We start from the raw sequence: 114,073 nt of genomic DNA on the forward strand, positions 1-114,073 counted from the left end.
GCCGCTCCGGGACGGGCCCAACGGCGAGGGTCAGGCGGCTTCGTCGGCCTCGAAGACGTCGTAGGCGTCGAACTCGTCGCTGTCCCACGGTGGTGCCCACCGCCGCGCCGCCAAGAGCCGCGCGCGCCCGGGTGGCCCGGGGGCGGAGTCGGGGGCGGCCGGGTCCGGGGCGGTCACCGGTCGTCCACCGGAAGGGGGCGGTCGCTCACCCAATCGGTCCGGATCAGGGCGAACACGTCGAGATCGTCGTCGTCTTCGGCGAAGATCTCGTAAGGGTCAAGGCGTTCGGTCATCAGGCACCTCAGAGTCGAAATCGGAGGTCGAGGCGTGCGGAACTCACGTCCGTCCAGCACACCGCGTCCCGCTCCCGGCGGGCATCTCGTGGGCTGCGCACCGGGAGGTCTCGATCGGCCGGTCAGCGGCGTACGAGGGGTTCTCGACGCCGATGCCGCACCATGGAAGGTCACCAGGAGCGAAACGGAGGTACCGCGATGACCGCGTCCCAGACCCGGATCGACCGTGCACTGCCGGTGGCGGGGCTCGTCCCCGGGCCCCGCACCGCGCCCGAAGAGGCCGGCGAGCTGCTCGTCGCCGAGGCGCTGGGGGAGATCCCGGCGCCGGCCCAGCGGGAGTACGTCCGTGACACGATCGTGCTGGGCTACAACTGATTCTCCCGCAGGCGCCGCAAGATCCGAGATGCCGGGACGGCCCGGGCACCGCCACACTGGAAGCTGTTTCGCACCGGGAGTCCCCGGCGCCGTCGGGACCCCTGGCCGGGTCCCGCGAGCGTCCGGGTCCGGCCCCGGTCCGTCGGCGCGCGCTCGGTAGGGAGGCCAGCGGATGGCTATGCGCCTCCAGCTCGTTGCGGGTCTCGAGGTGCTCGAGGAATGGGCGGACTCGGCGACCCAGGCCGAGCGGAACGTCCTTTACGAGGCATTGTTCGCGATCGGCGACGGCTCGGTTTTTCTCATTTACGACGTATTCGGTGACCCGGACGACATTTTCAATTTCATCGTCATGGTGAAAGCCGATCTGATGGTGAAGATCTCCGTCCAGCGGGCCGAGTCCGCGTTCGAGATCCTCTACGTCGGCAGCCTGGACGACGACGCGTCGGCGGTGGTCACCGAGATCGCGGCCGAGGTCGAGGTCGAGGTGGACGTCGACGACGGCTGACTCGGCCGCGGCGGGCAGCGCCCGTTGCGCCGAACGGCGCAATTGCCCTCGTGTCAGAAGGCCCACCCGGGTAAGCGGGATGGCCCCGGCAAACGTGCATTCGTCACCTTGACATCGTCTCCGGCCCTGTGGAATTCTCGGCTTGGTCGCAGTTCAATGGGGGCTTTGAGGGGCAAATCAAGGAGGCTGCGTTATGTCGTCACCGGAATTCTCGGGACTGGACGTGTCGGGCCGGGTACGTGCGCGTGACATCCAGATGGCCGGGGTCGCCGACGTCCGCCGCCGGGTGCTGATGATCTCGGGCGCCATCGACACGACCGACCACGACGTCTCGGTCAGCGTCAACCTGCCGGAGCCGGGCCGCTGGCAGATCATCAAGTCCGAGACCAACCTGACCGACCAGACGTGGGTCGCGATGCAGGTCGTGATGGACGAGAACTCGACGTTCGTCAACGACCCCGAGTCGCTCGTGATGTCGCGGCAGTTCTCCAAGTCGTTCATGACGCCCGACCAGCGCCGGCTGACCTTCTACGGCGGCGAGGTGCGGCCCGGCGAGGCCGTGCTGAAGGTCTACGAGATGGAGACCAGCGCCCGCAAGCCCGCCTACTCCTACTCGCGCTACAGCCCGATCGCGACCGACAGCCTGGAGCAGTCGGAGCAGACGCTCGAGGAGCTCGTCACCAACGGGATGGCGCGGCGGCCGATGGTCGAGCTGATCGTCCCGGTCACCGTGATCGGCTGAGCCGATGACCAGCTTCATCCCCGGGCCGCACCTGCTCGACTCGCCCCGGGGCCGGGACTGGCCGCGGCTGCCGGCGGCGCCCGCGCCCGGTCGCGAGCCGGTGCCGCCGCGGCGGGCCGACGTCGTGATCGTGGGGGCGGGCCCGGCCGGGCTGGCCGTGGCCTCGGCGTTGTGGCACCACGGGGTGCGTGACATCGTCGTGTTCGACCGCGGCGGGAAGCCGTGCGGCCGGTTCTTCGACCGCGTCGACCTGCTCGGGCAGCGTGTGCTGCGCTCGCCCTACGAGCACCACCCCGGGGTCGAGGGGTACCGCGACTGCGAGCTGCTGGACTTCGCCCGGCTGCACTGGGGCCGGCTGACGCCGATCGAGCGCCGCGAGGTCCGGATGTCGCAGGCCGGGCACCGCTCGGTCGTGCCGCTCGACGTCTTCGAGGCCTACTGCGACCACCTGGTCGACACCCACCGGATCGCGGAGAAGACCTGGCGGGACACCGTCCGGGACGTCCTCCCGGCGGCCACCGACGTCACCGTGCGCGCGGACCGGGCCACGGTCACCGCGCGCCACGTCGTGCTCTGTCCCGGCGAGGAGCGGCGCGAGGCGCCCGTGGAGTGGTGGGGTGGCGGCGCCGCCCCACCGGGGGTCACCTACTGGGACGAACGGGTGCCGCCGCTCGGCGGGCGCCAGGTCGTCGTCGGCGCCGGGCTGACCTCGGCGCACCTGATCACGAACGCCCTCGCGGCCGGTCGCGAGGTGCACTGGGTGGTCCGCGAGCCCGGCGAGCGCTACCAGTGCGCCGACGTCAACTCCAAGTTCTTCCGGCCCGAGGGCCGGGCCCGGATCGGCAGCGTCGGCTGGTCCGACCGGCTGGGGCTGATGGCCGAGTTCCGGCGCGCGTCGATCATGTTCGAGTTCCGTCCGCAGCTGGAGCGGGCCGAGGCCGAGGGACGCCTGGTCGTGCACCGCGGCGACGCGATCACCTCGGTGGCGGCCGGGGCCGGCGGCACGGCGGTGCTGCGGCTGGCCGGCGGACGGCGGGTGAGCGGCGACAGCGCGGTGCTGGCGCTGGGCACGACGCCGGAAACCGGGCGCGGGCTGCTGCCCGAGGAGGTCGTCGGCGAGCGGGACGGCTGGCCGGAACTCGACGAACGCACCCTGACCTACGCGTACGCGCCGCTGGTGTCCGTGGTCGGCGCGGCCGCGGGCATGGTGCTCGGGCCGGCCGCCCGCAACATCGACGGCCACCGCGTCGCCACCGCCCGCGTCGCCGGCGCGATCGCCCGCAGCCTGCGCGGGGACGCCCCGGCCGCGACCCCGGCCCGCGCCAAGGTGGGCGCCGGTGTCTGACGAGGAGCCCTACGACTCGCGCTTCACCCTGCCCGAGATCGACGCCCCGCCGGGGACCGAGGTCGGCGTCATCCTGCTGGGCCTGGAGCCGGACCGGCTGGTCGCCGGGCTGGGCTTCGCCCGGCTGGCCGACGACCCGGCGCTGGTCACCCAGGCGGTCGACCGCGCACGCCACGGCGTGTTCACCGCCGACCTGGCCGGGCTCGCCGCGGCCGGGCTGGCGCAGTGGCGGACGCTGCGGCCCCTGGTGGATGCCGTCCCGGGACGCCCGGAGGCGGGGGCGCTGCGCCAGGAGTGGACGAACTCGGCCGCCCGGGTGGCGAACGCCGTGCCGGACATCGGTCCGGCGGCGCGGGCGTACCTGACGGCCTGCTGGATCCGCCGGGACGAGATCGACCGGCTCGCCGACCGAAAGGAAGCTCCCGATGTCCTACCTGAAGTCGCTGCCGGCTGAAACGACGCTGCTCCAGGTTTTCCGGTCCTACCCGGATCCGGCGCGCCACCTGCTGGCGTTCCACGAAACGCTGCTGCGTGGAGATTCACCGTTCTCGCCGGGGGAGCGGGAAATGATCGCGGCCTACGTTTCGGGCCTCAACGCCTGCGACTACTGCCACGGCATCCACACCGTGACGGCGGAGGCGTTCGGGATCCCGGAAGGCGTCCTGACGGCCGCGGTGGCGGACCTGGCGTCGTCCCCGGTCGACGACAAGCTGAAGCCGGTGCTGGCCTACGTGGGCAAGCTGACGCGGACGCCGTCCCGGATGACCGACGCCGACGCCGAGGCGGTGTTCGCCGCGGGCTGGGACGAACAGGCCCTGCACGACGCCGTGCTCGTCTGCGCGTTGTTCAACTTCATGAACCGGATGGTCGAGGGCCTGGGCATCAAGGCCGACGCGGCGTACGCGACGGAGTCGGGCGAACGGCTGGCCGAGGGCGGGTACGCCGGCCTGGCCGGAATGCTCTGAGACAACGGCAAAGGGGGCCTTCCCGCGGGAAGGCCCCCTTTGCTTTGTCCTTTATGGACGCTCAGGCGGCGTCGCGCCGCAGGGTTTCCGGCGCGGCCCGCAGCGGCTCCGGAGTGGACAGTGAGTGCCCCAGCCACGCCTCGTGGTCCAGCATCCGCAGGTGCTCGTCCTCGGTGCGGGCCACCCGGCGCATCGACACCCGCAGCAGCGGCGGGGCCATCACCGACGTCACGATCGCGACCAGCACCACCATCGTGTAGGTGGCGGTGTTGAGCACGCCGAGCCGCAGGCCGGTCAGCGCCACGATCACCTCGATGACACCGCGGGAGTTCATCCCCGCGCCGAGCGCGAGGCCCTCCCACTTGGACAGGCCGCTCATCCGCGCGCCGCCGTAGGCGCCGGCGAACTTGCCGACGATCGCCAGCGCCAGCAGAGCCGCCGCGGCCAGGGCCGTGGTCGGGTGCGCCAGCGCGGTCAGGTCCATCCGCAACCCGGCCGTGGCCAGGAACAGCGGCGCCAGCACGGAAAGCACCACCGTGCGCAGCGGCGCGAGCTTCGCCTGCGACGCCCGCGACTGCGCGATCAGGATGCCGCCGACGAACGCGCCGAACACCGGCTCCATGCCGAGGCTCTGCGTGGTGGCGCCGAAGGCCAGCAGGATGATCACCGCCATGGCGACGACCGGGCCCGACTCCTCACGCTTGGCGGCCAGGTCCATCAGCTTGCGCACGAGCACGCGGCCGATCGTCCCGGCGAGCGCGATGAACCCGAGCAGGTAACCGATCGACAGCGAGACGACGCCGGCGCTGACGCCGACCGTCGCGGCCGCGGAGACGACCGACAGCAGCAGCCAGCCGACGGCGTCGTCGACCATGCCGGCCGCGAGCGTCAGCTGCCCGATGTTGCGGTGCAACAGCTTCATGTCGGTGAGCGTCTTGGCGATCACCGGGATCGCGGTGACGCACATCGCGACGCCGATGAACAGGGCGAAGACCCAGCGGCTGGAGCCGGAGCTGCCGAGCAGGGAACCGGGCAGGACGAACCCGAGCCCGATGCCCAGCGCCAGCGGCACGAGCAGCCCGACCAGGCTGACGGTGGCCGCGGTCCTGCCCTGGCGGCGCAGGATGCGCGTGTCCAGGTGGGTGCCGGTGATCCCGACCAGCAGCAGCACGGCGAACTGCCCGACGCCGTCGAGCAGGTGGATCTGCTCGGGCGGCTGCGTGGGCATCAGCCAGTTCATGAAGCCGGGCGCGAGGTGGCCCAGCAGCGACGGGCCGAGCAGCATGCCGGTGACGAGCTCACCGACCACCGACGGCAGCCCGAAGCGCTCGGCGAGCCGGCCGAGCAGCTTGGCCAGGGTCAGCAGGACCAGGAGGCCGAGCAAGAACAACAACAACGGATGGGGCGCGATCGGCGCCACCGGGGCGGCAAGATGCATGGTCGACCTCCACGGGAGTGCTTATGCGCCGAATTGTTCCGGGTAATGGATCATGCGCGCGTCTCTGGTCATGCGATATCCACGACCTCCCGCTGAGCTTTTCCGGGCCCCCGGATCACCTGTGTGTTTCCCGTACGATACGGGCAGGGTCCGGTTTCCGATTTTTCCGAATTGCACAGAATGGCAGGAGTTTTCCATGCGCACGAGAACCCGAAGAATCGCCACCGTCGCCGCGGTGGTGGCCGGGCTGACGGCCGTGGCCGCGCCCGCCGCCTCGGCCGCGTCGCCGGTGCACCTGATCGCCGCGCCGACGTTCGCGTTGTCCGCCAACGCGACCGTCGCCGCGGTGGTCGTCGGGATGCCGCCGAACGGCACGTTCTGGGTCGGCGAATGCGGCTGGGTGCCGACCGGCTGCGCCGGCAACCCGGCGACGGTGGTCGAAGTCCACAGTGACGCCCACGGTATCGCGGTCACGACGATCGTGGCCCAGAAGAAGTACGTCGGCAACATCGGTGACGGTGTCGACGTGACGGTGGACTGCGCGACGGTGCGATGCACGCTGGGCGCGTACGACGTTTCCGTCACGGCGCTCGACCGCGTCGACATCCACTTCCGCTGAGACCTGCGGAAAAGGCCGGCACCGGAATTCCGGTGCCGGCCTTTCCGGGTCCGTTCAGGCGGCCAGGATCTGCGTGGTCCGTTTCGCGTCGCCGGTGTCGTGGGCGGCGAGGAGCTCGGCGAACTCCTCGGCGGGCAGGATCCGGACGCCGAGTTCCCGCGCCTTGTCCGCTTTGCTGCCGGAACCTTCGCCGACGACCACGAGGTCCGTCTTGGCCGACACCGAGCCGGCCGCGGTGCCGCCCAGCCGCTCGACGGCCAGGTTGCCTTCGTCGCGGTTCTTCAGTCCCGGCACCGCGCCGGTCACCACGACCCGCATCGGCGAGCCGTCGGCCTTGCGCAGCGGGAGATCGGCGGGCGCTGCGGCCGGAGCCGCGAAGTCCGGCTCGGTCATGGTCAGGCCGCGGTCCACCAGCTTCGCGATGACCGGCGCGAGCTCGGCCAGCTCGCCGGCGATGGTCACCGCGCGTTCCAGGCCGACGCCGTCGACCTCCTGCAGCTGGTCGGGCGTGGCTTCGAGAAGTGCGTCCATGGAACCGAAGTGGCGGGCCAGCCGCCGGGAGACCGCGCGCCCGGCCATCCGGATGCCGAGCCCGGTCAGCAGGCTCGACAGCGGCCGCTTCCGGGTGAGCTCGATCGCCGCGACCAGCTTGCCGCCGGAGATCTCGCCGAGGCCCTCGAGTGCGGCCAGCTTCGGTACGTCGAGGTCGTACAGATCGGCCGGGTCGGCGACCAGGCCCTCGGCCACCAGCTGGTCGAGGATCTTGCCGCCCATGCCCTCGATGTCCATCGCCTCGCGGGTGGCGTAGTGCGCGAGGATCTTGCGCGCGCCGCAGACACGGCCGCCGGTGCAGCGCCAGCGCGTCTGCGAGCGGTCGATGTCCGACCCGCAGTCGGGGCAGACCTCGGGCGGGGTGAACGGCTTGGCGCCCTTCGGCCGCTCGTCGAGCTTGGCGCCGGTGATCTCGGGGATCACGTCGCCGGCGCGGCGGACGAACACGGTGTCGCCGACGCGGACGTTGCGGCGCTCGAGGTCGTCGAAGTTGTGCAGCGTCGCCGAGACGACCTTGACGCCGTCGATGAACACCGGCTCCAGCGTCGCGACCGGGGTGATCACGCCGGTGCGGCCGACCTGGACGTCGATGGCGAGCAGCTTGGTGCTGCGGGTGTCGGCGGGGAACTTCACGGCGACGCCCCAGCGCGGCGCCTTGGTCGACGCTCCGGCGGCCGCGCGGTCCTCGGGCCGGTCGGCTTTGATCACGACGCCGTCGACGCCGTAACCGAGCGAACCGCGCAGGTCCCGGATCTCGGCGACGGCCGCCTCGATCTCGTCGGCGTCGTGGCAGACCTTCAGCGCGGGCTTGCCCCCGGCCGTCGTCGCGACCCCGAGCTTTTCCAGCTGGGCCATGGCTTCCGAGTGCGTGCCGTCGTCCTGCACCCCCTGCACGGAGTAGGCGACGAACGACAGCGGCGCCGCGTAGGCGCGGTCGATCGCCCGCAGCGTCCCGGCGGCGGCGCCACGCGGGTGGGCGAACGCGGGCTCGCCGTGACCGGTGCGCAGTTCGTTGGCCGTCGCGAAGTCCTCGTCGGTCATGAAGATCTCGCCGCGGACTTCGATCGTCCGGGGCGAGGAGAGCTTCTTGGGCAGGCCCTTGGCCCGGAGCGCGCGTGTGGTGACGTCTTCGCCCATCGTGCCGGTGCCGCGGGTGAGGACCAGCGTCAGCCGGCCGCGCGAATAGCGGGCGGCGACGGCGAGGCCGTCCAGCTTCGGTTCGACCGAGAAGGCCGGGGCCGGGTGGCCGAGGACACGTTCGAGGCGGCCCAGCCACTTCTGCAGCGACTCGGTGTCGAAGACGTTGTCCAGCCCCAGCATCGGCGTGCTGTGCGGGATCTCGGTCCCGGGCGCGACCCCCGCGCCGACGGCCTCGGTCGGTGTGTCGGGGGCCTTCCACGCCGGGTGCGCGGTTTCGGTCGCGATCGCGCGGGCCAGCAGGGCGTCGTAGGCGTCGTCGTCCATGAGGACGTCTTTGCCGGCGTAGTAGGCGGCCGCGGCGGCCCGGATCCCGTCGAGGGCTTTTTCGTACTGCGCGGCGGAGGAGAACGCCTTGGCCTTCGCCGGATCGGCGGGGCCGACGGGTGCCGGGGTCATCGGGATCCTCCACTCGTCGACGGACGGGCCGGGCGGGCACAGGGGCGCCCGCTGGGGACGCTAGTCCCGCCGGCCGCGCGGCCCATCTCCCAAAATGCCGTGAAGGCCACCTTCAGGGACTCCATGTCCCTCAAGGTGGCCTTCACGGACCTGGAACGCGCTCAGCCCTTGACGGGGCTGCTCTGGTGCGAGAACAGGTTCAGCTCGCCCTCGGCGTTGCGGACGACCACCCAGACCGCGCGGATCTGGTTCTCCGGCGCGATCTCCGACTCGCCGGCGCGGATGATCCCGCCCTCGGTGATCGCGATCGCGACGTTCTCGTCGAGGAACTTGACCTCGAGCGGCCAGCCGTAGACGTGCGCGCCCTTGAGGGGACCCGCGAACCCGGCGCGCATGTACGCGCGGATCTCGTCCTGGCTGGTGAGCTGGTTGTCCTGCAGCAGCAAGCTGCCGTTGGCGGTGAAGACGTCGGCGAAGACGTCCGGGTCGTTCTTCAGCCACGCGTCCTGGATGCGCTGCGGCACGGTGAGGACGGCCTTTTCGTCCGCGCTGGTGAACTCGCGGTAGAAAGAGGTGTCCTCCTCGACGCCGAGCGCGGTGAGGATCTCGGTGGCGTCGCCCCACGGAGTGGTCGGCACAATGAACTCCTGGTCTGTTTCGGTTACCAGCGGAGGGTGGCGCCGGAGCCGCGCGGGCTGTTCTGGTAGACGGCCAGCTGCCATTCGTTGTCGCGCTTCACGACGACCCACGTGGAGCGGACGGCGAGCTCCTCGTCGATTTCGGTCTCACCCGGGGCGAGGATGCCGCCGTGGGTGCGGATCAGCGCGACGGTGTCGGAGACGAACCGGAGGTCGACCGGCTTGCCCGTGACGCCCGTGCCCTTGAACGGCCCGGCGTAGGCGGCGGCCATGAACGAACCGATCTCGTCGCGGCCCTTCTTCAGGACGTCACCGGGGAGGATGAGGACGCCGTCCTCGGTGAAGGCCTTGGCGACGCCGTAACCGTCGTTCTTCGTCCAAGCGGCGATCAGGCGCAGCGGGACGTCGAGGGCTTCCTTTTCCTTCTCCGCGGTGAAGGGCCCGTAATAGTCGTCCAGCCTGGCCTGGTCGTCAGAAGTGGGTGCGGACACTGTTGCTTCTCCTTCGATCGGTCGGCCAACCAACGGCAGGGATACGATCGGCCCCATACGAGGTAAATGGTCACACGCGGCCCGCATCGGAAACCTCTCCTGCGTTGCCGCGGTTCGCGGTCCTTTTCCCGCAGGAGAGGAGATGCCCGGCACCGGCGTCGGCGGGAATCCTGGTCACGGAGATTCGAGCCAATTGACCAGCCAAGGAGAGCCGGATGTCCGAGAAGGCATCGTCCCTCGTCGCAGGGGCCAAGCAGTGGGCCACCTACTACGGCAAGTTCACCCAGGGCGAGGAGAGCGCCGCGCTGACCGCCCAGCTGCGCGCGCGGGCCGCCTGGGACGCGAACGACGCCGACGCGTTCGCCGCGTCGTTCGCCGAGAACGGCAGCATCCTCGTCGACGACCAGCAGGTCAACGGCCAGGACGCGATCAAGACGTTCTTCACCGACGCCTTCGGCGGCCAGCTGGCCGGCACGAAGCTGCTCACCGAGCCGATCGAGATCAAGGTCCTCGAGCCCGGTGTGGCCGTGGTGATCACCGACGGCGGCGTCCTCTACGACGGCGAGACCACCGTGCCGGCCGAGCGCGTCGTCCGCGGCACCTGGGTCGCCGCGCAGGTCGACGGCGAGTGGCGCGTGGTGTCGCAGCAGACCAGCCCGGTCAAGGGCTGAGGGGGCGGGCATGACGAGCACCGAACGCACGGGCGTCGTCACCTTCCGGGGCAACCCGGTGACGCTGCTCGGCCCGGAGGTCGCCGTCGGCGACCAGGCGCCGGACTTCACCGTGCTGGGCAACGACCTGGCGCCGGTCCGGTTCTCCTCGCTGAGCGGCACACGGGTGATCTCGGTCGTCCCGTCGCTGGAGACGCCGGTCTGCGACCTGCAGACGCGCCGGTTCAACGAAGCCGTCACCGACCTCGGCGAGGCGTCGGTGCTGACGGTGTCGGTGGACCTCCCGTTCGCCCAGGCCCGCTGGTGCGGCGCGGCGGGCGTCGAGGGCGTGCGAACCCTGTCCGACCACCGCGACGTCGCGTTCGGTCTCGCGTACGGCGTGCTGATCAAGGAGTTCCGCCTTCTGTCCCGCGCGGTGTTCGTGGTGGACGCCGCGAACACGGTCGTCCACGCCGAGTACGTCCCCGAAGTCGGCCAGCCGCCGAACTTCGACGCCGCGGTGATCGCGGCCCAAGGAGCCGAAAGCGCGCGCCGGTCCGCCGGCCGCGCCGCCTGACCGTCCGAAAAGGACGGTCCATTCGCGAAGGCCGTCGCCCGGGTCCCCCTGCACCCGGGCGGCGGCCTTCGCTTTGCCGTGTCGACCCCCCAATCACGCGAGTTGACCCGCTAATCACGCGAGTCGACCCGCCAATCACGCGAGTCGACCCCCCAATCACGCGAGACCGGAGTTCGGGAACCGACGTGATGCCCGGCGGATCACGTGAGATGCCTTCTTGAGCACGACGTCGCCTGCCGGAAGGCGGAAATCGGGTGCTCGCCGGGGCAAGTCATGCGCTTGGGCGGGCACACTCGCGATCAGTGGGCATCACGTGTGATTGAAGGGACATCACGCGTGATTGAAGGGTCGGCACGCGTGATCGGGGGGTCGACACGGCAACAGGCCCCGCGACGTGGAGGTCGCGGGGCCCGGGCGAAGAGATCTACGCGGCGCGGGGGAGGGTGTCCAGGTCCGCCAGCAGGACTTTCAGGGCCTTTTTGTCGGCTTTCCCCACTGCGGTGTGCGGGAAGGCGTCCAGGACTTCCAGGCGCTCCGGGATCTTGAACGCCGCCAGGCCGCGCTCCGTCAGGAGACGGGTGATTTCGGCCAGGGACAACGAGCAGCCGCCGTGGAAGCGGACGAACGCGCAGACGCGCTCGCCGTACACCGGGTCCGGGGACGGGACCGCCGCCACCTCCGCGACCTCCGGCAGTTCCTGGATCAGCGTCTCGACCTCGCCGGCCGAGATCTTCTCGCCGCCGCGGTTGATCAGGTCCTTCACCCGGCCGCAGACGACCGCGTGGCCGTCGGTCGTGATGCGGACCAGGTCGCCCGTGCGGAACCAGCCGTCCTCGGTGAACGACAGGCGGTTCTGGTCCGGGACGCCGTAGTAGCCGCGCGGGGTGCCCGGGCCGCGCGTCAGCAGCTCGCCGATCTCCCCGGGGGACACGGGTGAGCCGTCCTCGTCGACGACCAGCAGCTCGTCGAACGCGCTGACCGGCGGCCCCTGCGTGCCGAACGCCACCTCGTCGGACGCGTCCGGCGGGGTGTAGCAGACCAGGCCCTCGGCCATCCCGTACACCTGCTGCAGCCGGCAGTCGAGCGTCCGCGCCATCCGCTCCGCGATGTCCGGCGCCAGCATCGAGCCGCCGACGTGCAGGTACCGCAGGCTGGACAGGTCCGGCTTCAGCGTGGCCGCCGCGTCCATCCACTTCAGCACGACGGCCGGCACCGCCGACGTCGCCGTGACGCGCTCGGCCTCGATCGCCGCGAACACCGGTTCCGCCCGGGGGGACGCCGAGAACACGACGCGCCCACCCGCGTGCAGCGCGCCGAGCAGGCCCGGGCTGGCGAGCGGGAAGTTGTGCCCGGCCGGCAGCACCGCGAGGTACACGGTGTCCTCGCCGAACGCGCACGCCCGCGCGGTGTGGACGATATTGAACAGGTAGTCGTCGTGCGTCCGGCTGATCACCTTCGGCACGCCCGTGGTGCCGCCCGACAGCAGGAACACGGCGATGTCCGACGGCGACGGCCCGTGCTCGTCCAGCCACCGCCGCCGCGCCTCGACGTCGCCGTCGGGCGACAGCAGCGACCGGACGTCGATCGCGCCCTCGGCGACGTCGTCGCCGACCACCAGCACCTCCGCCGGCCCGGGCAAGGCCGCGGCCACCCGGAACGCCAGCTGCTGGTGGTCGTACCCGCGCCAGGTGCCGGGCACGACCAGGGCGCGCGCCCCGACGTGCGCGCCGATGGCCGTCAGCTCGTGGTCGCGGTGCGGCGGCAGCATCATCGTCGGGACGACGCCGAGGCGCAGCAGGGCCGCCGTCACGACCGCGAACTCCCACGTGTTCGGCAGCTGCACCAAGACCGTGTCCCCGCGCCCCAGCCCGCGCTCGCCCAGCCGCACGGCCAGCGCGTCCGCGCGCACCGCGAGGTCGCGGTAGGTCAGCCGGGTCGCCCCGTCGACGACGGCGACCCGGTCACCCCGGTCCCCGGCCCACTCCCACAGGTACGACCCCATCGTGCGTCCGGGCCAGACCCCGGCCGCGCGGTACGCGTGCGCCAGATCCTGCGGCCAGGGCACAAAACCGTCGAAACTCATGCCGTCCCCTCGGTGTCCTGAGACATCTCCTGAGACATCTCTGGGGCCATCTCTTGGGCCATCCGCTCGGTCAGCAGCGAAGCGACCGCGTCGATGGTCGGGCGGTCCCAGAACAACGTCGCGGGCAGCGGGAACCGGAAGCGCCGCTCCAGCCCGCGCCGGATCCGCACGGTCATCACCGAGTCGAGACCCATCTCGATCAGCGGCCGCCGGATGTCCACTTCGGACGGTGCGAGGCCGGTCTCGGTCGCGACCTGCTTGCGGATCTCCTCGGTGACGGCGGCCGTCAGCTCGGCGCCGGTGAGCCCGGCCCACGGGACGTCGACCAGGTCGGCGGCCGTGGCGCCGGCCGCGGCCTCCTCCGGTAGCTCCGACAGCAGCGCCAGCTTCCGCACCCCCGGCTCGGCCGGCAGCGTCCGCAGCATCACGGCGTACCCGAGGTCGTGGCGGGTGGCCAGGTCCCAGGCGCCGAACGCCTCGGTGGCGCTGATGTCGGCCGTGCCGCGGGCGGCGAGCTCGGCGTCGATCACCGCGGTGGAGGTCGACATGCCCAGCCCGCGCCACGACGTCCACGCGTAGCTGGCCGCCCCGGTGTCCCCGGCGGCACGCCGGTGCGCGGCGAGCCCGTCGAGGAACGCGTTGCCCGCGGCGTAACTGGCCTGCCCGGGCAGCCCGAGCAGCTGGCCGCACGAGGAGAACAGCACGAAGAAGTCCAGCGACCCCGGCGGGAACAGCGCGTGCAGGTTCAGCGCGCCTTCGACCTTCGGCCGCATGACGTGGCGCAGCGACGCCTCGTCGAGCCGGCCGAGCGTGCGGTCGTCGAGCACGCCGGCGGCGTGCACCACGCCGCGGAACGGCGGCAGCCCCAGCGCGTCCGGCGAGAGCTTCGCGGCGACGTCGTCGGCGTCGGAGACGTCCACGGCGACCGGGAACACGGTGACACCCAGGCGTTCCAGCGCGACCACCGAGTCGACCGCGGCGATCTCGGCCTCGTCGGTCAGCTCGGCCCAGCGGGCGCGCGGCGGGAGCCCGCGCCGGCCGGCGAGCACGATCCGCCGGGCGCCGCGGTCGGCCAGCCAGTGCGCGACCTCCAGGCCCAGCGTGCCGAGGCCGCCGGTGACCAGGTACGTCGCGTGCGGCCGGCCTTCGAGCCGCTGCTTGACCGGCTCGCCCTCGATCCGTTGCAGGCGCCCGACTTCGGCCGCCCCGTCGCGGACGACGACGACGTCCTCGCCGCGGATCGTGCGCAGCACGTCGACCAGGCCCCGGATGTCCTCTTCGGACTGTCCGATGTCGACGACGCCACCCCAGAGGTCCGGGTACTCGCCGCCGACGACCCGGCCGACACCCCAGACGGAGCTGTGGCCGAGCGAACCGGCGTCGGCGCTCTCGCGGACGCCTTCGGTGAGGCACCAGACGCGCGCGGCTTTCGTCTCGCCGGTCGCGGCGACGCGCTGGGCCGTGCGGGCGAGCAGCCAGGCCCCGTCGGCGGCGGCGTCCCCGGACGCGCCGGCGGCGGGGACCACGAGCAGCGTGTGCTCGCGGCTCAGCAAGCCCTCGGGCAGCGCCTCGGGCGTGGCCGTGACCAGGTGCGCGACGCCGAGCGCGTCGAGCCCGGTGGTGACCCGCCGCAGCACCGGCGAGTCCGGCCCGACCAGCACGAGGTTCAGCGCCGCGCCCGAAGCGGTGCCCTCGGCCGGGCGCCAGCCCAGCCGGTGCACGACCTGGCGCGGGCTCGTCACGGCGCCGGCTTCGCTGTCCAGCACGCCGTAGCGCAGCCGGGCCAGCCGGCCGACGACGGTCCCGTCGAGGTCGGCGATCTCGACGTCCACGGTGTCGTCGGCGACCACGCGCACGGTCACCCGCGCCCGGGACGGCGACTGCGCGGCGAGCGTGACGCGGTGGATGTGGGCGGGCATCCGCAGGATCGGCGGCCCGCCGAAGGCGACCGAAGCCGCCGACAGTGCGCCGTCGAGCAGCGGCGCCCAGGTCTCGGGCAGCTCGTCCGAGCCGGGGTCGGTGTTGACGGTGACCACGAGGGTGCCGTCCCCGCGCCGGATTTCCTCGACGACCCACGGGAAGCCCATCGCCGCGACGCCGAGCGTGGCGAGCCGGTCGATGACGTACCCGGTCGGCAGGTCCTCGGTGGTCTGCGCATCCGAGCGCTGGCCGCGGATCTTGCCGGTGAACGGCGAGACGGACGCGGTCGTGTGGGTGACCCAGCCCTTGTCGTCGCCGTCGTCGCTCTGACCGTCCTCGATGATCCGCGACGACAGCCGGAACGCGCCGTCCTGCAGCACGATCTGCAGGTGCCGGGGCCGGGTGACGCTCACCGGCACGCGCAGCGCGACGTCGGAGATCTCGTGCCAGGTGCCCTTCGCGGTCGCCGCGGCGGTGAGGAAGCTGTTGAGCAGCACCGCGGCCGGGATGATCTCGACCTTGCGCACCGGGTGGTCGCCCGGGTACGGCCGCGAGTCGCGGTCCAGGTAGGTCAGCCAGGCCTGCGCCGGGTTCGCGCCGTGCACGTTGATCCGGCCGCCGAGCAGCGTGTGGCTCTCGAGGTCGTGCTGCTCGGTGAGGAACGACCGGCCGACCGAGTCGTCGACCCAGTGCTCCTTGCGCTGCCACGCCGTGGTCGGCACGTCCACCAGCGAGCCGGCCGGCCAGTGCGCGGCCCAGTCGACGTCGACGCCGGCGCAGTACAGCGCGCCGAGGTTGCCCAGCAGGGTTTCGCGCTCGGGCCGGTTGCGGCGCAGGGAGTGCGTGACGACGGCGTCGGTGATGCCCAGCTCGTCGAGGGTCTCGTTGATCGAGTGCTCGACCACCGGGTGCGGCGAGACCTCGACGAAGAGCCGGTAGCCGTCGGCCGCCGCGGCCGCGACGGCCTCGGCGAACCGGACCGTGCCGCGCAGGTTCGTCGCCCAGTACGCGCCATCGCGCGGGGCTTCCGAACGCGGGTCGGCCAACGCCGTGCTGTACACCGGGATCCCGGCCGGCGTCGGGGGCAGGTCGGCGGCGGCTGCGGCGAGCGACTCCAGCAGCGGGTCCATGTGCGGGCTGTGGAACGCGACGTCGGAGTCGACGCGGCGCACGACGAGTCCCTCGGCGCCGAACGACTCGCTGATCTCCTGGACGGCGTCGATGTCGCCGGAGAACACGGTCGAACCGGTGGCGGCCGCGACCGCGACGGCGACGTCGGTGCGGCCGGCGAGACGGCGGCGGGCCTCTTCCGGCGGCAGGTTCACCATGGCCATCGCGCCGTTCCCGGCGACCTGGCGCAGCAGCAGGGACCGCCGGCAGACCAGCCGGGCGCCGCGTTCTAGGGTGAGCATCCCGGACGTGACGGCCGCGGCGATCTCGCCCACGGAGTGCCCGATCACGGCGTCGGGGTGGACCCCGCGGTCGCGCCACAGCGCGGCCAGTGCGACCTGGACGGCGAAGATCATCGGCTGGACGACGTCGACCGGCTGCTCGTCGTCCGAGCCGATGGTCGCGCGCGGCGAGACGCCCATCTCCGCCTGGAAGATCGGCTCGATCGTGTCGATCACGGCGGCAAACGCCGGTTCGGTCGCGAGCAGCTCGCGGGCCATGCCGATCCACTGCGAGCCGTGCCCGGAGAAGACCCAGACCAGGTCCTGGCGTGACGTCTCGGGCAGCGCGCGCCCGGACGTCCCGCCGGTGCCCGCCGCGAAGTTGGCCAGCTTCGCGCGCAGCGTGAAGGTGTTGTCGGCGACGACGGTCGCGCGGTGCGGCAGGTGCTGGCGCCGCTGCGAAAGCGTGTGGCCGACGTCGGCCAGTGTGGTGTCGGGGTTGCGGGCCAGCCAGTTCGCCAGCCGGCCGGCGTACTTCGCGACGGCGGTCTCGGTCGCCCCGGACAGCGGGAGCACCCGCGGCGTCCCGGTCGCCGCGGCCGGGCCGGCCTCGGCGTCGGCCTCGTCGGCCGCCTCCAGGATCACGTGCGCGATGGTGCCGCCGTAGCCGTACCCGGAGACCCCCGCGCGCCGCGGCGCGACGCTCTGCGGCCACGGCGTGTTCTCGGTGACCACGCGCAGACCCGAAGTGGCCCAAGGGATCTTCGGGTTCGGCGTGGTGAAGTTCAGGCTGGCCGGGATCTCGCCGTGCTGCAGGGCCAGCACGGTCTTGATCACCCCGGCGACGCCGGCGCCGGCTTCGAGGTGGCCGACGTTCGGCTTGACCGAGCCGATCAGGCAGGGCGTGTCGGGCGTGCGGCCGGCGCCGAACACCGCGGTCATCGCGCCCGCTTCGAGCGGGTCGCCGACGTTGGTGCCGGTGCCGTGCGCCTCGACGTAACCGACCGTCGCCGGGTCGATCCCCGCGGCGGTGTAGGCCTTGCGCATCAGGTTGGCCTGCGCCTCGCCGTTGGGCGCCATGATCCCGTTGGTCTTGCCGTCCTGCTGCACCGCGCTGCCGCGGACGACCGCGAGCACCCGGTCGCCGTCGCGGCGGGCGTCTTTGAGCAGCTTGAGCACGACGACGCCGCCGCCCTCGCCGCGGCCGTAACCGTCGGCGGAGGCGTCGAACGACTTGCTGCGCCCGTCGCGCGAGGTGGCGCCGGCCGCGTCGAGCACGACCGAAAGCCCCGGGCCGGCCATCACCAGGATGCCGCCGGCCAGGGCGACCGGGCACTCGCCGGAACGCAGCGCCTGGGCGGCCAGGTGGATCGAGACCAGCGAGGACGAACAGGCCGTGTCCACGACCATGCTGGGCCCGTGCAGGTCGAGCACGTAGGAGACGCGGTTGGCGACCGCGCAGAACGAGCTGCCGATCCCGGTCCAGGCCTCGATCCGCGGCAGGTCCTCCAGCAGGCGGCGGCCGTAGTCGTCGGCGCCGACCCCCATGAACACCCCGGCGTCCGTGCCGCCCAGCGAGCGCGGCGGGATCCCCGCGTGCTCCAGCGCCTCCCACGCCAGCTCCAGCGTGATCCGCTGCTGCGGGTCCATCAGCGCGGCCTCGCGGGGCGTGACGTCGAAGAAGTCGGCGTCGAACTCCTTGACGTTGTCCAGGAACGCGCCGCGCTTGGTCACGTCCCGGACCACCGCGGCGTGCTCCCGGCTCTGGCCGGCGTGCCACTCCCAGCGGTCCGCGGGCAGCTCGCCGACGGTGTCGCCACCGTCGCGCAGGAGGGCCCAGAACGACTCTGGTGACTCGATTCCCGCGGCGAAACGGCAAGCCATCCCGATGATGGCGACGGGTTCGGGGAAGTTCATCGGCCTTCTTTCGTTCGTCCCGCGAGCGGCGGGCGCCGGGCTAGGACACCGAAGATCCGGGCGAGCCGGTTCCGGCCCGCCCGGATCGGGCGCCGGGCTACTTGTGGCCCACCACCAGGGCGTGGCTGAAGCCGAGGTCGGCGAACCGCTCGACCCGCGAGAAACCGGCGTCGCGCACGGACTTCTCCATGTCCGCGGCCGACCAGGTCATGCCCTCGCCCGAGGCCAGCGCCAGGAAGTACGGCGAGACGAGCCCGCCCGAGAGCGAGCCGGTGCCCTCGTCGTTGGAGACGAAGTTGTAGACCAGCACCGTGCCGCCCTCGGGAAGCGCGTCGTAGCACTTGCGCAGCAGCTCGGTGTTCCGCTCGAGCGACCAGATCTCGTAGATGTGGAAGAACAGGATCGCGTCGGCGCCCTCGGGCAGCCGGTCGGTCAGCATGTCGCCCGGGTGGAAGTGGACGCGCTTGCGGACCGACGGGTCCTCGATCTTGTCCGCGGCGAGCCGGGTGACGCTCTCCTGGTCGAACACCGTGACCTCGAGCTCGGGGTAGCGCTCGGCCAGCTTGACCGAGTTGGTGCCGTCACCGCCGCCGATGTCGATCGCGTGCTTGACGTGGCTGAAGTCGTAGTGCTCCAGGAACTGCTCGAACGCGCGGTTCGAGGCGTCGCCCATGTTGTCGTAGAAGACCTTCTGCAGGTCCGGCGTCGCGGTGAGCTTCGAGTAGAGCGTGTCGCCGGGGCCCTCGAGGTGGCGCAGGCCGACGTTGGTGCTCTGCCGCATCGACTCGGCGAAGTCCACCAGGGTCTTGTTGATGATCTTGTCCTGGATGTCGATCAGCGGGCCGAGGAACCGCTCGCCGCTCTTGAGCAGCTTGCGGCGGACGAGTTCGGTGTTGACGAACTTGCCGTCCTCCTTCTCGATCAGCAGCAGCGACGCCAGGCCGAGCAGCAGGACGCGCGCCGGGTACTCCTCGACGCCCAGCGCCTCCGCGGTCTCGGTGACGTCCAAGCCGCCGCTGTCCTCGAGCTTCTGGAACAGGTCGAACTCGAGACCCGTGCGCAGCAGTTCGAACGCGGTGTGGCCGTGGATGAGGATCCGGAGGTAATCCGCACCCGAGATCGGGACGCTCGTCGCCATGGCTTGTTCTCCTTCGCAGGGGATGGGTCGGCCTGGCCCGGCTCGCCCGCATACGAGGATGATCGGGGCGAAAACCCGGGGGCGCCTCCATTTCTGCGGTGCGGGCGGCCCGCCACCCGCACGGGTGCGACGAGGGCACGACGGGAGAGCCGGGTGCGGTGGCGAGCGCGAAGGCGCCTGCGTAGATTCGACGCCGTGACCGATGGCCGGTGCCCCAGCTGTGGCAACCCCCTGCCCGGGCGCGCGAGCGGGCGCGGCCGGACGTCGAAGTACTGCTCGCCCGCCTGCCGGCAGAAGGCCTACCGCGAGCGGCAGCAGCCGAACGGCGGCGCCGCCGTGCCGGACCTGATCGCGGACATCGAGCTCCGGGTGCGCCGGCTGGCCCCGCAGCTGCCCGAGGACTTCTACACCGACGTCACCGACCTCGCCTCGACGGTCGGCAAGCTCCGCCGGATCGCCCAGCTGGCCCGGGACGCCGCCGCCGGCGAAAACGTCACGGCCGCGGTCGTGACGGAAAACCGGCCGGCCGGTGCCGCCCAAAGCGTCACGGCGGCCCCCGTGACGGAAGAAGAAAGCGTCACGGACGAGGGCGTTACGGAAGGCGCGGGCGAGGACGAGCTGGTCACCGCCGCCGTCCGGGCCGGGGACGAATGGGACTTCGCGGGCCTGGTCGAGCCGTTCCGGCACGAGCTGCAGGTGCACTGCTACCGGATGGTCGGCTCGTACGACGACGCCGAGGACATGGTGCAGGAGACCTTCCTGCGGGCCTGGAACCGGAAGGACGTCTTCGAGGGCCGCTCGACCTTCCGGGCCTGGCTCTACCGCATCGCGACCAACGCCTGCCTCGACTTCCTGCGCCGCAACGAGCGCCGTCCGCAGCGGTACGAGCCGGTGCCGGGGATGGACAACGGGGCCGCCGAGGCCCCCGCCCGGGTGACCTGGCTGCAGCCCTACCCGGACGCGCTGCTGGAGGACGTCGCCTCCACCGAGCTGCAGCCCGAGGGCGCCGCGGTGTCCCGGGAGACGATGGAGCTGGTCTTCCTGGCCGCCATCCAGCACCTCCCGCCCCGGCAGCGGGCCGTGCTGATCCTGCGTGACGTCCTGGGCTGGCCGGCCGCCGACACCGCCGAGCAGCTGGACATGAGCGTCGCCTCGGTCAACAGCGCCCTGCAGCGGGCCCGGCCCGCCCTGCGCCGGCACCTGCCCGAGCGGCGCAGCGAGTGGACCGCGACGGCCCGCCCGACCAGCGAAGAGCGCGAGATCCTGCAGCGTTACATGGACGCGGCAGACCAGGCCGACGCCGCCGTGGTCGCCGAGCTGCTCAGCCAGGACGTCGTGCTGACCATGCCGCCGAACCCGTTCTGGTTCGTCGGCCGCGACGCGATGATGGCGTTCATCAAGCCCTCGATCGACCCGGGGTCGCCGCACTTCCAGGGCACGTGGAAGCACCTGCCGACCTTCGCGAACCGGATGCCCGCGGCGGCCGGGTACCTGCGCCGTCCGGGCACCACCGTCTACCGGGCGCAGGTCCTGGACGTGCTGCGCATCGAAGGCGGCCGGATCGTCGAGATCACCTCCTTCGAACCGCACCTCTTCCCGGCCTTCGGGCTCCCGCTGACCCTCTGATCGAAATCCCCTCCGGTCGCACCGATGAGTTTTCGCGCGGGCGTGCGTCTCAATGTCCGACAACGCGGGCAACACAGCACGCGAGAAGACGCGGAGGAGACACGAAGATGTCGCTCGAGAAGAAGAACGCGATCGTCTACGGCGCCGGCGGCTCGATCGGCGCGGCGGTGGCCAAGGCGTTCGCCGCCGACGGCGCGCACGTCTTCCTGGTCGGCCGGACCCTGGAGTCCCTGCAGGCCGTGGCCGACGAGATCGAGGCGGCCGGCGGCTCGGCCTCGGTGGACGTGCTCGACGCGCTCGACGAGTCGGCCGTCGAGGAGCACGCCAAGACGGTGGTCGTCGAGGGTGGCAGCCTGGACGTCTCGATCAACCTGATCACCCGCGGCGACGTCCAGGGCATCCCGCTGATCGACATGAAGGTCGCGGACTTCACCAGCCCGGTCGTCACCGGCATCACCACCAACTTCATCACCATGCGCGCGGCGGCCCGGCACATGGTCGCGCAGGGCTCCGGCGTGATCCTCGCGCTGGACAGCGGATCCGCGCACGGCAGCCCGATGATGGGCGGGACCGGTTCCGCCGACGGCGCGATCGACACCCTCGTGCGCAACCTGGCCGCCGAAATCGGCCCGAGCGGCGTGCGCGTCGCCGGGATCTGGACGGCCGGTTTGCCCGAAACGCTGTCCCCGGAGAAGCTCGCGGCGTTCAGCGGCGCGCCGCAAATGGACGACGCCGCGTTCCAGGGTCTGCTGCAGCACCTCGACGGCATGCGGATGACCAAGAAGTCGCCCACGCTCGCCCAGGTCGCCGCGACCGCGACGTTCCTCGCCGCGCCGGAGGCCGGTGCCATCACGGGCACCTTCCTGAACGTCACGAGCGGCATCTTCCCGAGCTGATCCGGCTGCGGCGAACCAGCCGTCCGGAGCAGCGGATTACCTCTTTCGCCTGAACTCCGTGCGGCCGGGTGCATGCGGTGAGCGCAATCCGGAAGATGCGGCCCGCCTCGCGATGGCACAACGATGTGCTCGGATAGTCGACCCGTTCCGCCGTTCGGCTGCGGGTCGCTGCGATGGCTGGGGGCCAGGCCTTCCGTGTGCACCGGGCACACGTCGAACAGGAAAGGAAACCAGATGTCCCTGGAGAACAAGAACGCCATCGTCTACGGAGCCGGTGGATCGATCGGCCGTGAAGTGGCGAAGGCGTTCGCCAAGGCAGGTGCCCGCGTCTACTGCGCCGGGCGCACCCGCAAGAACCTCACCCCGGTGGTCAAGGAGATCACCAACGCCGGCGGCTGGGCGAAGGCCAACGTGGTCAACGCCCTGAACGAAGCCGCAGTGGAACGGCACGCGAAGACGGTGGTGGCCGAAAGCGGCAGCCTGGACATCTCGATCAACCTGATCAGCCGCGGCGACGTGCAGGGCACGCCACTGCTCGACATGATCGCCGACGACGTGACCGGGCCGGTCCTGACCGGGCTCACCACGAACTACCTCACCGCCCGGGCGGCCGCCCGGCACATGACCGAGCAGGGCTCCGGAGTGATCCTGGGCCTGAACAGCGGTTCGGCCAACGGCAGCCCGATGATGGGCGCCACCGGCCCGGCCGACGCGGCGATGGACACGCTGTTCCGCAACCTCGCGGCGGAGCTCGGCCCGGCCGGCGTCCGCGTGCTGGGCATCTGGACGGCGGGCCTGCCGGAGACCCTGTCCCGGGAGAAGCTCGCGGCCCACAGCGGCGGCCAGGAGATGGACGAGGAGGCCTTCCAGGGGGTGCTGGAGCACCTCGACGGCATGCGGATGACGAAGAAGTCACCCACGCTGGCCGAGGTTGCGGCCACGGCGACGTTCCTCGCATCCGAGCGAGCGGGCGCGATCACGGGCACGTTCGTGAACGTCACGAGCGGCACCTTCCCGAGCTGAGAAGAGGCCAAGGCGCCGAAGGGGATCCTCACCACCGGTGGGGATCCCCTTCGGCGTTTCCGCGTGCGGGTCAGACGTCGGACCAGGAGACGTTGTCGGGCCGCGCGCCCCCGGACGAGACGAACCGGCGGACGGCTTCCCGTACCTGGCCGACCGGGATCTCGGCGTGCGCTGGGACTTCCCGGACATGAGCCTGCTCGTCGTATTCGATCACCTCGCGTGAGGTCGATCCGTTCGTGCTGAGGGCGCTGCGTCCGGTCTGGCTGATGTGGGTGACGAAGCCGCGCTCGCCATTGATCCCCGCTTCGAGGACTGCACCCGATTCTTCGTGCTCGAGGGCCGCCATACGCGGCAATTCACCCGGCTTCCGGTCTTCGGCCATGCGGGTGAGCAGCTCGTCGGCCTCGGCCGGGCCGGTCAGGCTCGCACCTTCGCGTGTGTAGTACGCCGTCACCGCCATCGCGGCACACCCCCTCCGGTGTAGGTCTTCACGTAACCGTCCGTCCCGTGCACGGTGATCGTGTAGCCATCGGGCAGCACGACCGGAAGCAGCCTGTCACAGCTGTACGGGCCTCGGCACGGCACGTTGTTGATCACGAGGGTGACATGCCGCATGCCCGGGTCTGATTCGCCCTTCTCGCGCATCATCGCGGCCAACCTCAGCTCGACATCCGATGCTCTCGCGATGGGCACCCGGGGACACCCTTCGCCGGTCAGCACGGCGTTGACCTTCTCCTTCCACTCGTCGGACTCGCTGACCATGGCGTGGACCCGGCCCCGGGTGTCGACCCACCGGCCGTGTGTCTTCTGCCCGCGCCCTTGTTCGACCGGAGGTGGCAGCTCGGCGCGAAGTTCGTCGAGCCGCTCTTTCGGTACCCGAACGGGAGGACTCGCATAGCTCGCCGGGTCGGCCGGCGGTTGTGCTGTCGGCGGGGTGCGCTGCGGAGCCGGCTGCGCGGTAGAGCTTCCCAAGCCTGCTGAATAGGCCCGGAGCCGCTCCGATGCCCGGCTCAACCGGCGGATGGTCGCGTCGACCTCGTCGCGGGCCCGCTGGGTGACACCGGGCAGGTCGGCGATCGCGGACCCGGCGGTGGCCTCGGTCAGTGCGGCGGTTGCCTCGGTCAGGGCACCGGACGACTGTCGTGCGGCTTCTTGGGCCTGTCCGATGGCCGCGATCCCGGCTGCGATGGCGGCGGTCGCGGCCTCGAAATCGTTCACTCTCGCCTCCCCCCGTTTTCGATCTTCACATGAGGAGGGCGTCACCGCGCTATTTCTTCCATCGTGCGCCGCGTCGCGATCCATCGCGGCGCAAGGCGGATTTCTTCCAGCGTTCCCTCGTGCCGCTGCGAGGCGCCCGCCAGGCAAACCATGAGACGTCCGGCCCCCGTCCCGGATGTGAGGCTGGGCACCAGGCCGCCGTTGGGGGACGGCGGCCGGTCCACGAACTCTCACATCAAGGAGGCCGGCACATGTCCGGACCGGTCGGAAGCGTCGCCGTCGTCCTGGGTGGCAGCATGGCCGGCAGCCTGGCGGCCCGGGTGCTGTCGGAGTCCTACGAGGACGTCCTCGTCCTCGACCGGGACGTCCTGCTCGGGGTCACCACCCCGCGCAAGGGCACGCCGCACACCCGCCACGCCCACGGGCTGCACGCGCGCGGTCAGCGCGTCCTCGAAGACTTCTTCCCCGGCTTCACCGACGAGCTGCGCGCCAGCGGCGCCCCGGTCGGCGACCTGGGGGAGATGCGCTGGTACTTCAACGGCCTGCGCCTGCCCTACACCCACACCGGCCTCGTCTCGGTGACGCCGACCCGCCCGGTGCTGGAGAACCACGTCCGCACCCGGGTCGCCGCGCTGCCGAACGTGACCTACCTCGAGCGGCACGACATCCTCGGCCTGGTGTCCACTTCGGACAACTCGCGGGTGATCGGCGTGCGGGTGCGCGACGAGGAAGGCACCGAGAAGGTGCTGCGCGCCGACCTCGTCCTCGACGCCACCGGCCGCGGCTCGCGGACGCCGGCGTGGCTGGAGCAGCTCGGCTACGAGCGGCCCAGCGAGGACCGCGTCAAGATCGGGCTCGCCTACACCACGCGGTTCTACCGCCGCCCGGCCGGCTCGTTCACCGACACCTGGTCGATCAACCCGGTCGCTTCGCCGGAGCACCCGCGCGGCGCGTTCTTCGGACTGTCCGATGAGGACACCTGCATCGTGTCGCTCACCGGCATCCTCGGCGACCACCCGCCGACCGACGACGAGGGTTTCCTCGCCTTCGCGAAGTCGTTGCCGGTGCCCGACGTCTACGACGGCATCAAGGACGCCGAGCCGCTCGACGACGCGACGTCGTTCGGGTTCCCGGCCAGCGTCCGCCGCCGTTACGAGCACCTGGACCGGTTCCCGGCCGGCCTGCTCGTGCTCGGCGACGCGATCTGCAGCTTCAACCCGGTCTACGGCCAGGGCATGAGCGTCGCCGCCTGGGAGGCGTTCACCCTGCGCGAGCACCTGCGCGCCGGCGACATCGACCAGTACGCCTACTTCCGCGACATCGGCCAGGTCGTCGACGCGCCGTGGGCGGTCTCGGCCAGCGGTGACCTCGCCTTCCCGGACGTCGAGGGGGAGCGCACCCCGGAGATCGAGCAGGGCAACGCGTTCATGGGCCTGCTGCAGTACGCCGCGTCGAAGGACCAGGAAATCGTCAAGGCGTTCATGCGCGTGGCCGGGCTGATCGACCCGCCGACCGCGCTGATGGACCCGGAGCTGGTGCAGCGCGTGCTGTCCTACCAGCCCGGCGGCGCGGCCGACCAGGCCGCCTGAGGAGTTCCGCCGGCAGGCCCGCGGCGACGGCCGCGGGCTCGCTGGCCTGCCCCACCGACCCCGGATTCTCCTTGCCAGGCAGGGGATCCAAGCCCGCAAAGACGGAGACGTGGCCCGCCGCGCCCGTGGTTAGCGTCGGAACCGGCGCTGCAGGATTCGAGGAAATTGGAGTGGTGATCATGGCCCGGTCCGTTCACGAGGCGTTCTCCGCGCAGGCCGCCCGAACCCCCGACGCGGTGGCGGTGTCCGGTCCGGACCGCACGCTGACGTACCGGGAGCTCGACGAGCGCGCCAACCGGCTCGCGCACCGCCTCACCGGTCTCGGCGCGGGCCCGGACGTCCCGGTCGCCGTGCTGCTCGAGCGCAGCGCCGACGTGGTCGTCACGTTCCTGGCCGCGCTCAAGGCCGGCGCCTTCTACCAGCCGATCCACTCGGCCTACCCGGCCGACCGCCGCCAGTGGATCATCGACCACTCGAAGGCCACGATCCTCGTCACGGACGCGGCGTCGAAGGGCCTCGGCGTCCCGTCGGTCTCCGACATCGTGCTGGCCGCGGAGGACCTTTCGGACCAGCCGGCGACGGCGCCCGAGGTCACCCTGGACGAGAACGCCCCGGCGTACGTCATGTACACCTCGGGCTCCACCGGCGAGCCCAAGGGCGTGGCCGTGCGCCACACCGACGCCCTCGCCCTGGCGCTCGACTCCACCTGGGACACCGGCAACCACGAGCGCGTCCTGCTCATCGCGCCGCACGCGTTCAACGTGTCGACCTACGAGATCTGGGTGCCGCTGCTGCACGGCGGCACGGTCTTCGTCGCCCCCGAGGGCAAGCTCGACATCGCCGGCCTCGGCGCCCTGCTGGCCGGGAACGCGATCACCGGCGTGCACCTCACCGCCGGCCTGTTCCGCGTCGTGGCCGAGGAAGCCCCGGAAAGCCTCGCCGGCGTCCGCGAGGTCCTCACCGGCGGCGACGTCATCGCGCCGACCGCCGTCGCCCGCGTGCTCGAGGTCAACCCGGGCCTGGTCGTCCGGGCCATGTACGGCGCCACCGAGGGCACCGTCTTCAGCACCAACTCCGCGATCACCGCGCCCTACACGCCGGGCCCCGTGGTCCCCGTCGGCCGCGCGATGGACGGCGTCGAGCTGCACGTGCTCGACGAGCGGCTCGACCCGGTGCCCGACGGCACCGTCGGCGAGCTCTACTTCGGCGGCGTCGGCGTCGCCCTCGGTTACGCCGGCCGCCCGGACCTGACCGGCGAGCGTTTCGTCGCCAGCCCGTTCGGCCCCGACGGCGCCCGGCTGTACCGCACCGGCGACCTGGTGCGCCGCACCACCGCCGGCGAGATCGAGTTCGTCGGCCGCGCCACCGACCAGGTCAAGATCCTCGGCTTCCGGGTCGAGCTGGCCGAGATCGAGGCCGCCATCTCCGGGCACCCGGGCCTGGCCGACGTCGCCGTCGTCGCCCGCGAGGTCAAGGCCGGCGACGTCCGGCTGGTCGCCTACCTGGTCGCCGAGGACGGCGAGCCCGACGCGGGCGCCATCCGCGAGCGCGTCCGCACCCGCCTGCCCGAGTACATGCTGCCCGCCGCGTTCGTGGTCGTCGAGCAGCTGCCGCTGACGGCCAACGGCAAGCTCGACCGGGCCGCGCTGCCGCAGCCGGAGTTCGAGACCGCGGGCGCGTCCCGCGCGCCGAGCGGCCCCAAGGAAGAGGCGCTCTGCCGCGCGTTCTCCGAGGTGCTCGGCGTCGAAGAGGTCGGCGTCGACGACAGCTTCTTCGACCTGGGCGGCCACTCGCTGCTGGCGATGCGCCTGCTCAACCGGATCCGCGCCGAGCTGGGCGTGGAACTGAAGATCAACACGCTCTTCGACACTCCGACCGTGGCCGGCCTGGCCCAGGTGCTCTGAGGGAGACCGAGATGACCAACCCCTTCGACGACCCGGACAAGAACTACACCGTCCTGGTGAACGCCGCGGGCGAGCACTCGCTGTGGCTGTCCGGCATCCCGGTCCCCGGGGGCTGGGACGTGGTGCACGGCCCGCGCGGCCGGGTGTCCTGCCTGGACTACATCAGCGAGAACTGGCGCGACCTGCGGCCCAACCCGGCCGCCCGCCGCGCCGCCTGAAAACTCCCGGACGCCGCCCACCGCGCTCATCCCGGAAACGAGGAAAGAAGGTTCCCCATGGCCACCCCGAATCCGTCGGTGCTCGACGGCCTCGAACTGGACTACGTCCGGTTCTACGTCGGCAGCCTCGACACGGCACGGAACTGGCTGGTGCGCGGGTACGGGCTCGGCGAACGGCCGCTGGGTGACGCCGGGCCGGACTGGGCCGCCGTGCGGTCGACCGAGATCGGCGCCAACGACGTCCGGTTCGTCTTCAGCGAGCCCCTGGTCGAAGACCACCCCGGCACCGCCTACGTCGACCACCACGGCGACGGCGTCGCGGACATCGCGCTGCGCGTCAGCGACGCGACGGCCGCCTTCGAAGCGGCCGTCGCCCGCGGCGCCCGCCCGGTCGCCGGGCCGAGCCGGGCCGGCGGGGTCGTCACGGCCAGCATCATGGGCTTCGGCGACACGCTGCACACCTTCGTCGAATACCCGGACGGCCCGCCGGCGCCGATCACCGTGGACGCCGAAGAACCCGGTGCCCTGCTGGAGATCGACCACTTCGCGGTGTGCGTGGAGAACGGTCACCTCGACGCCACCGTCGACTTCTACCGGGACGTGCTGAACTTCGAGCTGATCTTCGACGAGACGCTCGCGATCGGCGCGCAGGCGATGACCACGAAGGTGGTGCAGAGCAAGTCCGGCAGCGTCACGTTCACGCTGATCGAGCCGGACACCTCGAAGGAGCCGGGCCACATCGACGACTTCCTCAAGGACCACGGCGGCGCGGGTGTGCAGCACATCGCCTTCGCCGCCAACGGGATCATCGAGGCGGTCGAGCTGCTGCGCGACCGGGAGGTCGAGTTCATGGGCACCCCGGACTCCTACTACGCGGACCTGCTGCAGCGCGTCGTGCCCGAGCAGTACTCGCTGGCGGACCTGCGCGATCAGCAGGTGCTCGTCGACGAGGACCACGACGGCCAGCTGTACCAGATCTTCGCCCGGTCGGTGCACCCGCGGAACACGATCTTCCTGGAGCTGGTCGAACGGCTCGGGGCCCGCGGGTTCGGCAGTGGCAACATCACCGCGCTGTACCAGGCCGCCGAGCGCCAGCGCGACCACTCCTGAACCAGCACCCGCTACCCACCGCCCGCTCGCGCCGTTACGAAGGGAACCCGCGATGAGCATCTCCGAGGCCGGCGCCACGGCCGGCCGCTACCCGCTGTCGGCCAACCTCGGTCTGCTGTGCATCTTCGACAAGGGGGCGACGGACGGTGCGTTCGGACCGCGGCACCTGGTGATCCACGGCTGGCGGGTGCGCGGCGAGCTGGACCTGGCCGCGCTCCAGGGCGCGCTGGACGACGTCGTCGAGCGGCACGAGATCCTGCGCACGGAGATCGTCCGCGACGGCGGCGAGCAGTACCAGCGCGTCCACCCGCCGTCCTCGCCCGAGCTGCGGGTGCACCAGCTGACCGACAACGGCCTGCCGCGCGACGAGCAGGTCGACGACTTCGTCAACACGATCGAAGCGGGCCGGCTGGGCGCCGACGCCCTGCCGCACCTGCGCGCCGAGCTGGGCCGCTTCGACGACCAGGACGGGGTGCTGGTGCTCATCGTGCACCACACGGCCGGCGACGGCTGGTCGCTGCACGTGCTGATCCACGAGCTGGCCGTCAGCTACGCGCGGCGTCGCGGGCTCGACGTCCCGCCGCTGCCGGAAGCCCGCCAGTACGGGGACTTCTCCGTCTGGCAGATCGACGATCTGGCCAGCGCGAACTCCCAGGCGTCGCGCGACTACTGGGGCGGCAAGCTGCGCGGCGGGCGGATGCTCGACATCAAGTCCGACCGCACGCTCGCCCCGGAGACCGCGGCCGTCTACGCGGTGGAGCGGTTCCTGCTCGACGCCGAGCTCACCCGCGGCACCATGGAGTTGGCGCGGGTGATGCACTGCTCGCCGTTCATGGTCCTGCTGGCCGCCTTCAACGCGCTCCTGGCGCGGATCTCCGGCGCCACCGACCTGGTGGTGCCGATCATCACCTCCGGCCGTTCCGACTCGTCGTTCATGGAGACCATCGGGCCGTTCTTCAACCTGGTGCCGCTGCGGACCGACATCGAGGGCTGCCGCACGTTCTCCGAGCTGGTGCTGCGGATCCGCGCCACCTGCCTGGAGGCCTACGCGCACGAACTGCCCTTCAGCGAGGTCGTCGCGCAGGCGCCGGAGATCAACAAGACCTACGAGCGGGACGACAACGCCGTCTGCGCGATCCAGGTCCTGCAGTTCCCCGGCATGACCGAAGCCGAGACCGTCGGCGACGTCGAGTACGCCGAGGTCCGCAAGCGCACCAAGTCCTGCGACGACACCTCCGACATCCCCAACGGGGTGCTGTGGGCACTCGACATCCTCGCCGACGGCGAGATCGCCGGCACCAGCCGCTACAACACCGAGCAGTTCGACCGGGAGACGATGGTCCGGATGATCGAGGACTACCAGGCGATCCTGGCGTCCGGGCTGACCGACCCCAACCGTCCACTGTGGGCACTCTGACCACTGTGTCATCCGGGGCCGAGCCCCGGACCCGCCGGGGGCGGGCCCCCTGGACCCCCGAAAGCACGTTAGGGCGATCTCTCGAGGAGGAAGGCGCAGATGAGCGCAAGCGAAGAGGACTTCGACGTCGTCGTCATCGGCGGCGGCCCGGGCGGCGCCGCGACAGCGGGTCTGCTGGCCGGCATGGGCCACCGGGTGCTGGTGATCGAGCGTGAGAAGTTCCCGCGCTACCACATCGGCGAGTCCCTGATCACCGGGGCACTGCCCACTTTGGACGACCTGGGCCTGCTGAAGCGCCTGGACGACATGGGCTTCACCAAGAAGTACGGCGGCACCCTGCTGTGGGGCAAGAACCAGGGCACCTGGGGTTTCCGGTTCACCGAGTCGGCGCTCTACGACCACGCCTACCAGGTCCGCCGCGCCGACTTCGACGCCCTGGTGCTGGGTCGCGCCCGTGAACTGGGCGCCACGGTGCTCGAAGAGGTCACCGTCCGCGAGCCGGTCTTCGACGGCGAGCGGATGGTCGGCATCACCTACACCGAGAAGGGCAGCAAGGACGTCCGGACGGTGCGCTCGAAGTTCGTCGTCGACGCCTCCGGCCAGAACCACCTGCTGGCCAAGCACTTCGACATGGTCTCCTGGCACGACGACCTGCGCAACATCGCCACCTGGAGCTACTGGCAGGGCTGCAACCTCTACGGCGGCACCAAGGCCGGCGACATCATCTCGGAGAACCGGCCGACCGGCTGGGTTTGGTTCATCCCGCTCTCGGACGGCACGGTCAGCGTCGGCTACGTGACGCCGCTGGAGGAGTACCAGAAGTCCGGGAAGTCGCTGGAGGACCTGTACCTCGAGCAGGTCCAGGCGACCGAAGAGGTCAGCACGCTCGTCAAGGGCGCGCGCCGGGTCAGCGGGTTCCGCAACATCCGCGACTGGTCCTACACCTCCGAGCGCTTCCACGGCCCGGGCTGGGCGCTGGTCGGCGACGCCGCCGCGTTCGTCGACCCGCTGCTCTCCACCGGCGTCACGCTGGCGCTGCGCGGGGCGCGGGCGCTGGCCGACGCGATCGACGGCTCGCTGCGCGACGCCTCGGTCGAGGACGAACTGCTCGGCCTGTACGAGGAGAGCTACCGGACGTTCCTCGACTCGGTCCTGGACTTCGTGCGCTTCTTCTACGACCGCACGAAGAACAAGGAAGACTACTGGGACAAGGCCCAGCAGCAGATCGACCCGCAGAAGCTGCGGCCGCGGGAGACGGACTTCGCGACCATGCTCTCGGGCCTCACCGGCATCAACGACATCTTCGAGCAGCGCAGGCGGGCGGCGTAAGACCGCCGCATCGGGTACTGGGAGCGGAAAATGAGCACACACGAAGGGGACATCCTCGCGCCGCGGGGCACTGGCCTCACCTACCGCGGGGTCGCCTACGACTGCGGCTCCAACCACGAGACGGGCCAGGGCTCGAACTCGCGCATGGTGTGGAGCGACGACATCATGCGCACGGAGATCGACTCGATCGCCGACGGCCTGAAGGCGAACTCCGTCACGATCTACGGCACGCTGTTCGACCGCCTCGAGGCGACGACGGCGTACGCCATTGAGCGCGGCCTGCACGTCTGGCTGCAGCCGCGCCTGATGGACGGCGAGCAGCCGGCGGTGCTGGAGCACATCGGCAAGACCGCCGCGCTGGCCGAGAAGTTCCGCCTGCAGGGCGCGGACATCCACGTCAGCGTCGGGTGCACGCACGCGATCCAGACCATGGGGATCATGCCGGGCGAGTTCTACCACAACCGGATGGGCAACGCCTTCCCCGACTCCGACCACCACTTCCTGCGCCCGGTCGGCCCGATCGACCACGACGACGTCGAGCGCAAGCTCAACGCGTTCCTGGCCAAGGCGGTGGAGGTGGCGCGCGCGAACTTCGGCGGCGGCATCACGTACTCGGCCGGCTCGTTCGAGCGCGTCGACTGGACGCCGTTCGACTACATCGGCATCGTGGACTACTACCACCCGAAGCCGGACCGCGAGGCCTACCTCGCCGAGCTGGCCGCGTACCGCAAGTGGAACAAGCCGATCATGATTTCCGAGTACGGCACGTTCACCTACAAGGGGGCGTCGGAGAAGGGCCTGCTGGGCTTCGACATCGTGGACCGCACGGTCGAGCCGCCGCGGGTCTTCGACGGCTTCGTCCGCGACGAGCAGGCCCAGGCGGACTTCCACCTGGACCGGCTGCGCCTGTACGACGAGTTCGGGATCTACAGCGTCGCGGTGACGGAGTTCGTCCACCCGACGCACCCGCACTCGGAGGACCCCCAGTGGGACCTCGACACGGCGAGCATGACGATCACGAAGACCATCCGCGACGACTACTTCGACCACTTCACGACGTACCACATCGAGCCGAAGGAGTCCTACAAGGCGATCGCCCGCTACTACGAGGCGGTCACCGAGCGGGAACACCGCGCGGCAGCCTGACCTGGGGGCCCACAAGAGCCGCCTCGCTCCCCGCGAGGCGGCTCTTCCCATGCCCGCGTGTCGTCCATCCGAGTACGCGTGTCGTCCGGCTGGGTACGCGTGTCGTCCGGCTGGGTACGTGAGCCGACCGTCCGGGTACGTGAGCCGACCGTCCGGGTACACGAGTCCGCAGTGGCGGGTACGCCGGACTCGCGTGATCAGGGCCGTGACTCGTCCGCGCACGCGAAAGAGCCCCGGGCCGGCGAACCGGTCCCGGGGCTCTCGGACGAAAACCTACGCCGCCGCGGCGGCCGAGGCCTCGGTGAAGCTGATCGGCAGCTCGTTCAACCGGTGCACGAAGTAGCTCGGCTTCCAGCCCAGCTCCGCGTCCGGGATCGCCAGCTGGATGTCCGAGAAGCGCGCCAGCAGGCTCTTGAAGAAGATCTCGCCCTCGAGCCGGGCCAGCGGGGCGCCCAGGCAGAAGTGGATGCCGTGGCTGAACGCCAGGTGCGGCGTCTGGCGCTCCAGGTCGAACCGGCCCGGGTCCGGGAAGTCGCGGGCGTCGTAGTTCGTCGCGGTCAGCGAGATGGCCACGTGCTCACCCGGCTGGACGACGACGTCGCCGATGGTGACCTCCGCCTTGGCGAAGTGGTAGGTCACCGTGACGACCGGCGGGTCGACGCGCAGGATCTCCTCGATCGCCTTGGGCACCAGGTCCGGGTTGGCCCGCAGCGCGGCGAGCTGCTCCGGGTTGCGCAGCAACGCCAGGATGCCGTTGGCGATCATGTTGACGGCCGTCTCGACCGAGCCGATCAGCATCAGGAAGATGTTGGACCGCAGCTCGATGTCCGAGAGCGTCGCGTTGCCCTCCTGGCCGGACAGGATCGCCGAGATCATGTCCTCGCCGGCGACCTCCTTGCGCTGCGAGATGAGGTTCGTCAGGTACTCGTCGAACCAGCGGCCGGCCTGGAAGATGTCGTTCTGGTCGGTGACCTCGCCCAGCCCGGTGACGATCGAGCAGTACTGGCGGAACTCCTCGCGGTCGGACATCGGGACGCCGAACCACTCGCAGATGACCTCGTTGGGCAGCGGGATCGCCAGGTCCTCGACGACCTCCGCGGTGCCGGCGGCGGCGATCGCGTCGAGCAGCCGGTCGGTGATCTGCTGCACCCGCGGGCGCAGGTTCTCCATGTACCGCGGGGTGAACGCCTGCGACACGAGCTTCTTCATCCGCGTGTGGTCCGGACGGTCGTTGAAGACCATGGAGTGGCGGAAGAAGTCGTCGTTGTACAGCGCGAGGTACGGCTTGAGCGTCGGGCTGGCGACCTTGTCACTGCGCGCCAGGCGCGGGTCGGACAGCGCCCGCCGCGCCTCGCGGTAGCCGGTGACGAGCCACGCCGGCATGCCGTCGGGCATGGCCACCTTGTGGATCGGGCTGTCGGTGCCGAGCTTGGCGAGCAGCTGCGGCGGATTGGTCAGATCCGTCGCCTCGAGCGGCACGCGAGGGGCGTCTTCTGCGGACATCACTCACTCCTCAAAGTATTTCCGGGCCGAACCGCCGCGGTACCCCAGGACGGCCGCGGGTCCTCGTTCCCCGGCTTCATCTTCGTTGCGCCCCCGGCGCCGGACACCTCGCGTCTTGCCCAGTTCACCGGCGCATGTCCGGCACGGTCCAGCCGTCGAGGTCGTACTCGTTGAGGCACGTGTCGACGAACCGCTTGTAGTCGTCGACGTCGCCGGAGGCCACCTGGCCGAACAGCAGCTCGATGCGGGTGTTCTCGTGGCTGCCGGCGTAGTTGCGCTCGTAGAGCTCGTGCCGGCCGCCGAACTCCGTGCCCACGGCGTCCCACAGCAGCTTCATCACCTTGACGCGGGTCTCGGCGTCGATGCCGTTCGACCCGCGGACGTAGGTGTCGAGGTAACCGCGGATGTCGGGGTTCTTGAAGTCCTCGGCGCTGGAGTTGATGTAGATCAACGCGCTCGCGACGTCCTGCAGCACGATCTCGCGGATGCGCGCGTAGCCGACCTGGGTGAACCAGCGGTAGGCCTGGCCGTACGCCGGGTTCGGCAGCAGCGCGCCGTCGCGCCACGGCACCGGGTTGCGGGCCGCGGCGTCCGAAAGTCCCCAGAACAGGTTGCGCCACGCCAGAACCTCACCGAGACGGGTCTGCACGCCACGGAAGTCCTCGGTGCCGGTGATCTCGAGCGCCTTCGCGAGCAGGCCCGCGATGAACTCCAGTTTCACCGCCAGCCGGGTGCAGCCCTGGAAGGTGGAACGCTCGATGAAGCCGGACTGCCCGGTGAACGTCTGCACCTTGCCGAGGTCCCCGTAGATGAAGACGTTCTCCCACGGGATGAGGACCTTGTCCAGCACTAGGATCGTGTCGTTCTCGTCCAGCCGCGAGGACAGCGGGTAGTCGAACGGCGAGCCGACGGCGTTGGCCATCGACGTGTACGACGGCCGGCAGATCAGCTTCATCCCCTTGGCGTCCATGGGGATCGTGGCCACGAGCGCGAACTCGCGGCGCTTGATCGGCAGGCCGTAGTGGGCGATGAAGTTGTAGTGCGTCAACGCCGATCCGGTCGCGACGACCTTGGCGCCGCTGACGATCAGGCCGGAGTCGGTTTCCTTCTCCACGTGGACGAACACGTCGCGGACCTCGTCCGGCGGCTTCTTGCGGTCGACCGGCGGGTGCACCAGCGCGTGGTTCCAGTAGAGGACCTTCTCCTGCGACTCCTTGTACCAGCGCTTGGCGTTGTCCTCGAACGGCGCGTAGAACTCGGAGTTCGCGCCGAGCGTGCCGAGGAACGACGCCTTGTAGTCGGGGCTGCGGCCCATCCAGCCCCAGCTCATCCGCGCCCACGCCGCGATCGCCTTCTGGTCGGCGACCATGTCCTCGACGCTGTGCGGCGTCCGGAAGAACCGGTGCGTGTAGCCGCCGCTGCCGGTGTCGGTCGGCGCCGTCAGCACGTCCTTGTACTTCGGGTCGTGCAGGGCGTCGTAGAGCCGCGCGGTCATCCGGATCGGGTTGCGGAACGCCGAGTGCTCGGTGACGTCCTTGACGCGCTCGCCGTTGATGTAGACCTCGCGGTCGTCACGCAGGCTTTCGATGTACTCGGCGCCGGTCAGCGGCCGGGCCGGACGGCTTCCGCCGGCCGGTGCGGACGCGGCCGGTGCGGGGCCCTCCGGGTGTTCGCTCATGGCTGCTTCCCCTTGTCCGGTCACTTCTTGCGGGCGAGCGTGACGCCGTCGGCGATCGGCAGCATCACGGTCTCGAACCGCTCGTCCACGGCGAGCTTGGCGTTGACGCCGGCGACGACTTCGGCGGCGTAGCGCGGAAGATCCTCTTCGACGTCTTCGGGCGCCGCGACCGTGCCGTGCAGCAGCACGTTGTCGAGGATCAGCAGCCCGCCCGAGCGCAGCATCGGCGTCACGGCGTCGATGTAGTACGGGTAGGACGTCTTGTCGGCGTCGATGAACACCAGGTCCGCCGTACCGTCGGCGACCAGGCCGGGCAGCGTCTTGCGGCCGGGACCGAGCTTGAACTCGATCCGGTCGGCGACACCGGCCAGCTCCCAGTGCTTGCGGGCGATGCCGACCCAGTCCTCGGTGACGTCGCAGGTGATCACGCGACCGCCGGGTACGAGCCCGCGCGCGAAGGCCAAAGAGGACAGTCCGGTGAACGTCCCGACGTCGACGACCAGCTTCGGCGCGACCAGCTTCGCGATCAGGTGCAGGAAACCGGCTTGTTCGACCGGCGTCAGCATTTCCGAGAGTTCACCGACCTTCGCGGTGTCCTCGATCAGGCTTTGCACCACCGCGTCGGGTTCCGTGCAGGAACCGACCACGTAGGCGATCGTCTTCTCGTCCAGGAAACTGAACGTACTCATGCGTCCTCCACGACGGCGCGCGATCCGGCCGGGTTCCGGTGGGCTGAAAGTTTCTGGGGGTTCCGGGTGGCGGAGCCCCCGGCCCGGGGCGGAGCTCCGGCTGTGAAGGCAAGTATCGGCACCGGTGCGAAGGCCTTGCGTCTCCTCGTTTGCACAGCCCACGGGCCTTCAGCACGGCGGGAGATGCGCCGCCGCGGGCACGGCGACGATCCTCGCTGTAGTCAGGAATTTCGCGCCGGGACCGGCGTCGCGAGCGCCGTCGGCACGGTGTTCCGCGGCTCACGCGGACCCTCGCCGGCCTTGGCCGTCCCGGGTGCGCCTGACTCCCACCGGCGACGACACCACATCCGGAGTCGAGGAGATTCGATGCGAGTCCTGTTCACCGTCTACCCGAACTCACTGGCGCACCTCTACCCGGTGGTCCCGCTGGCGTGGGCGCTGCAGAGCGCGGGCCACGAGGTCCGCATCGCGGCGCACCACACCGCGGCGGACATGATCATCAAGACGGGCCTGACCCCGGTGCTGCTCGGCGATCCGAACCAGCCGCCCGTGCGGCTCACCGACGACTGCGCCCCGCCGCACCACCAGGACCTCGTGAACCGCTACGCCGACGTGATGGGCCTGTCGCCCGAGGGTCGCGAGCACTGGATCGTGTTCTACCAGTGGCTGATGCAGCCGACGTCGGACTACGTGCGGCTCGACCGCTCCGAGGCCGAGGACCTGATCGAGTTCGCGAAGGCCTGGCAGCCGGACCTGATCTCGTGGGACGCCACCATCCCGGCGGCCGCGGTCGCGGCGAAGGTCTGCGGCGCGGCGCACACGCGGCTGCTGATCGGGCACGACATGTTCGGCTGGAGCCTCGACCGGCTCGCCGAGAACGAGTCCGCGCTCAAGGCGGCCGGCCTCGACCCGAACCCGCTGGCCACGCTGATCCGCCCGCTGGCCGAGAAGTACGGCTTCGAGGTCGACGACGAGCTGCTCGTCGGGCAGTGGAGCATCGAGACGATGCTGGAGGGCCTGCGCCTGCCGACCAGCACGAAGAAGCTGCCGATGCGGCACGTCCCCTACGTCGACCCGGAGACGTTCCCGAAGTGGCTCTACCAGCGTCCCGAAGCGACGCGCTGTGAGTGCTGCGGCCGCAAGAACCGCCGCCGCGTCGCGCTGTCGCTGGGCGAGTCCACCCGCCGGTTCATCAACGGCGACTGGGACCGCGCGCCGAAGATCCTCCAGGCCGTCGGCCAGCTCGACGACCTCGAGATCGTGGCCACGCTGGACAAGGCGCAGCTGCACGACGTCCAGGAGATCCCGCCGAACGTCAAGGTCATCGACTGGGTCAACCTGCCGCACCTGATGCCGACCTGCTCGGCCCTGATCCACCACGGCGGCATCGGCACCTACTCCTCGGCCGTGGCGCACAAGGTCCCGCAGCTGGTCTGCGACCTCGAGGGCGTCTCGCTGCTGATGCGCCTGGTCACCGACGAGGACGCCGACGTCCACAAGACCGGCACCTACCGCCTCGGCTGGGAGTTCGACGAGCGCGAGGAAGGCCAGCCCGACCAGGCGACCTCGCACTGGGAGCTGCCGGCGAAGAAGGTCGAGGCCACGGTGGTCTCGGACTTCGTCATCTCGACGGGCGCGGGTGTCCGCCTCGACCACCGCGCCAACACGGTCGAGGAGATCCGCGACCTGGTCTGGTCGGTGGCCACCGACCCGAACTACCACCACGCGGCCGCGGCCCTGCACGACGACTGGCTGGCGATGCCCAGCCCCAGCGACATCATCCCGGACCTGGAGAAGCTGATCGTCCAGCACCGCCGCTGAGCCTCCCGCACCACACGCGAAAGCCGCCGTCCCGAAACCTCGGGGCGGCGGCTTTCGTCGTGCGGAAACACTTGCCGCACAACGAAAGGCCCCGCCGGGCGAACCCGGCGGGGCCTTCACCACAACGGCGTCAGAGCACCTCGACCTCCGGCACGAACCGGATCCACTTGCCGCCGGCCGCGCGGAAGGCGCGCTCCTTGGCCGTGATCTCGGCCGCGTGGTTCCACGCGAACAGCACCGCGTAGTCCGGGTAGTCGTCCGAGAACGCCGCCGGCGGCTTCACCGGCAGGTGCGAGCCCGGCAGGAGGTGGCCCTGCTTGCCCGGGGTCGAGTCGACGACGAACGGGATCAGGTCGGTCGTGATGCCGCAGTACGTCGTCACCGTCGAGCTCTTGCCCGGCGCGCCGTAACCGACCACCGTCTTGCCCTCGGCCTTCAGGTGGGTGAGCAGCCCGACGAGGTCGTCGCGGATGCGCTCCACGTTCTGGCCGAAGCGGGTGAACGTCAGCGGCTCCGAGAGCTTGCCCGCCTCTTCCTCGGCGAGCAGCGCGTCGAGCGCGGCCGACGGCGTGCGCGCGCCCGGGCGGGCGATCGTGTAGCGGACTTCGCCGCCGTGCATGGCGATGTGCTCGGCGTGCACCAGCTCGAACCCGAACTGCGCCGCCATCCGCTGCACCGAACCCGCGCTGAAGTAGAACACGTGCTCGTCATAGATCTGGTCGAACGCCATGCCGTCGATGATCGTGCCGAGGTAGGGCTCCTCGAACACGAAGATGCCGTCCTCCGACAGCAGCGCGTCGATGCCGCGGAACAGCGATTCGACGTGCGCGATGTGGCAGATCGTGTTGGCGCCGAAGATGACGTCCGCGGCCCCGTGCGCGCCGCGGACGGCGGCCGCGGTGTCCTGGTCGAAGAACGCCGAGAGCACCTGGACACCCTTGGCCCGGGCCAGGTCCGCGACGTTGCCGGACGGCTCGACACCCAGGTGCCGCACGCCCGCCTCGGCGATCGTCGAGAGCATGACGCCGTCGTTGCAGCCGATCTCGACGATGAACGGGTCGGGCCCGGTGAGCTCGTTCGCGAGGAACCACTCGGCGTCGGTCCGGAAGTGCTTGCGGTGCCCCTCGGAGCCGGAAGCCTGGTACCGGTAACCCGCGTGGTAGCGCAGCTCCTGCGGCACCTCCTCCATCAGCTGCACCATCGTGCAGCTCTCGCACGCCCCGACCGCCAGCCGGAAGCGGAACTCGCCGGCCACCTCGTGGGGGAGCAGGAAGCCGTTCGCCGTCGGCTGGTTGCCCAGGTCGACGAACTCGACGACCTGGTCACCGCACACCCGACACTTCGTACCCATGGACTGGCCCTCACTGTTCGTGGTCATGGAATCCTCACTCCGCGCCCTTGTCGTCCTGGCCGAGCCACCAGTCCGCGCCGCGCGCCCACTCGACGGTCTTGATCAGGCCGTCGCGCAACGCGGTTTCGGGCCGCCAGCCGAGGATCGCCTGCGCCTTGGCGTTGTTCGGCACGCGCCGCGGCAGGTCCTGGTACGACGCCCCGAGCTTCACGCCGGTGTCGACGTCGACGACGTCGGTCGCGCCGGTGATCTCGCTGACCAGCCGGACGACCTCGCCGATGGTGGTCTCGACCATGCTGCCGATGTTGAACGCCTGCCCGGCCGAGTCCGGGTGGTCCGCGGCGAGCAGGGTGCCCTCGATCGCGTCGTCGATGAACGTGAAGCAGCGGGTCTGCCGGCCCTCGTCGTAGACCACCAGCGACCGCCGGTTGAGCGCGCGGTGGACCGACCGGCTGACGATGTAGGCGGGCCGCTGGCGCGGGCCGTAGACGTTGAAGTAGCGCACGATGGTCGCCTCGAGCCCGCGCTGGCGGGCGAAGGCGAACGTCAGGTGCTCGGCCAGCGCCTTGCTGGAGGAGTAGGACCACCGGTCGTGCGACGTGCCGCCGAGGACGCGGTCGCCGTCCTCGTCCCACGGCACCGCCGGGTTCTTGCCGAACACCTCGCTCGTGCTGGCCAGCACGACCTTCGCGCCCGCCTCGAGCGCGAGGTCGAGCACCGAGCGGGTGGCGGCGTAGTTGATGTCGATGACGTCGAGCGGGCGCGCCAGGTACTGGTCGACGCCGACGACCGCGGCGAGGTGGTAGACGACGTCGACGCCGGGCCGGATCGCCTCCGCCAGCTTCGCCGTGTCGCGCAGGTCCGCGGTGATGTACTCGACGCCGCCGACCGGGAAGCGCGGCGCGGCCGCGTCCAGGACGGTGACGCGGTCGCCCCGGTCGACCAGGCGCTCGACCAGGTGCGAGCCGAGGAAGCCGGTGCCGCCCGTGACGACGGCGTGGCGGGCAACGTGAGGGGTGGTCATCGGCCGGTCTCCGTCCAGATCCGCTGCGCGCCTTCGTCCGGGCCGGTGATCGCGTCACCGCGGCCGATGCCGCGGTAGACGTAGCCGGCCGCGCGCAGTTCGGCGATCTTTTCCTTGGGGTAGTAGGCCCGGCCGTCGAGGACCAGGCAGTTCTCCGCGACCGGGAGGGCGGCGAAGTCGATGTCGTGGAAGTCGCGGTGCAGCGCGAGGATCGCGACGCAGTCCGCGTCCCGCACGGCCTCTTCCAGGCTGGCGGTGGGCCGGACGCCGAAGAGCTCCTCGGCCGCGTCCGGGTCGACCAGCGGGTCGTGCACGGTGACGGTGAGCCCCGCCTTGGCGAGCGTCTTCACCGCGCCGACGGTCGGGGTGGCCCGCAGGTCCCCGGTGTCGTTCTTGAACGCCAGGCCCAGCACGGCGACCTTGCTGCCGGTGGGGTTCTTGCCCTGGCGCACCAGTTCGTCGACGGCCAGCTGCGCGGTGTACTCCGGCATCCCGGCGTTGACCTCGCGCCCGGCCGGAGCCGTCCGGATCTGCAGCCCGCGCCGGTCGGCCGAGCGCCACACCATCCACGGGTCCTTGGTCAGGCACGAGCCGCCGACACCCACGCTGGGCAGCAGGATGTTGACGTTGCCCGCGCCCTTGGGGATCGTGTTCGCCGCGGTGATCACGTCGAGCACGTCGACGCCGTAGAGCGCGCAGAACTTCGCGAGCTCGTTGGCCAGCGCGATGTTCAGGTCGATCCACCAGTTGCTGGCCAGCTTGACGATCTCGGCGGCTTCGAGCGAGTCGCGGGGGATCACCTCGACGTCGAGCGCGCGGCGCCAGAACGCCTCCGCGGCGGCCTCGCTGTCCGCGCCGAGCCCGCCGGCGACGATCGGGAACGTCCGCAGCTCGCGCAGCGCCGTGCCCTCGGCGAGCCGTTCGGGGGTGAACGCCAGGCCGAAGTCGACGCCGCCGGTCAGGCCGCTCTCCTCCAGCAGCGGCAGCACGATGCCGCGAGTGGTGCCCGGCGGGACGGTGCTCTTGAGCACGATCAGCTGGCCGGGGCGCAGGTGCGGGCTCAGCGCCCGGCAGGCGCCGCGCAGCTGCTCCTCGGCGAGAGAGCCGTCCTCGCGCACCGGGGTGCCGACCGAGATGAGGATGACGTCGGCCTCGGCCGCGTCGGCGATCTCCGTCGTGACGCGCAGGTGCCCGTCGGCGAGGCCCTGGAAGATCAGGTCGGCGAGGCCTTCCTCGGCGAACCGGCAGTGGCCGCGCGCGAGCTCGTCGAGCAGGCGCGGATCGGTGTCGACGCCGACGACGTCGAACCCCCGGTCGGCCAGTGTCGCGGCGATGCACGAGCCGACATAGCCGAATCCGATCACCGCCACTCGGAGCTGGTCGTGGTCGGGCAGAAAACGCATTCGCGTCTCCAATCGAGTGATGATGCCTCCGGGTCCGGCTCGCGGGCCGGCGACGGCATCGAGCGCGGGTCCTGCACGAACTCGTCGGGGGCGAACGCGGACGGGTCCGGCCGATGGCCCGGCCGGACCGCCGATCTCCCCAGCGACCATGGTCCGCGCGGGCCGTCGCCGCCCGCGTCTCCTCTGTTGCTTGCGCCGCACCGCCGGAGACGCGCCGGCCGTGCGGGGCGCTTATCGTGGGCCCATGGCTGACGTCGATCTCCCGGTGATCCGGCAGATCTCCTCCCGGCAGGTGTACGAGAACGCGTGGCTGAGCGTGCGCGAAGACGCCATCGAGCGCCCCGACGGCTCGGAGGGCATCTACTCCGTGATCGACCGGCCGGACTTCGCCATCGTGATCGCGGCCGAGCGCGGCGGGTTCCACCTCGTGGACCAGTACCGCTACCCGCTCTTGGCGCGGTACTGGGAGTTCCCGCAGGGCTGCTACCCCGATCGCCGCGACGGCGACCCGCTGGAGCTGGCGCACCGCGAGCTCACCGAGGAAACGGGCCTGCGCGCCGCGTCGATGGTGCCGATCGGCCGGCTCGCGGCGTGGCACGGCGCGAGCGGCCAGATGTGCACGGTGTTCCTGGCGACCGGCCTCGTCCAAGGCGAGCCGGAGCGCGAGCACGAGGAGCAGGACATGCGCCACCGGTGGTGCTCACGCGCGGAGTTCGAGGCCCTGATCCGCACCGGCGGCATCCGCGACAACACGACGGTGGCCGCCTACACCCTGCTGAAACTCCACGAAGAAGCCTGAAGGCAAATTTCACACGAAAGTGCTACGCCAGGTGCCCCCACAACCGAACTTTCCCTAGGAAAGATACGTCCAGGGGGCCTTCGGACGCATCTTTCCCAGGGAAAGTGACGAGTCGGCGGGGTGCGGTCAGGGGCGGACGATCTCCCGCAGGGCCACGGCGAACTCGTCGGGGTGGGTGACGTACCCGACGTGCCCGCCGGGCAGGTGCACGATCGGGTTGCCGGTGTGGCCGGCCAGCACGGTGTTGGGGCGGTACGGGAAACCGTCGCGCGCGGTGTCGCCGCCGGCCAGCACGAGCTTGTCCGAAAGGGACTTCAGCAGCACCAGGTCCGGGCGGTAGGCCGGGTAGGGCAGCAGCTCGTGCTCGAACCAGAACACGTGGTTGCGGCGGATCCGGCCGAGCATCTCGGCGAGCTCGTCCGGCGGCAGCTCGGTGCGCCGCGGTGGTTTCGTCGTGGTGTCCATGCCCATCCCGGTGCGGAACGCCTTGCGCGCGGCGTCGACGCCCTCGCGCTGGTAGGTCTCGTACAGGTCGGAGTAGAACCCGAGCCACTTCTCGGCGTCCGGCAGCACCGACGCCAGCGGCGGCTCGTGCGCGACGACGGTGTGCACCAGGTCGGGGTGCCGCTCCAGGGTGGCGAGCGCGACGATCGCCCCGGAGCTCGACCCGAACACCGCGGCCGGGCCCGGCGCGAGGTGCCGCAGCAGGGCGCCGATGTCGTGCGCGTCGTCGGCCAGCCGGTCGTCGCCGACCGGGCCGTCGAGGGGGCTGCGGGAGAAGCCGCGCCGGTCGTAGGTGATCACCGTGTACTCGTCGGACAGGGTCTCCGCGAGCGGCACGAAGGGCGCGGCGTCGCCGTTGCCGCTGGGGATGACCAGCAGCGCCGGGCCGGCGCCGCGGACCTCGTAGTACAGGCTCGCACCGGGTACGGCCAGCCGGTCGATGGTGACTCGCATGCGCATCCTCCGGTCAAGGACAGGTTTGCGCCAGTGTCCGGCGGCCCGGCGGCCCGGCGCGTCTCTCCGGTTGGGCTCTTCTCGATTGCGAGGCCTCGCCCGGCCGCATTCCGCAAGGTGCGACCGCCCGGAACCGGGTGCGACCGTCGGGAACGCGCGGCGTCCCTGTTGCGCCCGGAGCCGCCCCGTGCGGCCCTCGGTCGTCCTGTCACACCGTGGAGGTCATGGTGCCGAGCACCCCCCTTCCGACCCGCGCCCAGCTCGTCGAACGCGCGGCCGGCCTGGTCCCGCTCCTGCGCGCGAACGCCGGCAAAGCCGCCGAAGACCGCCGTCTCACCGAGGAGACGATCGACGCCCTCGCCGACGCCGGCATCTTCAAGCTCCGCGTCCCCGCCCGCTTCGGCGGCTACGAAGCCGACACGACCACGCTGATGGAGGTGGCCGCGGAGCTCGGCCGCGGCGACGGTTCGGCGTCCTGGGTCGCCTCGGTCTACTCGATCCCGGGCTGGATGGTCTGCATGTTCCCGGAACAGGTGCAGGAGGAGGTGTTCTCGACCCCGGACGTCCGGGTGTGCGGGACGCTCAGCCCCACCGCCTTCGCCAAGCCCGTCGCCGGCGGCTTCGTCGTCAACGGCAAGTGGAGCTTCATCAGCGGCGCGCCGCACGCGCACTGGCAGGAGATCATCGCCATCCTCGACCCGGCCGACGGGTCCGAGCCGTACCCGCTGATGGCCCTGGTCCCGATGGCGGACCTGCAGGTCGTCGACGACTGGTACGCCACCGGCCTCAAGGGCTCGGGCAGCCTCACCACGATCGCCCAGGACCTCTTCGTCCCGGCCGAGCGGGCGCTGCCGATGCCCACCGTCGTGCAGGGCAACAGCGTCTCCGAGCGCAACGCGCGGATCCCGATCTACCGCGCGCCGCTGGTGCCGGTGGCCGGCGCGAGCACCGTCGGCACCCTGCTGGGCCTGGCGCGCGCGGCGAAGGAGAACTTCCTGGAGTGGCTGCCGGGCCGCCGGATCGCCTATACGGCCTACACGAAGCAGTCGGACGCCGCCGTCACCCACCTGCAGGTGGCCGAGGCCTCGCAGAAGATCGACCAGGCCGAGTTCCACGCCTGGCGGATCACGTCCACTGTGGACCGCAAGGCGGCGGAGGGAGTCCCGTGGACCCTCGTCGAGCGTGCCCGCAACCGGGCCGACGTCGGCGAGGTCTGCAAGCTGGCCAAGGAAGCCGTCGACATCCTGGCGGCCGGCGCGGGCGGCGCGTCGATCTACCAGCACGTGCCGATCCAGGGCATCCTGCACGACCTGCAGGCCGCGAGCCTGCACGCACTGATCAACCCGACCACCGCCGCGGAATTGTACGGTCGTATTCTGTGCGGTTTGGAACCGGACACGGCATACATCTGAGCCCCCGATTTCGCTGCCCCGGTCCGGCCCGCCACAGGAATCCGTGGTCGCAGGTCAGGGCCGTTTCGCCGGGGGAAAACGGTGAGAAACGCACAGCTACCCCGGACAGTTCCCGGGGCCGCCCGCACCGCATTTCGGAAGATGCTCGTGACGAGCGGCCTCTGGGACAGTTACTCACCGTACGAACCGACCTCGAAGTCACAACGCCTTGTGCGTCTGGCCTTTGTGATCCCTCGGTCGGCCGGCGGCATTGATGGAGAGAGGATGATGAAAAGTGACCGGTAACGGCGCGCCGCCCTTGGCCGGGCGGCGGGAATGGTGGGGGTTGGCGGTGCTCGCCCTCCCCACGATGTTGACGATGATGGACATCAACGTCCTGTTCCTCGCTCTCCCGCACCTGAGCGCAGACCTGGGCGCGAGCAGCACCGAGCAGCTGTGGATCACCGACATCTACGGCTTCCTGATCGCCGGGTTCCTGGTGACCATGGGTACGCTCGGTGACCGGATAGGCAGGCGGAAGGTCCTGGTCACCGGGGCCACCGCCTTCGGCATCCTTTCGGTGGTCGCGGCCTTCTCGACCAACCCCGAGATGCTGATCGTCGTCCGTGCTCTGCTCGGCATCGCGGGTGCGACGATCATGCCCTCGACGCTCGCGTTGATCATGGGCATGTTCCAGCACCCGAAGCAGATGGGTGCCGCGATCGGTGTCTGGGCCACCTCGATGATGGCCGGTATCGCCCTCGGCCCGGTGATCGGCGGCCTGCTGCTGGCGTCGTTCTGGTGGGGCTCGGTCTTCTTGCTGGCCGTCCCGATCATGCTCCTGGTGCTGGTGTTCGGGCCGATCCTGCTGCCCGAGTTCAAGAATCCGAACGCGGGCAAGGTCGACCTGCTCAGCGTGGCCCTGTCGCTGCTGGCGATCCTGCCCTTCATCTGGGGCCTCAAGGAGGTCGTCCGCTCCGGCTGGGCGGTCGCGCCGGTCCTGGTGGCCCTGGCGGGCATCGTGTTCGGCGTGGTGTTCGTGGGCCGGCAGCGCAAGCTGGCGAACCCGCTCCTGGACGTCCGCCTGTTTGCGATCAAGGCCGTCTCCGGCGGTCTGATCCTGGGCCTGCTGTTCGCCGCGATCCAGGGTGGCACGGGTCTGCTCGTGACCCAGCACCTGCAGGAGGTGGAGGGCTTCTCGGCCCTGAAGTCCGCGCTGCTGCTGCTGATCCCGGCCGTGATCATGGTGATCGGCATCCAGGTGACCAACCCGCTGTCGCTGAAGGTGCGTCCCGGCATCATCATGATGGTCGGCATGCTCATCGCGGCGGTCGGCATGGTCGTGCTGAGCCTGTACGACACGACTTCGGGCGTGGCCGTGCTGATCGTCGGCTCGAGCATCATCTTCATCGGCGGCAGCCCGATCGGCGTCCTGGTCAACAAGGTCGTCATGGGCTCGGCTCCGCCCGAGAAGATGGGGTCGGCGGCTTCGCTGCAGTCGACCGGTGGTGAGCTGGGCGTCGCGCTCGGCATCGCCGCCCTCGGCAGCATCGCGACGGCGGCTTACCACAGCCACCTGACGGTGCCGGCGAGCGTCAGCGGCCCGGCCGCCGACGCGACCCGCGAGAGCATCTCCAGCGCGGTCCAGGCTGCGAGCACGCAGCCCCCGGCCGTCGCGCAGGACCTGCTTTCCGCGGCGGGCAACGCGTTCACCAGTGCCCTGAACACCACCGCCGGCATCTGCGCGGTCGTGTTCGTGGCCCTGGCCGCGCTGGCCTTCGTCACCCTCCGGCACATCCCGGTTCCGCCGCCGATGCCCACGGGCCCGCCGCCGGAAGCCGCGCCGGAAGGTGCACCGGAAGCCGCCGCGGAGGGCGAAACCTCCGCGGAGGCGGCGCAGGCCTGACGGCCTGACTGCCTGATGCAACTCCCGGGTCCGGCCGGATCGCGTGCGCGCGGTCCGGCCGGACCCACCCCTTCCCAGACATCTCGAGGAGCCTCGATGGAGCCGATGATCAACGTCATGCAGCCGGCGCTGGGCGAGCGCGAGCTCGCAGCGGTCCGCGAGGTGTTCGAGAGCAACTGGATCGGCCGCGGCGCCCGCACCCAGGAGTTCGAGTCGTCCTTCGCCCGCCACATCGGCGTCGACGCCGCCCACGTGACATCGACGAACTCCTGCACCGAAGCGACGTTCATCGCGATGGAACTGCTGGAAGTCGGCCCGGGCGACGAAGTGGTCCTGCCGACCGCGAGCTTCGTCGGCGCGGGCAACGCGATCGCCTCCCGCGGCGCGAAGCCGGTGTTCTGCGACGTCGACGAAGCAACGCTGAACCCGAGCGTTTCGCACGTCGAAGCCGTGCTGACCGAGCGCACGAAAGCCGTGCTGATCCTGCACTACGGCGGCTACCCGGGCGAGGTCGCGCAGATCGCCGAACTCTGCCGCGGCCGCGGCATTCACCTGATCGAGGACGCCGCCGTCGCCATCGCGTCCACAGTGGACGGACAGGCCTGCGGCACCTTCGGCGACATGGGCGTCTGGAGCTTCGACCACGGCAAGATCGTGGTCACGGTCGACGGGGGCATGCTGTGCGTCCGCGACCCGGAGCTGGCCGCCCGCGCCCCCAAGATCGCGTACCTGGGAATGGAGCAGCGCAGCGGTTACGACCAGGCGATGCGCGCCCAGACTCGCTGGTGGGACTTCGACGTCACGTCGTTCTCCCGCCGCTCCACGACGAACGACGTCCTCGCGGCCGTCGGCAACGTCCAGCTGAGCAGGCTCCCGGAGTTCATCGACCGCCGCCGCGAGGTCGCCGAGGCCTACGACGCGGGCCTGTCGTCGGTGTCCGGCCTGAGGGTCCCGCCGCCGTTGCCGGCCGGCCACACGTCGTCGTACTACATGTACTGGTTGCAGTTCGAGGGCGGCATCCGCGACGAGGTGGCCCGCGACCTGTACGAGCTGGGCGTCTACACGACGTTCCGGTACCCGCTGCTGCACCAGGTCCCGGCATACGGCTCGGACGCGGTCCTCCCGGGCGCCGAGGCGGCCGCGGACAAGACGCTGCTGCTGCCGATGCACCAGTCCCTGTCCGACGCGGACGTGGACCGGGTCATCTCGGCGGTCCAGGAATGCACGGGCCGCCGCACGGGCATCGCCCGCGCCGCCTGACCCGAGCGCACCCGGACGGCCGGCACGCCCGTGGTTCAGAACTCCCGGGCGCCTGTGCGGTCTGAGCTGCGTGCCGGGGTGCCCTCGCCGAGTGGTCGACGTGCGCCCGGACCGCTCGCGCCAGCTGACCCGGCCGGACCGGGCCTTCTGGCGCACCGACCCGGTCGCGCGTCAACCCCGCAGCCGGGGAGATGCCGCCGCCCGGGCCGCCCTGTCACCGTGGTCGGTACGGGTCCCGAACGTTTCCCTCCAGTGAGGATGATGGTCATGAAGGCAGCGGTAATCCCCGGGGTCAACCAGGAGTGGGAACTGCGGGAGGTCCCGACCCCCGAGCCCGGCCCGGCGGACGTGCTGATCCGGGTGCGCGCCTCCGGCATCTGCTCGAACGACGTCCTGGTGACCAAGGGAATGTTGCCGTTCCCGGCGTTCGACCCGGCCATCCCCGGCCACGAGCCGGTCGGCGAGGTCGTCGCGGTCGGCGACGCCGTCACCAGCCGTCAGGTCGGCGACGTCGTCGGCACCACCTGGATCCGCGGTACCTGCGGCAGCTGCGACTACTGCCGCCTCGGTCTGCCGCTGTCGGCTCGTGCCGCCTTTGCTTGCGCAGCGCCGGTTTCCACCGGGTTCACCGTCCAAGGTGGACAGGCCGAGTACATCGTCGTCGCCGCCGACCAGACCGTGGTCATCCCCGATCACCTCTCGCCGGAGCTGGCCGTTCCCGTGCTGTGCGCGGGTTACACCAGCTGGAGCGCGCTGCGCACGGCCGAGCCGAAGCCGGGGGAGCGCGTCGCGGTGGTCGGCATCGGCGGCCTGGGCCACTTGGCCGTCCAGTACGCCCGCGCGTGCGGCTTCGAGACCATCGCCGTGACGAGCTCGCCGGAGAAGCACGACCTGGCCCGCGAACTGGGGGCGAGCACGGTCGTGTCCAACGGCGAAGAGCTGCGCGCGGCCGGGGGCGCCGACGTCATCCTCGTCACCGGGACCTCGAACCGCGCGGCCGCGGACGCGATGACCGGCCTGAACGTCAACGGCCGCCTGGTGCTGGCCGGCATCGACGTCACGGAGCCGTTCACGCTGCCGCCGATGCTGCCGTTCTTCGGGCTGGGCCAGCGGATCCTCGGTGCCACCCACAACGGCACCGAGTACCTGCGCGAGGCCCTGGACCTGGTGGCGGCGGGCAAGGTCAAGCCGCTGGTCGAGACGTTCGCGGCGGAAGACATCGCCGAAGCCGTCCGCAAGGTCGGCAAGGGCGAGGTGCGGTTCCGCGCCGTCGTCACGTACTGACCCACCCGGCTGTTCCGACCGCGCCAGGGGGCTGTCGTGCGGATCCTGTTCACCACCGTGGCCCTGCCGGGCCACTTCTTCCCGTTGGTCCCGCTGGCGTGGGCCTGCCGCGCGGCGGGGCACGAGGTCCTGGTGCTCAGCGCCGAGGACTTCATGCCGACGGTCCTCGGCTCGGGCCTGCCGGCCGCGTCGTCGGGCCCGGCGGAGCGGTTCGCCGACCTCGTCGCCGACGACCGTCCGACCGCGGGCCTGGCCGAGCAGCGCACCGCCCACGGCCGGGTCTTCGGCCGGATGGCCGCTCGCAGCCTGCCGGGCACGTCGGTCGTCATGCGGGCGTGGCAGCCGGACGTCGTGGTGAGCGAGCGCGCCGAGTTCGCCGGCCCGCTCGCGGCGTGGAACCTGGGGATCCCGCAGGTGGAGCTGCACTGGGGGGTGGCGGCGCTGCGGGAGTACCGCACCGGTGCGGCGAAAGAGCTGTCGATCCAGCTGGCCGCGCGCGGCCTCGACGCGCTGCCGAGACCGGCGGCGGTGCTCAACCCGTGGCCCCCGTCCCTGCGCCTCCCGCACGCGGCGGCCCACACCGGCATCCGTCCGCTGGCCTACAACGGCGAAGCCCGGGTCCCGGACTGGGTGCTGCGCCGCCGTCGCCGGCCGCGGGTGTGCCTGACGCTGGGCACGGTCGTGCCGCGCACGGGCCGCAGCCAGGTCGCCGGCAGCGTGACGGACATCGTCGGCGCCCTGGTGGACCTGGGTGTGGAGATCGTGGTCGCGGTGGACGACCGCATCGCGGCGGGCTGGCCCCCGCTGCCCCCGGAGGTGCACCACGTGGGCCGCATGCCGCTGTCCCCGGTGTTCGCGACATGCGACGCGGCCATCCACCACGGCGGCCAGGGCACCACGTTGACGGCCATCGAGGCGGCCCTGCCGCAGCTGGTGCTCCCGGTCTTCGACGACCAGTTCGACAACGGAGCGGCGATCGCGGACGCCGGCGCGGGCATCCGGCTGCTCCCGGACGAGATCAACCCGGCGGCGATCGCCGAGCAGTGCGCGGAGATCCTGGAGCGCCCCGGGTACCGCCGCTCGGCCGGGACGCTGGCAGCGGAACTGGCAGCCCAGCCGACGCCCGTGGAGGTGGCGGAGAGCCTGGCCGCACTGGTCGCGGACGGTGCCGCCGAGGCCGCCTGACCTGGGGCATCACGCGTGTTCGGAGGGCATGCCACGTGCTCGGAGGAGCATCACGCGTGGTCAGGCGCAGATCTCGCGTGCTCGGGCGCGGATCTCGCCTGGTGATGGGGGCACGACGCGCGTAGTTGGGCGCGGGTTTCGTGTGATGGGGGTGCGTGAGTCGCGGGGTTAGGCGCGGATCTCGCGTGGTGGGGGCGCGACTCGCGGGGTGAGGGCAGATCTCGTGCGACGGGGAGCGTCACTCGTGCGATCGGGCGCGTCACTCGCGCGTCCGGACGTGTCGGGCCTGACTGGGTGCGCTTCTCGCGTGATCGGGTGCGGATCTCGCGAGATCGGTGCCGTCGTGCCCGGTCTCGTCGCTGGGGCACGCTGTGGACCGGGGGCCGGCTGCGCGCCGGGGCGCCTGGGGGCGCGTGTCGGTGTCGCGTGGCCGAGGCGGGTCAGAACCAGGCGGTCAGGCGGTCGAAGGCTTCGCGCTCCTGGCGGCTGAGTGACGGGTGAAGCCGCAGGTCCGGGTGCCACACGGGCGCGAGGTGCGCCGGCGCCGCGAACGGGCCGGGGCCCTTGAGCCCGTACAGCAGGTAGCCGGTGTGGCTGTAGCCCGCCGACCGCTCCACCGCGTTCAGCAGCTTCCTCACCATGGGATCTGGCACCGGAACGTCCTCCGCATTCGTCAGACCGGGGCGGAACGTGCCGCCTCGTTCTTCCATCATGCTGTTTCCGGCGGCGAAATACCACCTTCGTGTGGTCCGAACGGGTGCCCGCACCCCCGCCGCGGGGCTGTGAGCAGCACTTTCGTTCGTCGAGTTGGCCTCGTGGCCGCTTCAGGCGCCAAGACGGGCCGAAGAGAGCAAGACAGAAGATGCGCCGCGACCGCGAGTCAGGTAGGAGGGCACGCCGGCGACGGTCACCGTCCACAAGTGACAGTCAAGCGGCCTCCGAAGTGGACGGAGGTATGGCCGGCCCTGTCGACGGCGGAATGCGGTGCACCTGTTGGGCGGCCGACGTCTCCGATGTGGACGGGATCGTCGAAGTCGTCGATGGCGGGAAGGTGGCGTGCGCCGGGTCCGGGTGGTCCGGGGGACGTCGGACGGCGAGGTGGTGCAGCTTCCTCAGGTGCCGTTGCACCAGCCCGGCGCGGCGGGCCTCGTCGAAGACGGCGCGAGCGGCGCCGTTGGCCCGCCGGCGGTGGTGCCGCGGGTCGGATTCCGGATCCGTCACGGTGTTCGTCCTCCAGGAAAGTCGGATGGGGTCTCGGGCACAGAGACGCTGGACATTGCTCGGTGTGATCGTCCGGTCGCGGGGGAGAACGGCGGCCGAGATCGCCGTCCTGATAACAAGATTGTCTCGGGGCGGGGGTGTTGGGCCAGTTGGCCGCACGAACAGCGCGTCGCCCGGACGGGTGCTCCGCAAGAAGAACGCGGGCTGCCACCGTCCACAGTGGGGTATGCGGCCGCGGACGACACGTCCGGGTGTGAGGGGAATCTCTTGGTCCAGGCACGCCGTGCGCGACCCGCGCACGGCGTCTTCCCTGGTGGCGCCCCCGGCAGGACTCGAACCTGCGACCTAGAGATTAGAAGGCTCTTGCTCTATCCAGCTGAGCTACGAGGGCCCGCGCCGACGGCTGCTGCCGGTCGTGCCGGTGACCCGGCACGGGGCAGCTTAGTCGTCGTCATCCTCTCGATCGTTCGACACCGGCGAATCGTTTCAGGTCTCGATAGACGGAAATCCGGGATCCGGGGTGACGCCTCGACGTCGGCGTGAACGGGTGACCCGTGCGGGTGAAGTGGTGTGGACCTTTCACGGCCGTAATCGGGCCGATAGGGACGTTTCGGGGCGGCGAACCCTCCCGTCGGGTGTCGTGGTGGTGCGCCACGCCGCAGAGTGCGCCCGCGGGCCGCTGAGCCCAGGGCTGCGGAGGTGCAGCCGGGGCGCCTGCGGAGCGGGTGCCGCGGCCGTAGTCGCGCAGTGACGGCGCCTTGGCGCAGGCGGGCGCCCGGTCTCGTGACGCTGCGGTGTGCGCCGGCTGTGGGTCCTGCGTGTGAGCGCCCGGATGTGCGGGTATCGGCGTTGCTGCCGGTGCCCTGCGTGACACGTCTCGCCGGGCATTGGGGGCGTCGGGGGTGGGCCCGTGGGCGCGCCACGCCGCAGAGGCGCGCCCACGGGCTGGGGCCGCTTCGGGGGAGCGGCCCCGGTCGGGCCCGGCTGCCGCCGGTGCGAGCCGGCTCGCCCCCTGGGGAGCAGGCGGCCGGCCGGGCCCGGGTCAGGGGGTCACTCCCAGATCTTGATCGCGCGGACCACGAACGGGGCCTTCGGCACGAACGTGCCGCCACCCGGGTAGGTGATGAAATCTCCCTCGGTCGTGCATTCTTCGCTCTGGTAGACCGTGACGTCACGGCTCATCAGATTCACGAAAGAGGATCCGTCGAATCCTTCGGGTAGCGGAATGCAGTCTTCGGGATTCGCGGTCCGCAGGTCGAAGCGCTGGGCGTCGCCGCCGTAGTCGTCCGCCGACCACAGGCAGAATTCGCCCTTCTTGCAGACCGGATCGGCCTGCGCGGTGGCGGCTTGGGCGGCTCCGGCGCTGGTCAGCAGGCCCAGCATGGCCAGGACGAGCAGGTGCGGCAGGCGGGCGCGGATACGGCGTGCGGACATGGTGGTTTCCCCTTCGGAAGTCGCGGCTTGCGGGCCGCGGTGAATGTGTGATTCCAGATTGGCGGGTGGCCGGGGAGTTGTCAGCCCGCAATTTCGATTCTGTGGACAACTGCGCGGCGCGGGAATGGTTGTCCACAGATCCGCGAACGGCCTTGCCCGCGAAACGCGGCGATGCTAGGCGCGGGCGGTGCTGGCGCGCACGACCAGTTCCACCGGCACCTCGCCGGGAACGGCCGGAGGAGTGCCGGCCAGGAGGTTCAGCACCAGCTCGCCGGCGATCCGGCCCTTGGCCGCGAGGTCCTGCCGGACCGTGGTCAGCGGCGGCTCCGACCAGCGGGCGACCGAGGTGTCGTCGAAGCCGACCACCGACAGGTCCTCCGGCACGCGGATCCCCAGCTGCCGCGCCACGGCGATCGCGGCCAGCGCGAGCTGGTCGGACATGCACAGCAGCGCGGTCGGCCGCGGGGTGCGCCCGAGCAGCGCGAACGCGCCGGCCATGGCGCTCTCCGCGCTCAGGCCGGCCGCTTCTCGGATGACCACGTCGAACGCGCCGGCAGGGGCACTCGGGGTTGCGTCGATGACCGCGTCAAACGGGCCGGCAGCGGCGCCGAGGCTTGCACGGATGACCGCGCCGGACGTGGCGCCCAGGCCAGGTGCTTCGTCGACGACCATGGCGGACGCACCGGTCGCGGTGCCCGAGTCGGTTGTTGCGTCGGACGTACTGGCTGCGGTGCTCAGGTGGGCTGCTGTGTTGGTCGTGCTGGTTGCGGTGCTCAGGTCGGTTGCTGTGTTGGTCGTGCTGGTTGCGGTGCTCAGGTCGGTTGCTGTGTTGGTCGTGCTGGTTGCGGTGCTCAGGTCGGTTGCTGTGTTGGTCGTGCTGGTTGCGGTGCTCAGGTGGGCTGCTGCGTCGGTCGTGCTGGTTGCGGTGCTCAGGTCGGTTGTTGCGTCGGCCGTGCCGGCTGCGGTGCTCAAGTCGGGTGCTGCGTCGGCCGTGCCGGGTTCGGTGCTCAAGCCGGCCGGTTCCCGGATGACCGCGCCGGAGACGCCGTTCGTGGCCTCGGGACCAGGTGGCTCGGCGAGGCCGAGCACCTCCAGGTACCCCGCCAGCCGTTCGCGGGTGTCACGAAACGCCGCGGCCGCCGCCGAGGCGGGCGTCAGAAGGCCTCCGCCAGGCGTCACCCGGCTGGCCGCGGCGAAGATCCCGAACCGCCGGTGCCCCAGCTCGACCAGGTGCCGCGCGGCCAAGGCCGCGCCGAGCCGGTCCTGGCAGCCGATCCGGGCCGTGCCCGGCAGCAGTGGCTGGTCGATCACCACCAGCGGCAAGCCCCGCTCACGCACCGCCTCCAGCGCCGGTGTGCCGTCGGCCAGGGAATACGCCACCGCGATGTCCGCCTGCGCGGCCAGGACGCGCTCGGCCGGCGGGCCGCCGCGGGGGTCGCCGCCCGGCAGGAGCAGCAGGGCGTGGCCGCCCGGTTCGACGACCCGGGCCAGCGCGTCCAGGGTCACCGAGAGGGCCGGGTCGGAGAACGCCGTCGACAGGGACGTGTCCAGCAGGACCGCGATCGCGCCGGTGCGGCTGGTCGCGAGGCTTCGCGCGGTCGGGTTCGGGCCCGGGTAACCGAGCTCCTTCGCCGCCCGCAGCACCTGCTCCCGCAGCGGCGCGGACAGCTGGTCGGGCCGGTTGTAGGCGTTCGACACCGTGGCTCGCGAGACCCCGACGGCGTCCGCGACGTCGTCCAGTGTCGGACGGCGGCGCCCGGTCCTCGTCATCGGCGCAGTCTAGCCACGATCCGATGGACTTTCTGAAGCGCTTCAGTCACGCTGGGAACCGGGAAAGGGGGACCGATGCGGGATCGGGTCGCGGTGTTCACCGTGTTCGCGCTCAACGGGCTGGCCCTGGGCTCCTGGGCCTCGCGCACGCCCGCGCTGGCCGCGCAGGTGCACGCCTCACCAGGGGTTTTCGGTCTGGCCCTGCTCGGCGCCAGCGTCGGCATGCTCGCCGCCGCGTCGGTCGCCGGCCGGCTCATCGAACGGGCCGGCGCCCGGGCGGTCGTCGCCGGGAGCACCACGCTCGCCGCCGGCTCCCTCGTGCTCATCGGGTTCGCGCCGGACGTGCCCCTGCTGGCCGGCGCGCTGCTCGTGATCGGGGTGAGTGTCGGGCTGCTCGACGTCGCGATGAACGTCGCCGCGGTGGCCGTCGAACGCCGGGCCGGCAAGCCGATCATGCCGGTGTTCCACGCCGGGTTCAGCTTCGGCGCGCTCGCCGGATCGCTGGCCGCGGGCCTCGCCGCCGGCCACGGCTGGTCGCCGGGGCGCCACCTGACCGTCGCCGCGATCGTGGCCGTCCTGGTGCTGCTGGTCGTGGTCCGTGCGGTCCCCGGCAGCCGTCCCGAGCACGCGGACGAAGCAGTGCCGAGCCGGGCGCCGATCCGCCGTCCGGTGCTGTGGCTGCTCGCCGCGGTCGCGCTGTGCTCGGCCATCGCCGAGGGTGCGTCGTCGGACTGGTCCGCCTTGCTGATGACGGCCGAACGCGGGGTCGGCCAGGGCGCCGCGGCGCTGGCGTTCGCCGGGTTCCAGCTGGTCATGGCGCTGTCCCGGCTCGCGGGATCGTGGGCGCAACGCCGGTTCGGCCCGACGCGCTGCCTCGTCGCGGGGTCCTCGCTCGCCGCGCTCGGGCTGATCGCGACGGCCACCGTGCCCGTCGCGGCGGCCGGTTACCTCGGGTTCGCGCTCGCCGGGGCCGGGCTCGCGGCGTCGTTCCCGCTCGCCCTGAGCCTCGCCGGTGACGCCGGGAAGCGCGCTGACGGCACCGGCGGCGAGCGCGAAATCGGCTTCGTCACGGCCATCGCCTACACCGGTTTCCTCGGCGGCCCGCCGATCATCGGCGGCATCGCGCAGGTGAGCGACTACAGCGTGGCCTTCGTGTTCGTCGCGCTCGTGGCGGCCCTGATCCTGCCCGCCGCGCTGGCCGCCCGCCGGTCGCGACGGCGCGAGGACGCTGCCGCGATGGTCGGCCGCTAGCCGTTCCCGATGCGAAATCCGTGCCGCCAACCGGGTTTACGCCACGCCCCGGGCGTTGACAGGCTCGCGGTGCGAGAGGCAAGCTGAGCCTCGTCGGTAAACTGAAATGAATACGGCGACGTTTCCATTTCAGGTCGGCTGATCGAGGTAGGGGCCTCGGTCGCGGGAGGGACGTCGTGAGGGTTGTACTGCTCGGCGGCGCGGGGGCGCTCGCCGGCGGGAGCGGGCGCTTCGGGCCCGGGCTTTCGCTGGTCCAGGGCGCCGTGCCGCGGCTCGTGCTGGTCCCGGTCGTGTTCCGGCTGGCGTTGTTCCTGCAGGCGGTGTGGTCGGCCGACTCCGTCACCACGCCCGTGCTCTGGTTCGGCCTGGCCGTCTACCTGGTGCCGAACCTCCTCGAGATCGCCTGGGTCTTCCGCCGCAGCACCGGCATCAGGCCGGTGCTGGCCGCCGACACCACGTACACGGTCGTCACGAGCCTGGCCGCGGCTTTGTTCGCGGCGCACCCGTCCTTCGCCGACCTCCTGGCGCTGACCTGGCCCAACATCATGGGCACGGTGATGATCTGGACGCTCCTGCGCGGCGCGCTCGCCGGGGGCGCCGCGATCGCCGCGGCGGTCGTCCTGCGGTACGTGATGGCCGCGCTGTCCGGCACGGCCGCGCCCGCGACCTGGATCCTGCTCGCGCTGGTCGCCGCGGCGGCGACGTCGCTGGCCATCGTGGTGCTGGTCGCCGGCTCGATGCGGTTCGCGCTGGGGCTGGGCGAGCAGCGCGGCCGGGCCGCCGAACGCGAACGGCACCGCCGCGACGTCCACGACACCGTGCTGCAGGTGATGGAGGCCCTCGCGCTGCCTTCACCCGGCGACCTGCGCGACCCGGGCGCCAGCCTCGACCAGGTCCGCCGCACCGCCCGCGCGCACGCCCTGCGCCTGCGGCTGAGCCTCGAAGGTGACGCCCCGGCCGAGCCGGGCGGCCTGGAACACCGGCTCGGCGCGCTGGCGGTCGAGATGACGGCCGAGGGCCTGCGGGTCGACCTGGTGGTGCTCGCGAAGGTCACCGAAGTCCCCGAAAGCCTGGTGAACGCGCTGCACGACGCCGCGCGCGAAGCCCTGCGGAACACGCTGAAGCACGCGAAGACGCCTAGGGCCGTGGTGTGCCTCGAAGAGACCGAAGGCGTTGTCACGGTGTCGGTGCGCGACCACGGGACGGGGTTCGACGTCGGTGCCCGCCGCGCCGGGTTCGGCATCGAGAACTCGATCCACGCGCGGCTCGCGGAGATCGGCGGTACCGCCCGCATCGACTCCGCACCCGGCCAGGGCACCCGCGTCGTGCTCAGCGCGCCGCTAGAGCTGCGTTTCCCCGTCGGGTGAGTCGCGCCACTGGGCGAACGGCCGGTCCAGTGTCCACTTCCCGTCGTGTTCCTCGAGTACGCGGTGTTCGCAGGTCCCGGGGTTGGACAGCGATTCGAAGAGTTCGACGCTCCAGCCGAACAACCGGCGGCACAGCAGCCGCAGCGTGAGGCCGTGCGAGACGATCAGCACCGTCTCGGGGTGACGTTCGTCGCGCCGGTGCAGGTCCGAGAGGAAGCCTGCGACGCGGTCGTCGACGTCGGCGCCGGACTCGCCGAAGGGCAGCCGGTAGAAGAAGTGCCCGAACTCGTTGCGCCGCGCCTTCTGGACCTCCTGATCGGCCGGGTCCTGCAGGTTGCCCCAGTCCTGCTCGCGCAGCCGCGGCTCCTGCAGCAGCCGTTCGCACGAAGCCCGGATGTCCAGCAGCCGCAACGTCTCCCGCGTACGCAGGTAGGGGCTGACGTACACCGCGGGACGCGCGCCGTCGAGCAGCCGGACGATCTCCGGCGCCACCACGGCGGCCTGCTTCCGGCCCGCGTCGGTCAGCGGCAGGGCGTGGTCCGGGATCCGCGTGTAGGCGAGCTCGTCGACGTTGCCGAGGGACTCGGCGTGCCGCAGCAGGATCATCTTCACGCACTCCATCCTGCCCGTCACGCGGGCGTTACCGCGGCTGGGCATACCCTCTGGGACGTGTCCAGCGAGCCCGTGACGAAATCCGGCGCGCCCACCCGGCGCCGGGCCAGTGTGCTGCCCCTGCTCGCGGTCGGCGTGCTGCTGGCCGCCGTCGTCGCGGTCGGGCTGATCGCGCTCACCGGGGGCGCCGGGTACGTCATCGCGGGCCTGCCGGATCCCGGGCTGGTCACCAAGTACGGCATCACCGTCATGCGCGTGCTGTCGGAGGCCGCGTCGGTGATCTGCGTCGGTTCGCTGCTGCTGGCGGCGTTCCTGGTGCCGCCGCAGAAGTCCGGCACGCTCGGCCCGGAGGGCTACGGCGCACTGCGCGCCGCCGGGATCGCCGCATGGGTGTGGTTCGCCGCGGCGCTGCTCTCGGTCGCGTTCACCGCCGCCGACACCGCCGGGAAGCCGTTCGGCGACGTGCTGGACCCGCAGACGCTGCTCGACCTCGTCGGCGCGATCGAGCAGCCCAAGGCGTGGCTGTGGACGGCGCTGATCGCCGTGCTGGTCGCGCTCGGCTGCCGGCTCGCGCTGTCCTGGGGCTGGACGGCGGTGCTGTTCTTCCTGGCCGTCGGCGGCCTGGTCCCGGTCGCCGTCACCGGCCACTCGGCCAGCGGCGGCTCGCACGACGTCGCCACCAACAGCCTGCTGTACCACCTGATCGCCGCGTCCCTGTGGGTCGGCGGGCTGATCGCGCTGCTGGCGCTGGGCTACCGGCGCGGGGCGCACCTGAGCCTGGCCGCGCGGCGGTTCTCCCGGCTGGCGCTGGTCTGCTGGATCGTGATGGCCGTCTCCGGCGTGATCAACGCGCTCGTCCGGATCGGCCTGAACGACCTCTTCACCACCGACTACGGCCTCCTGGTCGTCGCCAAGACGGTCGCCCTGCTGCTGCTCGGCGTCTTCGGCCACCAGCAACGCCGCAAGGGCGTCGCGGACCTCGTCGACGGCAGGGGCGGCGGGCAGCTGATGCGCCTGGCCGCGGTCGAGATCCTGATCATGTTCGTCACGATCGGCATCGCCAGCGGGCTCGCCCGGACCCCGCCGCCGGCCGACGCGGTCACCCAGCCGTCCACGACCGAGCTGCTGATCGGCTACAACCTCGACGGCGAGCCGACGTTGTGGCGGCTGCTCTTCGACACCCGCTTCGACCTGGTCTACGGCACCGCGGCCCTCGTCTTCGGCGTGCTGTACCTGGCCGGTGTCCGGCGGCTGCTGCGCCGCGGCGACACCTGGCCGGTCGGCCGCACGGTGGCCTGGATCGCCGGTTGCGTGGTGCTGCTGATCGCGACGTCGTCGGGCATCGGCCGCTACTCGCCCGCGATGTTCAGCGTCCATATGGGCAGCCACATGCTGCTCTCGATGGTGACGCCGGTGCTGTTCGTGCTCGGCGGCCCGGTGACGCTCGCGCTGCGCGCGCTGCCCGCCGCGGGCAAGGACGACCCGCCGGGGCCGCGCGAGTGGCTCGTCGCCTTCGTGCACTCCCCGGTGTCGCGGTTCCTAACCCACCCGGTGGTCGCGCTGCTGCTGTTCGTCGGCTCGTTCTACGCGCTGTACTTCTCGGGGCTGTTCGACAACGCGCTGAGCTACCACTGGGCGCACCTGGTGATGAACGCGCACTTCCTGCTCGCCGGCTACGTCTTCTACTGGCCGGTGATCGGCGTCGACCCGGCGCCGCGGCGGCTCCCGTACCTCGCGCGGCTCGGGATGATGTTCGCCGCGATGCCGTTCCACGCCTTCTTCGGCGTGATCCTGATGAGCAAGCAGACCGTGATCGGGCAGGCGTTCTACAGCCAGCTGCACCTGCCGTGGGTCGGCGACCTGCTGACCGACCAGCGGCTCGGCGGCGGCATCGCGTGGGCCGCCGGCGAGGTCCCGGTGCTGCTGGTGCTGATCGCGCTGCTGGTGCAGTGGGCGCGTCAGGACGAGCGCGAGGCGAAGCGGCGCGACCGGCGCGAAGAGGTGACCGGCGACGAGGAACTGAACGCCTACAACGCGATGCTGAAGAACATGGCCGACGGGAAGCGCGCCGAATAGTCTCGACTTCCGGTTGAGCTTGAGACCGGGCGCGAACCCCGCCCGGCTCCCGGCGAATCGGCCGTTCCGGTGATCCGCGGCTGACTTTCGGTAGCCCGACGGTGACCGGCGTCAGGTCGCGATCAGGTGCGCTCTACGATCGTGCGTATGGCCGAGTTCATCTACACCATGAAGAAGGTGCGCAAGACCGTCGGGGACAAGGTCATCCTCGACGACGTCAGCACCGCGTTCTACCCCGGCGCCAAGATCGGCGTGGTCGGGCCGAACGGTGCCGGCAAGTCCACCGTTCTCAAGATCATGGCGGGGATCGAGCAGGCCAGCAACGGCGAAGCCTTCATCCAGCCCGGCGCCTCCGTCGGCATCCTCATGCAGGAGCCGGAGCTCAACGAGGAGAAGACGGTCCGGGGGAACGTCGAGGAGGGCCTCGGCGAGATCAAGGTCAAGCTCGACCGCTACAACGAGGTCCTCACGCTGATGGAGACCGAGTACAGCGAAGAGCTGATGGAGGAGATGGGGCAGCTCCAGGAGGAGCTGGACCACGCCGACGCCTGGGAGCTCGACTCGACCGTCGAGCAGGCCATGGACGCGCTGCGCTGCCCGCCGCCCGAGGAGGGTGTCACGCACCTGTCCGGTGGTGAGCGCCGCCGCGTCGCGCTGTGCAAGCTGCTGCTGTCGGCGCCGGACCTGCTGCTGCTCGACGAGCCCACCAACCACCTGGACGCCGAGAGTGTCCTGTGGCTGGAGCAGTTCCTCTCCCGCTACGCCGGCGCCGTCCTCGCCGTCACCCACGACCGGTACTTCCTGGACAACGTGGCCGAGTGGATCATGGAGATCGACCGCGGCCGCGTCGTCGGGTACGAGGGCAACTACTCGACGTACCTGGAGAAGAAGCAGGAACGTCTCGCGGTCCAGGGCAAGAAGGACATGAAGCTCGCGAAGCGCCTGAAGACCGAGCTGGAGTGGGTCCGGTCGAACGCCAAGGCGCGCCAGACCAAATCCCGGTCGCGGCTCGACCGCTACGAGGAGATGGCGGCGGAGGCGGACAAGCACCGCAAGCTCGACTTCGAAGAGATCCAGATCCCGCCGGGCCCGCGCCTGGGCAGCGTCGTGGTCGAGGTCGACAAGCTCAAGAAGGGCTTCGACGAGCGCGTCCTCATCGACGGCCTGTCGTTCGACCTGCCGCGCAACGGCATCGTCGGCGTGATCGGCCCGAACGGCGTCGGCAAGACCACGCTCTTCAAGACGATCGTCGGGCTCGAGAAGCCGGACGACGGCATCGTCAAGATCGGCGAGACGGTCAAACTGTCCTATGTGGACCAGAACCGCGGCGGGATCGACCCGAAGAAGACCGTCTGGCAGGTCGTCTCCGACGAGCTGGACTACATCCACGTCGGCCAGACCGAAATGCCGTCGCGGGCGTACGTCTCGGCGTTCGGCTTCAAGGGCCCGGACCAGCAGAAGCCGGCGGGGGTGCTCTCCGGTGGTGAGCGCAACCGGCTCAACCTGGCGCTGACGCTCAAGCAGGGCGGGAACCTGATCCTGCTCGACGAGCCGACGAACGACCTGGACGTCGAGACCCTGGGCTCGCTGGAGAACGCGCTGGAGCAGTTCCCCGGCTGCGCCGTCGTGATCTCGCACGACCGGTGGTTCCTCGACCGGGTCGCGACGCACATCCTGGCCTGGGAAGGCACTGACGAGAACCCCGCGCAGTGGTTCTGGTTCGAGGGCAACTTCGAAGGGTACGAGAAGAACAAGGTTGAGCGGATGGGCGCCGAGGCGGCCCGCCCGCACCGTGTCACCCACCGCAAGCTGACCCGCGACTGAGGGGGCGGGTTTCCCCGTGGAAGCCAGCAAGCAGCACCGGACGGGCCCGCTCGCGCCGTCGACCGCCGCCTCCGCCGGAGGACGCGCGTCGGCGGGTACCGAGAGCGGGCGCTCCGCCAATGCCGGGGGAACCCTCTCCGCCGTCGGGCGGCTCATCGAGCGGGCGGACGCCCTGCACCTGCGCGCGCCCGAACTCGCCTTGGTCCTGGGTGAGCGCGCGGCCGCGATCGCCGAGGCCGCCGGAGCCGACGAGCAGTGGATCCGGGCCGAGAGCCTGGTCGTCTCCGCACGCGTCCGGCTCGGCGACCGGCCGGCCACGGTCGGCCGGGCGGTCGCGGCGCTGCGCGCGGCCGAACACGCCGGCTACGGCGACATCGCCGCCCGGCTGCGCATCGACCTCGCGGTCTGCGCCCGCAGCCTGGGCGTGCCGCTGACCGGCCTGGCCGCGCTGCGTCCGGTGCTCACCGACCCGGTCGTCTCGCCGGTGCACCGCGCCGCGGCGCTGACGCACCTGGTCGGCTGCCTGGCGCAGATCGGCCGGAAGTCCGAGCTGGACCGGGTGCTCGTCGAGGCCGACAAGCTCGTCCTGGGCGACGAATCGCTGGGCGCGGACACCCAGCTGCTGGTGCGGGCGCTGCTGCGGGTCGGCACGGCCGCGCACCGGCGTCGCCACGGCGACCTGACCGCGGCGGCCGACGCCGCCCGGACCGGGCTGGGCTTCCTGGAGAAGCTCGACAACCCGGCCGACGACGGCGGGCTCGTCCGGATCCGCCTCGTTCTGTTGCTGGTCGGCACCCTCCTCGACCGCGGTGACAGCGAAATGGCGTACGAGATCGCCGAGCCGGTGCTGGCCGAGCCCATCCGGGCCGCCGGCGTCGCGCCCGCGAGCTGGCTGCGGCTGGCCGTCGCGACCCGCGTCCACCTGCCGTCGGGTTCCGGCGAAGCGGCGATCGAGCTGGTCCGCGAAGCCGTGGCGAGCACCGATCGCCACGGGCTGTCCGCGGTCACCTCACGGCTGTGGCTGGAACTGGCGCAGCTGCACGAACGCTTCGGTCAGGCCGAAGAAGCCATCGCGTGCCTGTACCGCTCGCGCGCGGCCGAACAGCTGCACGCGCGGGCCCGGCGGCAGGCGTGCAACGTGCTGGCCGGCGAGTTCGGCTCCGGCGAACCCGCTTCGGTCGACCTCGACGAGGTGCTCAAGGCGGTCCCGTCGCGGCCGATCCCGGTCGTCGCGGCCGAGCCCGCCCCGGCCGTCCGCGAACCGGCCGCGCCCGCCGCCCCTGGTGCCCCGGCGGCCCCGGCCGCCCCGCAGGCCCCCGCTTGGTCGTTCGGCAGCCGCGCGGAGCCGGAACCCGAGACGTCGGCGCCCGCGTGGTCGTTCGAACGGCCCCGGACCGCACCCGACGCGGCCGAGACGACGTTGCTGCCGGCGGTGCGGGACGAGCCCGCGCGCCCGGAGCCGGTGGTCGTCGAACGGCGCCCGGAACGGCCTGCGGCCCGGCCGGAACCGATCGAGGTCCGCTCGGCCGAGCCCGGCCGGCGGCCGGACCCGGGCGAGGAGCGTTCCGAGCCGATCGAGGCGCGGTCGGCGCGTGAACGGCGCTTGGAACCGATCGACGTCGCCTCGGCCGAGTCCGGCCGGCGGCCGGAGCCGAGTGAGGCACGCCCGCCGTGGCAGCGGACCCCGGAGCCGGTCGAGAGCCGGTCCGCGGAAGCGCGGCCGCAGTCCCGGGCCGAGCGGCGCTCCGCGTCCGAGCCGCGCCTGGATCCCATCGAAGTGCGGTCGGCGCCCGAACGCGGCGCGAAGCCGGAGTTCCGGTCCGAGCCGATCGAGGTCCGCTCCGCGGCGCCCGACTTCCGGTCGGAGCACGACCCGGAACGGAACGGGGTCCGGTCGAAGCCGGAGTTCGAGTCCGAGCCGGCCGACTTCCGGTCCGGCCGGCGTGCCGCGCCGGAATTCGAAAGCGGCGCGGCGGTCGAGCGCGAGTCCAACGGCCACGCGACACCGAAGCCCGCCGCAGACGCTCCCGCGCCCGCCGAAAACGGGAAGGCCAAGTTCTCCTGGGCCGCCGTCGCCGAAGCGCGGCTGCGGGAGACCGCCGCCGAACGGGAGTCGGCGCCCACGCGCGTGACCCCGGCTCTGCCGCTCGCACCCGAGCCCGCGGCCGAGCGGGAACCGGTGCGGCGTGAGCCGCAGCCCTCGACCCGGCACGACTCCGAGCACGGCTCGCAGTCGGTGCTGGACCGCCTGGGGATCTCCGCGCCGGGCGGTGGTGGGGGCCGTGGCCGCCGCCGGGCCGAGGACGCCGAAAGCCCCCGCGAGGAGCCGGCGCCCGAACCGAAGCGGCCGGAGGCGCTCGCGCCGGCCCCGCGTCCCGAGGACTACAGCGACGACGCCGAGTCGTGGCTGCCGCGGCTGCGGATGCCGCCGTCGCTGGAGCCGATGGAGGACTTCGGGCACTGGACGCCCGCGACGGCGCCGTTCCCGGAGAGCTACGCGCGCGCCATCGCCGAGGACGAGCCGCCGCCGGACGCCGGCCTCGCCGACCTGCTGGCCCGCGCGCTCGCCGAGCACCAAGCGGGCACAGCCAGCGCCGCGGCGCTCGTCAAGCAGCTGGGATCGCAGGACAACGGCAGCCGCCGCAACGGTCACGGCCGCAACGGCCACGGCGCGGAAGTCCCGGACTCCCGCCGCCACGGCTCGTCCGACTGACCCGCTCCGCCGCCTCGCGCCCAACCCCGCAACGCGGCCCGCGACTCGGGGTAGCTCGACGCCGAGCCGCGGTTCTTGTGCCCGCAAGTACCGCAACCTGTCGCCGAGTCGCGGCAGCTGTGCCCCCGCGTCGACGACTCGCCGCCGAGTTGCGGCACCTGCGCGCATCGACCAGGACTGGTCGCCAGGTTGCTGTTCTTGCGCGCGCGTTCACCCCGAGGCCGTCGCCGGGTCGCGGTGCTTGCGGGTGCATCCACCACCACTCGTCACCGACTTGCCGGGTTCGCCTCGGCCGCACCGCGACCCGGGTTTCGGGCGAACGCCGTTCATTCGGTGAGACACCACCTTTCGTCGCCGACTCGCCGGTGGGCCGGGAGAGTGGGATGCGTCGCACTCCGGGGTCGGCGACCGGCCGACAACGTTCGCCGAACGGCGTACCGGTCTCCCGCGCCCGGGTCAGCTGAACCGATCATGTAGCCGCCGCGCTGCGCAACGGCCGGCCGGTGCGGCTGGTCAGCGCCACGCGAAGGCCCGGAACACAACCCGTCAGTAGCTTGACCGATCACGCGAATCCGCAGGCCCATAAGGGTTTTTCCGCGCCCGGCAAGCTCCGGGTCTTCGTGTGTTCCTCCACCCCGGCGGATTAGTGTGAGGTGGCCGGCGTTCAACGCCGAACCCGGCGCGGAGTCACCCCACGCACTTGGAGAGTTGCCTCAAATGAGCTCGACCGGAGTCTCGTCCCCACCCGGAACCGGAGCCGTCACCGAACCCGAGTTCGGTGCCCCGCGCTCCACCGCCAGCCCGGAGCAGATCAGGGACGACCTGATCGACGCCGCCGCCGGGCTGGCCCCGGAGATCGGCGAGCTCATCCGGCTCTACTACCGGCACATCCCGGCCGAGGAGATCGTCGGTGACGAGCCGGTGAACCTGGTCGGCGCGGTCCGCTCGCACCTGCAGCTGGCCAAGCACCGGATGCCCGGCCGCCCCGCCGTGCGGCTGCTGAACCCGACCGTCGCCGAGGACGGCTGGGCCCGTGAGGCCACCGTCGTGCAGGTCGTCACCGACGACATGCCCTACCTGGTCGACTCGATCGCCGCGGAGTTCGCCCGCGACGGCGTGCAGGTGCAGCGGATCGTCCACCCGATCGTCGTCGTCACCCGCGACCTCACCGGCGAGCTGCAGGAAGTGCACCCGGACGCGGACCCGGGCCGGCCGCCCGCGAACTCGGCGGCCGAGTCGTGGATGTACATCGAGATCGACTTCGTCACCGACCCGAACCGCGCCCGCGAGCTCGACAACCGGCTCGCCAGCGTGCTGGGCGACGTCCGCGAGGTCGTCGAGGACGCCGAGAAGATGGCCCAGACGGCGTGCCAGCTCGCCGGCGAGCTGGAGACGGACCCGCCGCAGCTGCCCCAGGCCGAGGTCGCCGAAGGCGCCCGCCTGCTGCGCTGGCTGGCCGACGGCCACTTCACCTTCCTCGGCTACCGCCGCTACGAGCTGGTCGACAACCCGCACCCCGACTCGGACGAGCCGGCCCTGCGCGCGGTGCTGGCGTCCGGCCTCGGCGTGCTGCGCCAGGACAGCCTGGCCGCGCGCGGTCTCACCGCGGGCCCGGACACCGCGACGTCCGCGCTCGCGCCGTCGCTGCTGGTGCTGACCCAGGCGAGCGCGCCCTCGACCGTGCACCGCCCGGTCTACCCGTACTACGTCGGCGTGAAGACCTTCGACTCCGAGGGCACCGTCACCGGCGAACACCGCTTCCTCGGCATGTTCACCACGACCGCGCTGCACGAGAACGTCCTCGACATCCCGGTGGTCTGCGACCGCGTCCGCGAGGTCATCCACCGCGCCGGCTTCCCGATGGAGTCGTTCTCCGGCCAGCGGATGCTCGAGGTGCTGCAGAACTGGCCGCGCGCGGACCTGTTCTCCGCCGACACCGACTCGCTGTATTCGACGACGACCGGCGCGATCACGCTGTCGGATCGCCGCCGGCTGCGGCTGTTCCTGCGCCGCGATCCGTACGGCCGCTTCTACTCGTGCCTCGTCTACCTGCCCCAGGACCGGTACACGACGCGCTCGCGGCTGGCGATGCAGGAGGTGCTGCTCGAAGAGCTCGAAGGCACCCAGCTCGAGTACAGCGCCCGCATCGGGGAAACCGTGCTGGCGCAGGTGCACTTCATGGTCCACACCGATCCCGCGCGCGGGCAGGAGCCCGACACGCAGCGGATCCAGGAGCGGCTGAACGACGCCGTCCGCAGCTGGGACGACCGGATGGTCGAGGCGGTCCTCGACGAGCGCCGGGAGCGCTCGGACGGCGGCGTGGCCGTCGGCGTCCTCGGCGAGGAGTCGGCGACCGAGCAGGGCCAGCGCTACGCGAGCGTCTTCCCCGAGGGGTACAAGGAGGACTTCTCCGCCGAGGAGGCGCTCTCCGACCTCCGCGCCCTCGACTCGCTCTCCGACGAAGGCGACCTCGCGCTGTCGTTCTACCTGCCGGCCGACGCCGAGCCCGGCGAGCGGCGGTTCAAGCTCTTCCTGCGCGGCGAAGGCGTGACGCTGTCGAAGGTGCTCCCGGTCCTGCAGGCGATGGGCGTCGAGGTCGTCGACGAGCGGCCGTACGAGCTGCACCGCGAAGACGGCGGCCCGTGCTGGATCTACGACTTCGGCCTGCGGATCAGCCAGAAGATGCTCGGCAAGCAGCCCGACGACGACGCCGTCGCCGAGCTGCGCAACCGGTTCCAGGACGCCTTCGAGGCCGCCTGGCGCGGGGACGCCGAGGTCGACGGCCTCAACGGCCTCGTCCTGCGTGGCGGGCTCACCTGGCGCCAGGCCGCCGTGCTGCGCGCGTACTCGCGCTACCTGCGCCAGGCCGGCAGCGCGTTCTCCCAGGACTACATCCAGAACACGCTGCTGTCGCACACCGAGGTCGCCACGAAGCTGCTGCGGCTGTTCGAAACGCGGTTCGACCCGCAGCTGTCCGACGTCGACCGCGAGGCCGCGACCGACGGGCTGGCGAGCGAGCTCGACGCGCTGATCGACGAGGTCACCAGCCTCGACGAAGACCGGATCCTGCGCCGCCTGATGGCCGTCATCCGGGCCACGCTGCGGACGAACTACCACGTCACGGGCTCCGACGGCGCGCCGCGGCCGTACCTGGCGATCAAGCTGGACCCGAGCGGGGTGCCCGACCTGCCGGAGCCACGCCCGCGGTTCGAGATCTTCGTGTACTCGCCGCGCGTCGAAGGCGTGCACCTGCGCTTCGGCGAGGTCGCGCGCGGTGGCCTGCGCTGGTCGGACCGACGGGAGGACTTCCGCACCGAGATCCTCGGCCTGGTCAAGGCGCAGGCGGTCAAGAACGCCGTCATCGTGCCGGTCGGCGCGAAGGGCGGCTTCGTCGTGAAGCGCCCGCCGGTCCCGACCGGCGACTCGAGCTACGACCGCGACGCCCAGCTCAACGAGGGCATCGCCTGCTACCGGATGTTCATCGCCGGCCTGCTCGACCTGACCGACAACCGCGTCGAGGGCAAGACCGTGCCCGCGCCGGGCGTCGTCCGGCACGACGCCGACGACTCCTACCTGGTCGTCGCGGCCGACAAGGGCACCGCGAAGTTCTCCGACATCGCCAACGAGATGTCGGCGCAGTACGGCTTCTGGCTCGGTGACGCCTTCGCCTCCGGCGGCTCGGTCGGCTACGACCACAAGGCCATGGGCATCACGGCGAAGGGTGCCTGGGAGAGCGTCAAGCGGCACTTCCGCGAGCTGGGCAAGGACACCCAGACCGAGGACTTCACCGTCGTCGGCATCGGCGACATGATGGGCGACGTCTTCGGCAACGGCATGCTGCTGTCCGAGCACATCCGGCTCGTCGCCGCGTTCAACCACATGCACGTCTTCCTGGACCCGAATCCGGACGCGGCGGTGACCTACGCGGAGCGCCGCCGGCTGTTCGACCTGCCGCGCAGCTCCTGGGACGACTACGACCGCTCGCTGATCAGCGAGGGCGGCGGCATCTACTCCCGCTCGGCCAAGTCGATCCCGGTCAGCCCGCAGGTGCGCGAGGCGCTCGGTCTCGACGCGAGTGTCACCGCGCTGGCGCCGATGGACCTGCTCCAGGCGATCCTGCTCGCGCCGGTGGAACTGCTGTGGAACGGCGGCATCGGCACCTACGTCAAGGCGGAGACCGAGACCCACGCCCACGCCGGCGACAAGGCCAACGACGCCATCCGCGTCGACGGCAAGCAGCTGCGCGTCCAGGTGTTCGGCGAGGGCGGCAACCTGGGCCTGACCCAGCTCGGCCGGATCGAGTTCGCCCGCCTCGGCGGCCCGGAGCACACCGGCGGCAAGATCAACACCGACGCGCTGGACAACTCGGCCGGCGTCGACTGCTCCGACCACGAGGTCAACATCAAGATCCTGCTCGATCACCTGGTGCAGACCGGGAAGCTCGAGCAGGCCCAGCGCAACGAGCTGCTGGAGGAGATGACCGACGAGGTCGGCGCGCTGGTGCTGGCGGACAACTACCGGCAGAACGCGGTGCTCGGCGTCAGCCGGGCGCACGCCGGGCCGATGGTCTCGGTGCACGCGCGGCTGGTCGCGTCGCTGGTCTCCCAGGGCGCGTTCGACCGCAAGCTCGAGGCGCTGCCGAGCAACTCGGAGTTCCGCGAGCTGGAGAAGGCGGGCAAGGGCCTCACCTCGCCGGAGCTGGCGACGCTGCTCGCGCACGTCAAGCTGGAGCTGAAGGACGAGCTGCTGGCCAGCGATCTGCCCGACTCGCAGGTCTTCGCCGGCCGGCTGCCGGAGTACTTCCCGAAGCCGCTGCGGGAGCGGTTCGCGCCGGCGATCGGCGAGCACCCGCTGCGCCGCCAGATCATCACCACGCTGATCGCGAACGAGGTCGTCGACGGCGGCGGCATCTCGTTCGTCTACCGGCTGATGGAGGAGATGAACGCGACGGCGACCGACGCGGTGCGCGCGTACGCCGTCGTCACGCGGGTGTTCGACCTGCCGTCGCTGTGGACCGCGATCGACGCGCTGGACAACGTCGTGCACACCGACGTCGCCGACGAGATGATGCTGGAGACGCGGCGGCTGCTCGACCGGGCCGCGCGCTGGTTCCTCACCAACCGGCCGCAGCCGCTGGCGCCGCTGGCGGAGATCAACCGCTTCGGCCGGGTCCTCAACGAGCTGGTGCCGAAGCTCGGCGACCTGCTGCGCGGCCGGGAAGCCGAGTCGGTGCAGGCGAAGGTGGACGAGCTGACCGCCGGCCACGTGCCGGCCGGGCTGGCCCGCCGGATCGCCCTGCTGCTGCACACGTTCGGCCTGCTCGACGTCACCGAGGTCGCGGAGCTCGCCGAGCAGCAGATCGGCGTCGACGCGACGCACAGCCCGGCCGAGACGGCGGAGCTGTACTACGCGCTGTCGGCGCACCTGGACGTCGACAAGATGCTCACCGAGATCAGCGCGCTCGAACGGGGCAACCGCTGGCACGCCCTCGCCCGGCTTTCGCTGCGCGACGACGTCTACGGCTCGCTGCGGGCGATCACGCTGGACGCGTTGCGGCACAGCGATCCCGGGTCGTCGGCGGACGCCAAGATCGCGCAGTGGGAGAAGACCAACGCCTCGCGGCTGCAGCGGGCGCGCGTCGCGCTCGACGAGATCACCAAGTCCGGCCGGCTCGACCTGGCGACCCTTTCGGTGGCGGCCCGCCAGATCCGGAGCACGGTGCGGTGACCTACGTTTCGCTCGTCCGCCCGCGCTGGACGGACATGGACGTCTACGGGCACGTCAACCACGCCAAGATGGTGACGCTGCTCGAAGAGGCCCGCATCCCGCTGCTGTTCGAGGGGGCCGTCAAGGCCGGGCTCGACCAGCTGCCGAAGGGCATCGTCGTGGTCAAGCTCGAGGTGGCCTACCGGGCGCCGATCGTGGTGTCCGGGCAGGAGATCCGCGTCGACATCGACCTGACCGAGCTGAAGGCGGCGAGCTTCACGCTGGCCTACCGGGTGCACGGCGGGCCGGCCGAGTCGGATCCCGTGGCGGTCACCGCGCAGACGGTGCTGGCGCCGTACGACACCGTCGCGCTGCGGCCGCGTAGGCTCACCCCGCCCGAGTCGGAGTTTCTGAAGCAGGGGTTCGCGGATGCCTGAGTTGTTCGTGCCGGACGCGGCCGACCGGGAGACCCTCGGCGCGTTCGTCGCCCGCGCGGTCCGGCTGGACGGCCAGACGGCCGTCCGGCTGCGCCAGCGCGGTGACGGCGTGGTCGAGGCCTGGACGGCGACGCCGTTCGAGTGCCTGGCCACCCGCGCGGTGGCCGGTGACGTGACCCCCGGTGACGTCACGGTGTCCGGCAACGAGCTGCTCGCCGCGCTGACGGTGGCGGGCGCGCCGCGGATGGACCCGGGCCCGGCCCGCGACCTGCTGTGGCACGGCGAGCTGCCCCCGCCGGGCCGCTGGCCGCTGGTCGACGAGCTCCCGGCGCACGTCGTCGCGAAGCTGGCCGACCAGGGCGTCACGCTGGCCCGCGACAACGCGGGCCCGCACGGCAACCCGCCGGCGTCGCTGATGGACCAGGCGGTGCTCACCGTCAGCGATGGGTCGCTGGAGGTCAAGGTCCAGATGCGCTGCCTGTTCGCGTTGTCCGGCATGGGTTTTGTGGACTCGGGCGTCGAGGGCGACGTCGTCCGCGTGACGGCGACGGACTCGTGGCTGCGCCTGGACGCCCGGTACGGCGCGATCCTGCGCCGGCGCCACGCGCTGCTGCCGCTGCTGTTCTGACAGGTTCCTTACGGTTGCCGCCGGCGCGCTCGAACGGTGGCACGCTGGAAGCATGACCCCGGACGACGACGACCCGACGGCGGACTTCCTCGACGAAGTCCGCGCGGACGAGACGCCGTGGCGGCGCGACCGCCGGCCGGGGGAGCAGGCGCCGGAGCGCGCCGAGCGACCTGAGAGGTGGGGCCGCACGCGTGCGGCGGGCCGGGCGGCTGCCCAGGCGGCGCCCTACCTCCAGGCCGCGGCGCTGGTGGCGTGGCTGGCGAGCGGAGCCTTTGACGACGGCTCGGGCTCGGGTGACCAGTCGGGTTAGTGCGGTGCTGGTGGTGTCGGCTGTCTTTTGGTGACGGTTCGGGCTGGGTGACCGGTCGGGTTAGCTCGGCGCTGGTGGGTGTGGTCGGCCGCCTTTCGATGACGGTTCGGGCTGGGTGACCGGTCGGGTTAGTGCGGTGCTGCTGGTGGTGTGGTCGGCTGACTTTCGGCGACGGTTCGGGCTCGGGTGACCAGTCCGGTTAGCTCGGCGCTGGTGGTGTGGTCAGCCGGCTTCCGATGACGGCTTGGGCGCAGCCGGCCGGTCCGATTGGCGCGGACCTGGTGGGCGAGTCGCGCCCTCGACGACTTCGGGTGACCAGCCCGGCCAGCTCGGCGCGGGGCACGCAGCGCCCGCCCTCCCCAAGGGGGCCGGTCCCAGCTCCAGCGTATCGGCGACCACCGGCGGAACCCCGGAACAAGGTGGTTTTCCGGGGGAGTTGTCCACATCCGCGGTGAGCTGTGGAAAAGCGTCCGCACGCGGCAAGCTGTGGAAAGTGTCCGCACGCGGCGAGCTGCGGGAAAAGTGCGCGGTCCGCGGCGAACTTCGTCTGGTCCGGCGAGCACTGGAAGCTCGCGCGATCTGCGTCCGGTCCGCCGCGGGCCGCGGGAAGAGGCAGGTTCGCGCGATCTGCGTCCGGTCCGCGGCGAGCCAAGGAGAGCGCGAGGCCCGCGTCAGACCAGCCAGGCAGCGGAGTCGGCCGGTAGCTTCCCGTCCACCAGCGGGCTGCTCGAGAGCAGCACCTCTCCCGGTGGCAGTGCGATCGGGCTCGCCGACGTGTTCAGGGCGCAGACCAGCCCGCCCCCGCGCCGCCGGAACGCGAAGCAGCCCGCGGGCGCGCCGTACCACTCCAGCTCGTCGCCGCTGAACGCCGTGTGCGTCTTCCTCAGCTCGATCGCGGCGCGGTACAGCGAGAGCGTCGAATCCTCGTCCTCTATCTGCTTCTCGACCGTCAGCCCGGCCCAGTCCGCCGGCATCGGCAGCCACGTGCGCGGGTTGCGGGAGAAGCCGAACGGCGGCAGGTCGCCCTCCCACGGCAGGGGTACTCGGGAGACGTCGCGGCCGAACTCGGCTCCGCTCGTCTTCGCGCGCGGGTCCGCCATGGCCGAAGCCGGCAGGTCGACGTTGGCCAGGCCCAGCTCTTCGCCGTTGTACAGGTAGACCGCGCCGGGCAGGGCCAGCTCGACCAGCGCCATCGCCCGGGCTCGGCGCTCGCCCTGCGTGCCACCGCCGTAGCGGCTGACCTGGCGCCAGACGTCGTGGTTGCTCAGGGTCCACGTCGCCGGTGCGCCGACCTTCGCCGGCACAGTGAGGGAACGCTGGATCGCGGTGCGCATGGCGTCGGCGTCGAAGTGGGTCAGCACCAGCCGGAAGTTGAACGCCAGGTGCAGCTCGTCGGGCCGCAGGTAGCGCGAGAGGCGTTCCTCGTCGGTCACCCAGATCTCGCCGACCGCCATCGTCTCCGGGAACTCGTCGAGCACCTTGCGGATCATCTGGTGGATCTCGTGGACGCCGTCGTAGTCCCAGCGCGGGTCGTAGTAGTCGGTCGGGGTGAACCCGCCGGCCCGCGGGTCCATGTCCGGCAGGCCCGGCGGCTTCGCCATGCCGTGCGCGACATCGATGCGGAAGCCGTCCACGCCGCGTTCGAGCCAGAACCGCAGGGTGCGCTCCAGGTCGGCGGCGACCTCCGGGTTGGCCCAGTTCAGGTCCGGCTGCTGCGGCGCGAACAGGTGCAGGTACCACTGGCCGTCCGGCACGCGGGTCCAGGCCGGGCCGCCGAACGCGCTGACCCAGTTGTTCGGCGGGTCCTCCCCGCGCGGGCCGACGCCGTCGCGGAAGACGTACCGCTCGCGCTCCGGGCTGCCGGGCGCCGCCGCCATCGCCGACTTGAACCAGGCGTGCTGGTTGCTGGTGTGGTTGGGCACGATGTCGACGGTGACCTTGATCTTGCGCTTGTGCGCCTCGGTCAGCAGGACGTCGAAGTCGCCGAGGGTGCCGAACATCGGGTCGACGTCGCGCGGGTCGGCGATGTCGTACCCGTGGTCGGCCATGGGGGAGCGGTAGAACGGCGTCAGCCACAGCGCGTCGACGCCCAGCAGCTCCAGGTAACCGAGCCGGGACCGGATGCCCTCCAGGTCGCCGACGCCGTCGCCGTCCGAGTCGGCGAACGAGCGCACGTAGACCTGGTAGAAGACGGCTTCCCGCCACCACTCGAGCGCATTCCGGGGGCCCCGGGTGGCGGAGCCCCCGGCCCGGGGCGAAGCCCCGGATGTTTCGGCGTCCTCCGGCTCGGGTCTCATCAGACGAAGCTGTTCATCATGCTGTGCGCGGCCATCTCCAGGTACGCCCACAGCTGCTGCCGGTAGGGCTCGTCGAGGTTCTCCTCGTCCACCGCGATCCGGATGCAGCGCAGCCAGGCGTCCCGCTCGATCGGCCCGATCTTGAACGGCGCGTGCCGCATCCGCAGCCGCGGGTGCCCGCGCTGGTCGGAGTAGGTGTGCGGGCCGCCCCAGTACTGCATCAGGAACAGCCGGAAGCGCTCCTCGGCCGGGCCGAGGTCCTCCTCCGGGTAGAGGGGGCGCAGGATCTCGTCCCGCGCGACTTCCTCGTAGAACCGCCCGACGATCCGGCGGAACGTGGGTTCGCCACCCACCGCTTCGTACAGGTTCGCCGGTTCGCTCACTGGTGACACGCCTCCCATTTTGCCCTTCCCGTAAAGGTTCCCGACGGCCGGTACCGCTCGCTCCGAACCGTCGCAAAACCGTTTCCCACAGTAACGGCGGCGAGTGCGCGAGCCTGGGCGGCGACCGTTCCCGGCCACGGGTCGTGAGTGCGCAACAGCGTCAGAACACTGTCACGCACTCACGGCCGTCACTTGCCGATGACCGGGGCGATCGCGGCCTTGGCCGGGAACAGCCGGCCGAGCGGCGGCTCGAAACCCGCCTCCTCCAGGGCCGCGAGCAGCTGGCCGCGCAGGGCGCGCTGCACCAGCCACTGCTTGCCCGGGCGGACCTTCACGGTCAGGCGCAGCTGGATGCCTTCCGGGGTGACGCTCTCCACCCCCAGCATCTCCGGCGGCTCGAGGATGTTGGCCTGCAGCGCTTCGCTCTCGGTCGCCGTGGAGGCGGCCCCCATCAGTACCGCGGACGCGCGTTCGACGTCGGCCGAGTAACCCAGCGGGACGTCGACCACCGCGACCGCGAAGCCCTGGCTGGAGTTGCCGACGCGCAGGACCTCGCCGTTGCGGACGTACCAGACCGTGCCCTTGAGGTCGCGCAGCGTGGTGATCCGCAGGCCGACGGCCTCGACGGTGCCGGTCGCCTCGCCGATGTCGACGACGTCGCCGACGCCGTACTGGTCCTCGATCATCATGAAGATGCCGGACAGGAAGTCCCGTACGAGGTTCTGGGCGCCGAACCCGATGGCGACGCCGATGATGCCGGCCGACGCGATGATCGGGCCCAGGTTGAGGCCCAGTTCGCCCAGCACGAGGATGAACGCGAGGCCGTAGACCAGGAACGTGGCCATCGACTTCAGCACCGAGCCGATGGTCGTCGCGCGCTGGCGGCGCCGTTCGATGACGGCCGAGCCGAGCACCTCGGGGGCTCGCTCGCGCAGGGGGCGCAGCAGCGACGGGAGCTTGCCGCCGGTCTTGGGCAGCGTCGTGACGCGGTTGATGACCCGTCTGATCAGCAATCGCACCAGGAACGCGATCACGATGATCATCAGGATCTTCAGCGGCTTGGTGAGCAGCCAGTTGGTCGAGCCGGCCAGCCACTCGTTGCCGGTGACCTTGAACACCTGGAAACACAAGGTGGAGGCGTCGCGGACGCACGGCGTCGAGTCGGCGGCGGCGGTGAGCAAGGGGGACACGGGAGTTCGATCATCCTTCCGATCAGGTCGGTTTCCCCAACTTCGAGTGGATGTTGGGTCGCGCGGATGTGACACGTCTTGTAACACACGTGCGCTGGGGGCCTGTTCTGTGGTCGACTATGCCTACGCCCCTGGAGGTGGTCGAGTGCCAGACCGACAACCCAGCCCCCGCGGTGTCTCCGGCCAAGCCATGGCCGAAGAGACGCCAGAGGTGGTCCTGCGTGCCCACCCGGGGGGAACCGCATCCGGCGGACCCGCCCCGGCCGGGCCGGGGAACCGCCCAGGGGGAGTCACCCGCCCGCCCGGTCAGCGTAGTAGAGGCCGGGATCCGGCTGCCCCGGCCTGGGGCCGGCGCCGGGTGCTCCTGCTCAACGCCACCTTCGAGCCGCTGACCGCGCTGCCCCTGCGCCGCGCGGTCGTGCTGGTGATGTGTGGCAAGGCCGAAGTCGTGCACGGCGATCCCGGCGGCGTCGAGCTGCACGCCGCGACGCTGTCGCTGCCGGTGCCCTCGGTGATCCGGCTCAGCACGTACGTGCGGGTGCCCTACCGCGCGAAAGTGCCGCTGACCAGGGCCGGGCTGATGCACCGCGACCGGTACCGCTGCGCCTACTGCGGAGGGCGGGCCGAGACGATCGACCACGTCCAGCCGCGCAGCCGCGGCGGACCGCACAGCTGGACGAACTGCGTCGCCTGCTGCGCCAAGTGCAACCACCGCAAAGCGGACCGGCTGCTCTCGGAGATCGGCTGGAAGCTGCGGGTCGTCCCGCGAGCCCCGCACGGCCCGCACTGGCGGCTGCTCGCGCACTCCAAGGAGGCCGACCCGCTCTGGCGGCCCTACCTCGGTTCGGCCGCGTAACCACGACGCGTTCAGGGGGCTCCGGGTGGCGGAGCCCCCGGCTCGGGGCGAAGCCCCGGTTGACGCTGCCCTGACATGCCGCCGCCCCGGCTGCCTTGCGGCGGCCGGGGCGAGCCGGAGTGCTTGCGCGGTGCGTCCAGGAAGCGCGGAACGAGCTCAGGCGGCGAGCGTGTAGTCGCTCTGGCAGGTGACGCGGGTGCCCATGGTGACGCGCGTGCCCCGGGTGACGCGGGTGCCCCGCGTGACTCGCGTGCCGCAGGTGACACGGGTGCCCGCCGTCACTCGCGTGCCCATCGTGACGCGCGTGCCCCGGGTGACCCGCGTCCCGCGCGTCACCCGGGTGCCTGCCGTCACCCGGGTGCCCATGGTGACGCGCGTCCCCGCCGTCACGCGGGTACCGCGAGTGACGCGTGTACCCCGGGTAACCCTTGTGCCCGCCGTCACACGCGTTCCGGGCACGAATTCGATCTCGCTGGGTGACGAGGTGGTCTCGGTGATCGCCTGTGCGGGGGTGTGGACGCTGTTCATGGCAAGGCCTCCTGGGACCGGTGCGTGACCTGCTGGGGCTGGGGAGCGGGGCGCAAGGCCCGTACAGGTGAAAAAGCTACGAGGATTTCAAGGCAACGACAAGACGACAGCGGCGGGTGCGGCCGCCTGTACGTTGAGTTGCAACCTTTCGGCCCGAAGGTCTTCGCCCCAACGTTCCAGTGCCCGCGCGCCAAGCGGCGGACGGCGCCTGCCTTACGACGAACGGTCGAGTGCCCTCGCGCGCGGTGGCTTCGGTGTCTTCGGAGGTCATCCGATACGCTCAGCGCCGTGAACGTTGTCGAGACGATCGTGGTCTTCGCCGTGATCCCGCTGGCGATCTACGGCTTCGCCGGGTTGCTGACGCTCCGGCGCAAGTCCGGTGGCGCCCCGCGGCACCGGCCGGGCCAGGCTTGGGAGTACCCGGCCATGTGGTGGAGTGCCAACCCCGACGGGGTCGGCGAAGGGCACCGGCCCGCCGGCGCCGAGAACGACGTGGTCGCCGGCGGCGCCACGGCTACCGCGGCAGGGGGCGCTCGTGGCAACTGGTGAGCTGACGAAGCGCGTCGACGAGTCCGAGCTGGGCTACGGCGAAGCGCTGACGTCCAGCGGCCGCGTGTCGGCCGCCAAGATGTACGAGCCCGCCGCTCCGGCCGGGCCGTTCACCACCCGCCAGCTGGCCCGCCTGGACGAGGCGCTGACGTTCGCGAGCCGGGAGACCGGCTTGGACTTCAGCCTCTACCTCGGCGAGCTGGGCGGCCAGGACAGCCGCGCGACGGCGGAGAAGCTGCACGCGACGACGGCGAACCCGGCCAACTCGGTCCTCATCGCGGTCTCGCCCGGCGAGCGGCTGATCGAGATCGTCACAGGCCGGGCGGCCTACAGCCGCCTGCCCGACCGCGGCGCCAAGCTGGCGATCGCGAGCATGGTGGCGTCGTTCAAGGAGGGTGACCTGGTCCGTGGCCTGGTCAACGGCCTCGCGAACGCGCTCCGCATGCTGTCCGACCAGGCGGGCCCCGCGCCCCGCTGACCCAGACACGCGAAAGGGCCCCGCACCACCCGGTGCGGGGCCCTTTTCGTGCGGTGCCGGTCCTCAACCGGCCCAAGGCGGCCTTCGGTGCGTCGGGCGCAACCAAGGCCGCCTTGGGGCGTTCGGATCAGGCCTGGGCGTCGAAGTCGCGGGCCGCGAGAGCCCGGACGATGCCCGCCCGGCCTTCCGAGACCAGCCGGCGCAGGGCCTGCGAGTGCTCGCCCTTCAGCCACGCGTCGGACGCCGTCACCGTCGCCGGCTCCACGGCCCACGACGGGTACAGCCCGATCGCGATCGGCTGCGCGCGCTCGCTGGAGCGCCGCTGCCACACCTCGTCGATCACCTCGAAGTACTTCGCGACGTACCCGCCGAGCAGCGCCTTCTGGCCCGGGTGCGAGAAGCCCGAGATCAGCGAGTCGCTGACGGCGTTGGTCAGCTCGTCGTCGTGGACCGCGCGCTCCCACGCGTCGGACTTCGCCTCCGCCGTCGGACGCAGCGCGCGGCCGCGTTCGGCCTGGCGGCGCCCGGTCGCTGTGTTGTCGCGGGCCAGCTCGGCGTCGAGCTCCCCGGTGCCCGCCTTGCCGTGCGCGACCAGCGCGTGCAGCAGCCGCCAGCGCAGGTCGGTGTCGACGCTGAGGCCCTCCAGCGGGGCCGAGCCGTCGAGCCAGCCGGCGACGACCGCGAGGGTCGCCTCGTCGAGCACGGAACCGGCCAGCGAGTTCACGAACGCCAGCTGGTGGTCCGAGCCCGGCTCGGCGGCGCGGACCAGCTCCAGCAGCCGCCCGGTGAACGCCGGCCAGCCGGTCGAGGCCGCCCAGCCCTGCTCGGCGTAGGAGTTCAGCGCGGTCTGGGCCTGCAGCAGCAGCCGCTGGACGACGCCGACCTCGGTCTCGGTGTGGATGCCGCGCTGCACCAGGGTGACGAAGTCGCGGGCCTTCAGCTCGGCCTCACGGGTCATCTCCCACGCCGCCGACCAGCACAGGGTGCGCGGCAGCGACTCGGTGATGTCGGCGACGCGGTCGATCAGCGTGGTCAGCGACACCGGGTCGAGCCGCATCGTGCAGTAGGTCAGGTCGTCGTCGTTGACCAGCACGAGCTTGCCCGCGGCCTGGCCGACGAGGTCCGGCACCTCGGTGCGCTCGCCGTCGACGTCCAGCTCGACGCGGTGGGTGCGGACGATCTTGCCGGTGCCGTCCTCGCCGTAGATGCCCACGGCGACGCGGTGCGTCCGCAGCTCGCCGGCGCCCGGCTTGGCGCCGGACTGCACGACGGCGAACGAGGTGAACGTGCCGTCGGAACCCACCTCGTAGCGCGGGCTCAGCGAGTTCAGGCCGGTGGTCTCCAGCCACTGCGCGCTCCACCACGACAGGTCGCGCCCGGACGCCTCCTCCAGCGCGCCCAGCAGGTCGGCCAGCGTCGCGTTGCCCCAGGCGTGCTTGCCGAAGTAGACCTTCAGCCCGTCGAGGAAGTGCTCCAGCCCGACGTAGGCGACGAGCTGCTTGAGCACGCTCGCGCCCTTGGCGTAGGTGATGCCGTCGAAGTTCACCTCGACCGCGTGCAGGTCGACGATGTCGGCGGCGATCGGGTGCGTCGAGGGCAGCTGGTCCTGGCGGTAGGCCCACGACTTCTCGATGTTCGCGAAGCTGGTCCACGCGTTCTTGTACTCGGTGGCCTCGGCCTGGGCGAGCACGCTGGCGAAGGTCGCGAACGACTCGTTCAGCCACAGGTCGTCCCACCAGCGCATGGTCACCAGGTCGCCGAACCACATGTGCGCCATCTCGTGCAGCAGCGTCTCGGCGCGCCGCTCGTAGGCGTAGCGGGTGACGCGGCTGCGGAAGACGTAGTCCTCGAGGAAGGTGACGGCGCCGGCGTTCTCCATCGCGCCCGCGTTGAACTCCGGCACGAACAGCTGGTCGTACTTGGAGAACGGGTACGGGGTGCCGAACTTGTCGTGGTAGAAGCCGAAACCCTGCTTGGTCTCGGTGAACAGGCGCTCGGCGTCCATGTGCTCGGACAGGGACGCGCGGCAGTAGATGCCGAGCGGGATCGTCTTGTGGGCGTCGGTGTACTCGTCGCGCCACTCGGCGTACGGCCCGGCGATCAGCGCGACCAGGTAGGTCGAGAGCCGCTCGGACTCCTTGAACACCGTCCGGACGGCGCCTTCCGGCGTCTCCTCGGCCGACTCGGCGAGGGTGTTGGAGACGACCTTCCAGTCCTTCGGCGCGATCACGGTGAGCCGGTAGACCGACTTCAGGTCGGGCTGGTCGAAGCAGGCGAACATCCGCTTGGCGTCGGCCGTCTCGAACTGGGTGTACAGGTAGACGCTTTCGTCGACCGGGTCGACGAACCGGTGCAGGCCCTCGCCGGTGTTCATGTACCGGCAGTCGGCGGTGACCGTGAGCTCGTTCACCTCGGCGAGGTCCGCCAGCGTGATGCCCCGGTCTTCGACGTAGGCGCTGATGTCGACGTCCGCGCCGTTCAGGGTGGCGGAGTGGACGCGGTCGGCGACGAGGTCGACCCAGGTCTCTTCGCCGGCCTTGGCGCTCGCGAACCGGACGGTCGTCTTCGACGCGAAGGTCTTCTCCCCGGGACCGCCGTGGCCGTCGGTCAGATCGAGCTCGATGTCGTAGCCGGTGACGTCGAGCAGATCCGCGCGCAGCTTGGCGAGGTCACGGGTCAAGTTGGGGGCGGGCACAGGCACCTCTGGTCGTGGGATCGGTTTTCAGGCTCCCCGCATCCAATCATGGGCACGGGGTCGCGGGCGACGAGGGAACAAGCGTGCGCTCCCCGGTGTTGGCCCGCAGTGTGGGCCCTGCCCACACGCCGACGTCGTCTTACTGTGCACAGGAGTACCCGATGACCGCTGCCGAGCAGCCCACGAAGGTCGATTTCTACTTCGACCCGATCTGCCCGTTCGCCTGGATCACCTCGCGCTGGATCCTCGAGGTCGAGAAGCACCGCAAGCTGGACCTGAGCTTCCGGGTGATGAGCCTGTCGTACCTCAACTCGGGCCGCGACGAGCTGCCGCAGGAGTACAAGGACCTGCTGGCGAAGGGCTGGGGCCCGGTGCGCGTGGCCGTGGCGCTGGCGCAGCTCAAGGGCGAAGAGGTGCTGCGGGACTACTACACCGAGTTCGGCACCCGCTACCACAACCAGGGCAACAAGGACCGCGACGCGGTCATCAAGGAGTCCCTGGCCGCGATCGGCGCGCCGGCCGAGCTGTACGACGCCGCGGACTCCACGGAGTACGACGAGGCCCTGAAGAAGAGCCACCACGAGGGCATGGACCCGGTCGGCATGGACGTCGGCACCCCGACGATCCACATCGACGGCGTCGCGTTCTTCGGCCCGGTCCTCAGCTCGATCCCGCGGGGCGAGGACGCCCTGAAGGTGTTCGACGGTGCGGTCGCGTTGTCGAGCTACCCGGACTTCTTCGAGCTGAAGCGCACCCGCACGGGTGACCTGAACTTCAATTGACCCGTTCCAAAAAGCGTCACTTTCCCTAGGAAAGATGCGTCGGAGGGCCCTTCGGACGCATCTTTCCCTACGAAAGTGACACGTCCGGTCAGAGGGTCTGGAGGGCGGCCGAGGTGACGTCGGCGGGGTAGCGGGACGCCGCTACCGCCGCCGCCTCGGTCGATTCTCCCCGGCCGACCGCCGCCTTCAGCGCGATCAGCTCGTGCAGGCCGTGGCGGTGGTAGCGGACGAAGTCGGCGTCGACCGGGTCGCCGTGGCCCGGGACGACCACGCGCGGTTCCAGCGCGAGCAGGGTGTCGAGCGTGTCCGGCCACGCGGTCAGGTCCGAGTCGGCGCCGAACGAGAACGCGCTGAAGCCGTGCTCGGCGTTCTCGACGATGTCCCCCGCGAAGACGACGCCGGCGTCCGGCACGTGCACGATGACGTCGTGGTCGGTGTGGGCGCGCCCGGGGTGCAGCAGCACCGCCGTCCGGCCGCCCAGGTCGAGCTCGGTCCGGTCGCTGAACAGGTGATCGGGGACCACGAACGTGGTGCGCGCGATGGCGTTGGCGATGGCCGCCTTGCCTTCCTCGCGGTAGTAGGCCATCCACTTCTCCCGCGCGCCCTCGGCGTATTCGGTCAGCTCGGCGCGGCAGCCCTCGTGCGCCCAGACCGCGCACGGCAGGAACCGCTCGGTGCCCCAGGTATGGTCGAAGTGCGCGTGCGTGAACGCGACCGCCCACGGCAGCGGCGTCAGCTCGCGCACGGCCGCCGCCAGCTCGGCGCCCTGGTCCAGGTCGCCGCGGGTGTCGATGACCAGGCAGCGGTCGGCCCCGATCACCAGCCCGACGGTCAGGTCCAGTTCCTCGTACCGCCGCGCGTGCACGCCGTCGGCGACCTCGACCCAGTGACCGGTCATCGCAAGACTCCTTCGTGCAGGACGGGAGCGGCGTCGCTCACGTCGATCCGGGCGGCCAGCGCGACGTCGCCGCCGTGCCCGGCCTCGGTCAGTTCGCGCCCGGACACGCAGTCCGCGACCGCCGCGACGTCCACCGACCGCGCGGCCAGCGCCGCTTCGGGGGACAGTGTGCGCCCGAACCGGGCCAGCGCGGCGGCGATCGCGCCCGCGCCCACCTGGTCCTCGACGCACGGGCGCAGCGGCCCGAACGTGTCGCCGTGGCCGAAGATGTTCACCCCCCAGCGTTCCCCGGCCGCGATGACGCCGACGGGGCCGCCCAGCTCGTGCGCCTTCGCGGCCACGGCGGAGGCGTTGCGCAGGCAGCCGGCCAGCACGTGGGCGCCGGTCGTCGCGGCCGCGTCGCACAGGGTGGCGCCGTTCGGCGAGGGCAGCGCGAGGAGCGTGCCGGGCGGGATGTCCGTCACAGACGACGGCCGGAGGGTGAACGTGGTCTCACCGGCGATGACGGCGCCCGCGGCCCGCGCGAGCGCGACCCCGCGTTCGTCCCGCCAGCGCACCGGCAGCACCCGGCCGCCGCGGCCGACCACGAGATCCGTGGTGGTGCTGAAGGAAAGCACGTCGACGACGATCAGCACCGCGCATTCGCGGCCGAGCGCCGCCACGCCTTCGCCGCCCCAGTCGAGCCTCACGTCGTGTCCCGACTGCTCCCAGATCCCCACCCCCGGAGCATGCCGGAAACCGGCCGTGATGGCAGACTCCCAGCCGTGCGTGTCTACTTGGGATCCGACCATGCCGGCTTCGAGCTGAAGAACCACCTGGTGGCTCACCTGGAGAAGCAGGGCCACGAGGTCACCGACATCGGCCCGCGGGTCTACGACGCGGCCGACGACTACCCGGCCTACTGCGTCGAGACGGCGCTGCGCGTCGTGGCCGACGAGGGCAGCCTCGGCATCGTCGTCGGCGGCTCCGGCAACGGCGAGCAGATCGCCGCGAACAAGGTCCCCGGCGCCCGCGCCGGCCTGGCCTGGAGCGTCGAGACGGCCAAGCTGTGCCGCGAGCACAACCACGCTCAGCTGATCGGCGTCGGCGCCCGGATGCACACCGCCGAGCAGGCCACCGAGATCGTCGAAGCCTTCCTGGCGACGGACGTCTCGCCCGAGGAGCGGCACGCCCGCCGCGTCCGGCAGCTGCTGGACTACGAGCGCACCGGAACCCCGCCGGCCCTGCCGGAGGCCTGATGCCCGAGGGGCACACGCTCCACCGGCTGGCGCGGCTGCACAAGCGCCGGTACGCCGGTGCCCCGGTCGAGGTGAGCAGCCCGCAGGGCCGCTTCGCCACCGAAGCGTCCCGTTTGGACGGTCGGGTGCTGCTCGGCGCCGAGGCGCACGGCAAGCACCTGTTCCACGACTACGGCCCGCACGGGGTCGTCCACGTCCACCTCGGGCTGATCGGCATCTTCAGCGAGGGCAAGGCACCCGCCCCGGCACCGGTCGGCGCCGTCCGGATGCGCCTGGTCGGCCGGACACAGTGGACGGACCTGCGCGGCCCCAACACGTGCGAGCTGCTGGACCCGGCCCAGGCCGACGCGATCAAGGCGCGCCTCGGCCCGGACCCGCTGCGCCGCGACGCGAAGCCGGACAAGGCGTGGGCGCGGATCTCGAAGTCGAAGGTCTCGATCGCCGCGCTGCTGATGGACCAGGCGGTCTTGGCCGGCGTCGGCAACGTCTACCGCGCCGAGGTCCTGTTCCGCCACGGCGTCGCGCCGATGACGCCGGGCCGCGCGCTGGACCGCGCGCTGTGGGACGACATGTGGGCCGACCTGGTGACGTTGATGCGTGACGGCGTCCGCGTAGGCCGCATCGACACGGTCCGCCCGGAGCACCTCCCGGAGGCGATGGGCCGCGCGGCGCGGGTCGACCGCCACGGCGGCGAGGTGTACGTCTACCGCCGCGCCGGCGAGCCGTGCCTGGTGTGCGGGACGCCGGTCGAGACGTCGGCGTTGGTGGGCCGGAACCTCTACTGGTGCCCGACCTGCCAGCCCGCCTGATTCAGAGCCGCGTGGCAAAGGTTTTCGCGAAGGTGTGCACGTCGCCCGGCCAGCGGGCCGACACGTAGTTCCCGTCCTCGACGACGAACGCCGGACGCTCGTCGTCGAGCCGGTCGCGGGCCCGGCCGCTCGCCTTCACGCGCTCGGTCGTGTCGCGGAAGTCGTCCGGACGCGCCAGCGCGCGGGTGACCTCCTGCTGCACCGACAGGTACCCCTCGGGCTGCCCCGGCTCCTCGACGTAGGTGCGGTAGTAGTCCGGGTCCCAGAACCGGGTCCGCCGCGCGAGCCGCCACGCCGTGCGCTCCAGCTGCCAGGTCAGCGCCGTCGTCGTGCGGCCGTGCAGCACCGAGCGGCCGGTGGCCGGGTCGACGCTGCGCGCGGCGAGCAGGACGCCGTGGCAGATCGCGCCGACCGGCAGGTCGCGGCGGAAGGCGTCGGCGACCACGCCCTGCAGCACGGGGCTTTCGAGGTACTCGCGCATGCCGCGGGCCCGGTGCCCGCCGGGCAGGAGCACGCCGTCGACGTCGTCGAGGTTGATGTCGTCCCAGCGGATCGGGGAGCTCCACGCGGGATCGTCGAGCAACGCGCGGTGGGCGTCACGCGCGGCTTCGTCGGCTCGGAGCACGCGGCCGAGCGCGGTGAACTTCTTCAGGCCCGGCACCCGGCTCCAGAGATCGAGGCCCTCGCCGGTGACCATCAGCTCGTCACAGGTGGCTTGCGTGCCGCCGGGTGTCGCGAAGACGACCGTGTGGTCCCGGCTCAGCACCGCCCGGCTGACGGCCACTTCGGACGGGTCCGAGTCCCGGGCCGGGACGGGGATCAGCACTCTCGCCACGGCATCCTCCTGAAGTCGTCCAGGAGGATGCCAGCCGGTGCTCAGAAGTCGAAACCGCCCCCGTCGAAGCCGCCGCCGTCAAAGCCGCCACCGTCGAAACCGCCGCCGCCCCAGTCGCCGCCGCCGTCACCACCGCCGAAGTCTCCTCCGCCGTCACCGCCGCCGTCACCGCCGCCGTCACCGCCACCATCGCCGCCGCCGGAGTCGAGCGCGTCCTGCTGGCCGGCGTCGTAACCCGACTCCCAGGCCCCGGCGCTGGCGATACCGCCCATGCCGGAGAACATCGCGCTGAACAGGAACATCGACCCAAGGCCCCAGGCGCCGGCGACGAGCGCGGGCTTCCACCACGGCTCGCTGTACCAGCCCTGCGGCACCGGCCGGCCGGCCACGCGGCCGCCGGGGTAGTAGTACGGCGTGTCCTGGCCGGCGTCGGGGGACGCGGCGTAGTGCTGGCCCTCGACGTCCACGTCGCGGCGCTCGGTGACCTTGCCGGCGCGCTCGCGCTCGGCCTCTTCCGGCAGCTGCGGGCCGGGGTCCATGCCCATCGCGACGCGCGCGGCGCGGACGTAGTAGAGGCCTTCGACGGCGGTGTCCTTCACCAGCCGGGCCTGCTCGATGGTCCGCGCCTGCTCCATCTGCGACCCGGCCGCGTTGTAGCGCTCGCTCGCGTCGGCCATCGCCTGCTGCGACGCGGTGTCCGTGCCGTTGATGTTGAGGACCTGGCCGCCGAGCCGCTCGACGAGGCGCCGCGCGTCGGCCTTGGCGTCGTCGAGTTCCCGCTGCCGGGCCGCGGCGCGCTGCCGCGAGAAATACAGGCCGCCACCGACGATCACGACGACGAGCACGATCAGGAAGATCGCGGTGCCCATGGACCACTCCCAGAAGCTCGGTGCCCGGTGACCGGAAGTCACCTTTGAATCGGACAACGCGGACGCTACGCGGAGGGTTCCCGGACAGTGATCCGGCACACCGCCAGGCCTGGCCGAAGAAACTAGAACACGTTATAGTTCCGTGCTATGAAGTTCACCCTGTCGATCGCGATGAACCCGCTTGATCAGCTGGGCGAGCTCGCCCGGGCCGCGGAAGAGGCCGGCTTCGCCTCCATCGCCCTGCCGGACTCGCTCTTCTACGCCGAGACGGTCTCCACAGACTATCCCTACACCCCCGACGGCAGCCGGTTCTGGACCGCCGACACACCCTGGGTCGACCCGCTGGTCGCGACCGCCGCCATGGGCGCGGTCACCAGCCGCATCGAGTTCTACACCTCCGTGCTGAAGCTCGGTTCGCGCAACCCCGTGCTGCTCGCGCGCCAGGTCGGCTCGGCGTCGGTGCTCACCGGCGGCCGGTTCGGCCTCGGCCTCGGCGTCGGCTGGCTGCCGCAGGAGTTCGAGTACTGCGGCGTGCCGTTCGAGCGGCGCGGCAAGCGGGTCGACGAGGCGATCGACGTGCTCCGGCTGATCCTCGACGGCGGCATGGTCGAGTACCACGGCGAGTTCTACGACTTCGACAAGCTGCAGATGAGCCCGGCGCCCGCCAAGCGGGTGCCTTTCTACATCGGCGGCCACACCGACGTCGCGCTGCGGCGCGCGGCCCGCGTCGCCGACGGCTGGTCGTCGGCGATGATGAAGCTCGAAGAGCTGCGCGAGACCATCGCGCGCCTGAAGGAGCTGCTGGCCGAGCGCGGCCGTGCCGACGACCCGTTCGAGTACCAGGCCGTCTGCATCGACAAGTTCGGCCTCGACGGCTACCGCGAGCAGGCCGAGGCGGGCGTCACCGACGTCATCACCATGCCGTGGGTGTTCGACGGCGTCGGGTTCGACGCCCCGGTCGAGCCGAAGCTGGAGTCGATCCACAAGTTCGGGGCCGAGATCATCGACAAGTTCGGGGAGTGACGGCGATGGGCGTGCAGGTCAGCTGGGACACGGAGAAGCAGCAGCCGCCGGCGCGGCGCGCGGCCCTGGCCTCGATGACGGCGGTGACGGCGGGCGACAAGGACGCGTGGCTGGCGCTGTTCGCGGCCGACGGTGTCGTCGAGGATCCGGTGGGCCCGTCGATGTTCGACGAGACGGGCAAGGGCCACCACGGCCACGACGGCATCAGTGCCTTCTGGGACAAGACGATCGGCAACGTCGAGCGCTTCGAGTTCGTCATCCGCGACTCCCACGCGGCGGGCGACGAGGTGGCGAACGTCGGCACGATCACGACGTACCTCCCGGGCGGCTACCGCGTCGACACGGACGGCGTGTTCGTCTACCGCGTCGGCGACGACGGCCTGATCACGTCGATGCGGGCGTTCTGGGAAACCGAACGCGCGATGGCGACGGCCCGGCAGGTGTCCGAATAGTCTGTCTTGCCGGCGACTGCCGTGCCGCGAGACCTGCACCCGGCTGCCTGGTGCGGGTCCCGGAAGCCGAGGCCTACCGCGACGAACTGCGGGAACGGCTGTCGTAGGCCTCCCGGGCCTCTTCGACCTTGCCGAGGTTGCCCGACCACTCGGAAAGGCTCGCGAACAGCGGCCCGAGGCTGCGGCCCAGCTCGCTGATCTCGTACTCCACGCGCGGCGGGACCTCGGCGTGGTAGGTGCGCACGACGAGGCCGTCGCGCTCCAGCTGCCGCAGCCGCTGGGTGAGCACCTTCGGCGTGATCGTGCCGATGCGGCGTTCGAGCTCGACGAACCGCTGCCGCCCGTATTCCTTGAGCGACCACAGGATCGGCGTGGTCCAGCGGCTGAAGACGATGTCGACGACCGGCGCGATCGGGCAGGCCAGCTCGGGTGTGGTTCCGGTCACTTTCGGGCCTCCAGCCAATACTTTCCTCTAGGTACCTACTATACGTCGGAATGTAGCGTCCTCCGCATGATCACAGTCATGGGAGCGACGGGAAACGTCGGAAGGCCGCTGGTGCGGGCGTTGGCCGCGGCCGGGGAACAGGTGACGGCGGTGTCCCGCCAGAAGACGCCGGACGTGCCGGACGTGCCGGACGGCGTGCGCGTGGCACCCGTCGTCGAGTCCGCTTTGGACGGTGCCGAGGCGCTGTTCCTGATGGTGCCGGGCGGTTTCGCGCCCCTGGACGGCTTGCTGGCCGCGGCGCGCGCGGCCGGCGTCGAACGGGTGGTGCTGCTGTCGTCCCAGGGTGTCGCGACCGGGCGGCACCCCTCGGTGCCGGAGGACTCCGTACGGGCCTCGGGTCTGAAGTGGACGATGCTGCGCCCGGGCGGGTTCGCGTCGAACGCGGTGCAGTGGGCCGGAAGCGTGCGGTCATCGCGGCAGGTGGTGGCGCCGTTCGGTGACGTCGCGTTGCCGGTGGTCGACCCGGAGGACATCGCCGCGGTCGCCGCGGTGGCGTTGCGCTCCGGCGGTTCCGGTGAGGTGTACGAGCTGACCGGCCCGTCCCCGATCACGCCCCGGCAGCAGGCGGCGGCGATCGGGGACGCGCTGGGCGAGCCGGTGGCGTTCGTGCCGCAGACCCGTGCGGAAGCACGTGCGGCGATGCTGGGCTTCATGCCCGAGCCGGTAGCGGACGTGACGCTGGACATCCTGGGCGCGCCGTCGCCGGCGGAGCAGCGGGTGAGCCCGGACGTGGAGCGGGTCCTCGGCCGCCCGCCCCGCCCGTTCTCGGCGTGGGCCGCGCGCAACACGGTGGCGTTCAAGTGACGGCACTGTCCTATCGGGACACCGGAACGGGAGCACCGCTGGTGTTCCTGCACGGCAACCCGACGTCGTCCTACTTGTGGCGCAACGTGACGCCGCACCTGCCGGGCCGCCGGCTCGCGCCGGACCTGATCGGCATGGGCGGCTCGGAGCGCCCGGACATCGAGTACACGTTCGACGACCACGCCCGCTACCTGGACGCGTGGTTCGACGCCCTGGACCTGGAGGACGTGGTCCTGATCGGCCACGACTGGGGTGGGGCGCTGGCGGCGGACTGGGCGTCCCGCCACCCCGCCCGCGTCCGCGCGCTGGCGTTCACCGAGGCGATCCTGAAGCCGATGACGTGGGAGGAGTTCCCGCCGGCCGGCGCCGACCTGTTCCGCGAGATCAAGACCCCGGGCGTCGGCGAGAAGCTGATCCAGGGCTTCCTCGAAGGCCTCCCGCCGGAGTACCGGACGACGCACGAGGTCCCGCTGCTGCGCTGGGCCCGTTCCCTGCCCCTGGGCGGCGAGCCGGCGGCGGTGGTCGCGCGCATCACGAAGTTCGACGCGTGGCTGGCGGCGACCCCGGAGATCCCGAAGCTCCTGATGACGTTCGAGCCAGGTCGCGACACGATGCTGACGCCGCCGATGATCGACTGGTGCGAGAAGACGTTCGCGTCCCTGGAGGTGGCCCACCACCCGCTGCCGGCAGGTCACCACACCCCGGAAGACCAACCGGCGGCGATCGCGCGGACGCTGGCGTCCTGGCTGTCCCGGCAATCTGGGACAACCGGCTGACGGAGGACGCTCGTATCCTCGGAGCAGCCGGTTCCCTCCGAGGCAAGGACTCCCATGGACGAAGCACGGATGTGGGCAGGGGTGGAGCAGGGAAGGCTCCGCCTGGCGGACCTCCTGGACGCGTTGCCCCCGGAGGACTGGGAGCGCCCCTCGCTGTGCACGGGCTGGAGCATCCGGGACGTCGCGGCCCACGTGACGGCCAACCCCCAGTTCGGCGTCGGTGACTGGCTCCGCGAGGCGGCCAGGGCGAGAGGCAACTTCAACCGCATGATCCACGACTCGGCCCGCCGCAGGGCCCAGGCACCCACCGGCGAGATAGTCGCCCAGCTCCGCAACCACGCGGCTTCCCGCCGAGTCCCGCCGGTCCCGGGAGCAGGCCCGGACTCGACGATCATGGACGTCCTGACCCACACGCAGGACATAGCCCTGGCCCTGGGCCAAGAGCCCCGAATCCCCCCGGAAGACGCGGCAGCGGGCCTGGGCAGCCTCTGGAAGCTGAAGTTCCCCTTCAACCCCCGCAAGAACCTGGCGGGCATGAGATTCATAGCGACAGACACGGACTGGGCAGTAGGAGAAGGAGCGGAAATCCACGGCCCGGCATCAGCATTCCTGCTGCTCTTCACCAACCGCAAAGCGGCCTACGAGCAGCTAAGAGGCCCAGGCCTGCCCCTGGCAAAGGCAAAGCAAGCAGCTTAACCGGCCAGGGAGGAACGCAACCAGGCCGCCAACCGCCGCCGACCGCACCGTGGGGGGTCCGGGGGGCTCGGCCCCCCGGGTACCACCCGGGATTCCGAGCGGCCAGCGCGTTCCGCGAGCACACTCCACCCACGGAATCCGGTCGGGATGACAGGATTTGAACCTGCGACCCTTCGCTCCCAAAGCGAATGCGCTACCAAGCTGCGCCACATCCCGGTCCACACCCCCAGGGGGGTGTGCGATCAGCCTAGCGGGTCACGCTAAGCTGACCTCGCACCCGGGTACCTCGGGGGCACGCGGGTGTAGCTCAATGGTAGAGCCCTAGTCTTCCAAACTAGCTACGCGGGTTCGATTCCCGTCACCCGCTCCAACGGCCGAGGCGGCGTCCGCCTCGAGCTTGGCGGCTATCACGTCCAGCAGTTTGTCGGTGTCGACCGGCTTGGTGATGTAGTCGTCGGCGCCGCTGGCCAGGGTCCGGGCGCGGTCTTCCGCGGTGGCTTTCGCGGTCACCGCGATCACCGGGAGGTCGGCGTTGGCCGCCTCGGCCCGGATCGCCGCGATGGTCGCGTTGCCGTCGAGTTCCGGCATCATCACGTCCATCAGGACCAGTGCCGTGTCCTCGTTGCGTTCCAGGGCGCGGATGCCGTCGACGCCCGTTTCGGCGTAGACGACTTCCAGGCCGGCCTGTTCCAGGACCGCGGCCAGGGCGAACACGTTGCGCAGGTCGTCGTCGACGATCAGGACCTTCTCGCCCTGGAAGCGCTTCGGGGCGATGTCGGGGGCGGCCACCAGGACCGTGCTGGGGACCGGCGGCAGACGCGGCGATGACAGGGCCGTCACCGCCGGGTCCACCAGGTTCGACGCCGCCACCGGGAGGTAGAGCGTGAACGTCGAGCCCTTGCCCGGCTCGCTGACCACGCGCAGCTCGCCGCCCAGGAGCTCCGTGAGCTGCTGGCTGATGTTGAGGCCCAGGCCGGTGCCGCCGTACTTGCGGCTCGTGGTGCCGTCGGCCTGGCGGAACGCCTCGAAGATGACCGCCAGCTTCTCCGCGGGGATGCCGATGCCGGTGTCCTCGACGGCGAACGCGATGATGCCCGGCGCGTTGCGCAGCGCCTCCTGCTCGACCTCGGCCGGGTCGGCCGCGCGGATGTGCAGGCGGACGCCGCCCTCGTCGGTGAACTTCGCCGCGTTCGAGAGCAGGTTGCGCAGGATCTGCTGGAGGCGGTGCTCGTCGGTGTGGACGCTGCCCGGCACCGGCGGGTCGATGTGGACGGCGAACTCGAGGCCCTTGTCGGCCGTGAGGGGCCGGCAGAGGGACTCCACGTAGTCCACCAGCTCGGGCAGCGTGATGTCCGACATCTGCATGTCGAGCCGGCCCGCTTCGACCTTCGCCAGGTCGAGGATGTCGTTGATCAGCTGCTGCAGGTCGGAGCCCGCCGCGTAGATCGTGCGGGCGAACTGGATCTGCTTCTCGGTGAGGTTGCCCTCGGGGTTCTCCGACAGCAGCTTCGCCAGGATCAGCGCGCTGTTCAGCGGCGTCCGCAGCTCGTGCGACATGTTCGCCATGAACTCGGTCTTGTACTGCGACGCGACCGTCAGCTGCCCGGCGCGCTCCTCCAGTTCCTGGCGGGCCTGCTCGATCTCGCTGTTCTTGACCTCGATGTCGCGGTTCTGCTGGGCGAGCAGCGCGGCCTTCTCGGCCAGCTCGGTGTTGGACCGCCGCAGCTCGCCCTGCTGGGCCTGCAGCTGCTCGGACCGCGCGCGCAGCTCCTGCGCCAGCCGCTGCGACTCGGTGAGCAGCGCCTCGGTGCGGGAGTTCGACAGGATCGTGTTGACGTTGACACCGATCGTGTGCCGCAGCTGCTCCAGCAGGTCCTGGTGGACGGTGCTGAACTCGTTGACCGAGGCCAGCTCCAGCACCCCGAGCACCTCGCCCTGGAACAGCACCGGCAGCACGATGAGGTTGACCGGTGACGCCGAGCCGAGCCCGGACGACACCAGTGCGTACTCCGGCGGCGCGTGGTGGACCAGGATCGTGCGGTGGTCGACGGCGGCCTGCCCGATCAGCGACTCGCCGATCGCGAACCGCAGGCCGGCGCGGGACTGGGCGAGGCCGTAGGCGGCGATGCACTCCAGCACCGTGCCGCCCGAGTCGTCGTCGCGGGCCAGGAAGAACGCGCCCTGCTGGGCGCGGACCAGCGGCGCCAGCTCGGACAGGATCAGCGCGCCGACCGACGCGAGGTCGCGGTGCCCCTGCATCCGGCCGGACAGCTGGGCGAGGTTGGTCTTCAGCCAGTCCTGCTCGGTGTTGGTCCGCGTCGTCTCCTTGAGGTTCGCGATCATCTGGTTGATGTTGTCCTTGAGGTCCGCGACCTCCCCGGACGCGTCGACCGTGATGTGCCGGGTCAGGTCGCCCGCCGTCACCGCGGTGGCCACCTGCGCGATCGCGCGGACCTGCGTGGTCAGGTTCCCGGCCAGCTGGTTCACGCTCTCGGTGAGCCGCTGCCAGGTGCCGGACACGCCGTCGACCTCGGCCTGGCCGCCCAGCTTGCCCTCGGTGCCGACCTCGCGCGCCACGCGCGTGACCTCGGAGGCGAACGCCGAGAGCTGGTCGACCATCGTGTTCATGGTCGTCTTGAGCTCGAGGATCTCGCCGCGGGCGTCGACGTCGATCTTCTTCGTCAGGTCGCCCCGCGCGACGGCCGTGGTGACCTGCGAGATGTTCCGCACCTGGCTGGTCAGGTTGTGGGCCATGAAGTTGACGTTCTCGGTCAGGTCCTTCCAGGTCCCGGCCACGCCGGGGACCCGCGCCTGACCGCCGAGGATGCCTTCGGTGCCGACCTCGCGCGAGACGCGCGTGACCTCGTCGGCGAACGCGCGCAGCGTCTCCACCATGCCGTTGAGGGTCTCGGCCAGCGCCGCGACCTCGCCCTGGGCGACGATCGAGATCTTCTTCGACAGGTCGCCGTTGGCCACGCCGGTCGCCACGGTGGCGATGCTGCGCACCTGGTCGGTCAGGTTGGTGGCCATGACGTTGACGTTGTCGGTGAGGTCCTTCCACGTGCCCGCGACGCCGCGGACGGTGGCCTGGCCGCCGAGCTTGCCTTCGGTGCCGACTTCGCGGGCGACGCGGGTGACTTCGTCGGCGAAGGCGGAGAGCTGGTCGACCATCGTGTTGAGCGTGGTCTTGAGTTCCAGGATCTCGCCCCGGGCGTCGACCGAGATCTTCTGGGTCAGGTCGCCCTTCGCGACCGCCGACGTCACCGTGGCGATGTTGCGGACCTGGTCGGTCAGGTTGTTCGCCATGAAGTTGACGTTGTCGGTGAGGTCCTTCCAGGTCCCGGCGACGCCGGGCACGGTGGCCTGGCCGCCGAGCTTGCCCTCGGTGCCGACCTCGCGGGCGACGCGGGTGACCTCGTCGGCAAACGCGGAGAGCTGGTCGACCATCGTGTTGAGCGTGGTCTTGAGCTCCAGGATCTCGCCGCGGGCGTCGACCGCGATCTTCTGCGTCAGGTCGCCGCGCGCGACCGCCGTCGCGACCTGGGCGATGTTGCGGACCTGGGTGGTCAGGTTGTTCGCCATGAAGTTCACCGAGCCGGTGAGGTCGCGCCAGGTGCCGGCGACGCCGGGGACCTGCGCCTGCCCGCCCAGCTGACCCTCGGTGCCCACCTCGCGGGCGACGCGGGTGACTTCGTCGGCGAAGGCGGAGAGCTGGTCGACCATCGTGTTCATGGTCGTCTTGAGCTCGAGGATCTCGCCCCGGGCGTCGACGGTGATCTTCTGCGTCAGGTCGCCCTTCGCCACGGCCGTGGTCACGTGGGAGATGTTGCGGACCTGGTCGGTCAGGTTGTCGGCCATCCCGTTGACGGAGTCGGTGAGGCTGCGCCACGTCCCGGCCGCGCCGGCCACCTCGGCCTGGCCGCCGAGCTTGCCCTCGCTGCCGACCTCGCGCGCGACGCGGGTGACCTCCCCGGCGAACGCCGAGAGCTGGTCGACCATCGTGTTGAGCGTGTTCTTCAGCTGCAGGATCTCGCCGCGGGCGTCGACGTCGATCTTCTTCGTCAGGTCGCCGGTGGCCACCGCCGTGGCCACCTGGGAGATCCCGCGGACCTGGTCGGTCAGGTTGTCGGCCATCAGGTTGACCGAGTCGGTGAGGTCACGCCAGGTGCCGGCGACCCCCGGCACCTGGGCCTGGCCGCCGAGCTTGCCGTCCGAGCCGACCTCGCGGGAGACGCGGGTGACCTCGTCGGCGAACGACGAGAGCTGGTCGACCATGGTGTTGATGGTGTTCTTGAGCTCGAGGATCTCGCCGCGGGCGTCGACGTTGATCTTCTGGGTCAGGTCGCCGCGCGCGACGGCTGTGGTGACCTGCGCGATGTTGCGGACCTGCTCGGTGAGGTTGTCGGCCATGAAGTTGACCGAGTCGGTCAGGTCGCGCCAGGTCCCGGACACGCCCGGGACGACCGCCTGGCCGCCGAGACGTCCCTCACCCGCGATCTCGCGGGAGAGCCTCGTCACTTCGACGGCGAAGCGCGTCAGCTGCGCGATGAGTCCGTTGACCGTCTTCGCCAGCGTGGCGTACGCGCCCTGCAGCGGGCGGCCGTCGAGGGTGAGGGTCATCGGCTGGGACAGGTCGCCGTCGGCGACGCCGCCGAGCACGCGCTCCAGCTCGATGGCCGGTCGCGTGAGGTCGTCGATCAGGCCGTTGACGGCGTCGACGGCGGTGGCCCAGCCGCCGGGGCCGACCTCGGTCTCCAGCCGTTCGAGCAGCCTGCCTTCCTGGCCGACCGCCGTGCGCGCCCGCAGCAGCTCGCTCACGAGCCGCTGGTTGCGCTCGGCGATGTCGTTGAACGCGACGGCGAGCTGCGCCGAGACGCCGTCGCCGTGCGGCACGAGCCGCCGCCGGAAGTTGCCGTCCCCGAGATCCCGCACCGCCACGAGCAGCCGCTCCAGCGCCGCTGCTTCGCCCTGGGATTCCGTTGTCATGTGTGCCGACCCTCTCCACCACGCATGCGCCAGCCATGGTCGTTGGCCCAGCGTGCCATGATTCGCCCTACACTTCGAGCCAGTCCGCCCGCTCACGCGGTAGCCGTGCGATAGCAGTCCGGAGGCAGGAGGTCCGTGCATGGTGTCACGTCCGGCACCGGCGTCGGCAGCCCTGCCGCCGATGGCCGGCGATGACGCGCCGCCGGGGTTCGACGCCTTCGGCCGGGCCGTCCTCGAGGACGTCCGCGACGCCGTCTTCCTGCAGGACGCCGCGAGCGTGCTGCGCTGGGCGAACCCCGCCGCGCGGACGCTGACCGGCGACATCGAGCCGAAGCTGCACCCGGTCGCCGAGACCTTGACGACCGGGGCTGCGCCCCGGGCCGGGGGCTCCGCCACCCAGGCCCCCGCAGGGCAGCTGTTCGGGCACGTCGAAGTGGCGGGCCACCGCCACCCCGCGCGCGTGCGGGCCCTGCCGGGCGGCTGGCACGCGTGGACGGTCCCCAGCCTCGACGAGGCGCGCACCGAACGCGTCGACGTCCCGCAGCGGCGCGTGAGCGACTTCCTGGCCGAGGCCGGCCCCCGGCTGGCGGCCGCGCGCGGCCGCCACGGCACCGCCCGCGTGATCGCCGAGATCGCCGCGGCCGCGCTGGCCGAGACCGTGTTCGTGCTCCTGCCCACCACCCGCGGCCGGTGGGAGTGGTGGAGCTGCGAGAACCCGTCCGCGCACGGCCACGGCCGGATCCGGCGGGTGCCCACCCAGGTCGCGCCGGTGCTGGCGGCGACGTTCGGCGCCACCGGCCGGCCGCGGCCGGTCCCGGTGCCCGCGGCCGAGGTCGCCACGCTGCCGTCGGTCGTCGCCGACCGGTTCGCCGGGCACGCCGAGGTCACCGTCGTCTCGCTGGGCCCGAGCGTGAGCGCCGGGGTCACCGGCGCGCTGCTGCTGGGCCGCCGCGCGGACCCGGAGTTCGGCGGCGAGCAGGACCGCGCGGTCGTCGAGTTCGCGAAGGCGTCCGGCACGGCGCTGGCCAACGCCCAGCGCTACGCCCGGCAAGAGGAGGCGACGCGCGGCCTGGAGACCACGCTGCGCCCGGCCGACCCGCCCGAGCTGGACGGCGCGCGCTTCGAGACCTGGTACGAGCCGGCCGCCGGGGTGCTCACGGTCGGCGGCGACTTCTACGACGTCCTCCCGCACGACGACGGCAGCGCGTTCCTAGTGCTCGGCGACATCTGCGGCAAGGGCGCCGAGGCCGCCGCGCTGACCGGGCGGGTCCGGCACGCGCTGACCGCGCTCGCCATGGTCGAACGCGACGGCCGGACCCTGCTGCGGCTGCTCAACGAGCTGCTCATCGCGGGCGGCAGCAGCCGGTTCGCCACCCTGGTGCTCGGCACGGCCACACCGTCGGAGGGGGGCGTCGACCTGACGCTGGCCTCGGGTGGGCACCCGGCGCCGCTGATCGTGCGGCACGCGGGCGGCGTCGAAGAGGTCACCGTCCCGGGCACGCTGGTCGGCATCTCGCCGCAGGCCCGGTTCGCCGAAGCGCGGGTGCGGCTGGGGCCGGGCGACCTGTGCCTGCTCTACACCGACGGCATCACCGAGGCCCGCAACCGCCACGACCCGTCGGAGCTGTTCGGCGACGACCGGCTGCGCGCGGTGCTGACGGCCGCGGCCGGGCAGCCGGCCCGCGAGGTCGTCCGGCGGCTGCGCCAGGCCGTGCGCGACTGGCTCGGCAGCTCCGCCCACGACGACATCGCCGTGCTGGCCGTGGAGTGCGCGGACTGATCGTCCGCCGCCCGCGTTTGCCGCCGGCCGGAGCGGGTAATTCCGATTCCATGGCGAATGCACTTGAAGGCCGCCGGGTCGCGATCCTGGCCGCGGACGGCGTCGAACAGGTCGAGCTGGAGCAGCCGCGCCGGGCCGTCCTCGACGAGGGCGCGACCGTCGAGCTCGTGTCGCTCGACACGGGCGAGATCCAGGCCATGAACGGCGACATCGACAAGGGCGACACGTTCGCCGTCGACCGCAAGGTTTCCGACGTGGCGATCGGCGACTTCGACGCGCTGTTGCTGCCCGGCGGCACGATGAACCCCGACAACCTGCGGGTGAACCCCGAAGCGGTGAAGTTCGTGGGCGACTTCGTGCGCGCGGGCAAGCCGGTCGGCGTGATCTGCCACGGTCCGTGGACGCTCGTCGAAGCGGATGTCGTGCGTGGCCGCACCTTGACGTCGTACCCGAGCATCCGGACCGATCTGCGTAACGCGGGGGCCACCGTCGTCGACGAAGAAGTAGTCGTGGACAACGGCCTGGTCTCCAGCCGCAACCCGGACGACCTGCCGGCGTTCTGCGCCGCGGTGGTGCGGGAGTTCGCGGGCTGACCGGGCCGTCCTCTGTGGACGTTCACCCGGCCGTGTCCTTAAGTCCGGCTTAAATATGTTGGCTTTCGGCGTTCCGGCGGAGGACGCTGAGAGGTGACCGGGAACACCGGGAGGAGGTGGACGCAATGACAGTGAACGCGAGGCGCTACGGCCGTTGGTGCCGTGAACACTTCGACGTGGTCGCCGCCCAGGACGTTCCCGCGCCCCGGGCCGCCGACGCCGCCGAGGTCCTCCCGCAGCCGGAATCGGCGCCGGTCGAGACTGTCGCCGAACAACCGCAGCAGAGCTGAGTCTCCCGCACCCGAAAGGCCCCCGGATCGCGTCCGGGGGCTCTTTCATGCCGCCCGGAGCGGGCGCGAGAAAGAAGCCCTCCCCAGCGGACTGGGGAGGGCTTCTTGGTGAATGGCGAGTGTCGGCTGGTCAGCGGTAGCTGCTGCGCCGGCGGTACCAGACCCGCTTCGGGCCGGGCGCGCCGATGCGCGTGATGACGTCGGTCAGCACCGCGCCGATGACGAGCCAGATGACCGCGGCCAGGCCGTCGTTGCAGAAGACCCGGAACTTCTCGGAGTCCGGCGTGAAGAGGTCGCGCAGGCCGAGCGAGACGCCGGCCGACCACTCGGAGATGAGGTGCGCGAAGCCGTTCGCCGCGTTCGCCTCGCCGAAGACCAGCACGATGTGCACGGCGAGGACCAGCGCGAACACCGCGCACACGAGGTGGATGAGCGCGTTGACGGTGCGCACGATCCGGATGCGCGGATGGGTGCGCTCCACGACTTCTTCGGTCGCGGCGGCTTCGTACCGCGGATCGTAGGGCTGCTCCGGGGGAGGGGGATACGGCATCGTCGGCGCCGTCCTTTCGACTGTCCTCAGTGGACGGATCTGGGGCGTGCGGTGCGCAGGAGGAGTACCCGGTGCCGGGACCGGCAAACCGGATGTTCCGAAAACTTCCTTACTAGGGGCGTGATAGGGTATTTTGCGGAATCCGAGGAGGGTCATGGCGCAGGAGGTCTACTCCGTCGAGCAGGTCGCCACGCAGCTCGGCCTGCACGTCCGGACCGTCCGGAACTACGTGCGGGACGGGCGGCTGAAGGCGGTCCGCATCGGCAAGCAGTACCGGATCACCGCGGCCGACCTCGCGGCCTTCACCGGGCTCCCGGCCGCCGCGCCGGCGGCCGCCAAGAAGGCGGACCTCTCGGGCGTCGCCGAGATCGAGGACGTCGACCGCGCGACGGCGGACCGGATCGCCACCCTCGTCCACGCGTCGTTGCAGGGCCCGCAGTCCGTGCGCGTCGAAACGATCTACGACAAGGAGAAGTCCGTCCTGAAGCTCATCGTGCTCGGCGACCTCGCGGCCGGCGCGGACCTGCTGCGGATGGTCGCGGGGTTCGTCGAAGGCCTGGGCTGAGCCGGGCGGCTGAACCTCGCCCGGGGCGGGCAACCCGGGCCGCCACGGCACGTCCAGGTGATCATGAGACTTCTCCGGCGCACGGCACTGACGCTGTCCGTCCTCGCTTCCCTGGTCGTCCCCTCTTCGCCCGCCTCGGCGGAAACCGTTGTCCCGAAAGGGTTCCAGCCCGCGTCGACCAGCTGGACCGGCGCGGACACGGGCTACGTCCTCGGCTACTCGCCCTGCGCGAAGTCGTGGTGCCCGGCGCTGCTGGGCACGACCGACGCCGGGCGGCACTGGCGGCGCCTCGGCGCGCCGTCGATGCCGCTGCCGGACAACCACAACCACGTCGCGCTGACGTTCGTCGGCGAGCGCGTCGCCTACGTCAGCGACGGCGTGCACGTGCGGACGACGCGGGACGGCGGCGCGACCTGGCACCCGGTCGGCCTCGTCGACGCGCGGGAACCCTTCTACGTCTCGAAGATCACCGAAACCGGCGGCCGGGTGTTCGCCGTGCTCAGCACCTACGGCGAGGGCCGCGGCTCGACACGGCTGTACTCGGCGGCCGCCGGCTCGCCGGTGCTCGTCCCGGTGCCGGACTTCGCGGTCACCGGGGACATCACCTACGGCGACGTCGCCGTCGGCGGCGGCCTGCAGGTCGCGCTCGGCGCGAACTACGGCGACGAGAAGTACTGGACCTCGCGCGACGGCGTCCGCTTCACCCCGGCCGCGCCGCCGTGCCCGACCGGGACGGTCGCGTCGCTCGCCGGCGTCCGGGACAAGCAGGTCGTGGCGTTGTGCAGCAGCAGTCCCGGCTCGCCCCAGCCGGGCTCGACGGAACGCAGCCTGCGGCACGCGCCGCGGCTCGGCGGCATGTTCAGCGGCACCGGCGCGGCCCCGGTCGTCGGGATCACGCAGGGCTTCGGCGCGGCGTCGCCGACGTCCGCGACGGTCGCGGCGGAGGGCGGCGGCGTCGGCTTCCTGCATCGCACGGCCGACGGCGGTCGCACGTGGACGACGACCGTCCTGTCGGAACGCGGGCTCAGCCTGACCGATCTGGACTTCCCGGGAGGCGGCACCGGAGTGGTCGTCGACGGCCAGCCCGACGCGGCCGGCGGCTCCGCTGTGTACCGGTCCACGGACGGCGGAAGGAGCTGGCACGAACTCCTGTTCGGCTGATTGTGCCTGGCAGGCAAGGCCCTTGCGCGGTTCACTTGATGAACGCCATGTCGTAGTCTGAGCACTGTCCGTTGCCGGACACGGTGGCCGGGCCCGGGGCAGGGGCCGGTCGCCGCTCGACGAGGGAGAGTCGATGACGCCTGGGGACCTGCGGTCCGGGGCCGAGGGTGGCGCTGCCGCCCTCGATTTCAGCAAGGCGAGCTTGGCCCGGCTGTCCGACGCGCTGCTCGGCGGGCACGACCACTACGAAGTCGACCGCGAAGCGATGCGGCGGCTCCTGGCGATCGCGCCCGGCGCGCGCACGATGGCGAAGGAACACCGCGACTGGCTGGTCCGCGCGGTGCGGTTCCTCGCCGGAAAACGTGGCATCGACCAGTTCCTGGACCTGGGCTCGGGCATGCCGACAGCGGAGAACACCCACCAGGTGGCCCAGAGATACAACCCCGACGCGCAGGTGGTGTACGTCGACATCGACCCGGTCGTGCAGGTGCACGGGCGCGCGTTGCTGGAGGAGAACTACCTCACCCACGTCACGGGCGCGGACCTGACGAAACCGGTGGAAACCCTCGCCGACCCGGTCGTCCGGGAACACCTGGACTTCTCCCGGCCGGTGGCGCTGATCCTGACTTCGATCGTGCACCACATCGACGACTACGACCGGGCGAAGAAGATCGTCTCGGAGTACGTCGCGGCGCTCGCTCCCGGGTCGTACCTGCTGCTCACGCACAACTTCGACCCGGAAGAGGACTCGCCACGCCAGGAACTGGCGCGGTTGCTGGAGACCAGCTTCCAGGGCACCGGGCTGGGCAGCGTCCACCGGTCGCGCGAGCAGATCGCGTCCTTCTTCGACGGGCTCGAACTGCTCCGGCCGGGATTGGTCTACCTGCACGAATGGTGGCCGGACGGCCCGCGGATCCACCCGTTGAGCGAGCTGAACTTCCTGACGCTGGGCGGAGTCGCCCGCAAGCTCTGACCACCTGCCGTCAAGGCCACCTTTCGGGCGTCAGACGCCCGAAAGGTGGCCTTGACGGCGTTGCGGCATCAGGCGGCGTTGAAGTTGTCCGGGTCCGGGCCGGTGCGCTCGTCGCGGTTCAGCGGCGTCAGCGACTCCAGTTCCTCCTCCGTGAGGGTGAACTCGAACAGGTCAAAATTCTCCTGGATCCGTGACGGAGTAACGGACTTCGGGATCACCACGTTGCCGAGCTGCAGGTGCCAGCGCAGCACGATCTGCGCGGGCGTGCGGCCGTGCTTGACCGCGAGTTCCGCGACGATCGGGTCGCCCAGCAGCGAGCCGCCCTTGGCCAGCGGGCTCCACGCCTCGGTCGCGATGCCGTGCTTCGCGTCGAACTCGCGGACCTCCTGCTGCTGCAGGTACGGGTGCAGTTCGACCTGGTTGAGCGCCGGGGCGATCTCGGCGTTGTCGAGCAGGCGCTCGAGGTGCGCGGGCTGGAAGTTGGACACGCCGATCGCGCGGACGCGCCCGTCCGTGTAGAGCTTCTCGAACGCCTTCCAGGTGTCGAGGTACTTGTCGCGCTCGGGCGTCGGCCAGTGGATCAGGTACAGGTCCAGCTGCTCCAGGCCGAGCTTCGCCAGGCTCTCGTCGAACGCCTTGAGCGTCGCGTCGTAGCCCTGCGCGGAGTTCCACAGCTTGGTGGTGATGAACAGCTCGTCGCGGGCGACGCCGGATTCGGCGAGGGCCTGGCCGACGCCGGCCTCGTTGCCGTAGACGGCCGCGGTGTCGATGCTGCGGTAACCCGCTTCGAGAGCGGCTTGCACCGCGGCCTTGGTCTCGTCGTCCGGGACCTGGAAGACGCCGAAGCCGAGCTGCGGCATCCGGACGCCGTTGTTGAGTTCGATCACGGGCACGCTGGTCACGAAGGGTCCTTTCGGTGGGTGGTTCATCGGGCGAGTACCCGTTCCCCGGATTCGAAACGGATCCGGGACTTGCGGTCGGGCAGGCCGGAGACGAGCGCCACGGCCAGGCCGGGCACGGCGCTGATCCGGCCGGGGCGGTGTAGCCGAGACCGGACTCGACGGCCCGGCCGCCGAGCCACCCGCCCCCCGGCGTTGCCGAGGTAGACTTGCGGGCGTGAGCAACTACAGGCGTCCGAGATAGTTGCACGCGCCGTATATTGCACAAGCTTGATAGTGCGGCGTGCAAGGGTGTGCGGGCAAGCCGGGGAGGGGTGAACCGTGTCACTGGACGACGACGCCGTCGAAGCGCGCGCGCAGGGCTGGCGGACGCTGGCCGCGTTGCACGCGCGGATCGAGGATCGGCTGCAGCGCGCGCTCGAGCGTGACCACGAACTTTCGGTGAGCGAGTACACCGTGCTCGACGTGCTCGCCCGCCAGGACGGCTTCCACCTGCGGATGAACCAGCTCGCCAACGCCGTGGTGCTCAGCCAGTCGGCGACGACGAGGCTGGTCACGCGGCTGGAGGGCCGCGGCCTGCTGGCCCGCTACCTCTGCGCGGACGACCGCCGCGGTATCTACACCGAGGTGACGCCGGCGGGTCAGGCCCTGCTGACGGCGGCCCGGCCGACCCACGACACGGCGCTGGCCGACGCGCTCGCCGAAGCCGAGTCCCTCCCGGAACTCGCGCCCTTGGTCGGCGCCCTCGGCACCCTCACCTTCCCCGGCGCCCGCACGGCCTGACCCAAGGCCACCTCGGGGCGGTGCTTGCGGAAAGTTTCGGCGGGGCGACCGACAAATGCGTGACGTGCGGGCGAAAGCGCTTGCGCGGTCGCGGATTCCCGCGTGCGGGTCCCGCTCAGCGGGGCATGGCGCGACGGTCCCGTTCGGCGGGGGGATTACGGCGGCCGCGCGCCTTAACCCCTGCTCCATCCGTGGGACCCTTTTGCTGCCGGTGTCCGATAGTTTCGCTGGTCAGGTCGGTGTTTGCCGGTTTCGTCCCGCGGCGGCGCCTGGTTACTTCGTTGACCCGTTCGTTCCGGCCGCCCTAATTTGTTGTCCCACCAGACGAACTCGGGCGGTGTCGGCGTGGACTCCTCCTTCTCGCTCAAACCGGTGCGCCCGGCCGACCAGGCCGCGGTGCGCCGGACAAACCTGGCGTTGGTGCTGCGGCACCTGCGGGACGGGGGATCCCGGTCGCGGGCGGGCATCGCCGCGGACACCGGGCTGAACAAGGCGACCGTGTCGAGCCTGGTTTCGGAGCTCGTCGAACGCGGATTGGCCCGCGAAGGCGAGCGTGAACGGGCCGGTTCGGTGGGTCGCCCCGGCACGATCGTCGAACTCGACGGCCGCGGGGTCGGCGGGATCGGCGTCGAGATCAACGTCGACTACCTCACCGCCCTCGCGCTGGACCTGACCGGCGCCGTCCTCTTCGAGCAACGCGTCGCGCTCGACGTGCAAGCGCTTCCCGTCGAGAAGGTGCTCGACGCCGGTGCCGAGCTGACCGCCCGGGCGCTGCGGGAATGCCGCCGCCTCGGCGTGGTGCCGGCCGGCGTGACCGTCGGGATCCCGGCCCTGGTCGACGTCGCGAGCGGGACCGTCGCCTTCGCCCCGAACCTGCACTGGACCGACGTCCCGGTCGTGCGCGGCATCACCGAACGGCTCACCCGCCGCCTCGGCCCGCCGGCGTTCCCGATCCGCACGGCCAACGACGCGAACCTCGGCGCGCTCGGCGAGTACGCGATGGGCAGCGTCGCCGGGACGGCGGACCTCGTCTACCTGACCGGCGAAATCGGGGTCGGCGGCGGGGTGATCTCCGGGGGGCGGCTGCTCGGCGGCGCCGAAGGGTTCTCCGGCGAGATCGGGCACATCCAGCTCGACCCGGCCGGGCGCGTCTGCGGCTGCGGGCGCCGCGGCTGCTGGGAGACGCTCGTCGGGCTGGCCGGGATGCTGCGGCTCGCCGCGTCGCCGAGCGACCCGGTGCACGACCCGTCGCTCGACCTCGAACAGCGGCTCGACATGATCCGCCGCCGCGCCCAGCTCAAGGACAAGCGCACGCTCGACGCGCTCGCGCAGGTCGGTACCGGTCTCGGGGTCGGCGCGGCCGTGCTGGTCAACGTCTTCAACCCGCGGGTGGTGCTGCTGGGCGGCTACTTCGCCCAGCTGGGGCCGTACCTGCTGGGCCCGATGATGACCGAGCTCGAAGCCCGGGTGATCGCGCCGGGCATCGGCGGCTGCCGCGTCGAGCTGTCCTGGCTCGGGTTCTCGGCGGCTTCACGCGGCGGTGCGCACGTCGCGCTGCAGGCGGTGTTCGACGACCCGGCGCTGGTGCCGGTCGGCGCGGAAAGGGACAGCGGATGACCCTCGTGGAAACGCTTGATCCAGAAGGGCGATGTAGATCGAGTGGGTTCCGGCACGCCCGGCGAACGAGCGGCGGTCTCGAGCCGAACCACTGAACAGGGAGGGAACCATGGGGAAGATCGGTGTCTGGCTGATCGGGGCCCGGGGATCGGTGGCCACGACGGCCATCGCCGGGGCCGCCGCGATGCGCGCGGGGCTGACCGCGCGCACGGGGTGCGTGACCGAGCTGCCGGACTTCGCCGGGGCGGACCTGCCCGGCTTGGGGGACCTGGTCTTCGGGGGCCACGACGTCGTCGACACACCGCTGGTCAAGCGGGCCGAGCACCTGGTGGCGGCGGGCGTGCTGCCCGCGACGCTGCCGGGCCCGGTCACGGCCGACCTGGAGGCGGCCGAGGCCCGGCTGCGCCCGGCGCCGTCCGGGAACGGCCGGGCGGCCGCCGACCGGATCATCGCGGACCTGACGGCGTTCCGGGAGGGTCTGGACCACGTCGTGGTGCTCAACGTCTCCTCCACCGAACCGCCCTGCGCGCCGCACCCGGCGCACGCCTCCCTGGCTGCCCTGGAAGACGCGCTGGAGGTGCTCCCGCCCAGCGCGTTGTACGCCTACGCCGCGTTCCGCGCGGGGTGTGGCTTTGTCGACTTCACGCCGTCGACCGGCGCGCGGCTGCCGGCGCTGGACGAACTCGCGCGCACGGCCGGCCTGCCGTACGCGGGCCGCGACGGCAAGACCGGTGAGACGCTGCTGCGGTCGGTACTCGCGCCGATGTTCGCCCAGCGCGCGCTGAACGTGCTGTCGTGGTCGGGCACCAACCTGCTCGGCGGCGGCGACGGCGCCACCCTCGCCGACCCCGGCGCGGCGTCGAGCAAGAACGCGTCCAAGCAGCAGGTGCTCTCGCAGAACCTCGGCCGGGACGTCGACGGCGACGTGCACATCGACTACGTGCCCGCGCTCGGCGACTGGAAGACCGCCTGGGACCACGTGCTGTTCGAAGGCTTCCTCGGCGCCCGCATGACCCTGCAGCTCACCTGGCAGGGCTGCGACTCCGCGCTCGCCGCGCCCTTGGTGCTCGACCTCGCGCGGCTCACCGCCAAGGCGTGCCGCGACGGCGTCGCCGGGCCGGTGGCCGAGTTCGGGTTCTTCTTCAAGGACCCGGCCGGCGACGGCCCGCACGACCTCGCGTCGCAGTACGCGGCCCTGCGCGAGTGGGCGCACCGGTGAAGGCGCTCATCGAACTCGTCCGCGCGCCCGCCGCGCTGACCGTGCCCGGGGACGCCGTCGCCGGGGCCGCCGCGTCGGGCTGGCCCTTCGGCCGCCGCACGCTGGCGCTGACCGGCGCGTCCGTCTGCATCTACTGGGCGGGCATGGCGCTCAACGACTACGCCGACCGCGACCTCGACGCGGTGGAACGGCCGGAGCGGCCGATCCCGTCGGGCCGCATCACGCCGGGCGCCGCGCTCGGCGTTGCCACCGGGCTGACTGCGGGTGGCCTGGGCATCGCGGCGGTCGCCGGGGGCCAACGCGCCTTGCGGGTCGCGCTGCCGCTGGCCGCGACCGTGTGGGCGTACGACTTCGTGCTCAAGTCGACGCCGCTCGGGCCGGTCGCGATGGCCGCCGCACGCACCCTGGACGTCCTCCTGGGAGCGGGTGGCGCTCGGGCGGCCTTGCCCGCGGCGCTCACGGTCGGGGCCCACACGATGGCCGTGACAACGCTGTCGCGGTCCGAAGTGGACGGTGCCACGCCCGCCCTGCCGGCCGCGACCCTGGTCGCGACGGCCGGGGTCCGCGTCGCCGCCGGGCGTGTCGGGCCGCTGGCCTCGGCGCTGCTCGGGACGTACGCGGTGACGACCGGGCGGGCACAGTACGACGCCGTCCGCGACCCGAAGGCGCCGATGATCCGGCGCGCGGTCGGCGCCGGCATCCACGGGATGATCCCGTTGCAGGCCGGGCTGATCGCCCGCACCGGCGCGTGGCGCTCGGCGCTGGCCGTGGCCGCCGCGTTCCCGATCGCCCGGGCGCTGAGCCGGAAGGTGTCGCCGACATGAGGTTCGGGTACGGCACCAACGGCTTCGCCAACCACCGCCTCGGTGACGCGCTGCGCGTCTTGGCCGACCTCGGCTACGACGGCGTCGCGCTGACGCTCGACCACCAGCACCTCGACCCGTTCGGCCCGGATCTCGCTCGCCGCGTCGCGTCGCTGGCCGCCGAGCTGGACCGGCTCGGGCTGGCCGTCGTGATCGAGACGGGCGCCCGGTTCCTGCTGGACCCGTGGCGCAAGCACTCGCCGACGTTCCTCGACCCGGATCGAGCCGGGCGGATCGACTTCCTGACCCGCGCCGTCGGGATCGCCGCGGACCTCGGCGCCGAGGCCGTCTCGTTCTGGAGCGGCAACAAGCCTGCCGATCTGTCCACTGAGGACGCTTGGGATCACCTGGTCGCGGGCTGCTCGGACGTCCTCAAGGCCGCCGACGACCACGACGTCAAGCTCGGCTTCGAGCCGGAGCCGGGGATGCTCGTCGAGGACCTCGACGGCTACTTCGAATTGGCCCGGCGCCTCGGTGATCCGGCGCGGTTCGGGCTGACGCTGGACATCGGGCACTGCCGGTGCAACGAGTCCGCGTCCGTGCCCGACTGCGTCCGCCGCGCCCTGCCGCGGCTGGTGAACGTCCAGATCGACGACATGCGCCGGGGCACCCACGAGCACCTGGAGTTCGGCCGGGGGGAGATCGACTTCCCGCCGGTGCTCGAAGCGCTCTCGCCGTACTCCGGGCTGGTCGCCGTCGAACTGCCGCGCGACAGCCACGCGGCCCCGCGGATCGCCCGCGAGTCGCTGGAGTTCCTGCGCAAGGCGGTGGCGGCGTGAACGCCTGGCTGAAAAAGGCACTGTCCGACGTCGCGACCGACGCGACGGCGTTGCGCACGCTGTTCCCCGCCGTCGGCCGCAAGGTCGGCCGGGGGCCCTCGGACGTCCCGGGGTGGACGGTCGACGACGTGGCCCGGGTGGAGCTGCTCGAAGCGGCTCCGGGGGCCGCCGCCGAGATGCCGGACCTCTACCGCTACGGCGACGCGGCCGAGAAGCGGGCCGTCCTCCGTGGACTGTCCGTTGTGGACATCGGGGACGTCGGGGCGGAACTGGTCGCGGACGCGCTGCGCACCAACGACACCCGGCTCGTCACCGCCGCGATGGGGGAGTACGGCGCCGCGCACCTGGACGACTCCGCCTACCGCCACGGCGTGCTCAAGTGCGTCTTCATGGGCATCCCCCTGGCCGGCATCGCCGGGCTGGACCGCCGGACCGACGAGGAGCTGCTGCGCATGATGCGGTCGTTCGCCGCCGAGCGCACCGCCGCGGGCCGCGACGTGCCCGCCGACCTCCTCCCGCTGCTGACCGAACAGGACGTCTGATGCGCATCTTCGACCCGCACATCCACATGAGCTCCCGGACCACCGACGACTACGCGGCGATGCACGCCGCCGGCGTCCGCGCGCTCGTCGAACCGGCGTTCTGGCTGGGCCAGCCGCGCACGAGCGTCGGCAGCTTCACCGACTACTTCGACGCGCTGGTCGGCTGGGAGCCGTTCCGCGCGAGCCAGTTCGGCATCACCCACCACTGCACGATCGCGCTCAACCCCAAGGAAGCCAACGATCCCCGCTGCGCGCCCGTGCTCGACCTGCTGCCGCGGTACCTGGAGAAGGACGGCGTGGTCGCGGTCGGCGAGATCGGCTACGACTCGATGACCGCGGAGGAGGACAAGGTGTTCGCCGCGCAACTGGCGCTGGCGATCGACCACGAGCTGCCCGCGATGGTGCACACGCCGCACCGCGACAAGGCGGCCGGGACCGAGCGCAGCATCGCCGTCGTCCGCGAGTCCGGCATCGCGCCCGCGCGGGTCGTGCTCGACCACCTCAACGAGGTGACCGTCGCGATGGTCAAGGACTCCGGCTCCTGGATGGGGTTCTCGATCTACCCGGACACGAAGATGGACGAAGAGCGGATGGTGGCGATCCTCCGGGAGTACGGCACCGAGCGGGTGCTGGTGAACTCCGCGGCCGACTGGGGCAAGAGCGACCCGCTCAAGACCCGCAAGACCGGTGACGCGATGCTGGCCGCCGGGTTCGGCGAGGACGACGTCGACCTCGTGCTGTGGCGCAACCCGGTGGCGTTCTACGGCCAGAGCGGGCGCCTCTCGCTGGACGGCGAGGCGCCGGAAGCCGAGTTCGCGGGCAACTCGATCCTGCGAGGTGCGCGCAAGTGAGGTTCCGGCATCCCGACGGCACGCTCGTCCACCTCGCCTACTGCACCAACGTGCACCAGGCCGAGGACCTCGACGGCGTGCTCACGCAGCTGGCCCGCTTCGGCGAGCCAGTGCGGGAGCGCCTGGGCGTGGACCGGCTCGGGCTCGGCCTGTGGCTGGCCCGCCCGGTGGCGACCGAGCTGGTCTCCGATCCGGCGGCGGTGGCGAGGCTGCGCACCGAGCTGGCCACACGCGGCCTGGAAGTCGTCACGCTCAACGGGTTCCCGTACCAGGGGTTCCACGACCCGGTCGTCAAGCACAAGGTGTACCGGCCGGATTGGTCGACGTCCGAGCGGACGGAATACACCCTCGACCTCGCGCGGCTGCTGGCCGAGTTGCTGCCCGAGGACGCCGTCCGCGGCAGCGTCTCGACGTTGCCACTGGGGTGGCGCACCGAATGGCGGGACGACGCAGGTCAGCTCGCACTGCTGGCCAAGGGGCTGGCGAAGCAGGAGCGTCCGGTGCGCGTGGCGTTCGAGCCGGAGCCCGGCTGTGTCATCGAGACCACGGCGCAGGCGGCGTCGCTGCTCTCCGAGGTGGACAAGGACTGGCTGGGCGTCTGCCTCGACACGTGTCACCTCGCGGTCGGGTTCGAGGACCCGGCGACCGCGCTGGGCCGGCTGGAGGCGGCCGGGCTGGACGTCGTCAAGCTCCAGGCGTCGGCCGCCCTCGAAGCCGCGAACCCGGCGGATCCCGCGACGCGCGAGGCGTTGCAGTCCTTTGTGGAGCCCCGGTTCCTGCACCAGAGCAACGAAGGCGCCCCGCCGGGCGCCGACGACCTCGATCTCGCGCTGGCCGGGGGACTGCCGGGCGAGGCGCCGTGGCGGGTGCACTTCCACGTGCCGCTGCACGCCGACCCGGCACCGCCGCTGACGTCGACCCGGCCGGTGCTGACGTCGACCCTGGCCGAGCTGTTCGGCGGCGCCACCGCGCGCACCGATCACATCGAGGTCGAGACCTACACCTGGCGGGTGCTCCCGGACGCACCCGCCGACGACGCCGGGCTCGTCGCGGGCATCACCGCCGAGCTGGACTGGACCCGGCGTTCCCTGATCGGACTGGGCTTGGAAGAGGTAACCCGATGAGTTTGCTCGTTCTCGACGTCGTGGGCTTGACGCCCCGGCTGCTCCCGCACATGCCGAACCTGCGCAAGATGGCCGAACCCGGCTTCACCGCGCAGCTCGACACCGTGTTCCCCGCGGTCACCTGCTCGGTGCAGTCCACGTTCCTCACCGGGCTGCAGCCGGCCGGGCACGGCATCGTCGGCAACGGCTGGTACTTCCGCGACCTCGGCGAGATCTTCCTCTGGCGCCAGCACAACAAGCTGGTCCGGGGCGACAAGTTCTGGGACGCGGCGCGGCGCGCCCAGGCCGGGCACAAGGTCGCCAACGTGTGCTGGTGGTACGCGATGGGCATGGACGTCGACCTGACCGTCACCCCGCGGCCGATCTACCACGCCGACGGCAAGAAGTCCCCGGACGCCTACACCCACCCGCCGCAGCTGCACGACCGCCTGGTCGGCGCCCTCGGCGAGTTCCCGCTGTTCACCTACTGGGGCCCGACGGCCGCGATCACGTCGTCGAAGTGGATCATCGCCGCCGCGCGGAAGATCATGGCGGAGGACCGGCCCGACACCACGCTGGTCTACCTCCCGCACCTGGACTACGACCTGCAGCGCTTCGGCCCGGACGCGCCCCAGGCCGCCGCGGCCGCACGCGAGATCGACACCGCGCTGAAGCCGCTGCTCGACTTCGCGGCCGCGGGCGGGCACACCGTCGTCGCGCTGTCGGAGTACGGCATCACGAACGCGAGCCGGCCGGTGGACATCAACCGGGCGCTGCGCCGCGAGGGCCTGCTCAACGTGTACGTCCAGGCGGGCATGGAATACCTCGACCCGTGGACGTCGCGGGCGTTCGCGGTGGCCGACCACCAAGCCGCGCACGTCTACGTCGCCGACCCGGCGGACATCCCGCGGGTGCGGGACATCGTCGCCGGACTGTCCGGAGTGGACGTCGTCCTCGATCGCGAAGGGCAGGCGGGCATCGGGATCGACCACGAACGCGCGGGCGAGCTGGTCGCGATCGCCGAGCCGGACGCCTGGTTCACGTACTACTACTGGCTCAGCGACGACCGCGCGCCGGACTTCGCGAAGACCGTCGAGATCCACCGCAAGCCCGGCTACGACCCGGCCGAGCTGTTCTTCGACCCGAACGACCCGAGGGTCAAGCTGAAGGCCGCGGCCGCGCTGGCCCGCAAGAAGCTCGGCCTGCGGTACTCGATGCAGGTCGTCCCGCTCGACCCCGCGCCCGTGAAGGGCAGCCACGGCCGGCTGCCCGACTCGCCCGAGGACGGGCCGGTGCTGCTCTGCTCGGACCCCGTGTTCGCGCGCGAAAAGGTCCACGCCACCGAAGTCAAGGAGCTGCTGCTCGCGGCGGCTGTCCGTACCGGATAGGACTCACCAGGAGGTCAGAACATGGCACGACCGTTGACGCTGTTCACCGGGCAGTGGGCCGATCTTCCGTTCGAGGAGGTGTGCGAGCTGGCGAGCGGCTGGGGCTACGAAGGCCTCGAGATCGCCTGCTGGGGTGACCACTTCGAGGTGGACCGGGCGCTCGCCGAAGACGGCTACGTCCAGGCGAAGCTGGACACGCTGGCCAAGTACGACCTCAAGGTGTGGACCATCTCGAACCACCTGGTGGGCCAGGCCGTCTGCGATCACCCGATCGACGAGCGGCACGAGGCCATCCTGCCGGCGCGGATCTGGGGCGACGGCGAGGCCGAGGGCGTCCGGCAGCGGGCGGCGGAGGAGATGAAGGCCACCGCCCGCGCCGCGGCGAAACTCGGGGTGTCCACTGTGGTCGGGTTCACCGGCTCGTCGATCTGGCACACGGTGGCGATGTTCCCGCCGGTGCCGCCGTCGATGATCGAACGCGGGTACGCGGACTTCGCCACGCGGTGGAACCCGATCCTCGACGTCTTCGACGAGGTCGGCGTCCGCTTCGCCCACGAGGTGCACCCGAGCGAGATCGCCTACGACTACTGGAGCACCGTCCGGACCCTGGAGGCGATCGGCCACCGGGCGGCGTTCGGGCTGAACTTCGACCCGTCGCACTTCGTCTGGCAGGACCTCGACCCGGTCGGGTTCCTGTGGGACTTCAAGGACCGCATCTACCACGTCGACTGCAAGGAGGCGCGCAAGCAGCTCAACGGCCGCAACGGCCGCCTCGGCTCGCACCTCCCGTGGGCGGACCCCCGCCGCGGCTGGGACTTCGTCTCCACCGGCCACGGCGACGTCCCGTGGGAGGACGTCTTCCGCATGCTCAACGCGATCGGCTACGCCGGCCCCATTTCGATCGAGTGGGAGGACGCCGGCATGGACCGCCTGACCGGCGCGCCGGAGGCCCTGGAGTTCGTCCGCAAGCTCAACTTCACCCCACCCACCGCGGCGTTCGACGCCGCCTTCTCCTCGAAGTAACCGTGTCGTCCGTCCAGGCACGCGTGTCGTCCATCGGAGTACGCGTGTCGGCCGTTCCGGCACGCGAACCGACCCTCCGGGTACGCCGGCCGACCGTCAGGTACGCCGGCCGGCCCGCCGAGCACGCGCGCCGGGAGGACCGGCACGCGCCAGAAACTTCTGCGTAAACGGGTGGCCGCCAGCCCCGTCGGAAGGTGATCGAAAGCGGCTTCGCGCCGACCCGGGGCGAAGCACGCTCAAAATCAGGAAGGATCCAGCATGACGCACCCTTCCCCAAGGTCCCCTGCGAAGTGGACCAGGCTGGTCGGCACCGCGCTCCTGGGCGCCGGCCTCCTGCTCACCATCGACGCTCCCGCCGGAGCCGACATCCCCGCGGCCGACTACCAGCAGGTCGCCCTCGCCACCGGCGCCGCCGAGCTCGGCGAAGCGATGTCGCTGGCCGTGCTCCCGGATCGCTCGGTCGTGCACACCTCCCGCGACGGCACCGTCCGCGTCACGACCGCGGCCGGTGCGACCTCCGTCGCGGCGAAGCTGAACGTCTACACCCACGACGAGGAAGGCCTCCAGGGCGTCGCCGCCGACCCCGGCTTCGCCACCAACCGCTACGTCTGGCTGTACTTCTCACCCCGGCTGTCCACACCGGACGGTGACGCGCCGACCGACGGCACCGCCGCCGACTTCGCGCCGTTCAAGGGTGAGCTGCACCTGTCGAGGTTCGTCCTCAAGACGGACAACACCCTCGACCTGGCCAGCGAAAAGGTCGTCATGGCCGTGCAGAACGACCGCGGCCAGTGCTGTCACGTCGGGGGTGACATCGACTTCGACGCCGCCGGCAACCTCTACCTGACCACCGGCGACGACACGAACCCGTTCTCCTCCGACAGCTACTCGCCGATCGACGAACGCACCACGCGCAACCCGCAGTTCGACGCGCAGCGCTCGGCCGGCAACACGAACGACCTGCGCGGCAAGCTGCTGCGGATCCACCCGCAGCCCGACGGGACGTACACGATCCCGTCGGGCAACCTCTTCGCGCCGGGCACCGCGAACACCCGGCCGGAGATCTACGGCATGGGCTTCCGCAACCCGTTCCGGATGAGTGTCGACAAGGCGACCGGTGTCGTCTACCTCGGC

Annotated in this window: 98 protein-coding genes, 3 tRNA genes and 2 pseudogenes (1 of these 103 running past the window's edge); 64 read left to right on the plus strand and 39 right to left on the minus strand. The window is 71.4% G+C overall.

Annotated features, from left to right (window positions below):
• Positions 1-30: 30 nt before the first annotated feature.
• Positions 31-177 (minus strand): hypothetical protein, encoded by a 147-nt coding sequence (locus OG494_RS00240; RefSeq protein WP_328450697.1) that lies wholly within the window; start codon positions 175-177, stop codon positions 31-33.
• 314 nt (positions 178-491) lie between these two features.
• Between OG494_RS00240 and OG494_RS00245 the strand changes: the two genes are divergently transcribed.
• The 6 genes from OG494_RS00245 (at position 492) to OG494_RS00270 (ending at position 4,225) form a co-directional block, all read left to right on the plus strand.
• The gene (locus tag OG494_RS00245) at positions 492-668 is read left to right on the plus strand and encodes a hypothetical protein (RefSeq protein WP_328450699.1); all 177 of its coding nucleotides are present in this window, start codon (positions 492-494) and stop codon (positions 666-668) included.
• Between the two features lie 172 nt (positions 669-840).
• Positions 841-1,173, plus strand: coding sequence for a DUF6235 family protein (locus OG494_RS00250; protein ID WP_328450701.1), 333 nt, complete (start codon positions 841-843; stop codon positions 1,171-1,173).
• Between the two features lie 256 nt (positions 1,174-1,429).
• Positions 1,430-1,915, plus strand: a complete 486-nt coding sequence (locus OG494_RS00255) for a DUF6423 family protein (protein WP_328458839.1) — start codon at positions 1,430-1,432, stop codon at positions 1,913-1,915.
• 4 nt (positions 1,916-1,919) lie between these two features.
• Complete coding sequence (locus OG494_RS00260) at positions 1,920-3,260, plus strand: FAD-dependent oxidoreductase (protein ID WP_328450703.1); 1,341 nt, start codon at positions 1,920-1,922, stop codon at positions 3,258-3,260.
• The gene (locus OG494_RS00265) at positions 3,253-3,714 is read left to right on the plus strand and encodes a DUF6187 family protein (RefSeq protein WP_328450705.1); all 462 of its coding nucleotides are present in this window, start codon (positions 3,253-3,255) and stop codon (positions 3,712-3,714) included. Before OG494_RS00260 ends, OG494_RS00265 begins: the two co-directional genes overlap by 8 nt.
• Positions 3,686-4,225 carry a carboxymuconolactone decarboxylase family protein gene (locus OG494_RS00270; RefSeq protein ID WP_328450707.1) on the plus strand — a complete coding sequence of 180 codons (540 nt, stop codon included), beginning with the start codon at positions 3,686-3,688 and terminating at the stop codon, positions 4,223-4,225. The genes OG494_RS00265 and OG494_RS00270 overlap by 29 nt, the downstream gene beginning before the upstream one ends.
• A 61-nt stretch (positions 4,226-4,286) precedes the next feature.
• Here OG494_RS00270 and OG494_RS00275 read toward each other — a convergent pair whose 3' ends face one another.
• Complete coding sequence (locus tag OG494_RS00275) at positions 4,287-5,663, minus strand: cation:proton antiporter (RefSeq protein ID WP_328450709.1); 1,377 nt, start codon at positions 5,661-5,663, stop codon at positions 4,287-4,289.
• 196 nt (positions 5,664-5,859) lie between these two features.
• Between OG494_RS00275 and OG494_RS00280 the strand changes: the two genes are divergently transcribed.
• Complete coding sequence (locus OG494_RS00280; protein WP_328450711.1) at positions 5,860-6,282, plus strand: neocarzinostatin apoprotein domain-containing protein; 423 nt, start codon at positions 5,860-5,862, stop codon at positions 6,280-6,282.
• A gap of 54 nt (positions 6,283-6,336) precedes the next feature.
• Here OG494_RS00280 and ligA read toward each other — a convergent pair whose 3' ends face one another.
• The 3 genes from ligA to OG494_RS00295 form a co-directional block, all read right to left on the minus strand.
• Positions 6,337-8,430 carry an NAD-dependent DNA ligase LigA gene (gene ligA / locus OG494_RS00285; RefSeq protein WP_328450713.1) on the minus strand — a complete coding sequence of 698 codons (2,094 nt, stop codon included), beginning with the start codon at positions 8,428-8,430 and terminating at the stop codon, positions 6,337-6,339.
• Positions 8,431-8,591: 161 nt separating this feature from the next.
• Positions 8,592-9,068, minus strand: a complete 477-nt coding sequence (locus OG494_RS00290; protein WP_328450715.1) for an SgcJ/EcaC family oxidoreductase — start codon at positions 9,066-9,068, stop codon at positions 8,592-8,594.
• A 23-nt stretch (positions 9,069-9,091) separates the two neighbouring features.
• Positions 9,092-9,559, minus strand: a complete 468-nt coding sequence (locus OG494_RS00295) for an SgcJ/EcaC family oxidoreductase (protein WP_328450717.1) — start codon at positions 9,557-9,559, stop codon at positions 9,092-9,094.
• 215 nt (positions 9,560-9,774) lie between these two features.
• On the opposite strand from OG494_RS00295, the gene OG494_RS00300 reads away from it, so the two are divergent.
• On the plus strand, positions 9,775-10,230 hold the full coding sequence (locus tag OG494_RS00300; protein ID WP_328450719.1) for an SgcJ/EcaC family oxidoreductase: 456 nt from the start codon (positions 9,775-9,777) through the stop codon (positions 10,228-10,230).
• Positions 10,231-10,240: 10 nt separating this feature from the next.
• Complete coding sequence (tpx, locus tag OG494_RS00305) at positions 10,241-10,786, plus strand: thiol peroxidase (RefSeq protein ID WP_328450721.1); 546 nt, start codon at positions 10,241-10,243, stop codon at positions 10,784-10,786.
• Between the two features lie 424 nt (positions 10,787-11,210).
• Here the strand turns inward: tpx and OG494_RS00310 are convergent, their stop codons facing one another.
• From OG494_RS00310 to OG494_RS00320, 3 genes are all read right to left on the minus strand, one after another.
• Positions 11,211-12,869, minus strand: coding sequence for a (2,3-dihydroxybenzoyl)adenylate synthase (locus OG494_RS00310; RefSeq protein ID WP_328450723.1), 1,659 nt, complete (start codon positions 12,867-12,869; stop codon positions 11,211-11,213).
• Positions 12,866-18,097, minus strand: coding sequence for a type I polyketide synthase (locus OG494_RS00315; RefSeq protein WP_328450725.1), 5,232 nt, complete (start codon positions 18,095-18,097; stop codon positions 12,866-12,868). Before OG494_RS00315 ends, OG494_RS00310 begins: the two co-directional genes overlap by 4 nt.
• 97 nt (positions 18,098-18,194) lie before the next feature.
• Entirely contained in the window at positions 18,195-19,235 is a 1,041-nt protein-coding gene (locus OG494_RS00320; RefSeq protein WP_328450727.1) for a methyltransferase, read from the minus strand.
• Between the two features lie 195 nt (positions 19,236-19,430).
• Between OG494_RS00320 and OG494_RS00325 the strand changes: the two genes are divergently transcribed.
• From OG494_RS00325 to OG494_RS00335, 3 genes are all read left to right on the plus strand, one after another.
• Positions 19,431-20,861 (plus strand): sigma-70 family RNA polymerase sigma factor, encoded by a 1,431-nt coding sequence (locus OG494_RS00325; RefSeq protein ID WP_328450729.1) that lies wholly within the window; start codon positions 19,431-19,433, stop codon positions 20,859-20,861.
• 107 nt (positions 20,862-20,968) lie between these two features.
• Positions 20,969-21,757, plus strand: a complete 789-nt coding sequence (locus tag OG494_RS00330) for an SDR family NAD(P)-dependent oxidoreductase (protein ID WP_328450731.1) — start codon at positions 20,969-20,971, stop codon at positions 21,755-21,757.
• Positions 21,758-21,991: 234 nt separating this feature from the next.
• On the plus strand, positions 21,992-22,780 hold the full coding sequence (locus OG494_RS00335; protein WP_328450733.1) for an SDR family NAD(P)-dependent oxidoreductase: 789 nt from the start codon (positions 21,992-21,994) through the stop codon (positions 22,778-22,780).
• Positions 22,781-22,850: 70 nt separating this feature from the next.
• Here OG494_RS00335 and OG494_RS00340 read toward each other — a convergent pair whose 3' ends face one another.
• Positions 22,851-23,240, minus strand: coding sequence for an Imm1 family immunity protein (locus tag OG494_RS00340; protein WP_328450735.1), 390 nt, complete (start codon positions 23,238-23,240; stop codon positions 22,851-22,853).
• A complete protein-coding gene (locus OG494_RS00345; protein WP_328450737.1) occupies positions 23,231-23,998 on the minus strand; it encodes a DddA-like double-stranded DNA deaminase toxin in 768 nt (255 codons plus the stop codon). The genes OG494_RS00340 and OG494_RS00345 overlap by 10 nt, the downstream gene beginning before the upstream one ends.
• A 251-nt stretch (positions 23,999-24,249) precedes the next feature.
• Between OG494_RS00345 and OG494_RS00350 the strand changes: the two genes are divergently transcribed.
• From OG494_RS00350 to OG494_RS00380, 7 genes are all read left to right on the plus strand, one after another.
• Complete coding sequence (locus OG494_RS00350; RefSeq protein WP_328450739.1) at positions 24,250-25,587, plus strand: FAD-dependent oxidoreductase; 1,338 nt, start codon at positions 24,250-24,252, stop codon at positions 25,585-25,587.
• 179 nt (positions 25,588-25,766) lie between these two features.
• Positions 25,767-27,491, plus strand: a complete 1,725-nt coding sequence (locus OG494_RS00355) for a non-ribosomal peptide synthetase (protein WP_328450741.1) — start codon at positions 25,767-25,769, stop codon at positions 27,489-27,491.
• Positions 27,492-27,502: 11 nt separating this feature from the next.
• Positions 27,503-27,709: an MbtH family protein gene (locus tag OG494_RS00360; RefSeq protein WP_328450743.1), complete on the plus strand. Its 207-nt coding sequence runs from the start codon at positions 27,503-27,505 to the stop codon at positions 27,707-27,709.
• 57 nt (positions 27,710-27,766) lie between these two features.
• Entirely contained in the window at positions 27,767-28,819 is a 1,053-nt protein-coding gene (gene hppD, locus OG494_RS00365; RefSeq protein ID WP_328450745.1) for a 4-hydroxyphenylpyruvate dioxygenase, read from the plus strand.
• A 52-nt stretch (positions 28,820-28,871) separates the two neighbouring features.
• Complete coding sequence (locus tag OG494_RS00370) at positions 28,872-30,236, plus strand: condensation domain-containing protein (protein WP_328450747.1); 1,365 nt, start codon at positions 28,872-28,874, stop codon at positions 30,234-30,236.
• 99 nt (positions 30,237-30,335) lie between these two features.
• Positions 30,336-31,565 (plus strand): NAD(P)/FAD-dependent oxidoreductase, encoded by a 1,230-nt coding sequence (locus tag OG494_RS00375; protein ID WP_328450749.1) that lies wholly within the window; start codon positions 30,336-30,338, stop codon positions 31,563-31,565.
• A 30-nt stretch (positions 31,566-31,595) separates the two neighbouring features.
• Positions 31,596-32,711 (plus strand): hypothetical protein, encoded by a 1,116-nt coding sequence (locus OG494_RS00380; RefSeq protein WP_328450751.1) that lies wholly within the window; start codon positions 31,596-31,598, stop codon positions 32,709-32,711.
• A 273-nt stretch (positions 32,712-32,984) separates the two neighbouring features.
• On the opposite strand, the gene OG494_RS00385 is transcribed toward OG494_RS00380, so the two are convergent.
• From OG494_RS00385 to OG494_RS00395, 3 genes are all read right to left on the minus strand, one after another.
• On the minus strand, positions 32,985-34,214 hold the full coding sequence (locus tag OG494_RS00385; RefSeq protein ID WP_328450753.1) for a cytochrome P450 family protein: 1,230 nt from the start codon (positions 34,212-34,214) through the stop codon (positions 32,985-32,987).
• A gap of 124 nt (positions 34,215-34,338) precedes the next feature.
• A complete protein-coding gene (locus OG494_RS00390; RefSeq protein WP_328450755.1) occupies positions 34,339-35,892 on the minus strand; it encodes a 4-hydroxyphenylacetate 3-hydroxylase family protein in 1,554 nt (517 codons plus the stop codon).
• 20 nt (positions 35,893-35,912) lie between these two features.
• Positions 35,913-36,581, minus strand: a complete 669-nt coding sequence (locus OG494_RS00395) for an O-methyltransferase (protein WP_328450757.1) — start codon at positions 36,579-36,581, stop codon at positions 35,913-35,915.
• 366 nt (positions 36,582-36,947) lie between these two features.
• Here OG494_RS00395 and OG494_RS00400 point away from each other — a divergent pair, with 366 nt between their 5' ends.
• Positions 36,948-38,402, plus strand: a complete 1,455-nt coding sequence (locus OG494_RS00400) for a nucleotide disphospho-sugar-binding domain-containing protein (RefSeq protein ID WP_328450759.1) — start codon at positions 36,948-36,950, stop codon at positions 38,400-38,402.
• Between the two features lie 130 nt (positions 38,403-38,532).
• Here OG494_RS00400 and OG494_RS00405 read toward each other — a convergent pair whose 3' ends face one another.
• Genes OG494_RS00405 through OG494_RS00415 form a run of 3 tightly spaced genes read right to left on the minus strand, consistent with a single transcriptional unit; the run spans position 38,533 to position 42,180 of the window.
• A complete protein-coding gene (locus tag OG494_RS00405) occupies positions 38,533-39,780 on the minus strand; it encodes a class I SAM-dependent methyltransferase (RefSeq protein ID WP_328450761.1) in 1,248 nt (415 codons plus the stop codon).
• 7 nt (positions 39,781-39,787) lie between these two features.
• Entirely contained in the window at positions 39,788-40,777 is a 990-nt protein-coding gene (locus OG494_RS00410) for an NAD-dependent epimerase/dehydratase family protein (protein ID WP_328450763.1), read from the minus strand.
• Complete coding sequence (locus OG494_RS00415; RefSeq protein ID WP_328450766.1) at positions 40,774-42,180, minus strand: nucleotide sugar dehydrogenase; 1,407 nt, start codon at positions 42,178-42,180, stop codon at positions 40,774-40,776. The genes OG494_RS00410 and OG494_RS00415 overlap by 4 nt, the downstream gene beginning before the upstream one ends.
• A gap of 244 nt (positions 42,181-42,424) precedes the next feature.
• On the opposite strand from OG494_RS00415, the gene OG494_RS00420 reads away from it, so the two are divergent.
• The gene (locus tag OG494_RS00420; RefSeq protein ID WP_328450769.1) at positions 42,425-42,979 is read left to right on the plus strand and encodes an NUDIX hydrolase; all 555 of its coding nucleotides are present in this window, start codon (positions 42,425-42,427) and stop codon (positions 42,977-42,979) included.
• A gap of 126 nt (positions 42,980-43,105) precedes the next feature.
• On the opposite strand, the gene OG494_RS00425 is transcribed toward OG494_RS00420, so the two are convergent.
• Positions 43,106-43,936: an alpha/beta hydrolase gene (locus OG494_RS00425; RefSeq protein ID WP_328450771.1), complete on the minus strand. Its 831-nt coding sequence runs from the start codon at positions 43,934-43,936 to the stop codon at positions 43,106-43,108.
• A 224-nt stretch (positions 43,937-44,160) separates the two neighbouring features.
• Here OG494_RS00425 and OG494_RS00430 point away from each other — a divergent pair, with 224 nt between their 5' ends.
• Positions 44,161-45,348, plus strand: a complete 1,188-nt coding sequence (locus OG494_RS00430; protein WP_328450773.1) for an acyl-CoA dehydrogenase family protein — start codon at positions 44,161-44,163, stop codon at positions 45,346-45,348.
• Positions 45,349-45,546: 198 nt separating this feature from the next.
• Here OG494_RS00430 and OG494_RS00435 read toward each other — a convergent pair whose 3' ends face one another.
• Positions 45,547-45,717: a hypothetical protein gene (locus OG494_RS00435; RefSeq protein ID WP_328450775.1), complete on the minus strand. Its 171-nt coding sequence runs from the start codon at positions 45,715-45,717 to the stop codon at positions 45,547-45,549.
• Between OG494_RS00435 and OG494_RS00440 the strand changes: the two genes are divergently transcribed.
• The 4 genes from OG494_RS00440 (at position 45,707) to OG494_RS00455 (ending at position 50,962) form a co-directional block, all read left to right on the plus strand.
• Positions 45,707-47,233 carry an MFS transporter gene (locus OG494_RS00440; RefSeq protein WP_328450777.1) on the plus strand — a complete coding sequence of 509 codons (1,527 nt, stop codon included), beginning with the start codon at positions 45,707-45,709 and terminating at the stop codon, positions 47,231-47,233. The two genes, OG494_RS00435 and OG494_RS00440, sit on opposite strands and share 11 nt — an antisense overlap.
• Positions 47,234-47,329: 96 nt before the next feature.
• Entirely contained in the window at positions 47,330-48,493 is a 1,164-nt protein-coding gene (locus OG494_RS00445; RefSeq protein ID WP_328450779.1) for a DegT/DnrJ/EryC1/StrS aminotransferase family protein, read from the plus strand.
• Positions 48,494-48,760: 267 nt separating this feature from the next.
• Entirely contained in the window at positions 48,761-49,777 is a 1,017-nt protein-coding gene (locus tag OG494_RS00450; protein ID WP_328450781.1) for an alcohol dehydrogenase catalytic domain-containing protein, read from the plus strand.
• Positions 49,778-49,813: 36 nt separating this feature from the next.
• Positions 49,814-50,962 (plus strand): nucleotide disphospho-sugar-binding domain-containing protein, encoded by a 1,149-nt coding sequence (locus OG494_RS00455; RefSeq protein ID WP_328450783.1) that lies wholly within the window; start codon positions 49,814-49,816, stop codon positions 50,960-50,962.
• Between the two features lie 440 nt (positions 50,963-51,402).
• Here the strand turns inward: OG494_RS00455 and OG494_RS00460 are convergent, their stop codons facing one another.
• From OG494_RS00460 to OG494_RS00485, 6 genes and pseudogenes are all read right to left on the minus strand, one after another.
• Positions 51,403-51,615: a hypothetical protein gene (locus tag OG494_RS00460; RefSeq protein WP_328450785.1), complete on the minus strand. Its 213-nt coding sequence runs from the start codon at positions 51,613-51,615 to the stop codon at positions 51,403-51,405.
• Between the two features lie 274 nt (positions 51,616-51,889).
• Positions 51,890-52,183, minus strand: a complete 294-nt coding sequence (locus OG494_RS00465; protein WP_328450787.1) for a hypothetical protein — start codon at positions 52,181-52,183, stop codon at positions 51,890-51,892.
• A gap of 314 nt (positions 52,184-52,497) precedes the next feature.
• Positions 52,498-52,574, minus strand: a tRNA-Arg gene (locus tag OG494_RS00470).
• 659 nt (positions 52,575-53,233) lie between these two features.
• Positions 53,234-53,617, minus strand: a complete 384-nt coding sequence (locus OG494_RS00475; protein ID WP_328450789.1) for a peptidase inhibitor family I36 protein — start codon at positions 53,615-53,617, stop codon at positions 53,234-53,236.
• 174 nt (positions 53,618-53,791) lie between these two features.
• Positions 53,792-54,160: pseudogene (locus tag OG494_RS00480) on the minus strand (substrate-binding domain-containing protein); the annotation flags it as partial.
• Between the two features lie 456 nt (positions 54,161-54,616).
• A pseudogene (locus tag OG494_RS00485) lies at positions 54,617-55,387 on the minus strand (LacI family DNA-binding transcriptional regulator); the annotation flags it as partial.
• A 75-nt stretch (positions 55,388-55,462) separates the two neighbouring features.
• Here OG494_RS00485 and OG494_RS00490 point away from each other — a divergent pair.
• Both OG494_RS00490 and OG494_RS00495 read left to right on the plus strand, forming a co-directional pair.
• A complete protein-coding gene (locus OG494_RS00490) occupies positions 55,463-56,638 on the plus strand; it encodes an MFS transporter (protein ID WP_328450791.1) in 1,176 nt (391 codons plus the stop codon).
• 176 nt (positions 56,639-56,814) lie between these two features.
• The gene (locus OG494_RS00495; RefSeq protein ID WP_328450793.1) at positions 56,815-58,005 is read left to right on the plus strand and encodes a sensor histidine kinase; all 1,191 of its coding nucleotides are present in this window, start codon (positions 56,815-56,817) and stop codon (positions 58,003-58,005) included.
• On the opposite strand, the gene OG494_RS00500 is transcribed toward OG494_RS00495, so the two are convergent.
• A complete protein-coding gene (locus OG494_RS00500) occupies positions 57,979-58,617 on the minus strand; it encodes a phosphoglycerate mutase family protein (RefSeq protein WP_328450795.1) in 639 nt (212 codons plus the stop codon). The two genes, OG494_RS00495 and OG494_RS00500, sit on opposite strands and share 27 nt — an antisense overlap.
• A 57-nt stretch (positions 58,618-58,674) precedes the next feature.
• Between OG494_RS00500 and OG494_RS00505 the strand changes: the two genes are divergently transcribed.
• The 7 genes from OG494_RS00505 (at position 58,675) to OG494_RS00535 (ending at position 72,311) form a co-directional block, all read left to right on the plus strand.
• Positions 58,675-60,693: a cytochrome c oxidase assembly protein gene (locus OG494_RS00505; protein ID WP_328450797.1), complete on the plus strand. Its 2,019-nt coding sequence runs from the start codon at positions 58,675-58,677 to the stop codon at positions 60,691-60,693.
• A 147-nt stretch (positions 60,694-60,840) separates the two neighbouring features.
• A complete protein-coding gene (gene ettA / locus OG494_RS00510; RefSeq protein ID WP_328450799.1) occupies positions 60,841-62,517 on the plus strand; it encodes an energy-dependent translational throttle protein EttA in 1,677 nt (558 codons plus the stop codon).
• 16 nt (positions 62,518-62,533) lie between these two features.
• Positions 62,534-65,230, plus strand: coding sequence for a hypothetical protein (locus tag OG494_RS00515; protein WP_328450801.1), 2,697 nt, complete (start codon positions 62,534-62,536; stop codon positions 65,228-65,230).
• Between the two features lie 717 nt (positions 65,231-65,947).
• Positions 65,948-70,957, plus strand: a complete 5,010-nt coding sequence (locus OG494_RS00520; RefSeq protein WP_328450803.1) for an NAD-glutamate dehydrogenase — start codon at positions 65,948-65,950, stop codon at positions 70,955-70,957.
• Positions 70,954-71,373, plus strand: a complete 420-nt coding sequence (locus tag OG494_RS00525) for an acyl-CoA thioesterase (protein WP_328450805.1) — start codon at positions 70,954-70,956, stop codon at positions 71,371-71,373. The genes OG494_RS00520 and OG494_RS00525 overlap by 4 nt, the downstream gene beginning before the upstream one ends.
• Positions 71,366-72,001: a hypothetical protein gene (locus OG494_RS00530; protein ID WP_328450807.1), complete on the plus strand. Its 636-nt coding sequence runs from the start codon at positions 71,366-71,368 to the stop codon at positions 71,999-72,001. The genes OG494_RS00525 and OG494_RS00530 overlap by 8 nt, the downstream gene beginning before the upstream one ends.
• Before the next feature lie 52 nt (positions 72,002-72,053).
• The gene (locus OG494_RS00535) at positions 72,054-72,311 is read left to right on the plus strand and encodes a hypothetical protein (RefSeq protein WP_328450809.1); all 258 of its coding nucleotides are present in this window, start codon (positions 72,054-72,056) and stop codon (positions 72,309-72,311) included.
• 671 nt (positions 72,312-72,982) lie between these two features.
• Here the strand turns inward: OG494_RS00535 and OG494_RS00540 are convergent.
• The 3 genes from OG494_RS00540 to OG494_RS00550 all read right to left on the minus strand — a co-directional run bounded on the left by OG494_RS00540 (position 72,983) and on the right by OG494_RS00550 (position 76,181).
• Entirely contained in the window at positions 72,983-74,608 is a 1,626-nt protein-coding gene (locus tag OG494_RS00540) for a glycoside hydrolase family 13 protein (protein ID WP_328450811.1), read from the minus strand.
• Complete coding sequence (locus tag OG494_RS00545; RefSeq protein WP_326960134.1) at positions 74,608-74,991, minus strand: globin; 384 nt, start codon at positions 74,989-74,991, stop codon at positions 74,608-74,610. The genes OG494_RS00540 and OG494_RS00545 overlap by 1 nt, the downstream gene beginning before the upstream one ends.
• 188 nt (positions 74,992-75,179) lie before the next feature.
• Complete coding sequence (locus OG494_RS00550) at positions 75,180-76,181, minus strand: mechanosensitive ion channel family protein (protein WP_328450813.1); 1,002 nt, start codon at positions 76,179-76,181, stop codon at positions 75,180-75,182.
• A 358-nt stretch (positions 76,182-76,539) separates the two neighbouring features.
• Here OG494_RS00550 and OG494_RS00555 point away from each other — a divergent pair, with 358 nt between their 5' ends.
• A complete protein-coding gene (locus OG494_RS00555; RefSeq protein ID WP_328450815.1) occupies positions 76,540-77,037 on the plus strand; it encodes an HNH endonuclease in 498 nt (165 codons plus the stop codon).
• Positions 77,038-77,193: 156 nt separating this feature from the next.
• Here the strand turns inward: OG494_RS00555 and OG494_RS00560 are convergent, their stop codons facing one another.
• Positions 77,194-77,565: a hypothetical protein gene (locus OG494_RS00560; RefSeq protein ID WP_328450817.1), complete on the minus strand. Its 372-nt coding sequence runs from the start codon at positions 77,563-77,565 to the stop codon at positions 77,194-77,196.
• Positions 77,566-77,853: 288 nt separating this feature from the next.
• Between OG494_RS00560 and ctaJ the strand changes: the two genes are divergently transcribed.
• A complete protein-coding gene (gene ctaJ, locus OG494_RS00565) occupies positions 77,854-78,114 on the plus strand; it encodes an aa3-type cytochrome oxidase subunit CtaJ (protein ID WP_328450819.1) in 261 nt (86 codons plus the stop codon).
• Positions 78,101-78,592, plus strand: coding sequence for a DUF5130 family protein (locus OG494_RS00570; RefSeq protein WP_328450821.1), 492 nt, complete (start codon positions 78,101-78,103; stop codon positions 78,590-78,592). Before ctaJ ends, OG494_RS00570 begins: the two co-directional genes overlap by 14 nt.
• A 127-nt stretch (positions 78,593-78,719) precedes the next feature.
• Here the strand turns inward: OG494_RS00570 and pepN are convergent, their stop codons facing one another.
• On the minus strand, positions 78,720-81,287 hold the full coding sequence (gene pepN, locus OG494_RS00575; protein ID WP_328450823.1) for an aminopeptidase N: 2,568 nt from the start codon (positions 81,285-81,287) through the stop codon (positions 78,720-78,722).
• Positions 81,288-81,448: 161 nt separating this feature from the next.
• Here pepN and OG494_RS00580 point away from each other — a divergent pair, with 161 nt between their 5' ends.
• Entirely contained in the window at positions 81,449-82,069 is a 621-nt protein-coding gene (locus OG494_RS00580; protein WP_328450825.1) for a mycothiol-dependent nitroreductase Rv2466c family protein, read from the plus strand.
• 88 nt (positions 82,070-82,157) lie between these two features.
• On the opposite strand, the gene OG494_RS00585 is transcribed toward OG494_RS00580, so the two are convergent.
• The gene (locus tag OG494_RS00585) at positions 82,158-82,967 is read right to left on the minus strand and encodes an MBL fold metallo-hydrolase (RefSeq protein ID WP_328450827.1); all 810 of its coding nucleotides are present in this window, start codon (positions 82,965-82,967) and stop codon (positions 82,158-82,160) included.
• Complete coding sequence (locus OG494_RS00590) at positions 82,964-83,686, minus strand: 2-phosphosulfolactate phosphatase (protein WP_442874368.1); 723 nt, start codon at positions 83,684-83,686, stop codon at positions 82,964-82,966. Before OG494_RS00590 ends, OG494_RS00585 begins: the two co-directional genes overlap by 4 nt.
• 45 nt (positions 83,687-83,731) lie before the next feature.
• Between OG494_RS00590 and OG494_RS00595 the strand changes: the two genes are divergently transcribed.
• Together OG494_RS00595 and OG494_RS00600 are read left to right on the plus strand one after the other, a co-directional pair.
• Positions 83,732-84,205 carry a ribose-5-phosphate isomerase gene (locus tag OG494_RS00595; protein ID WP_328450831.1) on the plus strand — a complete coding sequence of 158 codons (474 nt, stop codon included), beginning with the start codon at positions 83,732-83,734 and terminating at the stop codon, positions 84,203-84,205.
• Positions 84,205-85,014, plus strand: a complete 810-nt coding sequence (locus OG494_RS00600) for an Fpg/Nei family DNA glycosylase (RefSeq protein ID WP_328450833.1) — start codon at positions 84,205-84,207, stop codon at positions 85,012-85,014. Before OG494_RS00595 ends, OG494_RS00600 begins: the two co-directional genes overlap by 1 nt.
• Before the next feature lies 1 nt (position 85,015).
• On the opposite strand, the gene OG494_RS00605 is transcribed toward OG494_RS00600, so the two are convergent.
• Together OG494_RS00605 and OG494_RS00610 are read right to left on the minus strand one after the other, a co-directional pair.
• A complete protein-coding gene (locus OG494_RS00605; protein ID WP_328450835.1) occupies positions 85,016-85,849 on the minus strand; it encodes a DJ-1/PfpI family protein in 834 nt (277 codons plus the stop codon).
• 41 nt (positions 85,850-85,890) lie between these two features.
• Positions 85,891-86,718: a hypothetical protein gene (locus tag OG494_RS00610; protein ID WP_328450837.1), complete on the minus strand. Its 828-nt coding sequence runs from the start codon at positions 86,716-86,718 to the stop codon at positions 85,891-85,893.
• Positions 86,719-86,865: 147 nt separating this feature from the next.
• Between OG494_RS00610 and OG494_RS00615 the strand changes: the two genes are divergently transcribed.
• Positions 86,866-87,741, plus strand: coding sequence for an LLM class F420-dependent oxidoreductase (locus OG494_RS00615; protein ID WP_328450839.1), 876 nt, complete (start codon positions 86,866-86,868; stop codon positions 87,739-87,741).
• Between the two features lie 5 nt (positions 87,742-87,746).
• Complete coding sequence (locus tag OG494_RS00620; RefSeq protein WP_328450841.1) at positions 87,747-88,193, plus strand: nuclear transport factor 2 family protein; 447 nt, start codon at positions 87,747-87,749, stop codon at positions 88,191-88,193.
• A gap of 73 nt (positions 88,194-88,266) precedes the next feature.
• Here OG494_RS00620 and OG494_RS00625 read toward each other — a convergent pair whose 3' ends face one another.
• On the minus strand, positions 88,267-88,638 hold the full coding sequence (locus tag OG494_RS00625; protein WP_328450843.1) for a winged helix-turn-helix transcriptional regulator: 372 nt from the start codon (positions 88,636-88,638) through the stop codon (positions 88,267-88,269).
• Positions 88,639-88,704: 66 nt separating this feature from the next.
• On the opposite strand from OG494_RS00625, the gene OG494_RS00630 reads away from it, so the two are divergent.
• Genes OG494_RS00630 through OG494_RS00640 form a run of 3 tightly spaced genes read left to right on the plus strand, consistent with a single transcriptional unit; the run spans position 88,705 to position 90,974 of the window.
• The gene (locus OG494_RS00630; protein ID WP_328450845.1) at positions 88,705-89,502 is read left to right on the plus strand and encodes an NAD(P)H-binding protein; all 798 of its coding nucleotides are present in this window, start codon (positions 88,705-88,707) and stop codon (positions 89,500-89,502) included.
• Positions 89,499-90,278, plus strand: coding sequence for an alpha/beta fold hydrolase (locus tag OG494_RS00635; RefSeq protein ID WP_328450847.1), 780 nt, complete (start codon positions 89,499-89,501; stop codon positions 90,276-90,278). Before OG494_RS00630 ends, OG494_RS00635 begins: the two co-directional genes overlap by 4 nt.
• A gap of 54 nt (positions 90,279-90,332) precedes the next feature.
• The gene (locus OG494_RS00640) at positions 90,333-90,974 is read left to right on the plus strand and encodes a maleylpyruvate isomerase family mycothiol-dependent enzyme (RefSeq protein ID WP_328450849.1); all 642 of its coding nucleotides are present in this window, start codon (positions 90,333-90,335) and stop codon (positions 90,972-90,974) included.
• Positions 90,975-91,116: 142 nt separating this feature from the next.
• Here OG494_RS00640 and OG494_RS00645 read toward each other — a convergent pair.
• Positions 91,117-91,190: transfer RNA gene (locus tag OG494_RS00645), tRNA-Pro, on the minus strand.
• An 80-nt stretch (positions 91,191-91,270) separates the two neighbouring features.
• Here OG494_RS00645 and OG494_RS00650 point away from each other — a divergent pair.
• Positions 91,271-91,344, plus strand: a tRNA-Gly gene (locus OG494_RS00650).
• Here OG494_RS00650 and OG494_RS00655 read toward each other — a convergent pair.
• Entirely contained in the window at positions 91,296-95,960 is a 4,665-nt protein-coding gene (locus OG494_RS00655) for a HAMP domain-containing protein (protein WP_328458840.1), read from the minus strand. The two genes, OG494_RS00650 and OG494_RS00655, sit on opposite strands and share 49 nt — an antisense overlap.
• A gap of 139 nt (positions 95,961-96,099) precedes the next feature.
• On the opposite strand from OG494_RS00655, the gene OG494_RS00660 reads away from it, so the two are divergent.
• The 3 genes from OG494_RS00660 to OG494_RS00670 all read left to right on the plus strand — a co-directional run bounded on the left by OG494_RS00660 (position 96,100) and on the right by OG494_RS00670 (position 98,623).
• The gene (locus OG494_RS00660) at positions 96,100-97,740 is read left to right on the plus strand and encodes a SpoIIE family protein phosphatase (RefSeq protein ID WP_328450851.1); all 1,641 of its coding nucleotides are present in this window, start codon (positions 96,100-96,102) and stop codon (positions 97,738-97,740) included.
• Positions 97,741-97,790: 50 nt separating this feature from the next.
• Positions 97,791-98,333: a type 1 glutamine amidotransferase domain-containing protein gene (locus tag OG494_RS00665; RefSeq protein ID WP_328450853.1), complete on the plus strand. Its 543-nt coding sequence runs from the start codon at positions 97,791-97,793 to the stop codon at positions 98,331-98,333.
• Positions 98,334-98,458: 125 nt separating this feature from the next.
• The gene (locus OG494_RS00670; RefSeq protein WP_328450855.1) at positions 98,459-98,623 is read left to right on the plus strand and encodes a hypothetical protein; all 165 of its coding nucleotides are present in this window, start codon (positions 98,459-98,461) and stop codon (positions 98,621-98,623) included.
• A 130-nt stretch (positions 98,624-98,753) separates the two neighbouring features.
• On the opposite strand, the gene OG494_RS00675 is transcribed toward OG494_RS00670, so the two are convergent.
• Positions 98,754-99,173 carry a hypothetical protein gene (locus OG494_RS00675; protein WP_328450857.1) on the minus strand — a complete coding sequence of 140 codons (420 nt, stop codon included), beginning with the start codon at positions 99,171-99,173 and terminating at the stop codon, positions 98,754-98,756.
• Positions 99,174-99,327: 154 nt separating this feature from the next.
• Here OG494_RS00675 and OG494_RS00680 point away from each other — a divergent pair, with 154 nt between their 5' ends.
• The 3 genes from OG494_RS00680 (at position 99,328) to OG494_RS00690 (ending at position 101,872) form a co-directional block, all read left to right on the plus strand.
• Positions 99,328-99,738 carry a helix-turn-helix domain-containing protein gene (locus OG494_RS00680; protein WP_328450859.1) on the plus strand — a complete coding sequence of 137 codons (411 nt, stop codon included), beginning with the start codon at positions 99,328-99,330 and terminating at the stop codon, positions 99,736-99,738.
• A gap of 63 nt (positions 99,739-99,801) precedes the next feature.
• Positions 99,802-100,899 carry a sialidase family protein gene (locus tag OG494_RS00685; RefSeq protein ID WP_328450861.1) on the plus strand — a complete coding sequence of 366 codons (1,098 nt, stop codon included), beginning with the start codon at positions 99,802-99,804 and terminating at the stop codon, positions 100,897-100,899.
• A gap of 133 nt (positions 100,900-101,032) precedes the next feature.
• Positions 101,033-101,872, plus strand: a complete 840-nt coding sequence (locus OG494_RS00690; RefSeq protein WP_328450863.1) for an SAM-dependent methyltransferase — start codon at positions 101,033-101,035, stop codon at positions 101,870-101,872.
• Between the two features lie 68 nt (positions 101,873-101,940).
• On the opposite strand, the gene OG494_RS00695 is transcribed toward OG494_RS00690, so the two are convergent.
• On the minus strand, positions 101,941-102,774 hold the full coding sequence (locus OG494_RS00695) for an aldo/keto reductase (protein WP_328450866.1): 834 nt from the start codon (positions 102,772-102,774) through the stop codon (positions 101,941-101,943).
• A gap of 318 nt (positions 102,775-103,092) precedes the next feature.
• Here OG494_RS00695 and OG494_RS00700 point away from each other — a divergent pair, with 318 nt between their 5' ends.
• The 11 genes from OG494_RS00700 to OG494_RS00750 all read left to right on the plus strand — a co-directional run.
• A complete protein-coding gene (locus OG494_RS00700) occupies positions 103,093-103,554 on the plus strand; it encodes a MarR family winged helix-turn-helix transcriptional regulator (RefSeq protein WP_328450868.1) in 462 nt (153 codons plus the stop codon).
• A 345-nt stretch (positions 103,555-103,899) separates the two neighbouring features.
• Positions 103,900-105,171 (plus strand): ROK family transcriptional regulator, encoded by a 1,272-nt coding sequence (locus tag OG494_RS00705; protein WP_328450870.1) that lies wholly within the window; start codon positions 103,900-103,902, stop codon positions 105,169-105,171.
• 109 nt (positions 105,172-105,280) lie between these two features.
• Complete coding sequence (locus OG494_RS00710) at positions 105,281-106,390, plus strand: inositol-3-phosphate synthase (RefSeq protein ID WP_328450872.1); 1,110 nt, start codon at positions 105,281-105,283, stop codon at positions 106,388-106,390.
• Positions 106,387-107,214, plus strand: a complete 828-nt coding sequence (locus OG494_RS00715; RefSeq protein ID WP_328450874.1) for an SCO3242 family prenyltransferase — start codon at positions 106,387-106,389, stop codon at positions 107,212-107,214. The genes OG494_RS00710 and OG494_RS00715 overlap by 4 nt, the downstream gene beginning before the upstream one ends.
• Positions 107,211-108,032 (plus strand): sugar phosphate isomerase/epimerase family protein, encoded by an 822-nt coding sequence (locus tag OG494_RS00720; RefSeq protein WP_328450876.1) that lies wholly within the window; start codon positions 107,211-107,213, stop codon positions 108,030-108,032. Before OG494_RS00715 ends, OG494_RS00720 begins: the two co-directional genes overlap by 4 nt.
• Positions 108,029-108,574, plus strand: a complete 546-nt coding sequence (locus OG494_RS00725; protein ID WP_328450878.1) for an EboA domain-containing protein — start codon at positions 108,029-108,031, stop codon at positions 108,572-108,574. Before OG494_RS00720 ends, OG494_RS00725 begins: the two co-directional genes overlap by 4 nt.
• Positions 108,574-109,425, plus strand: a complete 852-nt coding sequence (locus tag OG494_RS00730) for a TatD family hydrolase (protein WP_328450880.1) — start codon at positions 108,574-108,576, stop codon at positions 109,423-109,425. The genes OG494_RS00725 and OG494_RS00730 overlap by 1 nt, the downstream gene beginning before the upstream one ends.
• On the plus strand, positions 109,422-110,549 hold the full coding sequence (gene eboE, locus OG494_RS00735; protein WP_328450882.1) for a metabolite traffic protein EboE: 1,128 nt from the start codon (positions 109,422-109,424) through the stop codon (positions 110,547-110,549). Before OG494_RS00730 ends, eboE begins: the two co-directional genes overlap by 4 nt.
• Positions 110,546-111,916, plus strand: coding sequence for an alkaline phosphatase family protein (locus OG494_RS00740; protein WP_328450883.1), 1,371 nt, complete (start codon positions 110,546-110,548; stop codon positions 111,914-111,916). Before eboE ends, OG494_RS00740 begins: the two co-directional genes overlap by 4 nt.
• Before the next feature lie 21 nt (positions 111,917-111,937).
• The gene (locus OG494_RS00745) at positions 111,938-112,939 is read left to right on the plus strand and encodes a sugar phosphate isomerase/epimerase family protein (RefSeq protein WP_247055364.1); all 1,002 of its coding nucleotides are present in this window, start codon (positions 111,938-111,940) and stop codon (positions 112,937-112,939) included.
• A gap of 258 nt (positions 112,940-113,197) precedes the next feature.
• Positions 113,198-114,073, plus strand: partial view of a carbohydrate-binding protein gene (locus OG494_RS00750; protein ID WP_328450886.1) — the 5' end (the start) only. 3,018 nt of this gene lie beyond the right edge of the window; only the first 876 of its 3,894 coding nucleotides appear in the window; it begins with the start codon at positions 113,198-113,200; its stop codon lies off the right edge, out of view.

The organism is Amycolatopsis sp. NBC_00438 (assembly GCF_036026695.1).
Classification (GTDB): Bacteria; Actinomycetota; Actinomycetes; order Mycobacteriales; family Pseudonocardiaceae; genus Amycolatopsis.

What these genes read in the sequence shown, in the direction of transcription:
- OG494_RS00245 (WP_328450699.1), top strand. Translation starts at nt 492, where the DNA reads ATGACCGCGTCCCAGACCCGGATCGACCGTGCACTGCCGGTGGCGGGG.
- OG494_RS00250 (WP_328450701.1), top strand. Translation starts at nt 841, where the DNA reads ATGGCTATGCGCCTCCAGCTCGTTGCGGGTCTCGAGGTGCTCGAGGAA.
- OG494_RS00255 (WP_328458839.1), top strand. Translation starts at nt 1,430, where the DNA reads ATGGCCGGGGTCGCCGACGTCCGCCGCCGGGTGCTGATGATCTCGGGC.
- OG494_RS00260 (WP_328450703.1), top strand. Translation starts at nt 1,920, where the DNA reads ATGACCAGCTTCATCCCCGGGCCGCACCTGCTCGACTCGCCCCGGGGC.
- OG494_RS00270 (WP_328450707.1), top strand. Translation starts at nt 3,686, where the DNA reads ATGTCCTACCTGAAGTCGCTGCCGGCTGAAACGACGCTGCTCCAGGTT.
- OG494_RS00275 (WP_328450709.1), bottom strand. Translation starts at nt 5,663, where the DNA reads ATGCATCTTGCCGCCCCGGTGGCGCCGATCGCGCCCCATCCGTTGTTG.
- OG494_RS00280 (WP_328450711.1), top strand. Translation starts at nt 5,860, where the DNA reads ATGCGCACGAGAACCCGAAGAATCGCCACCGTCGCCGCGGTGGTGGCC.
- ligA (WP_328450713.1), bottom strand. Translation starts at nt 8,430, where the DNA reads ATGACCCCGGCACCCGTCGGCCCCGCCGATCCGGCGAAGGCCAAGGCG.
- OG494_RS00300 (WP_328450719.1), top strand. Translation starts at nt 9,775, where the DNA reads ATGTCCGAGAAGGCATCGTCCCTCGTCGCAGGGGCCAAGCAGTGGGCC.
- tpx (WP_328450721.1), top strand. Translation starts at nt 10,241, where the DNA reads ATGACGAGCACCGAACGCACGGGCGTCGTCACCTTCCGGGGCAACCCG.
- OG494_RS00310 (WP_328450723.1), bottom strand. Translation starts at nt 12,869, where the DNA reads ATGAGTTTCGACGGTTTTGTGCCCTGGCCGCAGGATCTGGCGCACGCG.
- OG494_RS00315 (WP_328450725.1), bottom strand. Translation starts at nt 18,097, where the DNA reads ATGAACTTCCCCGAACCCGTCGCCATCATCGGGATGGCTTGCCGTTTC.
- OG494_RS00320 (WP_328450727.1), bottom strand. Translation starts at nt 19,235, where the DNA reads ATGGCGACGAGCGTCCCGATCTCGGGTGCGGATTACCTCCGGATCCTC.
- OG494_RS00330 (WP_328450731.1), top strand. Translation starts at nt 20,969, where the DNA reads ATGTCGCTCGAGAAGAAGAACGCGATCGTCTACGGCGCCGGCGGCTCG.
- OG494_RS00335 (WP_328450733.1), top strand. Translation starts at nt 21,992, where the DNA reads ATGTCCCTGGAGAACAAGAACGCCATCGTCTACGGAGCCGGTGGATCG.
- OG494_RS00340 (WP_328450735.1), bottom strand. Translation starts at nt 23,240, where the DNA reads ATGGCGGTGACGGCGTACTACACACGCGAAGGTGCGAGCCTGACCGGC.
- OG494_RS00350 (WP_328450739.1), top strand. Translation starts at nt 24,250, where the DNA reads ATGTCCGGACCGGTCGGAAGCGTCGCCGTCGTCCTGGGTGGCAGCATG.
- OG494_RS00355 (WP_328450741.1), top strand. Translation starts at nt 25,767, where the DNA reads ATGGCCCGGTCCGTTCACGAGGCGTTCTCCGCGCAGGCCGCCCGAACC.
- OG494_RS00360 (WP_328450743.1), top strand. Translation starts at nt 27,503, where the DNA reads ATGACCAACCCCTTCGACGACCCGGACAAGAACTACACCGTCCTGGTG.
- hppD (WP_328450745.1), top strand. Translation starts at nt 27,767, where the DNA reads ATGGCCACCCCGAATCCGTCGGTGCTCGACGGCCTCGAACTGGACTAC.
- OG494_RS00370 (WP_328450747.1), top strand. Translation starts at nt 28,872, where the DNA reads ATGAGCATCTCCGAGGCCGGCGCCACGGCCGGCCGCTACCCGCTGTCG.
- OG494_RS00375 (WP_328450749.1), top strand. Translation starts at nt 30,336, where the DNA reads ATGAGCGCAAGCGAAGAGGACTTCGACGTCGTCGTCATCGGCGGCGGC.
- OG494_RS00380 (WP_328450751.1), top strand. Translation starts at nt 31,596, where the DNA reads ATGAGCACACACGAAGGGGACATCCTCGCGCCGCGGGGCACTGGCCTC.
- OG494_RS00385 (WP_328450753.1), bottom strand. Translation starts at nt 34,214, where the DNA reads ATGTCCGCAGAAGACGCCCCTCGCGTGCCGCTCGAGGCGACGGATCTG.
- OG494_RS00390 (WP_328450755.1), bottom strand. Translation starts at nt 35,892, where the DNA reads ATGAGCGAACACCCGGAGGGCCCCGCACCGGCCGCGTCCGCACCGGCC.
- OG494_RS00395 (WP_328450757.1), bottom strand. Translation starts at nt 36,581, where the DNA reads ATGAGTACGTTCAGTTTCCTGGACGAGAAGACGATCGCCTACGTGGTC.
- OG494_RS00400 (WP_328450759.1), top strand. Translation starts at nt 36,948, where the DNA reads ATGCGAGTCCTGTTCACCGTCTACCCGAACTCACTGGCGCACCTCTAC.
- OG494_RS00405 (WP_328450761.1), bottom strand. Translation starts at nt 39,780, where the DNA reads ATGACCACGAACAGTGAGGGCCAGTCCATGGGTACGAAGTGTCGGGTG.
- OG494_RS00410 (WP_328450763.1), bottom strand. Translation starts at nt 40,777, where the DNA reads ATGACCACCCCTCACGTTGCCCGCCACGCCGTCGTCACGGGCGGCACC.
- OG494_RS00415 (WP_328450766.1), bottom strand. Translation starts at nt 42,180, where the DNA reads ATGCGTTTTCTGCCCGACCACGACCAGCTCCGAGTGGCGGTGATCGGA.
- OG494_RS00420 (WP_328450769.1), top strand. Translation starts at nt 42,425, where the DNA reads ATGGCTGACGTCGATCTCCCGGTGATCCGGCAGATCTCCTCCCGGCAG.
- OG494_RS00425 (WP_328450771.1), bottom strand. Translation starts at nt 43,936, where the DNA reads ATGCGAGTCACCATCGACCGGCTGGCCGTACCCGGTGCGAGCCTGTAC.
- OG494_RS00430 (WP_328450773.1), top strand. Translation starts at nt 44,161, where the DNA reads ATGGTGCCGAGCACCCCCCTTCCGACCCGCGCCCAGCTCGTCGAACGC.
- OG494_RS00440 (WP_328450777.1), top strand. Translation starts at nt 45,707, where the DNA reads ATGATGGACATCAACGTCCTGTTCCTCGCTCTCCCGCACCTGAGCGCA.
- OG494_RS00435 (WP_328450775.1), bottom strand. Translation starts at nt 45,717, where the DNA reads ATGTCCATCATCGTCAACATCGTGGGGAGGGCGAGCACCGCCAACCCC.
- OG494_RS00445 (WP_328450779.1), top strand. Translation starts at nt 47,330, where the DNA reads ATGGAGCCGATGATCAACGTCATGCAGCCGGCGCTGGGCGAGCGCGAG.
- OG494_RS00450 (WP_328450781.1), top strand. Translation starts at nt 48,761, where the DNA reads ATGAAGGCAGCGGTAATCCCCGGGGTCAACCAGGAGTGGGAACTGCGG.
- OG494_RS00475 (WP_328450789.1), bottom strand. Translation starts at nt 53,617, where the DNA reads ATGTCCGCACGCCGTATCCGCGCCCGCCTGCCGCACCTGCTCGTCCTG.
- OG494_RS00490 (WP_328450791.1), top strand. Translation starts at nt 55,463, where the DNA reads ATGCGGGATCGGGTCGCGGTGTTCACCGTGTTCGCGCTCAACGGGCTG.
- ettA (WP_328450799.1), top strand. Translation starts at nt 60,841, where the DNA reads ATGGCCGAGTTCATCTACACCATGAAGAAGGTGCGCAAGACCGTCGGG.
- OG494_RS00520 (WP_328450803.1), top strand. Translation starts at nt 65,948, where the DNA reads ATGAGCTCGACCGGAGTCTCGTCCCCACCCGGAACCGGAGCCGTCACC.
- OG494_RS00530 (WP_328450807.1), top strand. Translation starts at nt 71,366, where the DNA reads ATGCCTGAGTTGTTCGTGCCGGACGCGGCCGACCGGGAGACCCTCGGC.
- OG494_RS00535 (WP_328450809.1), top strand. Translation starts at nt 72,054, where the DNA reads ATGACCCCGGACGACGACGACCCGACGGCGGACTTCCTCGACGAAGTC.
- OG494_RS00540 (WP_328450811.1), bottom strand. Translation starts at nt 74,608, where the DNA reads ATGAGACCCGAGCCGGAGGACGCCGAAACATCCGGGGCTTCGCCCCGG.
- OG494_RS00560 (WP_328450817.1), bottom strand. Translation starts at nt 77,565, where the DNA reads ATGAACAGCGTCCACACCCCCGCACAGGCGATCACCGAGACCACCTCG.
- OG494_RS00580 (WP_328450825.1), top strand. Translation starts at nt 81,449, where the DNA reads ATGACCGCTGCCGAGCAGCCCACGAAGGTCGATTTCTACTTCGACCCG.
- OG494_RS00585 (WP_328450827.1), bottom strand. Translation starts at nt 82,967, where the DNA reads ATGACCGGTCACTGGGTCGAGGTCGCCGACGGCGTGCACGCGCGGCGG.
- OG494_RS00600 (WP_328450833.1), top strand. Translation starts at nt 84,205, where the DNA reads ATGCCCGAGGGGCACACGCTCCACCGGCTGGCGCGGCTGCACAAGCGC.
- OG494_RS00610 (WP_328450837.1), bottom strand. Translation starts at nt 86,718, where the DNA reads ATGGGCACCGCGATCTTCCTGATCGTGCTCGTCGTCGTGATCGTCGGT.
- OG494_RS00615 (WP_328450839.1), top strand. Translation starts at nt 86,866, where the DNA reads ATGAAGTTCACCCTGTCGATCGCGATGAACCCGCTTGATCAGCTGGGC.
- OG494_RS00620 (WP_328450841.1), top strand. Translation starts at nt 87,747, where the DNA reads ATGGGCGTGCAGGTCAGCTGGGACACGGAGAAGCAGCAGCCGCCGGCG.
- OG494_RS00630 (WP_328450845.1), top strand. Translation starts at nt 88,705, where the DNA reads ATGATCACAGTCATGGGAGCGACGGGAAACGTCGGAAGGCCGCTGGTG.
- OG494_RS00640 (WP_328450849.1), top strand. Translation starts at nt 90,333, where the DNA reads ATGGACGAAGCACGGATGTGGGCAGGGGTGGAGCAGGGAAGGCTCCGC.
- OG494_RS00655 (WP_328458840.1), bottom strand. Translation starts at nt 95,960, where the DNA reads ATGACAACGGAATCCCAGGGCGAAGCAGCGGCGCTGGAGCGGCTGCTC.
- OG494_RS00660 (WP_328450851.1), top strand. Translation starts at nt 96,100, where the DNA reads ATGGTGTCACGTCCGGCACCGGCGTCGGCAGCCCTGCCGCCGATGGCC.
- OG494_RS00665 (WP_328450853.1), top strand. Translation starts at nt 97,791, where the DNA reads ATGGCGAATGCACTTGAAGGCCGCCGGGTCGCGATCCTGGCCGCGGAC.
- OG494_RS00670 (WP_328450855.1), top strand. Translation starts at nt 98,459, where the DNA reads ATGACAGTGAACGCGAGGCGCTACGGCCGTTGGTGCCGTGAACACTTC.
- OG494_RS00675 (WP_328450857.1), bottom strand. Translation starts at nt 99,173, where the DNA reads ATGCCGTATCCCCCTCCCCCGGAGCAGCCCTACGATCCGCGGTACGAA.
- OG494_RS00680 (WP_328450859.1), top strand. Translation starts at nt 99,328, where the DNA reads ATGGCGCAGGAGGTCTACTCCGTCGAGCAGGTCGCCACGCAGCTCGGC.
- OG494_RS00685 (WP_328450861.1), top strand. Translation starts at nt 99,802, where the DNA reads ATGAGACTTCTCCGGCGCACGGCACTGACGCTGTCCGTCCTCGCTTCC.
- OG494_RS00690 (WP_328450863.1), top strand. Translation starts at nt 101,033, where the DNA reads ATGACGCCTGGGGACCTGCGGTCCGGGGCCGAGGGTGGCGCTGCCGCC.
- OG494_RS00710 (WP_328450872.1), top strand. Translation starts at nt 105,281, where the DNA reads ATGGGGAAGATCGGTGTCTGGCTGATCGGGGCCCGGGGATCGGTGGCC.
- OG494_RS00720 (WP_328450876.1), top strand. Translation starts at nt 107,211, where the DNA reads ATGAGGTTCGGGTACGGCACCAACGGCTTCGCCAACCACCGCCTCGGT.
- OG494_RS00730 (WP_328450880.1), top strand. Translation starts at nt 108,574, where the DNA reads ATGCGCATCTTCGACCCGCACATCCACATGAGCTCCCGGACCACCGAC.
- OG494_RS00740 (WP_328450883.1), top strand. Translation starts at nt 110,546, where the DNA reads ATGAGTTTGCTCGTTCTCGACGTCGTGGGCTTGACGCCCCGGCTGCTC.
- OG494_RS00745 (WP_247055364.1), top strand. Translation starts at nt 111,938, where the DNA reads ATGGCACGACCGTTGACGCTGTTCACCGGGCAGTGGGCCGATCTTCCG.